This window comes from Rhizobium sp. CSW-27, assembly GCF_018760785.1.
Taxonomy (GTDB): Bacteria; Pseudomonadota; Alphaproteobacteria; order Rhizobiales; family Rhizobiaceae; genus Neorhizobium.
This window is the reverse complement of sequence record NZ_JAHHZO010000004.1, coordinates 1-112,958: the sequence shown is the minus strand read 5'-3', so window position 1 is coordinate 112,958 and position 112,958 is coordinate 1. Positions and strand designations below refer to the sequence as shown.

105 protein-coding genes and 1 tRNA gene (1 of these 106 running past the window's edge) are annotated in these 112,958 nt (G+C 63.3%); 43 read left to right on the top strand and 63 right to left on the bottom strand.

Annotated elements, in window-relative coordinates; genetic code table 11:
* The 3 genes from KLP42_RS09495 to folE all read right to left on the bottom strand — a co-directional run.
* Positions 1–653, bottom strand: the 5' portion of a protein-coding gene (locus KLP42_RS09495) for a patatin-like phospholipase family protein (RefSeq protein WP_215566115.1). Its footprint begins 304 nt before the window's first position; the window shows 653 of its 957 coding nt (coding positions 1–653); its start codon is at positions 651–653; its stop codon lies beyond the left edge, outside the window.
* A 112-nt stretch (positions 654–765) separates the two neighbouring features.
* Entirely contained in the window at positions 766–1,224 is a 459-nt protein-coding gene (gene hisI, locus KLP42_RS09490; RefSeq protein ID WP_215566113.1) for a phosphoribosyl-AMP cyclohydrolase, read from the bottom strand.
* 31 nt (positions 1,225–1,255) lie between these two features.
* Positions 1,256–1,864, bottom strand: coding sequence for a GTP cyclohydrolase I FolE (gene folE, locus KLP42_RS09485; RefSeq protein ID WP_215566111.1), 609 nt, complete (start codon positions 1,862–1,864; stop codon positions 1,256–1,258).
* Positions 1,865–2,173: 309 nt separating this feature from the next.
* Between folE and KLP42_RS09480 the strand changes: the two genes are divergently transcribed.
* The 5 genes from KLP42_RS09480 (at position 2,174) to KLP42_RS09460 (ending at position 6,556) form a co-directional block, all read left to right on the top strand.
* Positions 2,174–2,617: an iron-sulfur cluster assembly scaffold protein gene (locus KLP42_RS09480; RefSeq protein WP_215566109.1), complete on the top strand. Its 444-nt coding sequence runs from the start codon at positions 2,174–2,176 to the stop codon at positions 2,615–2,617.
* Between the two features lie 3 nt (positions 2,618–2,620).
* On the top strand, positions 2,621–3,022 hold the full coding sequence (gene yidD / locus KLP42_RS09475) for a membrane protein insertion efficiency factor YidD (protein ID WP_215566108.1): 402 nt from the start codon (positions 2,621–2,623) through the stop codon (positions 3,020–3,022).
* Between the two features lie 2 nt (positions 3,023–3,024).
* A complete protein-coding gene (locus tag KLP42_RS09470; RefSeq protein ID WP_215566106.1) occupies positions 3,025–3,450 on the top strand; it encodes a DUF2267 domain-containing protein in 426 nt (141 codons plus the stop codon).
* A 138-nt stretch (positions 3,451–3,588) separates the two neighbouring features.
* Positions 3,589–5,610 carry a threonine--tRNA ligase gene (gene thrS, locus KLP42_RS09465; protein WP_215566104.1) on the top strand — a complete coding sequence of 674 codons (2,022 nt, stop codon included), beginning with the start codon at positions 3,589–3,591 and terminating at the stop codon, positions 5,608–5,610.
* A 106-nt stretch (positions 5,611–5,716) separates the two neighbouring features.
* On the top strand, positions 5,717–6,556 hold the full coding sequence (locus KLP42_RS09460; RefSeq protein ID WP_215566102.1) for a lysophospholipid acyltransferase family protein: 840 nt from the start codon (positions 5,717–5,719) through the stop codon (positions 6,554–6,556).
* 66 nt (positions 6,557–6,622) lie between these two features.
* On the opposite strand, the gene KLP42_RS09455 is transcribed toward KLP42_RS09460, so the two are convergent.
* The gene (locus tag KLP42_RS09455; protein WP_252192917.1) at positions 6,623–7,558 is read right to left on the bottom strand and encodes an RgsD C-terminal domain-containing protein; all 936 of its coding nucleotides are present in this window, start codon (positions 7,556–7,558) and stop codon (positions 6,623–6,625) included.
* A gap of 260 nt (positions 7,559–7,818) precedes the next feature.
* Here KLP42_RS09455 and KLP42_RS09450 point away from each other — a divergent pair, with 260 nt between their 5' ends.
* Both KLP42_RS09450 and KLP42_RS09445 read left to right on the top strand, forming a co-directional pair.
* Positions 7,819–8,406 (top strand): nitroreductase family protein, encoded by a 588-nt coding sequence (locus KLP42_RS09450; RefSeq protein ID WP_215566100.1) that lies wholly within the window; start codon positions 7,819–7,821, stop codon positions 8,404–8,406.
* Positions 8,406–9,011: a flavin reductase family protein gene (locus tag KLP42_RS09445; RefSeq protein WP_215566098.1), complete on the top strand. Its 606-nt coding sequence runs from the start codon at positions 8,406–8,408 to the stop codon at positions 9,009–9,011. Before KLP42_RS09450 ends, KLP42_RS09445 begins: the two co-directional genes overlap by 1 nt.
* Before the next feature lie 9 nt (positions 9,012–9,020).
* Here KLP42_RS09445 and KLP42_RS09440 read toward each other — a convergent pair whose 3' ends face one another.
* On the bottom strand, positions 9,021–9,611 hold the full coding sequence (locus KLP42_RS09440; RefSeq protein WP_215566096.1) for a hypothetical protein: 591 nt from the start codon (positions 9,609–9,611) through the stop codon (positions 9,021–9,023).
* A gap of 387 nt (positions 9,612–9,998) precedes the next feature.
* Here KLP42_RS09440 and KLP42_RS09435 point away from each other — a divergent pair, with 387 nt between their 5' ends.
* Complete coding sequence (locus KLP42_RS09435) at positions 9,999–11,006, top strand: DUF2336 domain-containing protein (RefSeq protein ID WP_215566094.1); 1,008 nt, start codon at positions 9,999–10,001, stop codon at positions 11,004–11,006.
* A 13-nt stretch (positions 11,007–11,019) separates the two neighbouring features.
* On the opposite strand, the gene KLP42_RS09430 is transcribed toward KLP42_RS09435, so the two are convergent.
* Complete coding sequence (locus KLP42_RS09430; RefSeq protein ID WP_215566092.1) at positions 11,020–11,463, bottom strand: hypothetical protein; 444 nt, start codon at positions 11,461–11,463, stop codon at positions 11,020–11,022.
* A gap of 85 nt (positions 11,464–11,548) precedes the next feature.
* Between KLP42_RS09430 and KLP42_RS09425 the strand changes: the two genes are divergently transcribed.
* Positions 11,549–12,022: a GNAT family N-acetyltransferase gene (locus tag KLP42_RS09425; RefSeq protein WP_215566090.1), complete on the top strand. Its 474-nt coding sequence runs from the start codon at positions 11,549–11,551 to the stop codon at positions 12,020–12,022.
* Positions 12,023–12,029: 7 nt separating this feature from the next.
* On the opposite strand, the gene KLP42_RS09420 is transcribed toward KLP42_RS09425, so the two are convergent.
* Positions 12,030–13,148 carry an AI-2E family transporter gene (locus KLP42_RS09420; protein ID WP_215566753.1) on the bottom strand — a complete coding sequence of 373 codons (1,119 nt, stop codon included), beginning with the start codon at positions 13,146–13,148 and terminating at the stop codon, positions 12,030–12,032.
* A gap of 670 nt (positions 13,149–13,818) precedes the next feature.
* On the opposite strand from KLP42_RS09420, the gene KLP42_RS09415 reads away from it, so the two are divergent.
* Positions 13,819–16,377, top strand: a complete 2,559-nt coding sequence (locus KLP42_RS09415; protein ID WP_215566088.1) for an HWE histidine kinase domain-containing protein — start codon at positions 13,819–13,821, stop codon at positions 16,375–16,377.
* 26 nt (positions 16,378–16,403) lie between these two features.
* On the opposite strand, the gene parE is transcribed toward KLP42_RS09415, so the two are convergent.
* Positions 16,404–18,467: a DNA topoisomerase IV subunit B gene (parE, locus tag KLP42_RS09410; protein ID WP_215566085.1), complete on the bottom strand. Its 2,064-nt coding sequence runs from the start codon at positions 18,465–18,467 to the stop codon at positions 16,404–16,406.
* Between the two features lie 209 nt (positions 18,468–18,676).
* Here parE and KLP42_RS09405 point away from each other — a divergent pair, with 209 nt between their 5' ends.
* The 5 genes from KLP42_RS09405 (at position 18,677) to KLP42_RS09385 (ending at position 24,124) form a co-directional block, all read left to right on the top strand.
* A complete protein-coding gene (locus KLP42_RS09405) occupies positions 18,677–19,588 on the top strand; it encodes an alpha/beta fold hydrolase (protein WP_215566083.1) in 912 nt (303 codons plus the stop codon).
* A 149-nt stretch (positions 19,589–19,737) separates the two neighbouring features.
* Positions 19,738–20,508, top strand: a complete 771-nt coding sequence (gene tpiA, locus KLP42_RS09400; RefSeq protein ID WP_215566081.1) for a triose-phosphate isomerase — start codon at positions 19,738–19,740, stop codon at positions 20,506–20,508.
* Positions 20,509–20,625: 117 nt separating this feature from the next.
* Positions 20,626–21,042: a preprotein translocase subunit SecG gene (gene secG / locus KLP42_RS09395; RefSeq protein WP_215566079.1), complete on the top strand. Its 417-nt coding sequence runs from the start codon at positions 20,626–20,628 to the stop codon at positions 21,040–21,042.
* A gap of 136 nt (positions 21,043–21,178) precedes the next feature.
* The gene (pyrG, locus tag KLP42_RS09390; protein WP_215566077.1) at positions 21,179–22,807 is read left to right on the top strand and encodes a CTP synthase; all 1,629 of its coding nucleotides are present in this window, start codon (positions 21,179–21,181) and stop codon (positions 22,805–22,807) included.
* 621 nt (positions 22,808–23,428) lie between these two features.
* Positions 23,429–24,124: an AAA family ATPase gene (locus KLP42_RS09385; protein WP_215566075.1), complete on the top strand. Its 696-nt coding sequence runs from the start codon at positions 23,429–23,431 to the stop codon at positions 24,122–24,124.
* Between the two features lie 3 nt (positions 24,125–24,127).
* Here the strand turns inward: KLP42_RS09385 and KLP42_RS09380 are convergent, their stop codons facing one another.
* The 7 genes from KLP42_RS09380 to KLP42_RS09350 all read right to left on the bottom strand — a co-directional run bounded on the left by KLP42_RS09380 (position 24,128) and on the right by KLP42_RS09350 (position 31,590).
* A complete protein-coding gene (locus KLP42_RS09380; protein ID WP_215566074.1) occupies positions 24,128–25,585 on the bottom strand; it encodes a cryptochrome/photolyase family protein in 1,458 nt (485 codons plus the stop codon).
* Positions 25,586–25,646: 61 nt separating this feature from the next.
* Positions 25,647–26,876 carry a molybdopterin molybdotransferase MoeA gene (locus KLP42_RS09375; protein WP_215566072.1) on the bottom strand — a complete coding sequence of 410 codons (1,230 nt, stop codon included), beginning with the start codon at positions 26,874–26,876 and terminating at the stop codon, positions 25,647–25,649.
* Positions 26,877–26,880: 4 nt separating this feature from the next.
* Positions 26,881–27,372 (bottom strand): cyclic pyranopterin monophosphate synthase MoaC, encoded by a 492-nt coding sequence (gene moaC / locus KLP42_RS09370; protein WP_215566070.1) that lies wholly within the window; start codon positions 27,370–27,372, stop codon positions 26,881–26,883.
* On the bottom strand, positions 27,372–28,187 hold the full coding sequence (gene trpC, locus KLP42_RS09365) for an indole-3-glycerol phosphate synthase TrpC (protein WP_215566068.1): 816 nt from the start codon (positions 28,185–28,187) through the stop codon (positions 27,372–27,374). The genes moaC and trpC overlap by 1 nt, the downstream gene beginning before the upstream one ends.
* 18 nt (positions 28,188–28,205) lie before the next feature.
* A complete protein-coding gene (trpD, locus tag KLP42_RS09360; RefSeq protein WP_215566066.1) occupies positions 28,206–29,222 on the bottom strand; it encodes an anthranilate phosphoribosyltransferase in 1,017 nt (338 codons plus the stop codon).
* Between the two features lie 21 nt (positions 29,223–29,243).
* Entirely contained in the window at positions 29,244–31,130 is a 1,887-nt protein-coding gene (locus KLP42_RS09355; RefSeq protein ID WP_215566064.1) for a peptidylprolyl isomerase, read from the bottom strand.
* Between the two features lie 187 nt (positions 31,131–31,317).
* A complete protein-coding gene (locus KLP42_RS09350; protein WP_215566063.1) occupies positions 31,318–31,590 on the bottom strand; it encodes a hypothetical protein in 273 nt (90 codons plus the stop codon).
* A gap of 121 nt (positions 31,591–31,711) precedes the next feature.
* On the opposite strand from KLP42_RS09350, the gene KLP42_RS09345 reads away from it, so the two are divergent.
* Entirely contained in the window at positions 31,712–32,989 is a 1,278-nt protein-coding gene (locus KLP42_RS09345; RefSeq protein ID WP_215566061.1) for a DUF763 domain-containing protein, read from the top strand.
* On the opposite strand, the gene KLP42_RS09340 is transcribed toward KLP42_RS09345, so the two are convergent.
* The 6 genes from KLP42_RS09340 to proV form a co-directional block, all read right to left on the bottom strand.
* On the bottom strand, positions 32,961–33,950 hold the full coding sequence (locus KLP42_RS09340) for a lysylphosphatidylglycerol synthase transmembrane domain-containing protein (RefSeq protein ID WP_215566059.1): 990 nt from the start codon (positions 33,948–33,950) through the stop codon (positions 32,961–32,963). The two genes, KLP42_RS09345 and KLP42_RS09340, sit on opposite strands and share 29 nt — an antisense overlap.
* 224 nt (positions 33,951–34,174) lie before the next feature.
* A complete protein-coding gene (locus KLP42_RS09335) occupies positions 34,175–34,339 on the bottom strand; it encodes a hypothetical protein (RefSeq protein WP_215566057.1) in 165 nt (54 codons plus the stop codon).
* Between the two features lie 306 nt (positions 34,340–34,645).
* A complete protein-coding gene (locus KLP42_RS09330; protein ID WP_215566056.1) occupies positions 34,646–34,969 on the bottom strand; it encodes a helix-turn-helix domain-containing protein in 324 nt (107 codons plus the stop codon).
* 77 nt (positions 34,970–35,046) lie between these two features.
* A complete protein-coding gene (locus KLP42_RS09325; RefSeq protein WP_215566054.1) occupies positions 35,047–35,931 on the bottom strand; it encodes a glycine betaine ABC transporter substrate-binding protein in 885 nt (294 codons plus the stop codon).
* 54 nt (positions 35,932–35,985) lie between these two features.
* Positions 35,986–36,879 carry an ABC transporter permease gene (locus KLP42_RS09320; RefSeq protein WP_215566052.1) on the bottom strand — a complete coding sequence of 298 codons (894 nt, stop codon included), beginning with the start codon at positions 36,877–36,879 and terminating at the stop codon, positions 35,986–35,988.
* Positions 36,880–36,914: 35 nt separating this feature from the next.
* Positions 36,915–38,147, bottom strand: a complete 1,233-nt coding sequence (proV, locus tag KLP42_RS09315; protein WP_215566050.1) for a glycine betaine/L-proline ABC transporter ATP-binding protein ProV — start codon at positions 38,145–38,147, stop codon at positions 36,915–36,917.
* 462 nt (positions 38,148–38,609) lie between these two features.
* Here proV and KLP42_RS09310 point away from each other — a divergent pair, with 462 nt between their 5' ends.
* Both KLP42_RS09310 and KLP42_RS09305 read left to right on the top strand, forming a co-directional pair.
* Positions 38,610–38,804, top strand: a complete 195-nt coding sequence (locus KLP42_RS09310) for a hypothetical protein (RefSeq protein WP_215566048.1) — start codon at positions 38,610–38,612, stop codon at positions 38,802–38,804.
* Entirely contained in the window at positions 38,801–39,190 is a 390-nt protein-coding gene (locus KLP42_RS09305) for a nuclear transport factor 2 family protein (RefSeq protein ID WP_215566796.1), read from the top strand. Before KLP42_RS09310 ends, KLP42_RS09305 begins: the two co-directional genes overlap by 4 nt.
* Positions 39,191–39,316: 126 nt before the next feature.
* On the opposite strand, the gene KLP42_RS09300 is transcribed toward KLP42_RS09305, so the two are convergent.
* The 7 genes from KLP42_RS09300 to KLP42_RS09270 form a co-directional block, all read right to left on the bottom strand.
* Positions 39,317–40,135, bottom strand: coding sequence for an MBL fold metallo-hydrolase (locus tag KLP42_RS09300; protein ID WP_215566046.1), 819 nt, complete (start codon positions 40,133–40,135; stop codon positions 39,317–39,319).
* Between the two features lie 5 nt (positions 40,136–40,140).
* Entirely contained in the window at positions 40,141–40,923 is a 783-nt protein-coding gene (locus tag KLP42_RS09295; protein ID WP_215566044.1) for a TatD family hydrolase, read from the bottom strand.
* Positions 40,924–40,927: 4 nt separating this feature from the next.
* Positions 40,928–42,487: a methionine--tRNA ligase gene (gene metG / locus KLP42_RS09290; protein WP_215566042.1), complete on the bottom strand. Its 1,560-nt coding sequence runs from the start codon at positions 42,485–42,487 to the stop codon at positions 40,928–40,930.
* Between the two features lie 111 nt (positions 42,488–42,598).
* Positions 42,599–43,627 carry a DNA polymerase III subunit delta' gene (locus KLP42_RS09285; RefSeq protein WP_215566040.1) on the bottom strand — a complete coding sequence of 343 codons (1,029 nt, stop codon included), beginning with the start codon at positions 43,625–43,627 and terminating at the stop codon, positions 42,599–42,601.
* Positions 43,624–44,307, bottom strand: coding sequence for a dTMP kinase (gene tmk / locus KLP42_RS09280; RefSeq protein WP_353844850.1), 684 nt, complete (start codon positions 44,305–44,307; stop codon positions 43,624–43,626). The genes KLP42_RS09285 and tmk overlap by 4 nt, the downstream gene beginning before the upstream one ends.
* 80 nt (positions 44,308–44,387) lie before the next feature.
* The gene (locus KLP42_RS09275) at positions 44,388–45,566 is read right to left on the bottom strand and encodes a D-alanyl-D-alanine carboxypeptidase family protein (RefSeq protein ID WP_215566038.1); all 1,179 of its coding nucleotides are present in this window, start codon (positions 45,564–45,566) and stop codon (positions 44,388–44,390) included.
* A 63-nt stretch (positions 45,567–45,629) separates the two neighbouring features.
* Positions 45,630–46,889 carry a septal ring lytic transglycosylase RlpA family protein gene (locus KLP42_RS09270; RefSeq protein WP_502941285.1) on the bottom strand — a complete coding sequence of 420 codons (1,260 nt, stop codon included), beginning with the start codon at positions 46,887–46,889 and terminating at the stop codon, positions 45,630–45,632.
* Between the two features lie 280 nt (positions 46,890–47,169).
* Here KLP42_RS09270 and KLP42_RS09265 point away from each other — a divergent pair, with 280 nt between their 5' ends.
* From KLP42_RS09265 to KLP42_RS09240, 6 genes are all read left to right on the top strand, one after another.
* Positions 47,170–47,538: a VanZ family protein gene (locus KLP42_RS09265; RefSeq protein ID WP_215566036.1), complete on the top strand. Its 369-nt coding sequence runs from the start codon at positions 47,170–47,172 to the stop codon at positions 47,536–47,538.
* A gap of 484 nt (positions 47,539–48,022) precedes the next feature.
* On the top strand, positions 48,023–49,117 hold the full coding sequence (locus KLP42_RS09260) for an NAD-dependent epimerase/dehydratase family protein (protein WP_215566035.1): 1,095 nt from the start codon (positions 48,023–48,025) through the stop codon (positions 49,115–49,117).
* Between the two features lie 105 nt (positions 49,118–49,222).
* Positions 49,223–49,819 carry a dTDP-4-dehydrorhamnose 3,5-epimerase gene (gene rfbC / locus KLP42_RS09255; RefSeq protein WP_215566033.1) on the top strand — a complete coding sequence of 199 codons (597 nt, stop codon included), beginning with the start codon at positions 49,223–49,225 and terminating at the stop codon, positions 49,817–49,819.
* Entirely contained in the window at positions 49,816–51,180 is a 1,365-nt protein-coding gene (locus tag KLP42_RS09250) for an NAD(P)H-dependent oxidoreductase (protein WP_215566031.1), read from the top strand. Before rfbC ends, KLP42_RS09250 begins: the two co-directional genes overlap by 4 nt.
* Entirely contained in the window at positions 51,177–51,953 is a 777-nt protein-coding gene (rfbF, locus tag KLP42_RS09245; protein WP_215566029.1) for a glucose-1-phosphate cytidylyltransferase, read from the top strand. Before KLP42_RS09250 ends, rfbF begins: the two co-directional genes overlap by 4 nt.
* The gene (locus KLP42_RS09240) at positions 51,914–52,885 is read left to right on the top strand and encodes a glycosyltransferase family 47 protein (protein WP_215566027.1); all 972 of its coding nucleotides are present in this window, start codon (positions 51,914–51,916) and stop codon (positions 52,883–52,885) included. The genes rfbF and KLP42_RS09240 overlap by 40 nt, the downstream gene beginning before the upstream one ends.
* Positions 52,886–52,904: 19 nt before the next feature.
* On the opposite strand, the gene KLP42_RS09235 is transcribed toward KLP42_RS09240, so the two are convergent.
* Positions 52,905–54,335: a lipopolysaccharide biosynthesis protein gene (locus KLP42_RS09235; RefSeq protein ID WP_215566025.1), complete on the bottom strand. Its 1,431-nt coding sequence runs from the start codon at positions 54,333–54,335 to the stop codon at positions 52,905–52,907.
* 250 nt (positions 54,336–54,585) lie between these two features.
* Here KLP42_RS09235 and KLP42_RS09230 point away from each other — a divergent pair.
* Positions 54,586–54,675 (top strand) — tRNA-Ser (locus tag KLP42_RS09230).
* A gap of 71 nt (positions 54,676–54,746) precedes the next feature.
* Here KLP42_RS09230 and KLP42_RS09225 read toward each other — a convergent pair.
* Positions 54,747–55,022 (bottom strand): hypothetical protein, encoded by a 276-nt coding sequence (locus tag KLP42_RS09225; protein WP_215566023.1) that lies wholly within the window; start codon positions 55,020–55,022, stop codon positions 54,747–54,749.
* 176 nt (positions 55,023–55,198) lie between these two features.
* On the opposite strand from KLP42_RS09225, the gene KLP42_RS09220 reads away from it, so the two are divergent.
* Both KLP42_RS09220 and KLP42_RS09215 read left to right on the top strand, forming a co-directional pair.
* Positions 55,199–55,393 carry a CrpP-related protein gene (locus tag KLP42_RS09220; protein ID WP_215566021.1) on the top strand — a complete coding sequence of 65 codons (195 nt, stop codon included), beginning with the start codon at positions 55,199–55,201 and terminating at the stop codon, positions 55,391–55,393.
* A 163-nt stretch (positions 55,394–55,556) separates the two neighbouring features.
* A complete protein-coding gene (locus KLP42_RS09215; RefSeq protein ID WP_215566018.1) occupies positions 55,557–55,772 on the top strand; it encodes a hypothetical protein in 216 nt (71 codons plus the stop codon).
* A 239-nt stretch (positions 55,773–56,011) separates the two neighbouring features.
* Here the strand turns inward: KLP42_RS09215 and KLP42_RS09210 are convergent, their stop codons facing one another.
* Positions 56,012–56,575 carry a J domain-containing protein gene (locus KLP42_RS09210; protein WP_252192912.1) on the bottom strand — a complete coding sequence of 188 codons (564 nt, stop codon included), beginning with the start codon at positions 56,573–56,575 and terminating at the stop codon, positions 56,012–56,014.
* 79 nt (positions 56,576–56,654) lie between these two features.
* Positions 56,655–57,878 (bottom strand): MFS transporter, encoded by a 1,224-nt coding sequence (locus tag KLP42_RS09205; protein WP_215566014.1) that lies wholly within the window; start codon positions 57,876–57,878, stop codon positions 56,655–56,657.
* Positions 57,879–58,091: 213 nt separating this feature from the next.
* On the opposite strand from KLP42_RS09205, the gene KLP42_RS09200 reads away from it, so the two are divergent.
* The gene (locus KLP42_RS09200; RefSeq protein ID WP_215566013.1) at positions 58,092–58,517 is read left to right on the top strand and encodes a DUF4864 domain-containing protein; all 426 of its coding nucleotides are present in this window, start codon (positions 58,092–58,094) and stop codon (positions 58,515–58,517) included.
* Positions 58,518–58,538: 21 nt separating this feature from the next.
* Here KLP42_RS09200 and tgt read toward each other — a convergent pair whose 3' ends face one another.
* The 5 genes from tgt to coaD form a co-directional block, all read right to left on the bottom strand.
* Positions 58,539–59,663 (bottom strand): tRNA guanosine(34) transglycosylase Tgt, encoded by a 1,125-nt coding sequence (gene tgt, locus KLP42_RS09195; RefSeq protein WP_215566011.1) that lies wholly within the window; start codon positions 59,661–59,663, stop codon positions 58,539–58,541.
* A complete protein-coding gene (queA, locus tag KLP42_RS09190; RefSeq protein ID WP_215566009.1) occupies positions 59,663–60,748 on the bottom strand; it encodes a tRNA preQ1(34) S-adenosylmethionine ribosyltransferase-isomerase QueA in 1,086 nt (361 codons plus the stop codon). The genes tgt and queA overlap by 1 nt, the downstream gene beginning before the upstream one ends.
* A 139-nt stretch (positions 60,749–60,887) precedes the next feature.
* Positions 60,888–61,403 carry a peptidylprolyl isomerase gene (locus tag KLP42_RS09185; protein ID WP_215566007.1) on the bottom strand — a complete coding sequence of 172 codons (516 nt, stop codon included), beginning with the start codon at positions 61,401–61,403 and terminating at the stop codon, positions 60,888–60,890.
* A 35-nt stretch (positions 61,404–61,438) separates the two neighbouring features.
* Positions 61,439–62,005, bottom strand: coding sequence for a peptidylprolyl isomerase (locus KLP42_RS09180; RefSeq protein ID WP_215566005.1), 567 nt, complete (start codon positions 62,003–62,005; stop codon positions 61,439–61,441).
* Between the two features lie 27 nt (positions 62,006–62,032).
* On the bottom strand, positions 62,033–62,527 hold the full coding sequence (gene coaD, locus KLP42_RS09175; protein ID WP_215566003.1) for a pantetheine-phosphate adenylyltransferase: 495 nt from the start codon (positions 62,525–62,527) through the stop codon (positions 62,033–62,035).
* A gap of 596 nt (positions 62,528–63,123) precedes the next feature.
* On the opposite strand from coaD, the gene KLP42_RS27120 reads away from it, so the two are divergent.
* The gene (locus tag KLP42_RS27120; protein ID WP_286675452.1) at positions 63,124–63,258 is read left to right on the top strand and encodes a hypothetical protein; all 135 of its coding nucleotides are present in this window, start codon (positions 63,124–63,126) and stop codon (positions 63,256–63,258) included.
* A 240-nt stretch (positions 63,259–63,498) separates the two neighbouring features.
* On the opposite strand, the gene gyrA is transcribed toward KLP42_RS27120, so the two are convergent.
* Positions 63,499–66,324 (bottom strand): DNA gyrase subunit A, encoded by a 2,826-nt coding sequence (gyrA, locus tag KLP42_RS09170; protein ID WP_215566001.1) that lies wholly within the window; start codon positions 66,322–66,324, stop codon positions 63,499–63,501.
* Positions 66,325–66,564: 240 nt separating this feature from the next.
* Here gyrA and KLP42_RS09165 point away from each other — a divergent pair, with 240 nt between their 5' ends.
* Together KLP42_RS09165 and KLP42_RS09160 are read left to right on the top strand one after the other, a co-directional pair.
* Positions 66,565–67,194, top strand: a complete 630-nt coding sequence (locus tag KLP42_RS09165) for a MarC family protein (RefSeq protein ID WP_215565999.1) — start codon at positions 66,565–66,567, stop codon at positions 67,192–67,194.
* A 125-nt stretch (positions 67,195–67,319) separates the two neighbouring features.
* On the top strand, positions 67,320–68,507 hold the full coding sequence (locus KLP42_RS09160; protein ID WP_215565997.1) for an HPP family protein: 1,188 nt from the start codon (positions 67,320–67,322) through the stop codon (positions 68,505–68,507).
* 10 nt (positions 68,508–68,517) lie between these two features.
* On the opposite strand, the gene KLP42_RS09155 is transcribed toward KLP42_RS09160, so the two are convergent.
* Positions 68,518–69,072 carry a single-stranded DNA-binding protein gene (locus KLP42_RS09155; RefSeq protein WP_215565995.1) on the bottom strand — a complete coding sequence of 185 codons (555 nt, stop codon included), beginning with the start codon at positions 69,070–69,072 and terminating at the stop codon, positions 68,518–68,520.
* 267 nt (positions 69,073–69,339) lie between these two features.
* On the opposite strand from KLP42_RS09155, the gene uvrA reads away from it, so the two are divergent.
* Positions 69,340–72,261, top strand: coding sequence for an excinuclease ABC subunit UvrA (gene uvrA / locus KLP42_RS09150; RefSeq protein ID WP_215565993.1), 2,922 nt, complete (start codon positions 69,340–69,342; stop codon positions 72,259–72,261).
* A gap of 6 nt (positions 72,262–72,267) precedes the next feature.
* Here the strand turns inward: uvrA and KLP42_RS09145 are convergent, their stop codons facing one another.
* Positions 72,268–72,654: a type II toxin-antitoxin system VapC family toxin gene (locus KLP42_RS09145; protein ID WP_215565991.1), complete on the bottom strand. Its 387-nt coding sequence runs from the start codon at positions 72,652–72,654 to the stop codon at positions 72,268–72,270.
* Entirely contained in the window at positions 72,651–72,950 is a 300-nt protein-coding gene (locus tag KLP42_RS09140; RefSeq protein WP_215565989.1) for a type II toxin-antitoxin system Phd/YefM family antitoxin, read from the bottom strand. The genes KLP42_RS09145 and KLP42_RS09140 overlap by 4 nt, the downstream gene beginning before the upstream one ends.
* 50 nt (positions 72,951–73,000) lie before the next feature.
* On the opposite strand from KLP42_RS09140, the gene KLP42_RS09135 reads away from it, so the two are divergent.
* Positions 73,001–73,804: a DUF72 domain-containing protein gene (locus tag KLP42_RS09135; RefSeq protein ID WP_215565987.1), complete on the top strand. Its 804-nt coding sequence runs from the start codon at positions 73,001–73,003 to the stop codon at positions 73,802–73,804.
* Entirely contained in the window at positions 73,801–74,352 is a 552-nt protein-coding gene (locus KLP42_RS09130; protein WP_215565985.1) for a GNAT family N-acetyltransferase, read from the top strand. Before KLP42_RS09135 ends, KLP42_RS09130 begins: the two co-directional genes overlap by 4 nt.
* A gap of 5 nt (positions 74,353–74,357) precedes the next feature.
* Here KLP42_RS09130 and KLP42_RS09125 read toward each other — a convergent pair whose 3' ends face one another.
* Positions 74,358–75,851, bottom strand: a complete 1,494-nt coding sequence (locus tag KLP42_RS09125) for an NAD(P)H-hydrate dehydratase (protein WP_215565983.1) — start codon at positions 75,849–75,851, stop codon at positions 74,358–74,360.
* Between the two features lie 330 nt (positions 75,852–76,181).
* Here KLP42_RS09125 and KLP42_RS09120 point away from each other — a divergent pair, with 330 nt between their 5' ends.
* The 4 genes from KLP42_RS09120 (at position 76,182) to hspQ (ending at position 79,431) form a co-directional block, all read left to right on the top strand.
* Positions 76,182–76,520: a P-II family nitrogen regulator gene (locus KLP42_RS09120; RefSeq protein ID WP_062554525.1), complete on the top strand. Its 339-nt coding sequence runs from the start codon at positions 76,182–76,184 to the stop codon at positions 76,518–76,520.
* Between the two features lie 58 nt (positions 76,521–76,578).
* Complete coding sequence (gene glnA / locus KLP42_RS09115) at positions 76,579–77,988, top strand: type I glutamate--ammonia ligase (RefSeq protein ID WP_215565981.1); 1,410 nt, start codon at positions 76,579–76,581, stop codon at positions 77,986–77,988.
* 108 nt (positions 77,989–78,096) lie between these two features.
* Complete coding sequence (locus KLP42_RS09110; protein WP_215565979.1) at positions 78,097–79,023, top strand: DMT family transporter; 927 nt, start codon at positions 78,097–78,099, stop codon at positions 79,021–79,023.
* Positions 79,024–79,101: 78 nt separating this feature from the next.
* Positions 79,102–79,431 (top strand): heat shock protein HspQ, encoded by a 330-nt coding sequence (gene hspQ / locus KLP42_RS09105; protein WP_215565977.1) that lies wholly within the window; start codon positions 79,102–79,104, stop codon positions 79,429–79,431.
* Between the two features lie 109 nt (positions 79,432–79,540).
* On the opposite strand, the gene KLP42_RS09100 is transcribed toward hspQ, so the two are convergent.
* Positions 79,541–80,173 carry an invasion associated locus B family protein gene (locus tag KLP42_RS09100; protein WP_215566747.1) on the bottom strand — a complete coding sequence of 211 codons (633 nt, stop codon included), beginning with the start codon at positions 80,171–80,173 and terminating at the stop codon, positions 79,541–79,543.
* A gap of 274 nt (positions 80,174–80,447) precedes the next feature.
* Between KLP42_RS09100 and KLP42_RS09095 the strand changes: the two genes are divergently transcribed.
* The 3 genes from KLP42_RS09095 (at position 80,448) to KLP42_RS09085 (ending at position 83,960) form a co-directional block, all read left to right on the top strand.
* Positions 80,448–82,256, top strand: a complete 1,809-nt coding sequence (locus KLP42_RS09095; protein WP_215565975.1) for an extracellular solute-binding protein — start codon at positions 80,448–80,450, stop codon at positions 82,254–82,256.
* Positions 82,257–82,294: 38 nt separating this feature from the next.
* Positions 82,295–82,966: a DsbA family oxidoreductase gene (locus tag KLP42_RS09090; RefSeq protein WP_215565973.1), complete on the top strand. Its 672-nt coding sequence runs from the start codon at positions 82,295–82,297 to the stop codon at positions 82,964–82,966.
* Between the two features lie 79 nt (positions 82,967–83,045).
* Entirely contained in the window at positions 83,046–83,960 is a 915-nt protein-coding gene (locus KLP42_RS09085) for a DMT family transporter (RefSeq protein ID WP_215566745.1), read from the top strand.
* Between the two features lie 17 nt (positions 83,961–83,977).
* Here the strand turns inward: KLP42_RS09085 and mfd are convergent, their stop codons facing one another.
* The gene (mfd, locus tag KLP42_RS09080) at positions 83,978–87,493 is read right to left on the bottom strand and encodes a transcription-repair coupling factor (protein WP_215565971.1); all 3,516 of its coding nucleotides are present in this window, start codon (positions 87,491–87,493) and stop codon (positions 83,978–83,980) included.
* Positions 87,490–87,819 (bottom strand): succinate dehydrogenase assembly factor 2, encoded by a 330-nt coding sequence (locus tag KLP42_RS09075; protein ID WP_215565969.1) that lies wholly within the window; start codon positions 87,817–87,819, stop codon positions 87,490–87,492. Before KLP42_RS09075 ends, mfd begins: the two co-directional genes overlap by 4 nt.
* A 93-nt stretch (positions 87,820–87,912) precedes the next feature.
* Between KLP42_RS09075 and recG the strand changes: the two genes are divergently transcribed.
* Positions 87,913–90,027: an ATP-dependent DNA helicase RecG gene (gene recG, locus KLP42_RS09070; protein WP_215565967.1), complete on the top strand. Its 2,115-nt coding sequence runs from the start codon at positions 87,913–87,915 to the stop codon at positions 90,025–90,027.
* Between the two features lie 36 nt (positions 90,028–90,063).
* Here the strand turns inward: recG and KLP42_RS09065 are convergent, their stop codons facing one another.
* The 10 genes from KLP42_RS09065 to pcsA form a co-directional block, all read right to left on the bottom strand.
* Complete coding sequence (locus KLP42_RS09065) at positions 90,064–91,545, bottom strand: esterase-like activity of phytase family protein (protein WP_215565965.1); 1,482 nt, start codon at positions 91,543–91,545, stop codon at positions 90,064–90,066.
* Between the two features lie 155 nt (positions 91,546–91,700).
* Complete coding sequence (locus KLP42_RS09060; protein WP_215565964.1) at positions 91,701–92,363, bottom strand: DUF502 domain-containing protein; 663 nt, start codon at positions 92,361–92,363, stop codon at positions 91,701–91,703.
* Between the two features lie 13 nt (positions 92,364–92,376).
* Positions 92,377–92,775: a GNAT family N-acetyltransferase gene (locus KLP42_RS09055; protein WP_215565962.1), complete on the bottom strand. Its 399-nt coding sequence runs from the start codon at positions 92,773–92,775 to the stop codon at positions 92,377–92,379.
* On the bottom strand, positions 92,772–94,598 hold the full coding sequence (gene glmS / locus KLP42_RS09050; RefSeq protein WP_215565961.1) for a glutamine--fructose-6-phosphate transaminase (isomerizing): 1,827 nt from the start codon (positions 94,596–94,598) through the stop codon (positions 92,772–92,774). The genes KLP42_RS09055 and glmS overlap by 4 nt, the downstream gene beginning before the upstream one ends.
* Before the next feature lie 114 nt (positions 94,599–94,712).
* Positions 94,713–96,074, bottom strand: a complete 1,362-nt coding sequence (gene glmU / locus KLP42_RS09045; RefSeq protein ID WP_215565959.1) for a bifunctional UDP-N-acetylglucosamine diphosphorylase/glucosamine-1-phosphate N-acetyltransferase GlmU — start codon at positions 96,072–96,074, stop codon at positions 94,713–94,715.
* 143 nt (positions 96,075–96,217) lie between these two features.
* On the bottom strand, positions 96,218–97,291 hold the full coding sequence (locus tag KLP42_RS09040; RefSeq protein ID WP_215565957.1) for a BMP family ABC transporter substrate-binding protein: 1,074 nt from the start codon (positions 97,289–97,291) through the stop codon (positions 96,218–96,220).
* A 47-nt stretch (positions 97,292–97,338) separates the two neighbouring features.
* Positions 97,339–98,259 (bottom strand): ABC transporter permease, encoded by a 921-nt coding sequence (locus KLP42_RS09035; RefSeq protein ID WP_215566743.1) that lies wholly within the window; start codon positions 98,257–98,259, stop codon positions 97,339–97,341.
* A complete protein-coding gene (locus KLP42_RS09030; RefSeq protein WP_215565955.1) occupies positions 98,256–99,344 on the bottom strand; it encodes an ABC transporter permease in 1,089 nt (362 codons plus the stop codon). The genes KLP42_RS09035 and KLP42_RS09030 overlap by 4 nt, the downstream gene beginning before the upstream one ends.
* Complete coding sequence (locus KLP42_RS09025; protein WP_215565953.1) at positions 99,334–100,920, bottom strand: ABC transporter ATP-binding protein; 1,587 nt, start codon at positions 100,918–100,920, stop codon at positions 99,334–99,336. Before KLP42_RS09025 ends, KLP42_RS09030 begins: the two co-directional genes overlap by 11 nt.
* A gap of 151 nt (positions 100,921–101,071) precedes the next feature.
* Positions 101,072–101,806 (bottom strand): phosphatidylcholine synthase, encoded by a 735-nt coding sequence (gene pcsA, locus KLP42_RS09020; RefSeq protein ID WP_215565952.1) that lies wholly within the window; start codon positions 101,804–101,806, stop codon positions 101,072–101,074.
* Between the two features lie 151 nt (positions 101,807–101,957).
* Between pcsA and KLP42_RS09015 the strand changes: the two genes are divergently transcribed.
* A complete protein-coding gene (locus tag KLP42_RS09015; RefSeq protein WP_215565950.1) occupies positions 101,958–103,172 on the top strand; it encodes a UbiH/UbiF family hydroxylase in 1,215 nt (404 codons plus the stop codon).
* Here the strand turns inward: KLP42_RS09015 and KLP42_RS09010 are convergent.
* From KLP42_RS09010 to KLP42_RS08975, 8 genes are all read right to left on the bottom strand, one after another.
* The gene (locus tag KLP42_RS09010) at positions 103,137–104,099 is read right to left on the bottom strand and encodes an AEC family transporter (protein ID WP_215565948.1); all 963 of its coding nucleotides are present in this window, start codon (positions 104,097–104,099) and stop codon (positions 103,137–103,139) included. The two genes, KLP42_RS09015 and KLP42_RS09010, sit on opposite strands and share 36 nt — an antisense overlap.
* Before the next feature lie 83 nt (positions 104,100–104,182).
* Positions 104,183–104,929, bottom strand: a complete 747-nt coding sequence (locus tag KLP42_RS09005; RefSeq protein WP_215565946.1) for a cytochrome c biogenesis CcdA family protein — start codon at positions 104,927–104,929, stop codon at positions 104,183–104,185.
* Positions 104,930–105,090: 161 nt separating this feature from the next.
* Positions 105,091–107,247 carry a class I SAM-dependent methyltransferase gene (locus KLP42_RS09000; RefSeq protein ID WP_215565945.1) on the bottom strand — a complete coding sequence of 719 codons (2,157 nt, stop codon included), beginning with the start codon at positions 107,245–107,247 and terminating at the stop codon, positions 105,091–105,093.
* A 21-nt stretch (positions 107,248–107,268) separates the two neighbouring features.
* Positions 107,269–107,985 (bottom strand): ATP-binding cassette domain-containing protein, encoded by a 717-nt coding sequence (locus tag KLP42_RS08995; protein ID WP_215565943.1) that lies wholly within the window; start codon positions 107,983–107,985, stop codon positions 107,269–107,271.
* Positions 107,982–108,869, bottom strand: coding sequence for an ABC transporter permease (locus KLP42_RS08990; RefSeq protein ID WP_215565941.1), 888 nt, complete (start codon positions 108,867–108,869; stop codon positions 107,982–107,984). Before KLP42_RS08990 ends, KLP42_RS08995 begins: the two co-directional genes overlap by 4 nt.
* On the bottom strand, positions 108,862–110,202 hold the full coding sequence (locus KLP42_RS08985; RefSeq protein WP_215565940.1) for a glycosyltransferase family protein: 1,341 nt from the start codon (positions 110,200–110,202) through the stop codon (positions 108,862–108,864). Before KLP42_RS08985 ends, KLP42_RS08990 begins: the two co-directional genes overlap by 8 nt.
* Positions 110,203–110,234: 32 nt before the next feature.
* A complete protein-coding gene (locus KLP42_RS08980; protein ID WP_353844846.1) occupies positions 110,235–111,356 on the bottom strand; it encodes a glycosyltransferase family 4 protein in 1,122 nt (373 codons plus the stop codon).
* A gap of 194 nt (positions 111,357–111,550) precedes the next feature.
* The gene (locus KLP42_RS08975; protein WP_215565936.1) at positions 111,551–112,687 is read right to left on the bottom strand and encodes a glycosyltransferase family 4 protein; all 1,137 of its coding nucleotides are present in this window, start codon (positions 112,685–112,687) and stop codon (positions 111,551–111,553) included.
* Positions 112,688–112,958 lie beyond the last annotated feature (271 nt).

Sequence of the window (112,958 nt, the reverse complement as noted above, 5' to 3'; positions counted from 1 at the left end):
CCGAAGATATCGTAGTTGAGGTTGACCGCCACGACGAGCGGCTGCTCGTAGGCCCGGCAGACGGAGGTCGGCACCGGATTGACCAGCGCGCCATCCACCAGCGTGCGATTGTTGCATTTCACCGGTTCGAAAATGCCGGGCAGCGCATAGGAGGCGCGCATGCCGGTGATCAGCGAGCCATTGGTGATCCACACCTCATGGCCGGTATTGAGTTCGGTCGAGACGGCGACGAAGGGGCGGTCGAGATCCTCGATGGCGATGTCTTCCAGATCCTCCTGCATGCGCTTGGTGAGACGCATGCCGCCGAACAGGCCGCCGCCGCCGATGGTGAGATCGAGAAGGCCGGCAATGCGCCGCATGGTAAGCGAGCGGGCAAAGGCCTCCAGCTCATCGAGCTTGCCGGCCAGGTAGCAGCCGCCGACAAGGGCGCCGATGGAGGTGCCGGCAATCATGCCGACCTCGATATCCGCCTCTTCCAGCGCCCTCAGAACGCCGATATGTGCCCAGCCGCGCGCCGCGCCACCGCCCAGCGCCAGTGCCAGCTTGGCCCGGCGCGGCGGCGTTGCCACCTGCTTCGGGGCTGCCGGCACAGCGGAGCCGGCCTCCGTCTGCGCCAGTTGCGGCTCGCTCCTGTTCCAACTCCAGTTCAGCATGTGATGCCCGCTCCTGCGGCTGAACGTCTCCCGAACCGGTATCTAGCGCCCGTTCCGGTTTAGAAACCGTTGATGTTTCGACCGCTCGCCAAATGCCTGGGCAACTGACTGTTCAGTGAGCGCCTTCGCCATAGACGGCCTGCGGATCAAAATGTCGCTGTTCGTCCGCGACTTCAAGAAGGGGAGCCCCGTCCTGAAGCCGCACGGTGCGATAAAAGCACGAACGCCGCCCGGTGTGGCAGCTCGCATCATGGCCGGCGACGGCGACCTTCAGCTGTACGGCGTCCTGGTCGCAGTCGGTCAGAACCTCCACCACCTTCTGCAGGTTGCCGGAGGTCTCGCCCTTCTTCCAGATCTTGCCGCGCGAGCGGCTGTAATAATGGGCGATGCCGGTTTCAAGCGTCAGCGCCAGGGCCTCGCGGTTCATGTGCGCCAGCATCAGCAGCGCGCCGTCGCGCGCATCGGTCACCACGGCTGTCACCAGGCCGGCCTCGTCAAAGCGCGGCGTGAAGGGGCCAGCGCCTTCCAGCGCCACCTTGTCTTCGGGCGCTGCGGGAAAATCGATGGTCATGAAATATCCTGTCCGTCCGAAAATGCGGCGGTTACCGCCGGATCATGGTGAGGAAGCGGGCCTGTTCCGCGGCATTATCCTGAAACGCGCCGGTAAAGGTGGTGGTGAGCGTGGTGGAACCCTGCTTCTGGATGCCGCGCATCGACATGCACATGTGTTCCGCATCGATCATCACCGCCACGCCACGCGGCTGCAGCACGCCCTGGATCGCCTGGGCGATCTGGGCGGTCATCGCTTCCTGCGTCTGCAGGCGACGGCCATAGACATCGACCACGCGGGCGATCTTGGAAAGGCCGAGAACCCGGCCCTTTGGCAGATAGGCGACATGGGCCTTGCCGATGATCGGCACCATATGGTGTTCGCAATGCGAAAAGAAGGGGATGTCGCGCACCAGAACCATGTCGTCATAGCCGGCAACCTCCTCGAAGGTGCGGCCGAGGATCTCTTCCGGCGTCTGTTCGTAGCCCGAAAACAGCTCGCGATAGGCAGCGGCAACGCGTTTCGGCGTGTCGAGAAGGCCTTCGCGGGTCGGATCGTCACCGGCCCAGCGCAGCAGCAGGCGCACGGCCTCCTCCGCTTCCTGCTGGGTGGGACGAGCCTGCTTCTGGCCGGCAGGAAAATTCTTCACGATGGCGTCCATTTTATCGTCTCCTGATGCGGTTCAAGGCCGCACCTGACCAGCCTGTCGGGTTGGCATGCGGGTTGGCCTGTCTGGCCCCCGATCAAGCGTTACGGGCTATCTGACCTGCCGGATCTTTTTTGACAAGACAGGCTGTCCTGCTTTCGCACGCCTTTGGGGCAAAACATTGCGTCTTGATGCCTGCCGCTTCGCCCATCATATAGAACGCAGACCGATCTTGCGCCAGCAGGGCGCGATTGACACAGTGTTCGCCTTGCGCGCCCGGCGTGAAATGCGACGCTGAGCCAGACACCATGAAGGCAGATCCGCATGGATGACATCTACAACAGCCGCATCCTCGAACTGGCCGGCAACATTCCGCTGACCGGCGCAATGGACAATGCGGATGCGAGCTCGGAAAAGCACTCGAAGCTGTGCGGCTCCAAGGTGCGGGTGTTCGTAAAAATGCAGAACGGCGTCATCAGCGATTTTTCCCATCAGGTGCGGGCCTGCGCGCTGGGACAGGCTTCCTCCTCCGTGATGGCGCGCCATGTGGTGGGTGCAACGCCCGGCGAGGTGCGTGCGGCCCGCGAGGCGATGCTTGCCATGCTGAAGGAAGGCGGCGAGGGTCCTGACGGACGCTTCGAGGAAATGCGGGTGCTGAAGCCGGTCAAGGATTACAAGGCCCGTCATGCATCGACCATGCTGACCTTCGATGCGGTGGTCGACTGTCTCGATCAGATCGAGGCCGGGCAGGTGGCAAGGGTTGGCTGAACCATGTGCGAATATTGCGATCAACTGGAGGACGATGAGGAGGAGCGGCCGCGCAGACGCGGGCGCAATTATACCGGCCCCTTCCGCAAGACGCCCGGCCGTCTGGTCGGCATGGGTCTGATCCGTCTCTACCAGTTGACGCTGTCCGGCTTCATCGGCAATTCCTGCCGGCATCTGCCGACCTGCTCGGAATTCGGTTATGAAGCCGTGGCCCGGCACGGCTTGTGGTTTGGCAGCTGGATGACCGCTCTGAGGGTGATACGCTGCGGGCCGTTCGGTTCGTCCGGGCTCGATCCCGTACCGGAGGCGCTGCTGCCCGCGCAGCGCTGGTTCACGCCCTGGCGCTATCGTGCGCGCGGCACGGGGTGCGCCACGGGCATCCGCCCCGCGGAAGAAGTGCTCTGATCATGCCGATCCCCATGGAATACCATCACGCGGGCCGCGATTTCGACGCCTTCATGGCCGATCTTCTGGAAATCTCGCTGCTGAAGACCCGCCACCAGGCCTACACCATGCTGCAGGCGGTGCTGCAGGTCTTCCGCCGCCGCCTGACGCTTGCCGAAGCGATTGCCTTCGCCAACCTGCTGCCGCCGGTGGTGCGGGCGATCTTCGTCAGCGACTGGGATACGACAGAGCCGCAGCGTCCGTTTGCCGATCGCGAGACGCTGATGGCGGAGGTCCGGCAACTGCGGCACAACCACAATCTCTCCACGCCCACGGCCATCGAGGACGTGACGAGCACCCTTCGCCGGCATGTGGATGCGGCCCGGCTGGAAGCGCTGCTGCGGCAATTGCCGGAAGGCGCGCTTGCCTTCTGGGGCTTTACGGACTGAGAAGCAGTCCTTGCCTTTGCGTCCTTGCTTTACTCCGCCGCATTTCGCGCGTATCAACGCGCGCGTTGGACGCCGTCTGCCGACGGCAAGATCAAACCACCCGCATTCGTTGGCGGGACTGGATGACAGGAGCACACCATGTCCGTTTCCCTGACTTTCCCCGATGGCTCGATCCGTTCCTATGATGCCGGCACGACCGGTCTGGCGGTCGCCGAATCCATTTCCAAGTCGCTGGCCAAGAAGGCGGTCGCTGTTGCGATCGACGGCGAGCTGCGCGATCTCTCCGACCCCGTCACCGAGGGCCGGATCGAGATCGTCACCCGCACCGATGGCCGCGCGCTCGAACTCATCCGCCACGACGCCGCCCATGTGATGGCGGAAGCCGTGCAGGAACTTTGGCCCGGCACGCAGGTCACCATCGGCCCGGTGATCGAAAACGGCTTCTATTACGATTTCAAGCGCGTCCATGCCGACAGCGGCGAGGACTGGCCCTTCACGCCCGACGATCTGCCGAAGATCGAAAAGAAGATGAAGGACATCATCGGCCGCAACAAGCCGTTCATCAAGGAGGTCTGGTCGCGCGACAAGGCCAAGCAGGTGTTCGGCGAAAAGGGCGAGCGCTTCAAGGTCGAACTGGTCGATGCGATCCCGGCCGACCAGGACGTGAAGATCTACAGCCAAGGCGACTGGTTCGATCTCTGCCGTGGTCCGCACATGGCCTCCACCGGCCAGATCGGCACCGCCTTCAAGCTGATGAAGGTGGCCGGTGCCTATTGGCGTGGCGACAGCAACAACCCGGTCTTGAGCCGCATCTATGGCACCGCCTGGGCCACCCAGGAAGAGCTCGACCAGTATCTGCACGTGCTGGCGGAAGCCGAAAAGCGCGACCACCGCAAGCTCGGCCGCGAGATGGATCTGTTCCATTTCCAGGAAGAGGGTCCGGGCGTCGTCTTCTGGCACGGCAAGGGCTGGCGCATGTTCCAGACGCTGACGGCCTATATGCGCCGTAGGCTTGCCAACACCTATGAAGAGGTGAACGCGCCGCAGGTGCTCGACAAGTCGCTGTGGGAGACCTCCGGTCACTGGGGCTGGTACAACGAGAACATGTTCGCGGTGAAATCCGCCCATGCCTTCGTCAACCCGGATGACGAGGAAGCGGATAACCGCGTCTTCGCGCTGAAGCCGATGAACTGCCCGGGTCACGTGCAGATCTTCAAGCATGGATTGAAGTCTTACCGTGAAATGCCTGTACGGCTTGCGGAATTCGGCCTCGTGCATCGTTACGAAGCCTCCGGCGCGCTGCATGGCTTGATGCGCGTGCGCGGCTTCACCCAGGACGATGCGCATGTCTTCTGCACGGAAGAGCAGATGGCGGCGGAATGCCTGCGCATCAACGACCTGATTCTCTCGGTCTATGAGGATTTCGGCTTCCACGAGGTTGTGGTGAAGCTTTCCACCCGCCCGGACAAGCGCGTCGGTTCCGATGAACTGTGGGATCGCGCCGAAAGCGTGATGATGCAGGTTCTGAAGACCATCGAGGAACAGTCCGGCGGTCGCATCAAGACCGGGATCCTGCCCGGCGAGGGCGCTTTCTACGGTCCGAAGTTCGAATACACGCTGAAGGATGCCATTGGCCGTGAATGGCAGTGCGGCACCACGCAGGTGGACTTCAACCTGCCGGAACGGTTCGGCGCGTTTTACATCGACCAGAACTCCGACAAGAAGCAGCCGGTGATGATCCATCGCGCCATCTGCGGTTCGATGGAGCGTTTCCTCGGCATCCTGATCGAGAACTTTGCCGGTCACATGCCGCTGTGGTTTGCGCCGCTGCAGGTGGTTGTTGCGACGATCACTTCGGATGCCGATGATTATGGCCGCGAAGTGGTGCAGACGCTGCGGGATGCGGGCCTGATCGTTGAGGAGGATTTCCGCAACGAGAAGATCAACTACAAGATCCGCGAGCATTCGGTGACCAAGGTGCCGGTCATCATCGTCTGCGGTCGCCAGGAAGCCGAAAACCGCACGGTCAACATCCGCCGCCTGGGGTCGCAGGCGCAGACCCCGATGTCGCTTGCCGATGCCGTGGCGTCGCTGACGGACGAGGCAACCCCGCCGGACGTCAAGCGCCGCCAGGCGCTGCGCAGGGTCGCTGCGGAGTGATGCGGAAGGCAGCCCCGGCCCCCTGCAGGGCCGGGTCTGTCAGCATCCTGTCATGAACATGCAATAATACTGTCATCGTCATTTCATCTGCCCGGAGAGAGGCACGTTGCGCTTCAAGGAACTGTCTTACGCCAATGAACGGGATCCGCGCCTCAAGCGATGGCTGATCCGCTCCATTGAAGGTCTCTCCGGTCGCGACCGCTACATCCGTCTCTACGACATCTGGCGCAAGGATGTGGTCGGCAGGTCGGATCGGGTGTTCGGCGAGATGCTGGATCTCATCCGGGTGAAGCTTGCTGTGGACGGCACCTGGCCGCCCAAGGATCTGCCCGAGGCGCCGCTCGTCATCGTCGCCAATCACCCGTTCGGCATTGGCGACGGCATTGCCATCCTGTCCCTCGCAGAGCAGCTCGGCCGGCCGTTCCGGGTGCTGATCAACAATGAACTGCTCAAGGTGCCGGAAATCGCGCCCTATTCCCTGCCGGTCTGCTTCGAGGAAACGAAGGAAGCGCTGGCGATGAACATGGAGACCCGGCGCGAGGCCGTGCGGCTGCTGAAGGAAGGCGTGACGATCATCATCTTCCCCGCCGGCGGCGTGGCGACGGCGAAGAAAGGGTTCGGCCGGGCCGAGGACCTGCCGTGGAAGATGTTTCCGGCACGTCTCATTCAGGCGGCGCGCGCCAACGTGCTTCCGGTCTATTTCCACGGCCAGAACGGCCGGCTGTTCCATCTGGCAAGCCGCGTGTCTCTGACGCTTCGCCTGTCGCTTCTGATCCGCGAGTTCAAGCGGCTGTCGGGCACGACGATCCGCGCCAGGATCGGCCCGCTGATGACCTGGGAGCAGATGGCCGCCTTTTCCGACCGCAAGGACCTGCTGGCGCAGCTTTATCAGGCCGTCTTCGTCATGCGCGAGGCGCCGAAACCCCGCTTCCGCAAGGCGGGCTGACACGCGCCGGCGGGCCGTTCGCCCGGTCAGGTACAGCAGATGCGAAAAGGTCACCTGCGTCACGCCTCAGTCCGCGTCGACGCCGCTCACCTGCTGGGCTTCCTTCATCAGCACTTCCACATCCTTGTTGCGGCCGGGCGTCACCGTGAAGTCGCGCTGATAGATCTTGTCCTTGTTGCGGGCGATGGCAGTGTAATCGCCCTCTGCCAGCACCATGGTGGTGAAGGCGCGCACGCTCTCGCTCACCACGTCGCCGGCGGAGGTCAGGACCGACCAGGCGGTGTCGGCCACCGCTTCGCCGCCGGGCTGGGAAACGAGTTTCAGCGTGATCTGTGCGGCGCGATGCTGCAGCGTGGCTTCCGTCAGCTTGCCGGCCTCGACCTGTATGTCGGCGCGGGCGACGGAATTGACCGTGCCGTATTCCGATACGACATGATAGGTGCCGGCATTCAGCCGCACGATGGTATTGGCCTTCACATCCGCCATGATCAGACCACGCTCGCCATCTTCGCGGGCCTCTGCGGTGTAGATCGAGAACTTCAGCTTCTCGGCGGGAACACGCTGGTCGGAACCCGCCACCGCGTTCAGCACGAAGCCGCCGGCATCCAGCACCAGCGTCTGTTTTTCCACCTCGCCATTGGCCGGCACCTGTAGTTTCTTGGTGACGCCGGCCCGCCCGAAGGCGACATTGACGAAGTAGTCGCCCGGCGGCAGCAGGAAGTTGGCGGAGCCACCCTCGGCGCTTGCCACGACGGGCAGCTTGCCGTCAGGGCCGGGGATCGGACTGAATACCCGCCAGTTGAGGCCTCTCTGCATGATCTGGCCGCCCTGCGTCAGGCTTGCCTGCAGCGTGACGTCGCGAGCAACCGGTGCGCGCACTGCGCCAGATCCGGAAAAGGCGTTGAGCTTCGGCATCTTCACCGTGCCGTCCAGCTGCCTGAACGTCTTGAAGGCGTCATCCGCGCCGGCCGAAACCGGGCAGGCCAGCATGGCGCCCGGCATGAGCAGGAGCGTGGCAAGGCGCGCGACCGCAAGGGGTGAAGATTTCATGCCGTGGCGACCGTTGACTCTTTGTTGCACAGCCGCCACTTGAAGACCAACGAGACGGCAAATTCAAGACCTAAAGCACGCCACGGCCTTCCATCCCGGCCCGAGCAGCGCCGGCCCCTTGCATTTGCACCGGCCGCGAGCGCAGATCCGCAGGACGTGTCCGGGTCATCGCCTTCCGTTTTTTTGACAGTCAGCAGGGCGCCCATCCAGTCATGAACACCGAAGCCTCCCTTTTCCAGTATCTGTCCACGCGCCGCTCCATTCCGGCCCCTCAGATGACCGAGCCGGGCCCGGACCGGGCGACGATCGAATCGATCCTGACGCTCGCCTCCCGCGTGCCGGACCACGGCAAGCTCGCGCCCTGGCGCTTCATCGTCTATCGCGGGGCGGAGCGGGCACGGCTCGGCGCAGCCCTGTGCGAGCTTGCTCTGTCGAAGACCCCGGAGCTTTCCGACGAGATGCAGCAGGTGGAGCGCGGCCGCCTGACCCGCGCGCCGGTGGTGATCGCGGTTGTCAGCACGGCGCAGCCGCATGTGAAAATCCCCGTCTGGGAGCAGGAGCTTTCGGCGGGTGCCGTGTGCCTGAACCTGTTCATGGCTGCCAATGCGCATGGCTTTGCCGCCAACTGGCTGTCCGAATGGGTAGCCTATGACGATGGCGCCAAGGCGATCCTCGGCATTCGGCCGGAGGAGAAGGTGGCCGGATTCCTCTATATCGGCTCGACCAGCTTCCCGCAGACGGACCGGCCGCGCCCCAACCTCGCCGATATCGTGACCTGGACCGGCGGAGACGAGGACTGATGTTCTACGCGACGGATGAAAACCGCCACGGCATGGCGCATGATCCCTTCAAGGCGATCGTCGCGCCGCGCCCGATTGGCTGGATCGGAACGAAGGGCAGGGATGGCTCGCGCAATCTCTCGCCCTATTCCTTCTTCAACATCGTGTCCGACCGGCCGAAGATCGTCATGTTTTCCTCCAGTGGCCGCAAGCACAGCCTGAAGAATGCCGAGGAAACCGGCGTTTTCACCGCAAGCCTTGTCAGCCGTTTCATCGTCGAAAAGATGAACGCCTCGTCGGCGCCGGTGGATTACGGCGTGGACGAATTCGCGCTGGCGGGGCTGACGCCGAGAGAGGGCGAACTCGTCGATGCGCCGTATGTCGCCGAGGCGCATGCGGCGCTTGAATGCCGGGTCACGCAGGTCATCGTTCCGCACGGGCTTGATGGCGAAGCCTCCGAATCGGTGATGGTGTTCGGGCAGGTGGTCGGAATCCACATCAGCGAGGCAATCATCCGCGACGGGCGGATCGATATGGAGCTTGCCCGTCCCATCGCCCGCATGGGTTATATGGACTATGCCGATGGCGGTGCGGATGTGTTTCAGATCCAGCGTCCGCGCGGCTGATGATGGCGCTCAGTCGCCCTCTTCAGGTGCGGCGATGAGCGTGGCCTGAGATCGCGATCCGGCCACGAAACCGGAAAAGCCCTGCCGCAGGGCGTTGCGGCACAGCGCGCGCAGGGCTTGCACCTCGTCCTGTGTGGCAGGAGGCGCAGCGGGCAGGGCCATCAGCGCCGCAAGGCCCGCCGCGTGCGCCGAAAGCAGCAGGCGGCTGCGCACATGCGCGAGGAGCGCCTGGCCGTCCGCCGTGTCATCCGGGGCAAGGCCAAGCGCGGCGCGTGTCTCTGCCTGGTCCCAGAGCAGCGCCGTCAGCCGCCGGCTCAGGCGCCGAAAGTCCGCGGCGAAGGCTGCTCCCTCCGGCGTGTCTGCCGGCCGCGCGATGATGGAGGCGGGCGGCCTGCTTGCCGCTTCCTCCTCCTCGATCACCGTCAGGCATATGTCGAGGTGCTGGATGTCCGCCTCGCAGGCGACCTGCGGCAGGACCATTGCCCGAGCCCCGGCCCCGACGGCAAGACGCAGTGCCACATCGAATGCCGCATCGTGGAGCGGCGGCAGTTCGACCGCCAGCATGATCGCGTCCCGATCCACGAGCCCGGCCTGCGCCACGGGGTGAGGCAGGTCCTCCCAGCGCAACAGCAGCGGGGATGCGAGCGCGGGCAGTGCGGCAAGATCGGCGGGTCCGCCGCGACACCATGAGACGAAAGGCCAGGCGGGTCGGTGGGAAGTGGCGGTCTCTGACAGCGGAAGCCCCTGATTTCTTAAGGAATATGGTGAACGGAACATAAACCATTTCTTCCTAGCCTGTCCGGCAGGAGAATGGTCCGGTCGTGTCCATTTACTCCCATTGTACGGGGCACGTCATCGGTGATTGTCAGGGCATTTCTACATTGGGCGGAAACGGCGGGCGCACAGGACCGCGCGCGGGCTGCCGGCGCTCTGGCGCGCGCCTTTCTGCGTCTGCCGCTGCAGGACCCCCAGAGGCACGATGCCGTGATGGCAATGATCCATCTGCTGGATGATCCGGACGCACGGGTGCGCCGCGCACTGGCCGAGGCGCTTGCGACCTCGCCTGCGGCGCCGCGACCGGTGGTTCTGGCGCTGGCGCAGGACCAGCCGGATGTGGCCTGCCATGTGCTGACGCTTTCGCCGGTGCTGGCGCAGAGCGATCTGGTCGATCTCGTCGGGCGCGGCGGACGGATGCTGCGCGGACTGGTGGCCGCTCGGCCCGGTCTCGGTCCGGGTGCCGCCGCGGCCATCGCGGAAGTGGGGGAAGCGGCAGATATCCGCATTCTGCTCGACAACCCGCGTGCGACCATCACGCGCTACGCATTGCAACGCATTGCTGAACGATTCGGTGCGTGTCCCGAGATACGCGCTGTGCTTGCCGATCGCGCCGACCTGCCTCTGGTGGCGCGCGACATCCTGGTGCGGTGCCTCACCCAGTCGCTCGGCCAGTCGTCCCTCCTCGTCAATCTGCTGGATCCGGCGCGGCTTGCCCACGTGCTGCGGGAAACCGACTGCTGCACGACCCTGCAGATGGCGGCGGAATGCTCTCCGACAGAGCGTCAGAAACTGGTCGAACATCTGGTGGCAAATGACCGGATCGATTCGATCTTTCTTCTGCGTGCGCTCGTTGGCGGCGAGATCGAGGTTCTGGCAGCCTGCATGTGCGCGCTGTCCGGCCTGGGCGAAGAGCGCGTGCGCGCGGTGCTGGCGACAGGACGTCATCACGCCCTGCGGGCGCTTTATGAAGCCTGCGGTCTTGCCCGCGAGGTGGCGCATGTCTTCGTCGAGGCAACGCTTTTGTGGCGCAAGATGGCGGCCGAACCCGCCATGCCGCCCGAATTCAGCCTTTCTGCCGAACTTCGGACGCAGATCGCACCTCCCGCTGATCCCTATGCGCCGGTCAGTGAACTGCTCGCCCTGGTCGAGCAGATGGAGACCTCGGCCCGGCGGCAACAGGCGCGGCATCTGTCGCAGACGCTGAGAAGTGTAGCCTGAACCGGATCCGGTCTCAGCGCAGCCGGCGCGCCACCCAGGCATAGCCGTCCTCGACCATGCGCACCGGGCTTTTCACCAGCTTGCCCACCGCCTCGCGGCTCGGCAGGATGTCCTTGACGCGCCCGATGGCCTGCTGGGCGAGGTTTTGCTCCTGCGCGCGCTCCTCGGCCGGCGTCAGATCCGCGGACGGCCGTAACTCTGCGCCCGACGATGACGGCGTCGATGCGACGGGGCGTTCGGATGGCACCGGTGCCTTGGCCTGGGCCATGGTCGGGTCCTGGCAGACCGCAATCACCACCGGATAGGAGACGTTGGCGAAGGCTGCGAGTTCCTTCTCGGAGACGGAATTGCACAGCTCGATCGTCGGCCAGCGCTGTTGCAGCGTGGCAATGTAGTGGCAATCGGTTGCGCTGTCGTCGCAACCCAGAATCGTCATCATCACAAGTGCAGTACGCATGGAGCATCCTTGGCAAGGGGTTGCCACCACCTTATGAGAAGGATCATGACGCCGGCAAGGCGCTGCAGAAAATCAGGAACAGCCGATGGACGCAACGATCCTCATTCAACGCGAACCACCCAGGCAGCCCGGGGTCATCCGCCTTCTGGAACTGTCGAATGCCTATGCGGCCTCGCTCTATCCGGCCGAGAGCAACCACATGCTGCCGCTGGAGGAACTCGAAACACCCGAGGTGTCCTTCTTCGTGGCGCGCGCTGGCGATACGGTTCTCGGCTGCGCCTCGCTGGTGCGCCAGGAGGATGGCACGGCCGAAATCAAGCGGATGTTTGTCGACGAATCGGCGCGCGGCCTGCGGCTCGGCAAGCGGCTGCTGGACAGGCTGGAGGAGGAAGGGCGGCGTCTGGGCGTGTCGGTGCTGCGGCTGGAAACCGGCATCTACCAGCCGGAAGCGATCGGCCTCTACCGCCGCAACGGCTTCGCGGAAATTCCCGCCTTTGGCAGCTACCGGCCCGACCCCTTGAGCCTCTTCATGGAAAAGCGGCTGGACGCCGGCGCCTGAACGGGGTTCAGGCCGTCCGGCGACCCTTGGGCATTTCCTCGACCGGTTCCTCATCCACCGCAAGGCCGGCGGAGAGTTCGATCTCGCGCATCCATTCGCGCCAGATCGCCACGAGCAGCGCCATCAGCACCGGACCGATGAACAGGCCGAGGAAGCCCATCGTCTTCACGCCGCCGACCAGGCCGAAGAAGGTCGGCAGGAAGGGAAGCTTGATCGGCCCGCCGACCAGACGGGGGCGGATTGTCTTGTCGACGATGAAAAGCTCGACCGAGCCCCACACGAAGAGGGCGGCGCCGGCAAAGAAGGAACCGCTGGCGACCAGGTAGATCGATACGAGCGTGAAGGAGAGGGGCGCGCCGCCCGGCACCAGCGCCATGGCCCCGGTCAGCACGCCGAGCGTGACCGGCGACGGCACGCCGGCGATCCAGTAGGCGAGGCCGAGCACGATCCCCTCGCCGATGGCAATCAGGGTCATGCCGGTCACGGTGGAACTGATCGTTGCCGGCACCACGCGGGAAATGCGCTCCCAGCGGGCAGGCAGGATGCGTTCTCCCAGCATGTCGATCTGCCGGGAGAAGGCGGCGCCGTCGCGATAGACGAAGAACAGCGCGATCAGCATGAACAGCAGCGACAGAAGCAGGTGGAAGGCGCCGTCGCCGGCGGCGATCACCGCCCGGTAGATGTTGCCGATATTGGCGCCGCTGACGAGCTGGACAAGCTGGCCGATGGCGCCCGGTTCGCCCACATGCTTTTCCCACTGCAGCCCAAGCCAGTCTCCGGCCACCGGCAGATCGACGATCCATTTCGGCGGCGGCGAGCCGACGCGGTTGACCTGCAGCGCCCAGCCGATCCAGTCGCGCATCTCGCCGATCGTATAGGAAATGGCGATCCCGACCGGCACGACGAGGAAGGTGATGACGAGCAGGATGGCAATCGTGGCGCCGAGCGTCGTGTTGCCGCCCGTGCGTCGCAGAAGATCGCGGTACAGCGGCCAGCTGGCAAAGCCTATGACCAGCGCGGCAAGCACCGGCGCGACGAAGCCGTGGAAGAAATAGATCCCGGCAAAGACGATCAGCACCAGCAGCCAGCGGGCGGCGGAGATCGGCGGAATCAGCGCCATGCGCATGGGCGCAACCGGCCCGAGCCAGCGGGGTTCCTTGGTGGAGGATTCTCTGTCACTCACGATCGCTCAACTATCCCTGTTCGCCTGCCCGCCCATATGGTCAGAGTGACCGGCTGGCGCAAGACAGAATTGTCTGACGGTGGCGGCAGCACAGCCACCCCTGCATTCCGCAAGATGATGATCTCCGCCAATCCCTCGCGCAGACGGTTCTTCCGGACCTGACTGCGGTCAACACTGGCGCGCACCATAATGATCTTGCGCCCGCGATGCCACAACTTCCATCCGTTCCGTCAGCAACGCTGAATGACGTGAAAGGCCGGTGCCTTTCATCCGATCTTGTTGTCCCGACCGGTAACGGACACGCCTAGACACTGGAAATGATGCTCTTGTGACGTATTGCCGCTCCGGTGCGGAAATTTGCGGGGCCGCGGTCTGGAAATGCCCATGTACACGCTCTAACTCCCGAAAAGTCCTGGCGCTGTCGTTTCATCCGCATCTGCGGCGGCTCCGGCGCGAACGAAAGAGCGGTGCCCAACGCCGGCCTGACGATGCATCCGTTTGCCAGGGTGTTTGCGGCAGTCGATTTCACAAGCAGCACCATGGTCGACATGAACACGGCAGGCGATGCGTGCGGGACAGGCCACGCAGAGGGCCGGCCCCGAAGGATACTGAAATGCCGAATACGCCTCAGGTCGATCTCAGAAATTGCGACCGGGAGCCCATTCACATTCCCGGCAGCATCCAGGCCTGTGGCGCGTTGCTGGTCGCCGACGGCTCCGGCGGCGCGATCCTGCGCCACTCCGCCAACCTGCCGGCCATGCTTGGCCTGTCGGCGGATGTCAACGGCTTGCGACTTGACGAGGTGCTGGGGGACGAGGTGGCGCATGCGCTGCGCAATGCGCTGGCAACGACGGTCGATCCGGCCCGGCCCGCGCTTCGCATGGCACTTGCATTGCCCGGCGGACGCTTCGACGTGTCGGTGCATCGCAACGACGATCTGGCGCTGATTGAATTCGAGCCGGCCGCAGCCCATTCCGATCAGCCTCTGGAAGTGGCCCGCATGCTGATCAGCCGCATTCGCGCCATCGAGAGCATCGATGAACTGGCGGACAAATCGGCACGGCTGCTGTTTGCCACGCTCGGCTATGACCGGGTGATGATCTACCGGTTCGAGCATGATGGAGCCGGCAAGGTGGTGAGCGAATACAAGCGCCGCGATCTGGAAAGCTTCAAGGGCCAGTATTTTCCGGCAAGCGACATTCCCAAACAGGCGCGCGAACTCTACCTGCGCAACACGATCAGGGTCATCGCCGATGCGCGAGACATCCGCATTCCGATTGTGCCGGAACGGGATGACGAGGGCCGGCCGCTCGATCTTTCCTTCGCCCATCTGCGCAGCGTCTCGCCCATCCACTGCGAATATCTGCGCAACATGGGCGTGGCAGCCTCGATGTCGATCTCGGTCATCGTCGATGGTGACCTGTGGGGGCTGATCGCCTGTCATCACTACCAGCCGAAGGCGCTCAGCCTTTCGCAGCGGGTGGCCGCCGAAATGTTCGGCGAATTCTTCTCCCTGCATCTCAGCGCGCTGAAGCAGAAGCAGATCCTCGATACCGCAAACGCTGCCCGCCGCTCCCTCGACCGCTTTCTGCAGTCGGCCTCCAGCAATCCCGATATTGCCGGATTGCTGCGACGGTCGCTCGGCGATTTCGCGCGCATCATGCCCTGTGACGGGATTGGTCTGTGGCTGGATGGCCAGTGGAGCGGGGAGGGGCTGCTGCCGCCGTCCGGCGCGATCACCGGCATCGCCGATTTCGTCGGCTCTGTCTCCAGTGGCCGCATCTGGGCAACCGACCATCTGTCCCTCCACCTGCCGCAGGCGGAGGATTATGCCGAGAATGTCTGCGGCGTGCTGGCCGTTCCGTTGTCGCAACGTCCGCGCGACTATCTGTTCTTCTTCCGCCGGGAACTGGTGCGAACCCTGAACTGGGCCGGAAATCCGGAGAAATCCTACGAGACGGGGCCGATGGGGGACCGGCTCACGCCGCGCAAGAGCTTCGCCATCTGGAAGGAGACCGTTCACCGCAAGACGCAGCGCTGGACAGACAGCGAGCGTGAGATCGCCGAAGCGATCCGCTCGGTGCTGGTCGAAGTGGTGCTGCACCACAACGAACTTCTGGCGGACGAGCGGGGCAAGGCCGATGTGCGTCAGCGGATGCTGAACGAGGAGCTGAACCACCGGGTCAAGAACATTCTCGCCGTCATAAAGGCGCTGGTCGGGCATCCGGTCGAGGAAGGACGCCGGATCGGGGATTATGTCGCGACGCTGAAGGGGCGCATCCAGGCGCTGGCCTTTGCCCATGACCAGGTGGTGCGCAGTGGCGACGGCGGCTCGCTCCGGGATCTGCTGGAGGCGGAGGTCCGGCCCTATCGCGATGGTGCGAGACAGATCCGGCTGACGGGCGGTCATGTCTGGCTCGACAGCCGCGGTTTTTCCGTCATGGCGCTGGTGTTGCACGAAATGTCCACCAATGCCGCCAAATACGGAGCGCTTTCCGTGCCGGGCGGACGGCTGGAGATCGGCTGGATGCAGGACGAGAACGGTGACTGTCTTCTCGACTGGCTGGAGAGCGGCGGACCGCCCGTGGCAACACCGGGCCGCTCCGGCTTCGGCACGGTGCTGATCGATCGCAGCATCCCCTATGAACTCGGCGGCGAAAGCCGGATCGACTATGCGCCGGAGGGTATTCGTGCCCGTTTCATCATCCCGGCGCGACACATCCATGGCACGGAGGCGGCCGAGGAGGAGGCGGAGCCGGCCATCAACGCCGCCTCGACCCGCGAGATTGCCGGCATGCTGGCCGATCTCGACCTGCTTCTCGTGGAGGACCAGATGCTGATTGCCGCCGATGTCGAGGCCATGCTGGCGGAGCAGGGCCTCCATAAGGTCACCACGGCACCGTCCTCGGCAGAGGCGCTGCGCCAGTTGAAGCGTGCCACGCCGGACATCGCGGTGCTGGATGTCAATCTCGGCTCCGGCACGTCGCTTGCGGTGGCGGAAGAACTCAGTCGCCGAAACGTACCCTTCATCTTTGCCACCGGCTACAGCGACCAGTCGGTCATTCCGGCAAGCTTCGATGCGCCGGTGGTGCGAAAGCCCTATGAGGCAACCGCTCTCATCGGTGCGATCCTGCGCGTTCTGGCCGCCCGCGAACCGGTGCTGGAGGTCTGACCGGGGCGGCCGCCAGGCCTTCGCCGTCAGATGTCGAGATTGTCGGCGAAGGCAGCGCGTTCCTGGATGAAGCGGAAGCGGGCATCCGCCTTGGTGCCCATCAGGTTGTCGACGGCCTCGCGGGTGCCCTCGAAATCCACCTCGTCGATCTCGACGCGCAGCAATGTCCGCTTGCCGGGATCCATGGTGGTTTCCTTGAGCTGTGCCGGCATCATCTCGCCGAGACCTTTGAAGCGGCCGATCTCCACCTTCTTGCCCTTGAATACGGTTTCCATCAGTTCCGCCCGGTGCGCATCGTCGCGCGCGTAGACGGTCTTGGCCCCCTGGCGGATGACATAAAGCGGCGGCACAGCCAGATACAGATGGTTGCCGCGGATCAGCTCCGGCATTTCCTGATAGAAGAAGGTGATCAGCAGCGAGGCGATATGCGCGCCGTCCACGTCGGCATCGGTCATGATGATGACGCGCTCGTAGCGCAGGTCTTCCTCGCGGTACTTGGTGCGCGTGCCGCAGCCGAGCGCCTGGATAAGGTCGGCGATCTGCTGGTTGGCGGAAAGCTTCTCGCGGCTGGCGCTGCCGACGTTCAGGATCTTGCCGCGAAGCGGCAGGATCGCCTGGTTCATGCGGTTGCGCGCCTGCTTGGCGGAGCCGCCAGCCGAATCGCCCTCGACGATGAACAGTTCGGCACCCTCGGCGGTGTTCTGCGAGCAGTCGGCAAGCTTGCCCGGCAGGCGCAGCTTGCGCACCGCCGTCTTGCGGTTGACTTCCTTTTCCTTGCGGCGGCGCAGGCGCTCTTCCGCCCGCTCGATCACCCAGTCGAGAAGCTTGGCCGCCTCGGCCGGATTGCCGGCGAGGTAGTGGTCGAAGGGATCGCGCAGCGCGTTTTCCACGATGCGCTGGGCTTCCACCGTTGCCAGCTTGTCCTTGGTCTGGCCGACGAATTCCGGTTCGCGGATGAAGACAGACAGCATGCCGACGGCCGAAATCATCACGTCATCGGTGGTGATGTCCTTGGCGCGCTTGTTCTGTGTCAGTTCGGCGTAGTTCTTCAGGCCTTTCAGCAGCGCGATGCGCAGGCCCGCCTCATGCGTGCCGCCTTCCGGGGTCGGGATGGTGTTGCAGTAGGAATGGATCTGCGGATCGCCGCCATACCAGGTGATCGCCCATTCGAGCGCACCATGGCCGCCGGTCTTTTCCGTGCGGCCGGAAAAGATGTCGCGGGTGACGGTGAATTCCTTGCCGAGCGTTGCCGCCAGATAATCCTTGAGACCGCCCGGAAAGTGGAAGACCGCCTTTTCCGGAATCTCGCCGCCGGCCGGCACCACGCCCGCATCACAGCTCCAGCGGATTTCGACGCCGCCGAACAGATAGGCCTTGGAGCGGGCCATGCGGAAGATGCGGCCCGGATCGAATCTGGCGTGATCGCCAAAAATCTGCGGATCGGGGTGGAAGCGCACCCGCGTGCCGCGCCGGTTGTGCACGTCGCCGAGCTCCTCCAGCCCGCCCTGCGGCACGCCGCGGGAGAAGCGCTGGCGGTAGAGCTTGCGGTTGCGCGCCACTTCCACTTCCAAAAGATCCGACAGCGCATTGACCACCGAAACGCCGACGCCATGCAGGCCGCCGGAGGTCTCGTAGGCCTTGCCGTCGAACTTGCCGCCGGCATGCAGCTTGGTCATGATGACTTCGAGGGTGGACTTGCCCGGAACCTGTGGATGGTTTTCCACAGGAATGCCGCGGCCATTATCGGTCACGGTCAGGCATCCCTGCAGATCGAGATGTACCTCGATGAAATTGGCGTGACCGGCCACCGCCTCGTCCATCGAATTGTCGATGACTTCGGCAAACAGGTGATGCAGCGCCTTCTCGTCGGTGCCCCCGATATACATGCCGGGCCGCATGCGGACGGGCTCGAGCCCTTCCAGAACACGGATCGAGGAGGCATCATAACTGTCTGCGCTGCCGGCGGATGCGGCAGGCTGCGGGCGCGGGGCGGCGGCCTTCGGCGGTGCGACGGCGGGGTCGGGTGCCTTGTCGGCCGGTTTGGGAGCCGTGCCCGGCAGGCTTGCGAAAAGATCGGTCGTGTCGTCCATGGGTTCGTCTATAGGGCCTGTGAGCAAGCAACGGAAGCGCGGGACACGGATTTCCGGCTTGGAGGTGGCTATCGAATCGTCTGCGAACGTGCCAGATGGCGTGGCTTTTCGCGATGCTCGTGCAAAGAAGCAGGCGTTGCGAAAGGATGTGCGCTGCAGCGCAGTGCTTGGCAAGGCCGAGTTTTGACAGGAAGTGGATGAACCGCCGCATGTCCACAGATGATTTGCCGCAAAGGCGCCTCGCGCGGTGGCCGATTGCCCTGCCGCTGCTGTTCTGCCTTGCGTCCATGGCCGTGGCGCAGCCGACGGACGGCCCGATCGCTCCCTTCAAGGACGAGCTCTTTTCCCGCCAGACGGTGCTTGAAAGCCGGGATGGCGGTGCCTTCGAGGTGATCGACTATCAGGAAATGCGCGACATCAACGGTCGCGACGAGGAGCCGGAACGGCGGGTGAAGTCGGCCTATGTCGACCTTGCCGTTCGTCGCCAGCAGGTCAACGAGACGCTGGTTCTTGGCGGCACGCGGCTGGATGTCACCCGCGTCGGGCCGCTTGACGATGCAGCCTTCACCGTGATTTTCATCCATGGCCGCGGGGGCGACCGGCGTCTCGGCGCCAACGACTATTCCTTCGGCGGCAATTTCAACCGGCTGAAAAACCTCGTCCTGCGCAATGGCGGAACCTATTACGCCCCGAGCGTGCCGGGTTTCGATCCGAACGGGGCGGCCGATGTAGCGGCACTCGTGCGCGCCGTCTTCGAACATTCGCGCGGCCGGCCGGTGATCCTTGCCTGCGCCTCGATGGGCAATTTCATCTGTCAGAGCGTGTCGCGTGACAAGGAGGCGGTGCGCTATCTGAAGGGGCTTGTGGTGATGGGCGGGCCGCCGGATCCGGGCTTTCTGACCACGCCCGCGGCAAAGCTGCGCATCCCGGTTTTCTTCAGCCATGGCAGCGACGACAAGGTTTACAAGGCAGAAGAGCAGATCGCCGTCTATCGGAAGATGATCAGCAAGGCATATCCGACGCTCTTTCGGCTCTATCGCACCGGTGGGCATGGCACACCGGTGCGCATGAGTGACTGGCGGGAGATCCTCAACTTCATGCTGGCTGCAAGGGCAGGGTGATAAACTGGATTTTTAAGCTTGGTTCTCAACCAAACACGCGATTTTCCATACCAATTGCGGCAATAAGCGTCTAAAACGCCCTCTGTCGAAAAATGTGAGGATGCCGTTCCTGTTTGAAGGGCGGCCGGGATGAAGGAAAGCAAAGCGCGATGACGCCGGATGTTCGCCCGCTGGTGGCTGGAAACTGGAAGATGAATGGCACGCGGTCCTCGCTGGACCAGATCAAGGCGATTGCCGAAGGCGTGCAGGGGCCGCTTTCGGAGAAGGTCGATGCGCTGCTGTGCCCGCCGGCAACGCTTCTCTATGTGGCGACCGCGCTGTGCACCGACAGTCCGCTGATGATCGGTGCGCAGGACTGCCACCAGAACGCCTCAGGTGCCCATACCGGCGACATTTCCGCCGAGATGATCGCCGACTGCTACGGCACCTTCGTGATCGTCGGCCATTCCGAGCGTCGCAGCGATCATGCCGAAACCGATCACCTGGTGCGTGCCAAGGCGGAGGCCGCCTTTGCGGCCGACATCACGGCGATCATCTGCATCGGCGAGACGGCCGACGAGCGCAAGGCAGGCCAGACCCTGGAAATCCTGAAGCGCCAGCTGGCTGCCTCGGTGCCGGACGGGGCCAATTCGGAAAACACCGTGATTGCCTACGAGCCCGTCTGGGCGATCGGCACCGGCCTGACGCCGACCGTCGAAGACGTGGAGAAGGCGCATGCCTTCATGCGCGCCGAACTGGTGGCGCGTTTCGGCGCAGCCGGCAAGGCAATCCGCATTCTTTATGGCGGCTCGGTAAAGCCTTCCAACGCAAAGGAACTGATGGGCGTTGCCAATGTGGACGGCGCGCTGGTCGGTGGCGCAAGCTTGAAAGCGGCCGATTTCCTCGCCATCTACAAGGCCTATGAGGGCCTTGTCGGTTAATTTGCCGCAAAACGCCGTTCCGGCGCACTTGCCCCTTGGAATGCTGGCCCGGCTCGGCTAAAGAGCCGGCCAGACTGTTTTTGATTGCCGCCAGCCGGCGCGCAGGACTGGACTGATATGCAGACCGTATTGATCGTTATCCATCTCATGATCGTGCTGGCACTCGTCGGCGTCGTGCTGATCCAGCGCTCCGAAGGCGGCGGCCTCGGCATCGGCGGCGGTTCCGGCTTCATGTCGGCGCGCGGCACGGCAAATGCCCTGACGCGCACGACTGCCATCCTGGCGACTCTGTTCTTCATCACCTCGCTCGCTCTCGGCATCCTCACCCGTTACGAGTCCCGTCCGACCGACATTCTCGACCGTATTCCCGCCACCCAGCAGGGCAGCGGCAACGGGATTCTCGATTCGCTCGGTGGCGCACCGGCCGGTCAGGCGCCGGCCAGTGGTGCCGCCGCTCCGGCCGCCGGCAATGGCGCTGCCGCCCCCGCTGCCCCGGCTCCGGTCGATCCGACAGCGGTTCCGACCGGCCAGTAAGGCCGCGTCACGCTTCCAGCATCCGGCAGGCCGAAAGCCTGCCGGTTTTCTTTTGTCCAGATTTCAACAGCTTTAACGCAAGGGCGTTAGATTTCTGCTGGTGGAATCGTTCGTTTAAAGGTATCCGGTGACTCCCATGGCGCGATATGTATTCATCACAGGCGGCGTGGTTTCTTCTCTTGGAAAAGGAATTGCGGCCGCAGCCCTCGGAGCCTTGCTACAGGCCCGCGGTTACCGGGTTCGGCTCCGCAAGCTCGACCCCTATCTCAACGTCGATCCGGGCACGATGAGCCCGACGCAGCACGGCGAGGTCTTCGTGACCGATGACGGGGCGGAAACCGACCTCGATCTCGGCCACTACGAACGCTTCACGGGGCGCTCGGCCACCAGGACCGACAACATCACCACGGGTCGTATCTACAAGAACATCATCGACAAGGAACGCCGCGGCGACTATCTCGGCGCGACCGTGCAGGTCATTCCGCACGTGACCAACGAGATCAAGGATTTCGTCGTCGAGGGCAATGACGATTACGACTTCGTCATCTGCGAAATCGGCGGCACGGTCGGCGACATTGAGGCAATGCCCTTCGTGGAAGCGATCCGCCAGCTCGGCAACGAACTGCCGCGCGGTTCTGCCGTCTATCTGCATCTGACCCTGATGCCCTATATTCCGGCAGCCGGTGAGCTGAAGACCAAGCCGACCCAGCATTCGGTGAAGGAACTGCAGGCCCTCGGCATTGCGCCGGACATCCTGCTGGTGCGCGCCGATCGCGAGATTCCCGAGGCGGAGCGCCGCAAGCTGTCGCTGTTCTGCAATGTGCGTCCCTCCGCCGTGATTCAGGCGCTTGATGTGGCCAACATCTATGACGTGCCGATGGCCTATCACAAGGAAGGCCTCGACAACGAGGTGCTGGCCGCCTTCGGCATTGAGCCGGCGCCGAAGCCGCGTCTGGAGGCCTGGGAAGAAGTCTGCAACCGAATCCGCACCCCGGAAGGGGAGGTCACGATTGCCGTCGTCGGCAAGTATACGGGCCTCAAGGATGCCTACAAGTCGCTGATCGAGGCGCTGCATCACGGTGGCATTGCCAACCATGTGAAGGTGAAGCTCGAATGGATCGAGTCGGAAGTCTTCGAGAAGGAAGATCCGGCACCCTATCTGGAAAAGGTCAACGGCATTCTGGTGCCCGGCGGCTTCGGCGAGCGCGGCGCGCAGGGCAAGATCAATGCGGCGCGCTTTGCCCGCGAACGCAAGGTGCCGTATTTCGGCATCTGCTTCGGCATGCAGATGGCGGTGCTGGAGGCAGCCCGCAACCTTGCCGGCATCGAAGGTGCATCCTCGACCGAATTCGGCCCCTCCAAGGAGCCGGTCGTCGGCCTCATGACCGAATGGGTCAAGGGCAACGAACTGCAGAAGCGTTCCGCTTCCGGCGATCTTGGCGGCACCATGCGCCTTGGTGCCTACAAGGCGGCGCTGAAGCGCGAGACGAAGATCGCCGAGATCTACGGCTCGACCAACATTTCCGAGCGCCATCGTCACCGCTACGAAGTCAACGTGGATTACAAGGACCGGCTGGAGAGCTGTGGCCTCGTCTTCTCCGGCATGTCGCCGGATGGCCTGCTGCCGGAAACCATCGAATATCCAGATCATCCGTGGTTCATCGGGGTGCAGTATCACCCGGAACTGAAGAGCCGGCCGCTCGATCCGCATCCGCTGTTTGCGAGCTTCATCGAGGCGGCGCTGGAGCAGAGCCGTCTCGTGTAAGGCCTGCTTCTACCACCTGAAATTTTCCGATGGCATGAACAGCCCGGATGTCTGCAAGGACGTCCGGGCTGTCTGCTTTGCGTGGTCCTTTGGTTGCCTATGCTCCCATCGGCCTATTGAGGCATCAACCGATTCGCCAAGCTGGGCAGGGACACAGCATCCAGTAGCGCTCCTGCTGGAACAATTGCGAGTTGCGCTGCCCCTGTGTGGTAATGCGAGACAGTATCACTGCACATGATTTCAATCGCTTGCAGCCCAGAGCGCCCGGAACGCCGGTTGTATTTCCGGTGATACAGTCGCCAGCCTTTTCTGCTCTCCGCTGTGTTGAGTATGACAGAAATGTTACATAGACACGGGGGAATGACAGGGAGAGTGTGGAGACATGCAATGTCAGGACGGGACACCATACGGGGTCGGCGTGGACGTCAGAGGCAGACAGGCGCGTGACGAAGACCGGCCTCGATCTTGCGGAAGGCTGGCGACGGGCATCGCCGGAATGGGCGTTGCCGGGGGCGCTCCGCCACCAGGTTCCGCCGGTGGATGGAGGAAGACCTGCGGCTTGCGGCGGCGAGCCGTCGCGGTCGCCGTGTTTCCAGCGTGCGGTGAGGTGGCAGTCAGACCATGAAAGTCGTCAGCTTTGCCAATGCGAAAGGCGGTTCCGGAAAGACAACCAGTGCCGCCCTGCTGTGTTCGGGACTTTGCGCGCGGGGCTATCGCGTCAGCCTGCTGGATTGCGATCCGCTCTATCCTCTGTATGACTGGGCTGTCGCTGCGCTGCCGCGCAATGCCACGGCTCTGCGGGTCCAGGATGCAAATCGGCTGGCGACCGCGATCAAGGCCGCTTCGCCGCAGGTGGATTACCTGATCGTCGACCTGTCCGGTGCCTCAAGCGTCATGAATGCCCTGTCCTTTGCGCTGTCGGATCTCGTGCTCGTGCCGATGCAGGGCTCCATGATGGATGCGCGGGGGGCGCTCCATACCATCGAACTGATCACCTCGGTGGCGGAGAACCGCCGCTCGCCCGTCAACACGTCCCTGGTTCTGACGCGGGTGAGCCCGATGGTGGTGACGAATGCGGTTCGCTATGCCACCCAGATCGTCGAGGAGCGGAGCGTTCCCTTCCTGCCGATACCGGTTCTGGAACGCAGCGCCTTTCGTGACATGTTCAGCCACATGACCAATCTGGTAGACAAGGACCATGCGGCTGTCAGCAATCTGGCCAAGGCTCGTCGCGACATCGACCGTCTGACCGATGCGGTTGCCAGTTGCATCGACACAGCAGCCGGCGCCGCCTTGCCCGGGCGGTGCAAGCATTGATCCTCATCGGTCTCGCGGGTCGGGGTCGGCGCTTCTGCCGGTCACATGCGCATAGGTTGCGAGCGCCCGGTCACGAGCCGGGCCATGCTCGACGATCGGCCTCGGATAGGTGGAGCCGAGGGTGACACCGGCCTTCCGCAGCACATCGAGCGGCGCTTCAAAGGGCTTGTGGATGTAGCGGTTCGGAAGAGCGGCGATTTCGGGCACGAAGCGGCGAACGTAATCGCCCTCGGGATCGAATTTCTCTCCCTGCAGGATCGGGTTGAACACGCGGAAGAAGGGGGCGGCATCGGCGCCAGAACCTGCGACCCACTGCCAGTTGGCGGCGTTGGAGGCGACGTCTGCATCAAGCAGCGTGTCGCGGAACCAGGCTTCGCCCCGTCGCCAGTCAATCATCAGGTCCTTGATCAGGAAGGAGGCGGTGATCATCCGCACACGGTTGTGCATGTAGCCGTGCCGCCAGAGCTGGCGCATGCCGGCATCGACGATCGGATAGCCCGTCTGCCCTCTGGTCCAGGCCCTGAACTGCGCGGCGTCGAAGGTCCATGGAAAGGCGTCGAATCGCTCGTTCCAGTTGGCGCTGGCAAGCCGCGGGAACTCCACCAGCAGATGGTAGGAAAATTCGCGCCAGACCAGTTCCTTGCGGAAATGGATCATGTCTTCCGTGGCGGCGAGCCCGCGGGTTGCATGCCAGATGCGGGCCGGCGAGATTTCGCCGAAGGCCAGATGCGGGGAAAGCATCGAAGTGGCATCCTCAAGACCCGGAAAGTCGCGGTCGCGCTTGTAGTGCTCGACAGGCTTGTCGATGAAGCGGGCGAGGCGTTGATGCGCGCCTGCTTCTCCCGGTTGCCAGAGCGTTTCAAATTCCGCTGCCCAGTTGGGTCGCTTCGGCAGCAGATCCCACTGCGCCAGATTTTCCGAAGCAGGAATCCGAAAAGGGGCAGCAACGGTCCTCGGGGCATCGACGGGCTCGCGCGGCTCGCCATCCTTTTCGAGCGCCCTCCAGAAGGGCGTATAGACCCGGTATGGACCGCCCGTGCCGGTGCGCATCTCTTGCGGATCGTGCAGCAGCTGGCCCTTGAAGCGGCGGACCTCCAGGCCGGTCCTGCGCAGCGTGTCGAGGATGTCCGGGTCGATCTCGTCGCGTTCATAGAGGCGGTTGAGGAAGAGAGCCCTGGCCCCGGTTTCCGCAGCCAGTGCTGCCAGTGCCTCCGCCGGTTTGCCGCTGCGCAGGACCAGCCGGTTTCCCCTGGCTTGCAGCGCGCCTGAAAGGGCGTTGAGGGAATGATGCAGCCACCAGCCCTGTGCAGCGCCCAGTGGTCCGACCTTCTCCGCTTGCGGCTCGCGAACATAGACACAGATGACCGGCGCGCCGCTCTGGACTGCTGCCGTCAGGGCGCCATTGTCATCAAGGCGCAGGTCCTTGCGGAACCAGACAAGGACAGGGGATCGGTCGGACACGCGGCAAACTCCGGATTTTCAAGCAGATCTCCGCCGCCTACGGATTCTCTTGCGGGCCAGATCACCCGGCGAACGGCCGCAGCAGGATGATGGGGCAGGGGCTGCCCGCCGGCAGTTGCGGCGCATGCGGCGGCCGCACGATCAGCGCGTCCGAATGGGCAAAGATCTTCATCATCGAAGAATCCTGCTTGCCGAACGTCTCGGCGACGAGGCGGCCCTGATCATCGCGCGACAGCGTGGCGCGCAGATAATCCTGCCGCTGGTCATTGGCGACAAGCGGCGTTGCCGTCAGCGCGGTCGACGCACGGTCCGGGCGCGGCTGGTGCGCCAGCCGGGCGATCAGCGGTTCGAGGAACAGCATTCCGCAGACAAGGCTTGCGACGGGATTGCCGGGCAGGCCGAGAACCTGCATCGCGCCGAGCGCGCCCACCATCAGCGGCTTGCCGGGGCGCATGGCAATGCGCCAGAAATCCAGCGCCATGCCCTTGGCCGTCAGACTTGCCTGTACGAGATCGTGATCGCCGACGGAGGCGCCGCCGAGCGTCACCAGCACGTCGACGCCGGCCTCGATGGCCTTGCCGATCTGTGCCTCGATGAGCGCGCGGTCGTCGCCGACGATGCCGAGATCCAGCACCTCGCCGCCGGCCGCCTCGATGAGGGCTGCGACGCCAAAAGTGTTTGAGGCGATGATCTGGTCCGGGCCGGGCGTGCCGCCGGGGACGACCAGTTCGTCGCCGGTGGCAATCAGCGCCACGCGCGGACGGCGGTAGACGGCAAGCGATGCGTGATTCATGGCAGCAGCCACCGTCACATGCGCATGGTCGAGACGCGTGCCGGCCGTGAGCACAACCTCGCCCTCGGCAAAATCCTGGCCGCGCGGGCGAATGTGGCGCCCCGCCGTCACGGCAAAGGCGGTGCGGATACGGGCATCGTCCAGCCGTTCGGCATCCTCCTGGATCAGCACCGTATCTGCTCCCTCCGGCACCGGTGCGCCGGTGAAGATGCGGACCGCCTCGCCGGGGCCGAGCGTGCCGGCAAAGGCATGGCCGGCGGCCGACTGGCCGATGACCGTCAGCTCGGTCCCGATCCGTGGGGCGTCCATGGCGCGCAATGCATAGCCGTCCATGGCGGAGGCATGGAAGGGCGGCTGCGTCAGGCGTGCGGCAAGATCCTCCGCGAGCACGCGACCCGCTGCCTGCCTGAGGCTGACACGTTCCACCTCCGCCACCGGCCTTGCCCGCGACAACAGGCGCTGAAGGGCGTCGGAAACGGGAAGGAGCGGGCCTGCCATGATGTCATTCCTTGCTGCGTTGCCAGTCGCCGGATTTGCCGCCGCTTTTGGCGAGAAGCTGGATGCCGCCAATCTGCATGCCCTTATCCACCGCCTTCGCCATGTCATAGATCGTCAGGCAGGCGACGGAAACGGCGGTCAGTGCCTCCATCTCGACACCCGTCTGGCCGGTCAGCTTCACCGTGGCCTCGACGCGCAGGCCGGGCAGGGCCTCGTCCTCGCTGATCTCGACGGAGACCTTGCTCAGCATCAGCGGATGGCAGAGCGGGATCAGGCTTGCGGTCTGCTTGGCGGCCATGATGCCGGCCAGTCGCGCCGTGCCGATCACGTCGCCTTTCCTCGCATTGCCGGCGCGGATCAGCGCCAGCGTTTCGGGCAGCATGCGTACATGGCCTTCGGCCGTGGCGATCCGCACGGTGGCGGCCTTGTCGCCGACATCGACCATATGCGCTTCGCCCGCGGCATCGATATGGGTGAGGCGTGCGTCCTTCGCCATCACTCGGCCGCCTGGCTGGCCGCCTCGCCGGCAAGAAGCGCGCGGGTGGCTGCTGTCACATCGTCCTTGCGCATCAGGCTTTCGCCGACGAGGAAGGTCGAGATGCCACTCTTTTGCAGGCGCAGGCAATCGGCATGGGTGAAGATGCCGCTTTCTCCGACCAGCAGCCGGTCGGCCGGGACCATTGCCGCCAGCCTTTCGCTGACCTCGAGGCTGACTTCGAAGGTTCGCAGATTGCGGTTGTTGATACCGATGAGCGGCGAGGCAAGCTTCAGCGCCCGTTCCATCTCGTCCGCATCATGCACTTCCACCAGCACGTCCATGCCGAGCGCGAAGGCTTCGTCCTCCAGACGCCTTGCGACGTCGTCGGACAGCGAGGCCATGATCAGCAGAATGCAGTCGGCACCCCAGGCACGCGCTTCCAGAACCTGATAGGCATCGAACATGAAGTCCTTGCGCAAGGCCGGCAGCGAACAGGCGGCGCGCGCCGCCGTCAGATATTCCGGCGCGCCCTGAAAGCTCGGTGCATCTGTCAGTACAGAAAGGCAGGCGGCACCACCCTCTTCATAGGCTTTTGCCAGCGCGGGCGGATCGAAATCCGGCCGGATCAGGCCCTTGGAGGGACTCGCCTTCTTGATTTCGGCGATCAGGCCGAAGGCGCCGGCCTGCTGCTTCTGCACCAGAACCTTGTGAAAGCCGCGCGGCGCCGGCTGGTCGGCGGCCATCGCCTTCAGGTCGGCTTCGGACACGCGCGCCTTGGCCGCCTCGATTTCCTGCAGCTTGTAGGCTTCGATCTTTCTCAGGATGTCGCTCATAAAAATCTCCGGCAAGCCTCAGATCGTCTCGTTGGAGACCGCGACGAGACGGTCGAGCACGGCCGCCGCATTGCCGCTATCCAGCGACTGGGTGGCAAGGATCATGCCTTCCAGCACGTCGGCGGCCCGGCCGGCCACCACCAGGGAAGCGGCCGCGTTGCAAAGCGCGATGTCGCGATAGGCATTGCGGGCACCGCCGAGCACGGCGCGCAATGCGCGCGCGTTCACCTCGCCATCGCCGCCCTTCAGCTCGTCGATCGTCGCGCGGGGCACGCCAAAATCCTCCGGTGTCAGCTCGAAGCTGCGGATCGCACCGTTTTCCAGCGCCGTGACCTGCGTCACGCCCGTGGTGGCGATTTCGTCCATGCCCTGGCCGTGCACGACCCACAGGCTTTCGGAGCCAAGATCGCGCATCACCTCGGCGATCGGCTGCAGCCAGCGGGACGAGAACACGCCGAGCAGCTGGCGCCGCGCGCCGGCCGGATTGGAGAGGGGGCCAAGCAGGTTGAAGATGGTACGCGTGCCGAGTTCCACACGGCTCGGCCCGACATGGCGCATGGCGGCGTGATGCACCTGCGCGAACATGAAGCCAATGCCGGCCTCCTCGATGCAGCGGCTGATGAGGGCAGGCGGAATGTCGAGCTTCACGCCAAGCGCCGTCAGCGCGTCCGCCGTGCCGGACTTGGAACTCAGCGCCCGATTACCGTGCTTGGCCACCCGCACACCGGCACCGGCCACGATGATCGCCGCAAGCGTCGAGATGTTGTAGGTGCCGAGCCCGTCGCCGCCCGTGCCGACGATGTCGATGACATCCGGCGGTGCGGCGACCGGCAGCATCTTGGCGCGCATGGTGGAGACCGCACCGGCGATTTCCTCCACCGTTTCGCCACGCACGCGCAGCGCCATCAGGAAGCCGCCGATCTGCGAGGGCGTTGCCTCGCCCGACATCAGGATGTCGAAGGCCGCCCGGGCATCGTCGCGGGAAAGCGCCTCGCCATTGGCCACCTTGGCGATGAAGGGTTTCAGTTCTCCCATGCCGTCTCCCCCTTCGTCGCGCTAGCGAACCATGGCCTGGTCGGCCAGGGCCTGGTTGATCGAAACGCCGTAGCCGGTCTGCAGCTGGTTGACCATCTGGTCGAGAATGTCGTCGCCGGCGGCGCGGGCAATCTGCTGCAACTGCTGTTCCTCGCCGCTGAGGGCGTCGGCCTGCGGATGATTGACGGCCGTCACGTGCAGCAGAACGCGGCTTTCCCCATCGGCGGCCGCTGCAGCGGCATTGGTGCCGACCGGACCGCTGAAGGCAGCCTGCACAGCCTCGCCGCCGAAAATCGGATCATTGCTCTGGCGCTTCAGGTTGGCCTTGGTCTCGACTGCGATTCCGAGTTCGGTGGCGATGGCCGAGAGAGCCTCGCCCTTGTCCAGCCGGGCCTTGAGCTCGTCCGCGCGGGTCTTCAGCGCAGCACGTTGCTGCTCGGTCGTCCAGTCGGCCACCGCCTTGTCATGCACCTCGGAAAGGCTGCGGTCGCGCTCGGGAATGATTTCGCGCACGTCGAACCAGACATAGCCGTCATTGCCGAGATTGGCCGGCAGCGCCTCGACGCCGACATCGGTGCGGAAGACCTCGGGCAGAAGGCTTTCCGACTTCGGAAGGGTCGTCACGGGCGTGCCGCTGGCATCGCTGCCGCTGCGGTCGACGGTGATCGAGACCGGCTTCAGCTTCAGCTGTGCGGCGGCCTCCTCGAGCGAGGAGCCGGAACCGCGCAGGTCCTCGAACCGGTCATGCACGGACTGAACGTCCTGTGCGGCGGCGGCAATCGCCAGGTTCTTGCGGATCTCGTCCTTCACCTCGTCGAAGGAGCGGGTCGTTTCCGGCCGTACATTGGTGACACGCAGCACGACCGGGCCGAAGGTGCCCTGGACGACCGGCGTCACGCCGCCCTGCGGGCCAAGCGCAAAGGCCGCATCGGCAATCTTCTGGTCCGGCAGCTGGTCCCTGGTGAAGTCACCGAGCATCACGTCGGCTGGCGTCTTGCCCTGATCGGCGACGAGCTGGTCGAAGGTGAGGTTGCGTTCCTTCATCTGCGCCAGCGCGGCATCGGCCATTTCCTTGCTGGGGAAGGCGAGCTGCTCGATGGTGCGGGTTTCCGGCGTGCGGTAGCTGTCCTTGCGACGTTCGTATTCTGCACGCACCTGCTCGTCGGTCACACTCGTCGGGTCGGCCACATCGCCCGGCTGCAGGGTGACATAGGTGAAACGGCGCAGCTCCGGCGCCCGATAGCGCGCCTTGGCCCCGTCGAACCAGGCGTTCAGCACCGCCTCGTCCGGTGCCTTGACCGGGTCGATATTGGCGAAGGAAAGCAGGACGTAATCGACATCGCGCGCTTCGTCGCGATACTGCTTCAGGGCATCGACCAGCACCTTCGGCGGCTGGAAGCCATCGGAAACGGCATCGACGATCTGGCTGCGCACGGCGACCTTGCTGCGCTCCTTGATGTAGTCTTCCTCGCGAATGCCGGCATTGCGCAGACGGCTGCTGAACAGCTGGCGGTCAAAGCGGCCGTCATTGCCGCGGAAGGCCGGGTCTTCGGCGATCAGCGATGCCAGACGGTCCTGCGAGAGGCCAAGCCGCATGTCCGCAGACAGCTGATCCAGCGCGGCACCGGCGGCGAGCTGCGCGAAGGCCTGCTGCTCGACGCCGAAGGCCCGCGCCTGCTCGGTGGTCAGCTGCGTGCCGAACTGGCGGCTCAGCGAGGCGAGCTGGCGCTGATAGGCGAGGCGGAACTCTTCCGGCGTGACGCGCTGTTCCCCGACGGTCATGACGGCATTGCTGCCCCCACCCACAATCGATGCGGATGCACCCCAGATGCCGAAGGAAACCACGAGAAGAAGGAACAGCAATTTCGCGACCCAGGAGCGGGAGGCGGATCTGAGGGAATCAAGCATCGATCGACATTACCTTGCAAAGGGTGCTGAACGCTGCCACCGGCAGCTTCGAAGGTTTGTCTCTAGAACAAAGCGCGTCGGAAATGAAGGCATTTTGCCTCAAAAGACGCGGCGAAGCGCCGATCGATGCGGACGGCGGCCCTCGCGGTCGTCCGGCCTTGCTGGGCGGTGCAGGGGCGCAGGCGCTTCAGGCCAGCTTTCCCCATCCGGGGTTCCAGTTCACCCCTTCGGACAGTTCGACGAGAACCGGACGCTCCGGATGGTCGCGATTCTTGTTCCAGGCCATGCGAAACGCGTCGTCCGGCTGCATTTCCTCGCCGGGAAAGACTGCGTCTTCCTGATCCTGCTCGGCCACGCGGCGCAGATATCCGCGAATTTCCTCTCCCGAGTGGTAGAGGCGGACCACCAGATCCCCCGGTCGCGCCTCGGTCCTGTCGTATCGGGCATAGATCGCCGGCATGTTGCTGTCTCCTTGATGCTCGAATTGCGTCATCCAGACCCGCCACGGTGAAAATTGTTCCGGAATTCCTACACATTCGCTGCGGGCTGGAGTATCAGAAGGCAACGAACGAAAGCGGAACATGACAAAGAGAGCAGGCAGCGCCGATCTTCCCCTGCATGGTGGCCGGGTTCCCGCCTGGCTCGGCCAGCGCATGACCCGGCTTGGCGCGCTGATCACCGAAGCGATCGTGCAGCATTACGGTCGCGACGAGTTCCTTCGCCGCATGGCCAGCCCCTTCTGGTTCCAGTCATTCGGCGCCGTGATGGGCATGGACTGGCATTCCTCCGGCATCACCACCAGCGTCATCGGTGCATTGAAACGCGGTCTCGCACCCATGGCCGGCGAACTCGGCCTTCATGTCTGCGGCGGGCGCGGCCAGCATTCGCGCCGGACACCGGAGGAACTGCTGGCCATCGGCCACCGCGTCGGCTTCGATGGCGAGGCCATGGCCCGCACCAGCCGCCTGGTGGCCAAGGTGGACAGCGCCGCCGTGCAGGACGGCTTCAGTCTCTATCTGCACGGCTTCATCGTGGCCGATGACGGCAAATGGGTGGTGGTGCAGCAGGGCATGAGCGATGCACGCCGGCAGGCACGGCGCTATCACTGGATGTCGGAGGGCATGCCCGGCTTCCTCGATTCGCCGCATGCGGCCATCGAGGGAAGGGGGCAGGGCGAGATCGTCAACCTCGCCGACCGGCGCGCCGAGCGTTCCCGTAGCGGGCAACTGGATCTTCTGGCCGGTCTCGGCCCGGACCGGATCGTGCGGGAGCTTGCCGCCGTCACCCGCGGAGATGCCTGTCCGATCGCCCAGCCCCTGTTGCCGCATCTGGTGATGCCGGATCACCATGACGTGCGGGAGAAGGACGTCAACATGCGGCGCCTGCATGGGGCATTGGCCGCCGCCGCCGACCGGGGACCGCAGGATTTCGAGGATCTGCTTCTGACGCCCGGCGTGGGCGCGCGCACTGTCGAGGCTCTGGCACTGGTGGCGGAGGTGGTGCATGGCGCGCCGTGCCGTTTCTCCGATCCCGCCCGCTTCTCGCTCGCCCATGGCGGCAAGGACCGCCATCCCTTTCCCGTGCCGCTCAAGGTCTATGACGAGACGATCCGGGTCATGAAATCGGCCGTCCGCAAGGGCCGGCTGGGACGCGACGAGGAGCTGGACGCGCTGAAGCGGCTGGATGACCAGGCGCGGCTGATGGAGCGGTATGTTACCGGGCCTGACCTCAAGGAGATCATCGCCGGTGAATTCCGTCGCTCTCCCGATCATGGCGGCCGCAGCGTCTTCGGCTGGGAGGCGGATCTTCAGGCGGTGGAGAGGGCGGCGCTCAGGACGGAGCGCGAACCGCCGGCGTGACATCGGCCGGCCGCGCCGTTTCCTCGCCGACCGAGGCCTTCCGGCGTCTTGCAGCGCGGAAGGCGGCCTCGCCGATCAGCGAGACCGGCAGGGCGATGAAGAACGGGATGAAGAAGTAGATCACGCGGAAGGCGACCAGTGCGCCGATCGAGGCCTGGTCTCCCATGACGTGCCGCACCGTGACCTCCAGCACGCCGAGCCCGCCCGGCGCATGGGTGATCAGGATGGCGATATTGCCGAGGACATAGGCGGTGGCCGCCTTCAGATAGCTGACATTCTCCGTTGCCTGCATCAACTCCATCAGGCAGGCCGAAACGACAGCGAAATTGGCGGTGCCGATGACGATCTGCGCCAGCGCAAGACGCATGGTCGGCATCTGGAAGGACCAGCCACGGATGCGGAGCGGCGTGCGCAGAAGCACGGCAAGCGCGACATAGGCCGCCGCCAGCGCAAGGCAGAGGATGCCGACAAGGCGCACCGCCGTGGGCGCCATGCGCAGGATCCCGGCGGTGTCGTCCGGATTGAGCACCATGACCAGCCCGCCCAGCACCAGGAGGCCCAGTCCGACCGTGACGCCCGACAGAAGAACGATCTTCGCCACATCCTCCGTCGAAAGACCCCAGTGGGCGTAGTAGCGATAGCGGATCGCACCGCTGCTGAGCCCTGCAAGCCCGATGGTCTGGCCAAGGCCAAGCGCCACGAAGGAGGCAAGCGCGATGCGCGGATAGGCAAGGTCGCTCTTCACGTAGCGAACCCCCGTCCAGTCGAAGCCCGTCAGACAGAGGTAGGAGAGGGCGCAGTAGAACAGGGCAAGCGTCATGTTCCATTGCGGAATCGCCCGTGCGGACCGAACGATGTCATCCCAGGTGAACGCGCTGAGGCCGACATAGAGCAGATAGGCTGCGAGCGCGAAGCCGAAGATCATCGTGCCGTAGGTGAAGACTTTCCGCCGCCCCGTCATGCCAGCAACGCTCCGAGAGGCGCATGCGCAACCGGCACGGATGTCGCCTTGAAGCGGATCGGAAAATTATGTCTCGCCGTCACCATGATCGCCCACCTGAAGAAGTGCAGGTCAACGGATCACCGTGGTTCTGGTTCCGACAGCTGGCCGGGTAACGAGCCGAGGCCCTCATCCGGGGTCGGTACAGCGGGCTTCCCTGGCGATGGCCGGCGAAGCCTTACCGTTCAGTGAACGGTATCCTGGGCGATGTCCTCGAACATCAGCCGAAGTGCGTCATCAAGGGCTGCAACGAGGATGTCGGTGATCTGATCCAGATCGTTTTCCTCCAGGAAAAGTGCGATTGCTGCGTCCTGCAGTTCCATCTGCCCGTCCATCTCGTTCATGTTCATGCCCCTTTCGCGCACCGTGTCCATCCCGGCCATGGGAAGCGAGACTAGATGCACCGCCTTGCGTCTGGCTTGCCACGCGCCATGCGTGCGGCTGCGCCATCGACGGTTGGCGAACGATCCGGACCGCACCGGGTTCCCCGCCGGGAGACCCGACGAAGCACGCCCTGAATCGTCTGGCCGCACACATCACTGCTTCGCGCCGCAAGGTCAACAGATTCGGACCGGGCAAGCGGAAAATCGCGCCCGGACATGCAAAGGGCGACGCTCCTGAAAGCGTCGCCCCGATCCTTCATCCCCTGTGTGCCGTCAGTAGCGGGGCGCCGGACGCCGTTCGGCCATGCGGTCCGGTGAGAGCGGCGGCACCTCCGTCAGGTCGTCCCAGTTCGGGCCGTGGCCCCGCCCGCTGAGCAGCCAGGAGAGACTGACCTTCAGCACGCCGGCCAGCATGGTGATCCGGTTGGCGCGCGGCTCGGACCGGTCGTTTTCCCAGTCCCGCAGCGTCTCGGGTTCGACGCCGAGGATGCGCGCCGTCTCTTCAAGGGAAAGGTCGAGCGCATCGCGGGCCAGCGAGAGGCGGCCCCCCAGCGTATCATCGATGCCAAGCGCGGCATCATGGCGTTCCTGCCACATGGATAGTCCCCTTCATCCCGTCGAATTCATCGAGATCGCGACAGGCCGATGGGCCTGCCGCGAAACGTGGTCGAGGATCAGCCCTCTTCGCCGAGCCAGCTCTTGATCTGGTCCGGATGCTCCTTGATGTATTTGTCGACTGCCTGTTCGTAGGAGGTTTCCTGCGCATTGAACATGGCGGCCTGCAGATCGTCGATCGGCAGCTTCATGCGCGACAGGAAGCCGGCGACCTTCGGATTGTCCTTGGCGAAGTCCTTGCGGGCAAGGATGTCGACATGTTCTGCATCGCCGAGTGCCTTTTCGGGATCGGCGATGTAGCGCAGTTCATATTTGCCGAACATCCAGTGCGGGCTCCAGGAGGTGGCAACGAACCAGTTCTTGTTGCGGTAGGCGCGATCGACCGAGGTCAGCATGCCGGCTTCGCTGGAGATCTGCAGCTTGTAGCCGTCGAGGCCATAGGTCTTCACGGCTTCCTGCGAGAGGCGGGTGAGGCCGGCGCCCGGATCGATGCCGTCGATCGTGCCCTTCAGCTTGTCGCGCACCGACTCCTTCTTGAGGTCGGCGATCGAGGCGATCTCGCTTTCGGGGATGTAGGTCGGCACCACCCAGCCCAGCTTGGCACCGTCATAGACCGTGCCGAGCGTTTCGACGCGGTCCTTGATCTTGGCATAGTAGTCGGCATGGGTCTGCGGCAGCCAGGCCATCATCATCAGGTCCAGGTCGCCGCGGCTGACGCCCTGGTAAAGCGGTGCGACATCGGTCTGCACCAGGTCCACGTCACGGCCAAGATCATCCTTGATGATCTTCGCGGCAAGCTTGGTGACGAATTCCGCATCCGACCAGGCGGCCCAGCCGATCTTCACCGGCTTGGTTTCCTGGGCATGAGTGGCGGATGCCGTGCCGCTGATCAGGGCGGCGGCAAGGCCGATCGTTGCGCCGAGCGACGCGAGGGTCTTGAACATGGTTGCTCCTTCTTTCGAAAGGTTCGCATTCGGCGGGGTCCACCCCGCCCTCGTTCAGCTGGAGGTCGCGGTGCGCGGCTGCGGCACCTTGCTCTCCGCTGGTTTCCAGACGAGGAAGCGGCGTAGTCCCACCCCTTCCTTGCCCAAGCTCTGGGTAATGCGGTCGAGGATGACCGCCAGGATGACGACTGCGAGGCCGCCTTCGAAGCCGGTTCCGACATCAAGGCGCTGGATGCCCGTCAGCACGGTATTGCCGATGCCGCCCGCACCGATCATGGAGGCGATGACCACCATCGACAGCGACAGCATGATCGTCTGGTTGATGCCGGCCATGATCGAGGGGAGCGCGTTCGGCAGCTGTACCTTGAACAGCAGCTGCGACGGCGTGCAGCCGAAGGCCTGGCCGGCCTCTATGAACTCGCCATGCACCTGGCGGATGCCGAGATTGGTGAGGCGCACGACCGGTGGCATCGCGAAAATGACCGTCGCGATGGTTCCCGGAACGGCGCCGAGGCCGAAGAACATCGCCGCCGGAATGAGATAGACGAAGGCCGGCATGGTCTGCATCAGGTCGAGCACCGGGCGCACCGCCGCGGCCACCGTGTCCTTGCGCGCCATGGCGATGCCGAGCGGCAGACCGATGATCATGGCCAGGAAGGTGGAGGCGATTACCAAAGCGAGCGTTTCCATCGTGGCGGCCCACAGCCCCATGTGCTGCACCAGCCACAGCGCCAGCCCGGTAAAGAGGGCAAAGCCGAAGCCGACCCGCCACAGCGACAGGACCACGAAGATGGCGATGCCGACCGGCATCGGAATGGCGCTCAACAGGTTCAGGATGCCGCTCGTGACGAAGCCGATCGCGGTGGCGATCACGTCGAGGGCAGGGGAATAGTTGTCGAGTACGTAATTGACGGCCTTATCGACGCCGCTGCCGATTTCAAAATCCATGGGATGTCCTCTCTCGGTCTCGTGCGGAATGGCGATCAGCCGGCGCGATCGAGCGTTTCCAGCAGGGCGGACTTGCTGATGGAGCCCACATAACGGTTGCGCTGGTCCACCACCGGAACGGGCCAGGGGCTGGAAGCGACACGGCCGAGCACATTCGACAGCGGTTCGTCGGCCGGAATGGCCTCCACATCGCGGATGAAGGCGCTGCGATAGGGATCGGCATCCCTGGCTCGCACCTTCTCGATCAGCGAAGCCTGGCTGACCATGCCGTGATAGGTCTTGTCGCGGCCGAGGATGATGGCGTAGTCGCGATCGTAGTTCTTCATGCGCTCGAGAGCAGCGGCCGCCGACACGCCCTGGCGTTCGATGATGGTCACCTGCGTCTGGCGCGCCACATCGCCGGCCTTGAACACCTGGCTGACATCGACATTGCGGAAGAAGGAACGGATGTAGTCATTGGCCGGGTTCATCACGATCTCGTCCGGCGTGCCGACCTGGATCACGGCACCGTCCTGCATGATGCAGATCCGGTCGCCGATCCGCATCGCCTCATCAAGGTCATGGCTGACGAAAACGATGGTGCGGCTGTGTTCGGACTGCAGCCGCACGAGTTCGTCCTGCATTTCCGTGCGGATCAGCGGATCGAGGGCCGAAAAGGCCTCGTCCATCAGAAGGATTGTCGGCTCGCTCGCCAGGGCGCGGGCAAGCCCGACACGCTGCTTCATGCCGCCGGACAGCTGGTCAGGCCGGCTGTCGGCATAGCCGGCAAGGCCGACGGCTTCCAGCGCCGCCCGCGCCTTCCGGTGGCGTTCCGCGTCCCCCATGCCCGCCACTTCCAGGCCGAAGGCGGCATTGTTGAGCACCGTGCGGTTGGGCAGCAGCGCAAAGGACTGGAACACCATGCTGATGTCGCGACGGCGAAGCTCGATCAGCTCGCGGCGCGACATGCGGGTGATGTCCTCGCCGTCGATGGCAATCGAACCGGAGGTGGGGTCGATCAGACGGTTGAGCAGACGCAATAGCGTGGATTTTCCCGAGCCGGACAGGCCCATGATGACGAAGATTTCGCCGGGATAAACGTCGAAGCTGGCGTCGAGGACGCCGATGGAATTGCCGGTTTCGGCGTGGACCTCGGCCTTCGACTTGCCGGACCGGTAAAGTTCGAGCGCCTTTTCCGGCCGCTCGCCAAACACCTTGAAGACGGATTTCAGACTGATCTTGGGCGTTCCGGCTTTCGCCGTCCCGTCGGTTTCAGTTGTCATAGCCATAAGCAATCAAGCCCCCGGCTCGCTAGCTGGGGAACGCTCCTTTATTGGCGAAAGGTTCATCACCGGCGGCCCTTGCGAGCAGCCGGGAGAACGCGATCTGTTTTCGTTCACGGCAGAGGCGCCGCAGTGTCCGTGCTGGTGGGCTGCCGGGGCATGAAGCGCTCGATCCGGCAGCAGAATAATCACAAAGGCGCCTTTCCACCGAACGTCACGGCAAGACAGCGCTTGTGTGTCTCTAGATATAGTCCAAAAGTTCCAAAGTCCATGAAAAAATCTAGATTTTGTGTGTTGGGGGCGGGTAGGTGGGGCCACCATGTCGCTTATCGGCCAGGAATCCTGCCGCAATTACAACACCTTCCGGCCCGCGCGCGGGAAAGACACAAGCAAGGACGGGCTTCGGAACCGGCGACGAATCCTGTATCTGGCTAGGCAGAAGATCTTCGAACCTGTAATGGATCGGGTATGAGCAACGTCATCAAATTCCAAAAGCCGAAACCGGAAAAGGCGCCGAAATCCGGCCCACCGAAATGGCGCCCGCCGCGGATCGGGCGGCCTCTGGCGATCGTGATCATTCTGGCGCTGTTTGCCGCGGCCTGGGCCTATTTCCAGTTCGTCGAACCGCAACTCGGCGGCTCCATCCCCGGCGCATCGCTGTGACGACGGTGAGCAGCGGTGACACCTCGACCACGGCGGACATCCTGTTGCCGGTCGAACGGCAACTGGACGCCTACAATGCCCGCGACATCGACGCCTTCATGCTCTGGTGGGCAGACGACTGCCAGTACTACGCGTTTCCCGATACGCTTCTGGCCTCCAGCGCCGCGGAAGTCCGTGCCCGCCATGTCGAACGTTTCCGCGAACCGGACCTCTACGGCAAACTCATCCAGCGCGCCTGCGTTGGAAATCTCGTGATGGATCATGAGGTCGTCACACGCAATTTTCCGGACGGCAAGGGCGAGGTGGACGTGATCTGCCTCTACGAGGTGTCGGAGGGCAGGATCGCCAAGGCCTGGTTCAAGCTGGGCGAGCCAAGGATCCTTTAGCAGCAGGGCATTCGACGACCGTGCTGCATTTGGGAATAGAATATACCCGGCCAGATCCAAATGCAGGATAAGGTGGATTATGGAACAAAGCCATATCTGCAACCCACAGAATGGCTTGCCGCCGCCTTAGGTCAGGTCGAACTCGAAGCGCATCCCGTCATAGGCCGGCTCCACATGCGCCGGTGTCTCGTCCAGCACCGTGCGATAATCCAGCGGAATATGCATGTGGGTCAGGATGGCGCGTTTTGGCTTCAGCCGCTCAATCCAGGCCAGCGCCTGGTCGAGCGACAGATGGCTCGGATGCGGCCGGTACTGGAGCGCGTCGATGATCAGCACGTCGAGATCCTGAAGCGCCGCGACACTCTCGTCCGGAAAGTCGCTCACATCGCTGCAATAGGCCACGTTGCCGATGCGAAAGCCGAGTGACTGGATATCGCCATGCACCTGTCGATGTGCCTTAAAGGACAGCGCGCCGCCCGGACCGCTGACGGTGATCGGCTGCGCCAGATCCTCGATCAGCCTCGGTTCGACAATCGGCGGATAATTGCCGCCCGGCGGCGTTTCCAGGCAATATCCGAATCCCTGTCGGATGCGCCCCATGGTGAATGGATCGGCGAAGATCGGGATGCGCATGCGCTGCGAATGAAAATAGCCGCGCACGTCATCGATCCCGTGCAGGTGATCGGCATGCGCATGCGTGTAGAGCACGGCGTCGATCCGGGTGACGCCGGCGGAAATCATCTGCTCGCGAAAATCCGGACCCGTGTCGACGACGACGGTGGTTGTCGCGCCGTCCTCGGCAATCTGCTCGACGAGGAAGGCGGCGCGCCGGCGGCGGTTGCGTGGCTCGGTCGGATCGCAGGCGCCCCAGTCGCCATCGAGCCGCGGCACACCGGGCGACGAGGCGCAGCCAAGGATGGTGAACCGCTGCCGCAGACCCGCCACCGGTCTCACACCCTGGTCATCTTCGAAAAGCAGCGGAACGCATTCTCCGTGGTAATGCCGGCCATCTCCTCGTAGGAAACGCCCTTCACCTCCGCCAGAACCTCTGCCGTGTTGACCACGTAGGACGGCTCGTTGCGTTTGCCGCGCCAGCGTTTGGGCGCAAGATAGGGTGCGTCGGTCTCCACCAGCAGCCGGTCGAGCGGTACAGTCTTCGCGATCTCCCGGATCTCTTCGGATTTCGGAAACGTCAGGATGCCGGAAAAGGAAATGTAGCCGCCCAGCGCCACACCGCAATCGGCCAGCGCCTGGCCGGCGGAAAAGCAGTGCAGGATGAAGGGGAAGGCGCCCTTCCCGGTTTCCTCGGTCAGGATCGCCGCCATGTCCTCGTCGGCGCTGCGGCTGTGGATGACGAGCGGAAGCTGCGTGCGCCGCGCCGCCTCGATATGCCGGCGAAAGCCCGTCTGCTGGTCGGCGGGCGTCTGGGTGTCGTAGAAATAATCGAGGCCCGCCTCGCCGATCGCGACGATCTTGTCATGGCTTTCGGCAAGCTGCACCAGATCGTCGGCGGTGACGTCGAGTTCCTCATTGGCATTGTTCGGATGCGTGCCGACCGAACAGAACACCGAGGGATAGCGTTCGGTGAGCGCGAGAAGCGTCGGCAGCTTTTTCACCCGCGTCGAGATCGTCACCATCTGGGCGACGCCCGCGGCATGGGCGCGCACCACCAATTCGTCGCGTTCTGCGTCGAAATCGGCAAAATCCAGATGGCAGTGGGTATCGATCAGCATGAACTCAGGCCTTGTCGGCGTCCGGCGCCACATAGCGCGGGAAAACCGGCGAGGGAGCGGGCAGTTCCGTGCCGGGTTTCAGGCGACCCGCCTCGCCCAGCTTGGCAAACACGCGGTCTTCCTCGGCCACGGCCACCAGATCAAGAATCTTGGCGGCGGATTGCGGCATGATCGGCTGGAACAGGATGGCGATTTCGCGCACCACCTCGGCGGTCACCCACAGCACCGTTTCCATGCGCGGCACATCGGTCTTGCGCAGCACCCACGGCTCCTGGGCGGCAAAATACCGGTCGGCCTCGTTGACGATGTTGATCACGGCGGCCACCGCCTTGTGCACCTGCTGGCGACCCATTTCCTCGCGGCAGATGGCGATTGCCTCGTCGGCGGTGGCGAGGATCGCCCTGTCGGCCTCCGTCAGGGCGCCCGGCTGCGGCACCCTGCCCTCGCAGTTTTTGGCGATCATCGACAGCGAGCGCGAGGCAAGGTTGCCGATGCCGTTGGCGAGGTCGGCGTTGATGCGGGTGGCAATCCCCTCTTCCGAATAGCTGCCGTCCTGGCCGAAGGAAACTTCGCGCAGGAAGAAATAACGCACCTGGTCGAGGCCGAAATGGTTCACCAGATTGACCGGATCCACCACATTGCCGAGCGACTTCGACATCTTCTCGCCCTTGTTGAGAAGGAAGCCGTGGGCGTAGACGCGTTTCGGCAGCGGCAGACCTGCCGACATCAGGAAGGCCGGCCAGTAGACGGCGTGGAAACGGATGATGTCCTTGCCGATGATATGGGCGTCCGCCGGCCAGTATTTGGCGCGCGGACCGTTCTCATCTTCGACATAACCGGTGGCGGTGATGTAGTTGGTCAGCGCATCGACCCAGACATACATCACGTGTTTGTCGTCGCCCGGCACCTTGATGCCCCAGTCGAAGGTCGTGCGCGAAATCGACAGATCCTTGAGACCCGATTTGACGAAGGAGACGACCTCGTTGCGGCGCTCGTTCGGACCGATGAAATCCGGCTGATCCTCGTAGAGTTTCAGGAGCTTGTCTTCATAGGCGGAGAGCTTGAAGAAATAGCTTTCCTCCTCCACCCATTCGACCGGCGTGCCCTGGGGACCGTAGCGCACCCCGTCGGGCCGAACTTCGGTTTCTTCTTCCTGGTAATAGGCCTCGTCGCGGACCGAATACCAGCCGGCATAGCTGTCCTTGTAGATGTCGCCATTGGCGGCCATGCGACGCCAGACCTCCTGCACCGTCGCATGATGACGCTGTTCGGTGGTGCGGATGAAATCGTCGTTCGAAGCGTTGAGCAGCGTGCCCATGGCGCGGAATTCGTTCGAATTGCGCTCGGCCAGTGCTTCCGGGGTAATCCCCTCGTTGCGGGCCGTCTGCTGCATCTTCTGGCCATGTTCGTCCGTCCCGGTCAGGAAGAACACATCCTTGCCGTCGAGCCGCTGGAAACGCGCCATGGCGTCGGTCGCAATCAGCTCATAGGCATGGCCGATATGCGGCTTGCCGTTCGGATAGGAGATGGCGGTCGTGATGTAGTAGGGGGTCTTCGTGGACATTGCGGCCAGCATTACCGTTCTTGTTCAGGGTCTCAGGTCCCGCGTCTTAAACCAAGTTTCGCGGATGCGAAACAGCAAGTTTCCGTTTGGGACTCTCCCGCCCCTGCCCCGCTACCGCGTCACGTCCTCCAGCAGCGACAGGATCGTCTGCTTGCGGTCGAGATTGTAGGCCTGCGAGATGCCGATCCGCTCGCCGATATCGGAGGACAGGCGCGAGGCGCGGTCGGCGCCGACCAGATCGCCGGCAAAGGCGGCTGTCCTTGCGCGCGTCACCAGATGTTCGCGCAGATGATCGAGGAAGAAGCCGAAGATCACGTCATTGTCCTTGCCCGAAAGCACGTCGGCCAGGCGGTGCATGGCGCGCCGCGCGGCGGGACCGTCGGAGTTCAGCACCTCGTCGAAGGCCGCGACGATCTCCGTGCCGCCATAGTTGAGAAGCTTCAGCGCCTGCGAAACGCTGCCGCCCGCCTCGGTCAGCACCTCCTCCGCCGTCCGCCCGCCATCCGGCGCGTGGCCGAGTGCTGTCAGCGCCTGCGCCAGATCCGCGCGGGAGAGCGGCGAAAGCTTCAGCGGCAGGCAACGCGAGCGGATGGTCGGCAGCAGCCGGCCCGGTGCATGGCTCAGCACCAGAAACAGGGCCCGCTTCGGCGGTTCCTCCAGAATCTTCAGGATGGCGTTCGCCGCATTGCGGTTCAAATCATCGGCCGGATCGATGATGACGATCCGCCAGTTGCCCGTGCCGGAGGTCTGGGAAAAGAAGTGCCCTGCCCTGCGCACCTCATCGACGGTGATCGCCGTCCTGGCCTTGCCGGTCTTCTCGTCGACTGGCCGCGTCAGGTGCAGCAGATTGTGCGAGGCGCCGGAGGCGATCTGCCGGCTGACCGGAGACTGCGGATCGGGATCGCCGAGCCGCTCCGGCGCAGTGGCGGGATCCGGATGCGAGAGCACGTGATTGGCGAAGCGGAAGGCCAGTGTCGCCTTGCCGATGCCCTCCGGCCCCTCGATCAGGATGGCATGGTGGCTGCGACCGGAGCGATAGAAGCGGGCGAGGAAGTCCTCCGCGTCGCGGTGCCCGAACAGATGTGGATTGACCTGAGGCGCGATTGCGCCGTCCAGAATGCCGTGGCCTTCCTCGCTCATGCCCTGTCCTTCTTCAGATTCCGCTCCGCCAGCCGCGCCTCGACCAGTTGCAGGATGTCCGCAGCGATCTCGGATTCGTCGCGGGCGGCATCGATTACCCGGCAACGGGCGGGTTCTGCCGCAGCAATGTCGAGAAAGGCCTGCCGGCGCTTCTCGTGCACCGCGATCTCCTCCTTTTCGAAGCGGTCCGGCGCCACCGCCTGCCCTGCTGAGGCGGCGGCACTGCGACGGCTTGCCCGTGCCAGCCCTTCGGCGGCCGGCAGGTCGAGGATCAGCGTCAGGTCCGGCCGCACGCCATCGATTGCCACCCGCTCCAGCCGCTCGATGAAGACCCTGTCGAGATTGCCGGTAATGCCCTGGTAGACCCGCGAGGAATCGATGAATCGGTCGCAGAGGACCACCTTGCCGGCAGAAAGGGCCGGGCGGATCAGCGCCTCGACATGATCGGCGCGGGCTGCGGCAAACAGCATGGCCTCCATGCGCACGCCGTAGGCTTCGGCGGCACCGGACAGGATGACATGGCGCACCGCCTCGGCACCCGGCGAGCCGCCCGGCTCGCGCGTCACCACCACCTCATGGCCCGCGGCGCTGAGGGTGTCCCCCAGCCGGCGAATCTGGGTCGACTTGCCGGCCCCTTCCCCGCCCTCGAAACTCACGAACAATCCGGGTGCTTTTACCACTTTACCGCCGCTTTTCCTGTCCTGCTGCTGCCGGTTCTAGCCCATTGCGTGCCGATGTGAAACAGCGCGCGACGCAAAGCCTAGAGCCAGAACAGCGCCAGTTCGATCAGCGCGTCGGTGGCGCGCGAGACGAGCGAGCCCTGCTGCACCGAAGAGGCCGCATAGAGCGGAACCTCCTTCAGCGGCCGCTCGCCCTCCGAAATCTTCAGCACGCCCACCTGCTGGCCCTCCGCAACCGGCGCCCGCAACGGCCAGCGATAGACGATCCGCCCGGACAAGCGCTCGCCATTGCGCGCCGGCACATAGACGTCTACGGCTTCGCGCGCCACGAGATCGACATGGCGCTGCTCGCCGCCATAGATGGCGGCCTGGCCGATGCTGCCGCCGGCGGCAAACAGGGTGCGGGTGGCAAAGGAGGAGAGTGCCCAGTCGAGCACGCGCCGCGCCTCCTCCTGCCGGTCCTTGTCGCTCTGCAGGCCGCCGAGCGCGAGAAACAGCCGCGTCCCGTCCCTTTCGATGGAAGCGACCGCGGCGAAGCCGGAGCCTTCCGCATAGCCGGCGCCCAGGCCGTCGATGCCGATGCCGAGCGCCAGCAACGGGTTCTTGTTGCGCTGGAAGATCTTGTTCCACTCGAAATCCGGCTGGGCGTAGAGCCGGTAGTAATCCGGGTATTGGTGATAGATGTGCCGGGCAAGCTCCACCAGGTCGCGTGCCGTCGAGCGGCTCTCTTCCGAGGGCAGGCCGGTCGCATTGCCGAACTGGCTGCGGGTGAGACCGAGATCCCGGGCGCGCGCGCTCATCCGTTCGGCAAACCGGCCTTCCGAACCGCTCATGCCCTCGGCGATGATGATGCAGGCATCATTCGCATTGTGGATGATGACGCCCTTGATCAGATCCTCCAGGCGGATCTCCGAGCGCAGCGCGGCGAACATCGTGGTCGTGCCGGAGGGGGCGCCGCCTTTGCGCCAGGCATTTTCCGAAACGCGATAGGTGGTGTCGACCGTCACCTCGCCCTGCTTCAGCGCCTCGAACACAAGGTCCATCGTCATCAGTTTGGCAAGCGAGGCTGGCGGAAAGGCCTGATTCTCGTTCTGCGCCAGCAGCACCGTGCCGGACCGGTCCTCCACCAGATAGATCTGGCGGGCCTTGAGGCCCGGCAGGCGCGTTTCATCCGCAGCCGGCACCGGACCGGCAAACGCAAATGCGGCGCATGCCACGTAAAACAATCTGCAAATTCGGGAAAGGATTCGCCGCTGCATGGGTAAGCTCTTCAACCGCATACCCATGCCTAGCAAGCAGCGCCGGCCGGCGCAACCGCGCGCTCAGCGGCGCGCGGTTTTCGGTGCGGCAGCGCCGCCATCGGTTTCCAGCACGCCGTCGTCGCGCAGCACCACATTGCCGAACATCACGCGCGGACCCTTTGCCGCAGGCGCCGGTGCGGCATAGGCCGTTTCGGTGACGGCAGGCGCCGGGCGCGGCTTCGGCGCAGCCTGGGCCGTCGACGGCACAGCCGCCTTGGCGGCCGGGCGCGGCTCGCTGCGCTGCACCGGTGCGGCCGCGACCTGCGTGTGACGCTGCGGCTGGACTGCTGCCTGATGCACGACGGGGGCGGCAGGCTGAGCGACGGGCGCCGGCTTGTGCTGTGCCGTTGCCGGCTGCGGAGCCGGCGGGAAATGCGCGGCGACAGCTGCGCCGGGGCGTCCGACCGGCACCGGCACGGCGGATGGTGCCGCCTTGGCCTCCGGCGCGTCATAGGACTTCACCGCTTCGGCAAAGGATGCCGTGACGGCATTCGCCTTTGCCGGCTTGCTCGTCGGCGTCGGGCCGGCAAAGGCGGTCGAGGAGGAAACGCGATTGCCGTAGCTCTGCAGTTCATCCCCGAGCGACTGGTTGGAAGCCACCATCACGCCGGATGCGATCTGGCCATCCGGATGGATGATGCCGGGCACGCGATCCCCCTTGCGGATATAGGAGGCCATCAGGAACGGCATGTCGCGCCCGTCCATGCGGGCACGACCGACATATTGCACATTGACGCGCGCCGTGCCGGTGCGACGGAAATCCAGAAGCTCGGCGGTCTTCTCCGATACGTCGATCACGCGGCCGGGATGGAAGGGGCCGCGGTCATTGACGCGCACGATGACAGAGGAACCGGTATCGAGATTGGTGACGCGTGCATAGCTCGGCAGCGGAAAAGTCGGGTGAGCGGCAGACAGATAGTCGCTGTCATAGACTTCGCCATTCGCCGTCATGCGGCCGTGGAAGGCGGAACCATACCAGGAGGCCAGGCCGGACTTGTTGTAGTTCGGGTCTTCCTTGGGCACATAGGTCTTGCCCTTGACTTCGTAGGGGCTGCCGACCATGAAGCGCCCGCCGCCGCGCGGCACCGGCTGGCCGTCCGCGATCACGCGCGGGCTGGCCTTCACGCCATATTCGCTCTCGGCGAAATATTCCTTGCTCTTGGTCTTGCCCTTCTTGGCCACCGTCGTCGGGGTCGCCGCACAGGATGCCATGCCGATGCAGACGAGCGTAATGCCCAGCCATCGCGCACCCAGGTGAAGTTTGCCGGAATCAGAAGTCAAATCTTGTCCCACGCCGCTCTAGAAGGTCATCCGGGTCCTCGTCCGGATGCGCCCCGCACCCTCGGCACTTATGGTTAATGCCTCGGGCCAATGCCGGCAGTCTTGCCCGCAACGTGGCCAAAATGCGATCCAAAACAGGGGATAAAGAAAATTCGATGCGATCATGGTTAATGAATGGCTAACGTTTGCCGGATTTGCCGCGAATCGGTCCGTTTTGCGCGCAGCTGTGATCACGTCTTGTTGGCTTTGGCCTGGCGAGCGACTGCGGCATGGTGAAGGGATGATGTCTTCCCGCACCTTTCGCATGTTGGCCTGGCTATCGCTTGCCGCCATCATCTTCGTCACCATATCCCCGATCGGCCTTCGCCCGCACGATCCGTTGCCGGTCAATCTTGACCGGGCGCTGGCCTTTGCGGTGATGGGCTTTCTCTTCATCATGGCCTATCCGAAGCGGCCGCTGCTTCTGATCGTCGTCCTGCTCGCCAGCGCCGGCCTGATCGAAATGCTGCAGTTCCTGGCGCCGACGCGCCATGCCCACCTTGCCGATGCCGTGATCAAAGCGATGGGCGCAGGCGCCGGGGCGCTGCTGGCCTGGACTTGGCAGAGCGTCCATCTCAAGCGACGTCAGGTCCGGGTCCGCCGCCGATAGCGCAGCCGGCCGGGCTTGCCCGGTCTTTGACGCTTCATTGAAGGGCACGCGGGAACTCTGGTGCATCGATCGTGTTAGCAGGATGTCACCGTCCGTGAGTGCACTGCGCCCTGGCCCGCGTACCTTTCCGGGCCGCCTGCCCCGTACGGCTCACATCCGCCTGCCCTGGGCCGGTGTGCGGGCCACCGGGAACCGTCGGTCCAGTCTGTTCTGGGTGCGACAAGCCTTGCCGCTCTCCTCCTGTACGGTCCACATATCGAAGAACACCGATCTGCTTCGAATGTATATCGACAATCGAAGTGAATAAATTAAGGCAGTTCATTGTTTTGTATATCTTATAAGAAAGTCACATTTTTGTTCGAAAAATGTCCGAATTGGGCTGGACGAACGAGACATACACTCTAATTCGCATTGCAGCATACCGCGTATTCCAGTCATGAATGTCGTTTTTGGACCCTTGCACGGTCAATGAGGATTTGCGCCCATGAAGATCATGCTCGTCGGAAATATGGGTTACGTCGGCCCTGCTGTGGTCAGGCAGCTGTATTCATCGCCGGAAGGTTGGGAAATCTGCGGATTTGATACCGGTTACTTTGCCCACTGCCTCACGGCGCGAGGCTTGCCGGAAACACTGCTGTCGAACCAGCATTTCGGGGATGTGCGCACCTTCCCCGCAGCGCTGCTGGCCGGCGTCGATGCCGTTGTCTATCTTGCGGCCATCTCCAACGATCCGATGGGTGCCCGCTTCGAAGAGGTGACGATGGCGGTCAATCAGGATGCGGCGTTGCGGCTGGCGCGGCTTTGCGTAGAGGCCGGTGTCTCGCGCTTCGTCTTTGCCTCCAGTTGCTCGCTTTACGGCTTTGCCGAGGGCGATGCCCGCCGGGAAGAGGATGCTCTCAACCCACTGACCGCCTATGCGCGCTCCAAGGCCGGGGCCGAGGACGGGTTGCGGCAGATCGCCGAGGATACCGGCCTCAGCGTTACCGCTCTTCGCTTTGCCACTGCCTGCGGCTATTCGAGCCGCACCAGGCTGGATCTGGTGCTGAACGACCTCGTCGCCTCGGCGCTCACCCGGGGCCGCATCGATGTGTTGAGCGACGGCAGCCCCTGGCGGCCGCTCATCCATGTGCGCGACATGGCACGTGCCATCGAATGGGCCGTGGGCCGTGCCGCGCAGGGCGACTTTCTTGTGGTCAATGTCGGCGCCGATCAATGGAACCATCAGGTGATCGAGCTGGCCGAAGCCGTCAGCGGGGCGCTGTCCGGCACGGCAATCTCCGTCAATCGCGATGCGCCGCCCGACAGGCGGTCCTACCGGGTGGATTTTTCGCGCTACGTGGAACTGGCGCCGAACCACCAGCCGCAGGAGCGTCTCGAAGAGACGGTGCGCGAGCTTGCCGAGGAACTCGACCGCTGGCTGGCACACATTCCGGACTATCGCACCTCCAGTCTCATCCGCTTCAACGTGCTGGAAGACTGGCTGTCGCGCGACGCACTGACACCGGATCTCTTCTGGCGCGACAGGCGGTCTGCCGGCCCCGGCCGGACCGCCGTTTCACCGCTGCCGATTGCCGTCTGAAGCCCGACGGGAGGCCGGCCGGCAGCCTTGCCCGCCGGAGTGCCGAATCCATCCGCCAATCCCGCTCGTGCCCGCAGCCTGTGCACGGCGCAACAGGAGCATGCCATGATCTTTCATGAGACTTCCCTGCCCGGTGCCTATCTGATCGAACCCGAGAAGCTTGGCGATTCACGCGGCTTCTTCGCCCGGGTCTTCTGCGAGAGGGAACTGCAGCAGGCCGGGCTCGAGAGCCGCTTCGTGCAGGTCAACAACTCGCTGAGCCATCGCACGGGCACACTGCGGGGCATGCATTACCAGACGGCGCCTGCCGAAGAGGTCAAGCTGGTGCGCTGCATTCGCGGCGCGCTGTGGGACTGCATCGTCGACATGCGCGCAGGATCGGCAACCATCGGCCAGTGGTTCGCAGCAGAACTTTCCGCAGAAAACCGCCGCATGATGTATGTGCCGAAGGGTTTTGCCCATGGCTTCCTCACCCTCACGGCAGACACCGAAGCGCTCTATCTGGTGAGCGCCTTCTACCAGCCCGGCCACGAACGCGGCTTGCGCTGGGACGACCCCGCGCTTGAGATCGACTGGCCGCTGACCCCGGTGGAAATTTCGGAAAAGGATTGCAGCTGGCCGCTTCTGTCGCCGCAGCGCATGCCGGCCGCCGCGATGTCGGCCTCTTCCCTGACCCGGACCGTCGCTTCGGAGGCACCATGATCATCGTCGATACGGCCATCAGGGACCGTGAACGCAGCGGGCGGCCGGTGCTGGTCGGCATGTACGGCGCCGGGTTCATGGGGCGCGGCACCCTTATCCAGGTGGAACGCCACATGCCTGCCCTGCGTTTCGTGGCAATCTGCAACCGAAACGTCCAGCGGGCCATCGAGGCCTTCGAGGCGGCCGGCATCGCACGGCGTGACATTCAGCACGTCGATACGCCGGCGGCGCTGTCCGAGGCCATTCATGCCGGCCGGCGCGCCGTGACCGACGATCCGGACCTGATCGCCGCCTGCCCGCATGTCGAGACGGTGTTTGAGACGACCGGGCATGTGGATTACGGCGCGCGGGTGGCGCTTGCCTGCATCGCCCACCGCAAGGACGTGGTGTCGCTCAATGTGGAACTCGATGCGACCGTCGGGCCGCTGCTGAGGCGCAAGGCGGAAGCGGCGGGCGTCATCTACAGCTGCGCCGATGGCGATCAGCCGGGCGTCACGATGAATCTGGTGCGGCATGTGGAGGCCATGGGGCTTCGGCCGCTGGTCTGCGGCAACATCAAGGGCCTGCAGGACCGGACCCGCAACCCGACGACGCAGGCCGCCTTCGCCGCGCAGTGGAACCAGACGCCGAGCATGGTGGCAAGCTTCGCCGACGGCACCAAGATGACGGCGGAGCAGGCGATCGTGGCCAATGCGCTTGGCCTCAGGGTGCCGCAGCGCGGCATGATCGGCCGCGAGTTTTCCGGCCATGTGGATGAACTGGTGGATTTCTACGACATCGAGCGGTTGCGGGCCGAAGGTGGCATCGTTGATTATGTTGTCGGCGCCCGCCCCAGCCCCGGCATTTACGTGATTGCCGAGGCGAAGGATGAGAACCAGGCTTTCTTCCTCAATCTCGGCAAGCTCGGGCCAGGCCCCCTCTACAGCTTCTACACCGCCTGGCACCTCACCGTGCTCGAATTCGGCCTGTCGATTGCGAGGGTCGCGCTGTGTCGTGACGTGGTTATCGGCAATACGCGTGCACCGAGCGTCGATGTCGTGGCTGCCGCCAAGCGCGACCTCAAGGCCGGCGAAGTGATCGACGGCATCGGCGGCTATCTGACCTATGGCACGGCGGAAAACTACGACATCTCGCGCCGGGAAAACCTCCTGCCGATGGGGCTTGCCGAGGGCTGCGGGCTGGTGCGTGACGTGCCGCGCGATGCTGTGCTGACCTATGACGACGTGACGCTGGCATCCGGCTCGCCTGCCGCGGCCCTTCGCCAGGAGCAGGACCGGCTCTATCCGGTTGCATCCGCAGGCCTATTTTCGCCCGCCGACCGCATGGAGCGGTTGGCCGCACTGCAGGGAGGTCGCCCATGAAGGTCGTGATCTTTGCCGGCGGCTATGGCAGCCGGCTTTCGGAAGAAACGGCGCTGCGGCCAAAGCCCATGGTCGAGGTCGGCAACCGGCCGATCATCTGGCACATCATGAAGATCTACGCCCATTACGGCTTTTCCGATTTCGTGGTGCTGGCCGGCTACAAGGCCGATTCCATCAAGTCCTATTTCCTCAATTACACCGCCATGAGCCGCGATTTCTCTGTCGACCTGGCAACGGGTAGGGTCGCCTGGCACCAGACCGATATCGAACCCTGGACGGTCACCGTACTCGATACGGGGCTCGAGACGATGACTGGAGGGCGGCTGAAGCGGGCGCGCGAGGTGATCGGCTCCGGGCGATTCCTGCTGACCTATGGCGACGGTGTGTCGAACACCGATATCCGCGCCGCCATCGCCACTCATGAGCAGTGCGGCAACTGGCTGACGCTGACGGCAGTCAGCCAGCCCGGCCGATACGGTGCGCTGAAACTGTCGGAGGACGTGCGGCAGGTCAACGGTTTCCGCGAGAAGGGACCGGGAGATGGCGGCCTGATCAATGGCGGCTTCTTCGTCTGCGAGCCGGAGGTGTTCGACGTAATCGATGGTGACGAGACCGTCTGGGAAGAGGAGCCGATGGCACGCATCCTCGACCGCGGCAAGCTCGGTGCCTACTGGCATCAGGGCTACTGGCAGAGCATGGATTCGCTGCGCGACAAGATCCTTCTCGAGAAGGAATGGCAAAGCGGCAGGGCGCCCTGGAAGATCTGGGGCTGAAGGCACGACGGGAGGCTGAAATGCAGATGATGACCGGCAGACCGAAAGTTGCGATCGACCTTCCCTTTGATCTTCTCCAGACGCTCAGGCTGGCGCATGCCATCGCCGAAAGCGGCTTTACCCTTTGCATCCGCCCGGAGGATGCAATCAAGGTGAGGCAGTTGCGCCGGGTCTTCGACCTTCCGGTCGAGGTGGGCACGCACGACGTGCCGCATCTGCCCTCGCTTTACATCGATCATCTCTCCCCATCGACGCGCATCGGAACGATCAGTCGGCCGATCGTCATGCCGCAGCAGATTATCCACCATTGCCGCGTGCGCTGGCCGATTGACCGGAAGATGGACGTCTCCTTCGCCGGCCTGCTGACGGAGAGCCGGCGCGAGACGATCAATGGCTGGCTTGCCGCATCCGGTCTGCAGAAGATCCGCCTGAAGGAAAGGGACATGTCGCTGCGCGGCCGCATCCAGCGCAGGGTGGCGCGCATGCTGCATCGGGGCTCCGGCGAAACGATCCGCACCGACAACATCACCATCATCACCTCCGACCAGGGACGGCTGTTTCCGCTGAAATCCTGGAATCCCGGCTATTACGACGTGCTGCTCAATTCGAAATACGTCCTGTGCCCCAGCGGCGATTTCAAGGCCCGCGGCATTGCCTGGACCTATCGCTTCTTCGAAAGCATCCTGTGCGGTGCCATTCCGGTGATCGAGGAACCCTGCCCGGCCTATGAGGGTTTCCAATATCGGAAAATGGGCGAGCCGCTCGGCGATCTTGCCTGGCAGGCACAGGCGGCCGAGCACAATTTCCAGCTGGCCCGCAGCCGCATTTCCGTGCCGGTCGACGAGATGCGGGCGGAGGTGCTGCGTCTGATCGAACAGGCGCAACCGCTTCAGCAGGTGGCGGACTATGACAATGGCATCTATGCCACCTGAGCGAAGGGGCCAGAGCCGGTCAGCGCCGCACGAGATCAAGCACCAGCCGCCGCTGGGTGAGCGCCAGCAGCACGGCATAGACGATGCCGCCAAGCGCGACGCCCGCGGCAAGCTGCAGCACGGCGCCCTGGAGCGCGAGCCACCCTTCCGACTGCGCAAGCCTTACCGCGACCGCCATGGCCGCGGCAACCGCGAGCGGCAGAAGTGTATCGCGCATCCCCTGAGCAAGCGGCAGCCGCGCCACCTTGAGCACCACCGCGAGGTAGGCGAGCAGCACGAACACATTGGCGATGCAGAGCGCGAGGCACAGCCCCTCCAGCCCGTTCAGCCAGGCGCCGAGCGTCATCGCAGCCACCACGGTGATGGCCCGTCCCAGGCCGAACCACCAGAGCACGGAGGCATGGCCGGTCGCCTTCAGGTAGGGAATGAAGCTGCCGCAGGGCGACATGATGCCCTTGGAGACGGCCAGCAGGCCCAGCACCGGCGCTGCAAAGGCCCATTTCTCGCCGAACACCACCGTCATCGCCGGCTCCGAGACGGCCCAGATCCCGAACAGCATCGGCGCCAGCAGCAGCGTCGTGGCGCGCGTCGTGCGCGACAGCACCTCTGCCTGGCGCGCATTGTCCTCGTTCAGGCGGCTGAACGAGGGAAACAGCACGCTCATCAGCCCGGTCAGCACGATCTGGTTCGGCAGATCGGAAAGCCGGTTGGTGAGATTGAAGGTGCCGGCCTGCGGCAGGCCGAGCATGCGGGTGATGATGACGATGGGCGACTGAAAGGAGAGGAAATTGACGAAATCCGCCCCCACCAGCCGGATGCCATAGCCCATGTGCCGCTTCAGTTCGATCGAGGAAAAATGCAGGCCCGGCAGATAGGCCGCGGCCAGAAACAGGCCGACGAAGCGCAGGACGGCGCTGACATAGAGCTGGGCGATCAGGGCCCAGATGCCGAAGCCGCCCAGCACCACGGCAATCGCCGCGATCGCTCCCAGTGCTTCCGCCACCACGGTGACGAAGGCGTCGCGATCAAACGCCATGCGCCGTGCCAGTTGAGAGCTTGCCACATCCGGCCCGAGATAGAGCACGAAGAGCGGCGAGAAGACCTGCAGCAGCCAGCTGGCCTGCGGCGCCCCCAGCAGCGTCGCCAGCGGATCTGCCCAGACGAACACGGCAAGCGCCAGCAGGATGGAGACGCCGAGATTGGTCCAGAAGACGGTGTCATCGCTGACGACATCTTCGCGCGCATCGCGGATCAGCCCGGCCGTCAGGCCCGCCCCGGCAAACATCAGCAGGAAGGTGATGACGATCATGCCGCTCGCCACCATGCCCAGTTCCTCCGGTTCGAGGTAACGGGCCAGGATCGGAACGCTGATGAACTTCAGGGTGAAGATGGCAATCTTGGAGGAAATGCTCCAGACGACGCTGGTCAAGGTCTTCCGCTGCTCTGCCATCCACCCTCTCCTGACCCGCGCCACCGGCCGCACCGCGCAGCCAGGGTTGCCGTCTGCCGTCCGCTGCAGACGATGGCAGGGAAACGTCATTCCATGGCCGATCTAGGGCAGGCTTGCTGCACTGCAAGAGAAATCATGCTGCGAGCGCGCAACGCCTTCGGCCACGACAGGCGCGATCTCCAGTTGACGCCACCCCGGCCCGCACGATAAACCCGACCCCGAACCGCGGCGCATGGCGCCGAAGGCATGCGGAAGAGTGTCCGAGTGGTTTAAGGAACCGGTCTTGAAAACCGGCGTGCGGGAGACCGTACCGTGGGTTCGAATCCCACCTCTTCCGCCATCGCACACATTGCCGAAGGTGGCGTCACACCGGTTGGCCAAGCTATGGCCGCTCGAACGGCAGCATGTTCCTCAATCCGGCGCCGCAGTCGGCATGCCGCCCGGCGCCAGGCCTTCGGGTTTTTCGGTGGCGCGGTTTTGTGCTTCTGTCATGCGGGCCTCATGCTCCGCGGCCTCGCGGGCAAGGTCGTGCCGCGGTTCGGACGTTGCGCGCGTTGGCGCTACAGGATCTGGCAAAGCTTCGGTGCCTCTTGCCTCCGGTTCGGCCTGTTCCGGACGTTTCAGTCCGAGTTCCGTCAGCAGGCTGCTGGTGGCGGTGGGCTTGGTGTCGCGGTGTTCGGCTGTCATGGTCAATCTCCCTTTGATGGCGAAACAGTCGACAGGCACGTCGGTTCCGATTGTTGCACCATGAGGGTCCTGCAGAAGCCGAGAACTGATCAGCTTCACGCAAGCCTGGTGGATCATCTGATTGTCTGTCGCAAATGTGCGTCATGTGGCGCCGACAGGATCATGAGGATCGGACAATGGTGAATGACATGAATGTTGTTCTCGACTGGCAGCAGCGAGGCATGAGCGCCCGCGTTCTGGGGCTGCGCCCAACAGACAACCCGCTGCTGGCCAGGCGCCCTGCCCGATACGGCGTGCCTTTGGCGGAATGGCAGGAAAAGTGCGAGGCCTGGGCGTTTGGCTGGAGCATCGAAGATGCCAGCCGTCATTGAAGACCTGTCGCAACGTGGCGTTGTCGAAGACCGATGTCCCGGGATGCGGCGACCCTGTCTCGCTGCGGCACAGGGTGAAAATCGGTTAACCCTTCCGCAAGCATAAGCTTGAACGCCGCCTCGTCTGTGTCATCCTTGCGGCACGGACAAGGAGCTGACGTCCATGGGTCAGAGACATATCTTCGCCGAAGAGGCCGAACTCGATATCTGTCGCCGCTTCCAGGTGGAGGCGGCCATGCTGGATCTGATCGCCGCGCTGCGGGCCAAAGGTCTGGAGGAGGCGGAAATCGCATTGACGCTGGCCGATGCCGCCGAGGATTACGTTCTGCGGCTGGCGCAGCAGAATGGCACCGCCGAAGACGCGCTTTTCTATCAGTAAGGTCGGCTATCAGTAAGGTCGCCGGCAGCGGCGGGCCGAACAGGCAGTGACGGGAACGGAAACATCGCCCGCGGGTTGGGAAACCGGATCCGGGCCGTGTCAAGCGGACGCGACGGCGATGGAGAACATGGGCATTTTTCCGCTTTCTGCCCATGGCCGACGGATTGGCAGGCGAGCTTCTCACCCGTCCGGTCCGGCTCCAGCAGTTTTCCGCTGTTTTGCGGGTGTCGTCCGAAGCCTTATTCCGCCGCCTTCGGCAGTTCGACATCCAGTTCGTAGGAATAGCCTTCCAGCATGGAATAGGCCTGCTCGATCACCTTGATCTCGGCCTCCGCCTTGCTCATGGCATCGGCGATCGCATCGCAACGGGCAGACAGCATGCGGCCGAGAACATCGCTTTCCGGCCGGCGGCCGATGCGGTCCATGTGATTGCGAATGCGGCCGCGGTGCCGCTCCAGTTCCAGAATGTGGAAGCGGGTGTTGACGATGCGGTCGGTCAGCTTGCGGCGCATGGCGGCCACCGGATCGAAGCTGCCGGGCTGGCGCTCGTCCAGAATGATATCGTTGACCAGCGCGTCGAGCATCATCAGGCCTTCGAGATCCTTGGCATCCGTCAGTTGTGGATCAAAGCCGGTGTCATCGTAGATCTTGCGGCGGACAGGATCGAGCAGCAGTTCGTAGGAGGCCTTCAGCTTGGAAAAAGTCTCGACATCGCCGCCGGAATCCGGATGCGCGCTCTTTGCCCGGTGGCGATAGGCGGATTTGATTGCCGGGCCATCGGCATCGCGCGGCACGCCAAGCATCTTGTAGGGATCTGTCACGGTTCCACCGGGCGTCTGGCTATCCAAGGTTACCTCTCGTCGTCTCATTCGCCGGAAGGGATCAATCCCTTACCGCATCCTGTGGCAAAACGGGGGCCGGACTGCCCTTTTCCCCAGCCTTTGCCATTGGCACGAGGCGCTGGAGCAGGCGCGGCACGCGCCCCTGCGCCACCGGTGCCATGATGAAGCTGAGACAGAGGAAGGGCAAGAGCAAGGCGAAGCTTGCGGCCAGTCCCACATGTTCGGCAACGAAGCCCAGCAGCGGCGGCACGCCGATACTTGAGAGCAGCAGCGTCAGCGACAGGGCAGCCAGATTGTCCGCCGCCGGCCCGCGCCCCAGTTCGATGGTCGTGGCAACCGCCAGCGGAAAGCCGAGCGCCACGCCGCAGCCCATGAGGAAGAGACCAAGGGCGGCCAGCGGCAGGCCACTGGTCGAAAGCAGGATAGCGAGGCCGATTGCCACGCAGGTGGCGGAACCGCGCACCAGCACCAGCGGCCGGAAGCGCTCGCGCAACCTGTCGCCCACTAGTCGCGTGGCGCCCATGCCGACGGTGAAGCCCGCATAGAGCACGCCGGCGGTCGTCGCATCCGCCTGCAGCACCTCGCGAAGATAGAAGATGCCCCAGTCATAGACGGCGCCTTCGCTGATGCCGATGCCGAAGACCATGATGCAGATCATGACGATGATCCGGTCCGGCAGCACGAAGACGGGCCGGCGCCCGGCCGATGGCGCGCGTGGCTGGCGCGGTTCGACCGGGGCGATGCGCAGCACGATCAGGCAGCTGATCGCCACCACCACGGCGGCGGCGCACTGATGCACGAGCGGCGAAACTTCGCGTCCCGCCAGAACGCCGGAAATCAGCGACCCGACCAGCAGACCGATCGACCAGAAGCCATGGCTGCGCGACAGCACCTTCTGGCCGGTGCGCTTTTCGATGCCGGTCGAGATCATGTTGGCCGCCACATCATGAATGGTGCGGAAAAAGCCGAACAGCAGGAACAGCAGGAAGAAGCCCCAGACTGGCGCCACCGTCAGAAGCGGCGTGATCAGGCCGGCCACCGCCAGCATCAGCGGGGCCGCCACGCGCGGCGTCAGCCGTTCCGTCACGCGCCCGGCAAGCGGCAGCGCCATGAAGGTGCCAACCGGCGCGCCGAGCAGGGCGAGCCCCAGCACGGCCTTGTCCACGCCCAGCGTCTCCTGGATCGCCGGAAGGCGGGTGAAGAGCGAAACGAACAGCAGCGCATTGCAAAAGAACAGGAGCGCGGGCGGCGCGAGAATCATCATGGGGAATGTCCGGGGGCGGGATAGGCGATCTTCTGTCGCATTCGTGCGGGGCAAGAACAAGCCCGGAACAGAAGCGGATCGGTGATCGGCCGCACTATTGGCGGCGTAGTGACACCATGGCGACAGTTGCCGCCAGCGGCGCAGGGGCGACATCGCTTCCCTTCGCCGGAAAATGGCGTAGTCTCAAAGGTTCACGAGAAGGAGAATGTGCGCATGGCGTTTCGACCTTTCCATGCTGTTCTTCTGCTGGGCCTCGCCGGCGGACCCTCGGCTCTGGCCGAGGATCCGGTCGCCGATGCGCAGAAGATCATTTCCAGCCAGATCACCGCGTTGATGGCCGGCAATGCACGCGAAGCCTATGCCTTCGCCTCCCCCGCCATCCGCAGCCTCTTCCCCAGCGAGGGCCGCTTCCTCGACATGGTGCGCCGACAGTATGCGCCGCTCTCGCAGCCCGGCCGTTATGCCTTCGGGCGCGCCAAGGCGGTTGCCGGCGGCGAACTGGTGCTGCAGGAAGTGATCGTCACCGGCCGCGATGCCAAGGACTGGAGCGCGATCTACGAGATGCGCCTGCAGGATGACGGCAGCTATAAGGTGAACGGCGTGCGGGTGCTTGAAAAGACCGCAAGCACCGGCATCTGATGACGATAGAAGATCCGTCGCTCAGTCGTCGCCACGTGCCCAGGCTTCCTGCGTTTCGGCCATGAAATCCTCGTAACGGCCCTCGGCAATCGCCTTGCGGATGCCCTGCATCAGTTCCTGGTAATAGGAAAGATTGTTCCAGGAGAGCAGCATGCCGCCCAGCGCCTCGTTTGAGCGCACCAGGTGGTGCAGATAGGCGCGCGAATAATCGCGTGTCGCCGGGCAGTTCGACTGCTCGTCGAGCGGCCGCATGTCTTCGGCATGCTTGGCGTTGCGGATATTCACCTTGCCCTTGCGGGTGAAGGCGAGACCATGGCGCCCCGAACGGGTCGGCATCACGCAGTCGAACATGTCGATGCCGCAGGCAACAGACTTCAGGATATCGTCCGGGGTGCCGACGCCCATCAGATAGCGCGGCTTTTCCGTCGGCAGCACCGGCAGTGTGATGTTGAGCATGTCCAGCATAACCGCCTGCGGCTCGCCGACCGCCAGTCCGCCGACCGCATAACCCTTCAGATCCAGCGCCTTCAGCCCTTCGGCGGAGCGTACGCGCAGTGCCAGCTGGTCGCCGCCCTGGACGATGCCGAACATCGCCTTGCCCGGCTGGTTGCCGAAGGCGATCTTGCAACGCTCTGCCCAGCGCAGCGAAAGCTCCATCGCGCGTTCGATCTCCTTCGGCTCTGCCGGAAGCGCCACGCATTCATCGAGTTGCATCTGGATGTCACTGTCGAGCAGGCCCTGGATCTCGATCGAGCGCTCCGGCGACATGTGATGCGTGCTGCCGTCGACATGGCTCTTGAAGGTGACGCCCTTCTCGTCGAGCTTGCGCAGGCCAGACAGCGACATCACCTGGAAGCCGCCGCTATCGGTCAGGATCGGTTCCGGCCAGCGGATCAGCTCGTGCAGACCGCCAAGCCGCGCCACACGCTCCGGGCCGGGCCGCAGCATCAGATGGTAGGTATTGCCGAGAATGATGTCGGCCCCGCCTTCCCGCACTTGATCGAGATACATGGCCTTGACCGTGCCGACGGTGCCGACCGGCATGAAGGCCGGTGTGCGGATCGTGCCGCGCGGCATGGAGATTTCGCCAAGGCGCGCCTTGCCGTCGGTGGCCTTCAGGGTGAACTGGAAGTTTTCGGTGGTCATCAGATGGTCTTCCGGAAGAGCAGGCTGGAATCGCCATAGGAATAGAAGCGATAGCCCGTGGAAATCGCATGGGTATAGGCCGCGCGCATGGTGTCCAGCCCGGCGAAGGCGGAGACCAGCATGAAGAGCGTCGAGCGCGGCAGGTGGAAATTGGTCATCAGCACATCGACGGCGCGGAAACGATAGCCGGGGGTGATGAAGATATCGGTGGCGCCGGACCAGACCTTGATCGTACCGTCCTCGGCAGCCGCACTTTCCAGAAGCCGGAGCGAGGTCGTGCCGACGGAGACGATCCGCCCTCCCCGCGCCCGGACCGCATTCAGCGCTTCGGCGGTGGATGCCGGCACATGGCCGATCTCGGAATGCATCTTGTGTTCGGCGGTATCGTCTGCCTTGACCGGGAGAAAGGTTCCGGCGCCCACATGCAGCGTCACGAAATGCCGCTCGATGCCGGCCGCATCCAGTGCTGCAAACAGATCCGGCGTGAAATGCAGGCCGGCAGTCGGCGCCGCAACCGCACCCTCCTCGCGGGCATAGATCGTCTGGTAGTCGCGGCTGTCCTGTTCGTCTTCCGGGCGCTTGGCAGCGATATAGGGCGGAAGCGGAATATGCCCGACGGCCATGATCGCCTCGTCGAGCGAGGGACCCGAAAGATCGAACCGGAGCGTCACCTCCCCGCCATCGCCCTTTTCCTCCAGCACCGCATCCAGCGTGCCGAGGAAGCAGGTGCTGCCGGAATGGCCGAAACGGATGCGATCGCCGATCTTCAGCCGCTTGCCGGGCTTGGCAAAGGCCTTCCAGCAATCCGGGGCGGTGCGCATGTGCAGCGTCGCCGAAACATGGAGGTCCGGAGCTCCCTCGCGCGAGCGGACACCTTCCAGCTGGGCCGGGATGACCTTCGTGTCGTTGAACACCAGCGCATCGCCGGGTCGCAGGAAGGACGGCAGGTCGCGCACCACGTGATCCTGAAACAGGGTCGCCCCGTCCGGCTGGACGACGAGCAGGCGGGCGCTGTCGCGCGGGCTTGCGGGCCTCAGCGCAATGTTTTCCTCCGGCAGGTCGAAATCGAACAGGTCTACGCGCATGGTCTAAACCGAATGCTCCTGGCTGTGATGCTGATGTCATCTGGCCTTCACGGGCCTGCGCCGCTGATAAAGCCAGATGCCCGAAAAGAAAAGCGCCCCGGCAGAGCCGGAGCGCCCGATTATGTGCCAGATCGCGGGATCAGGCCGCGATGTCGGCCGCGACCTTCATCGACACGATCGAATCCGGATCGGAAACCGGCTCGCCCTTCTTGACCTGGTCGATGACGTCCATGCCTTCGACGACCTGGCCCCAGACGCTGTACTGCTTGTTCAGCCAGGGTGCATCGGTGAAGCAGATGAAAAACTGCGAATTGGCCGAGTTCGGGTTCTGGGCGCGTGCCATGGAGCAGGTGCCGCGTACATGCGGCACGGCGGAGAATTCGGCCTTCAGGTCAGGCTTGTCGGAGCCGCCCATGCCGGCGCGGCCCGGATTGAAGTGCTCGCCGCCCTTCTTGCCGAACTTCACATCGCCGGTCTGTGCCATGAAATCGGCAATCACGCGGTGGAACACCACGCCGTCATAGGCGCCTTCGCGGGTCAGTTCCTTGACGCGGGCCACATGGCCGGGCGCGAGATCCGGCATCAGGGCGATCACGACCTTGCCCTTCGTGGTTTCCATGATGATGGTGTTTTCCGGATCCTTGATCTCGGCCATGTTTCTCTCCTTGAGATGTTGGGGCTTGCCGCCCGTTATTTCCCGACGGTGACCTTGATCATCCGGTCGGGATTGGAAACTTCGCCATTGCCGCCCTGGCCGCGCTTGATCTTGTCGACATTTTCCATGCCGGACACGACCTTGCCGATGACGGTGTACTGGCCGTTCAGGAACGAGCCCTGATCGAACATGATGAAGAACTGCGAATTGGCGGAATTGGGATTCTGCGAGCGGGCCATGCCGATGGTGCCGCGCTCGAAGGGAACCTTCGAGAATTCTGCCGGGATGTCTGGCAGCTCGGATGCTCCGGTGCCGACGCGGCGGGCATCGAAACCCTTGGCCATGTTGCCATACTGCACGTCGCCGGTCTGGGCCATGAAACCGTCGATCACGCGGTGGAAGGCCACGTTGTCATACTTGCCTTCGGCGGCGAGCTTCTTGACCTGGGCGACATGCTTGGGCGCGACCTCGGGCATCAGCTGGATGACGACGGGGCCGTCCTTCAGCTGGATGGTCAGGAAATCGTCTGCGGCGGCCAGCGCACTCGATGCGAAGGACGCAACGGCCATGGCGCCGGCCAGGGCGAGGGTGACAAGTTTCATGCGGGAACTCCGTGTTTCAAAATGCGCTCAGCGCTTCAGCTTCCGGTTCAGGGCGTCGAGAACGGGAGACGGTACGAAAGCCCGCACGTCACCGCCCATGGCGGCGATCTGGCGAACCAATGTGGCCGTAATGGGCCGCGACGCCGTGCCCGCCGGCAGGAAGACCGTCTGGATGTCTGGCGCCATCTGCGCATTCATGCCGGCCATCTGCATTTCGTAATCGAGATCGGTTCCGTCCCGAAGGCCGCGGATCAGGAGACTTGCCCCGTGTTCGCGCGCCGCCTGCACCACCAGTCCGTCGAAAGCGACCACATCCAGCATCGCGACCCGCGCCGGCAGCACTGCTTCCAGCGAACGACGAATGAGATCGGCCCGCTCCTCGAACGAAAACATCGGCACCTTGCCCGGATGAACGCCAATCGCAACCGTCAGCCGGTCTGCCACATTCAGCGCCTGGATGAGCACATCCAGATGGCCATTCGTCATCGGATCGAAGGATCCCGGATAGAAGGCTGTCCTCATTGCACCTCGCCTGACGGTCTGCACGCCTTGTGTCACGGACGCCCGCCGCGTGCAAGCGGTGAGCCACGTGAACGACGGATGAATGGCCCGTTCAAGGCCGTTTCAGGCCCCGCATGCTTTCATCGGACCATCGAAACGGGGTCATCGACCCGCAGCCAGTGGAGAAATGCCCATGCTCGTCATCATGATGCTGGCTGCAGCAGCCCTCTCGCTGGCGGCCGAGATCCTGTTCCTCGATCGGAGGCCCTGCCCAAAACCTTACCGAATCCTGAACGCCAGATGAACGGCGCTTTCAGGGAGGCTTCAGCGGCGCTTCTGTAAGTACCAGTCACGATAATGCGGAACCCCCGGACGCGATCCGCGTTCTGGACAGCGAAAAGGAAGTTGGAAATGTTCGCCAAGAGAAAAACGGTCATGCCCGACACGATTACCATGATCAACGTGGTATGGACGGCCGTGATCGCAGTCATGATGACTGCTACCGTGACGCTCTACCAGGGGAAGTCCAACCCCACCAGTGCACAGTTTACCCAGATGACCGGCCACGTGGTGGAGCAGCCCTACTACTGAGGTCGCCACGGACGAAAGGAGATCCGATGTACGTTACGATGATTGTGCTTGCCGGTTCCATCAGCACCATGTTCGTCGCATCCGTGACCTCCGCCATCGCCGACCTTCGCCGCGAACGGCAGAATCTTCGCGATTTTGCCCGCCGGCACAGCGCATTCTGAACGATCCGCAGCCCGGCTCTTGCCGGTCCTCCCAGAAACAGCCGGTGGCCCTGTGGCCCCGGCTTTTTTCGTTGACGTGCTGTCCGTCCGTGCCCGGGCAAGTATTGCGCGCTGCGGCCCCGTCTCTCCCAGCCCTTTGCCGCGTGATCGACATGAAAAGGCCGCGCCTTCCTTCGAAGCGCGGCCTTTTGTGTCATCCTTTATATCGCCACGGCGCGTGGACGCCGGTTGAGGCAGGCCCTATTCGGCCCCGCCCTCGCCTTGCGGCGCGGCAGCGCCGAGATCGCCGGTTTCCGCGGTCACTTCCTCCGGCAGAACGCCCGCCTCGTCATCGCCCTCCGGCTCGCTGATGCGCTCGACGGAGACAACCTTCTCGTCCTTGGCGGTGGAGAAGATGGTGACGCCCTTGGTGGCGCGGCTGGCGATGCGGATGCCATCGACGGGCACGCGGATCAGCTGGCCACCATTGGAGACCAGCATCAGCTGGTCCTTGTCGTCGACCGGGAAGGCGGCGACAAGTTCGCCGATTTCCGCGGTCTTCGAGGTGTCGGTGGCACGGATGCCCTTGCCGCCACGACCCGAGGTGCGGAAGTCGTAGGACGAGGAGCGCTTGCCGAAGCCGCGTTCGGAGATGGTCAGAACGAACTGCTCCTGCGCCTTCAGATAGTCGTAGCGCTCGTCGCTGAGCTGACCTTCCTCGGTCACCTCCTCGCCGACGAGAGCGATATCCTCTTCATCGACACCGGCGGCACGGCGCTCTGCGGCCGAACGCTTCAGGTAGGCCGCCCGCTCCCAGGGTTCCGCATCCACATGGCCGACAATCGTCATGGAGATCAGACGGTCGCCATCTGCCAGCGTGATGCCGCGCACGCCGATCGAATTGCGACCCGCAAAGACACGGACATCATCGACGGGGAAGCGGATGCACTGACCGAGTGCCGTGGTCAGCAGAACGTCGTCACCCGGCAGATTGAGATCCGGATTTGGTGGCGAGCAGGTTTCGACGGAAAGAATCTCGTCGCCCTCTTCCTCCAGTTTCATCGCGATCTTGCCGTTGCGGTTGACCTGGATGAAGTCGGACAGCTTGTTGCGACGCACGGTGCCGCGCGTCGTGGAGAACATCACGTCGAGGTTCTCCCAGCTCTTTTCGTCCTCGGGCAGCGGCATGATGGTGGTGATGCGCTCGCCGGGTTCCAGCGGCAGCATGTTGATCAGCGCCTTGCCGCGAGATTGCGGCGTGCCGATCGGCAGGCGCCAGACCTTTTCCTTGTAGACGATGCCGCGCGAGGAGAAGAACAGTACCGGCGTGTGGGTGTTAGCCACGAACAGGCGCGTGACGAAATCCTCGTCGCGCGTCGCCATGCCGGAGCGGCCCTTGCCGCCGCGACGCTGGGCGCGGTAGGTGGTCAGCGGCACGCGCTTGATATAGCCGAGATGCGAGACGGTGACGACCATTTCCTCGCGGGCGATGAGGTCTTCATCGTCCATGTCCGGGCCGCCATCCATGATTTCGGTGCGGCGCGGCGTGCCGAACTCGTCGCGAACGGCGGTCAATTCGTCCTTCACGATCTGCTGGATGCGCAGGCGCGAGGAGAGAATGTCGAGATAGTCGCTGATCTCGGCGCCGATCTTGTTCAACTCGTCGGCGATTTCGTCGCGGCCGAGCGCCGTCAGGCGGGCGAGACGCAATTCGAGGATGGCGCGCGCCTGCTCTTCCGAGAGATTGTAGGTGCCGTCCTCGTTGATGCGATGGCGCGGATCGTCGATCAGGCGGATCAGCGCCTCGACATCATGGGCTGGCCAGCGCCGTTCCATCAGCTGTTCGCGGGCCGTCTGCGGGTCCGGCGCGCGGCGGATCAGGTTGATCACTTCGTCAATATTGGCGACGGAAATCGCTAGACCGACCAAGACGTGGGCACGCTCGCGGGCCTTGCGCAGAAGATACTTCGTGCGCCGGCTAACGACCTCTTCCCGGAAGGTCACGAAGGCCTTCAGCATGTCGATCAGCGTCAGCTGTTCCGGCTTGCCGCCGTTCAGCGCCACCATGTTGCAGCCGAACGAGGTCTGCAGCGGCGTGTAGCGATAGAGCTGGTTCAGGATGACTTCGGCATTGGCATCGCGCTTCAGCTCGATGACCACGCGATAGCCCTGGCGGTCGCTTTCGTCGCGCAGGTCGGAAATGCCTTCGATGCGCTTCTCGCGCACCAGTTCGGCAATCTTTTCAATCATCGTCGCCTTGTTCACCTGATAGGGAACTTCGGAAATGATGATCTGCTCGCGGTCGCCGCGCATCGGCTCGACGCGGGCCTTGCCGCGCATGATTACGGAGCCGCGACCGGTCTCGTAGGCGGCCTTGATGCCGGAACGGCCGAGGATCAGCGCGCCCGTCGGGAAATCCGGTCCGGGAATGATCTGCATAAGTTCCGGCAGTTCGATGGCCGGATTGTCGATGATGGCGATGCAGCCGTCGATCACTTCGCTGAGATTGTGCGGCGGGATATTGGTCGCCATGCCGACCGCGATGCCGCCTGCGCCATTGACCAGAAGGTTCGGAAACTTAGCCGGCACAACAACCGGTTCGGACAGTGTTCCGTCGTAGTTGTCGCGGAAATCGACGGTTTCCTTGTCGAGATCGTCGAGCAGCGAATGGGCAGCCTTCTGCAGGCGGCACTCGGTATAGCGTTCGGCCGCCGGCGGGTCGCCGTCGATGGAGCCGAAATTGCCCTGACCGTCGATCAGCGGCAGGCGCAGCGACCAGTCCTGCGCCATGCGCGCCAGCGCGTCATAGATCGCCGCATTGCCGTGCGGATGGTATTTACCCATCACGTCCCCGGTCACGCGGGCGCATTTGACGTATTTCTTGTTCCAGTCGATGCCCAGCTCGGACATTCCGTAGAGGATGCGACGATGAACCGGCTTCAAACCGTCGCGCACATCGGGCAGCGCGCGGCTCACGATCACGCTCATGGCGTAATCGAGGTAGGAGCGCTGCATCTCCTCCATGATGGAAATAGGTTCGATGCCGGGAGGCAGCTTTCCGCCGCCGGGGGTGCTCTGCTCAGTCAAATCGGATACGATCTCTGTTCGGAATCAGTTGCTTCTTTATAGCGGAAGGGCAGCGCAAACGCCAATTTGCCGCCCGGTTTTAAACAGGCTTTTGCGCCGGTGGCGCGCGCCCTCGCCTTTTGGCGCGATGAAGCCTTTCCTTCATGCGACTGTTCTATCAATGTGGAGCCATTGCGGCAAGCAAGGCATGGCAGGCATGACAGACATGCCCGGGCAGGCAAGCGAAAGGGAGGTCCGTCGATGACCACGGCCGACAGCATCATGAGCGCCTTCACGACGCTTCTCGTGACACTTGACCCGCCGGGGCTGGCGCCGATCTTTCTCGGGCTGACGGCAGGGCTCGACACCGCCCAGCGGCGGCAGGTGGCGCTGCGCGGCACGCTGATTGCCTTTGCCATCCTCACCGTGTTTGCGCTGTTCGGCGCCGGCATTCTCTCGGTGCTCGGCATTTCCATGGGCGCCTTCCGCATTGCCGGCGGACTGCTTTTGTTCTGGATCGCCTTCGAGATGATCTTCCAGCGACGCAACGACCGCAAGGAGGAGACCTCCAAGGTGGCGATCACCATCGACCACATCCAGAACATTGCCGTCTTTCCGCTGGCCCTGCCATTGATTGCCGGACCTGGCGCGATCTCCGCCACCGTGCTGCTGGCCGGCTCCTTCGCCGCGCCGCTCGACCGGGCAATCCTGATCTTGATGCTGGCAATCGCCATGGCCACGGTGCTTGCCGCGCTGATGGTGGCGCAACGCCTCGACCGCTTTCTCGGCGTCACCGGCCGCGCGCTTCTGACGCGCCTGCTCGGCGTGCTGCTCGCCGCCCTCTCGGTGCAGTTTGTGGTGGATGGCATACGCTCGGCGTTTGCCCTCTGATCTTCCGCCGCGACAGCCCTATTTCCTGGGCTGTCCCGCACGCCGCAACAGCCTGTGACTTTCTCTGCGCCCGACAGGGGCGAGTAGCCAGGATGTTCCTCCTTCCGACAGCAAGTTCTTTTGACATGACACGCCTCTCGCTTCTCGACCGCATCCTGCCCGCTGCACCGCAACTCAGCCTGAAGGAACGTATTCGCGCGCCGCTTGGCGCACTCGCCGGCATTGCGCTGACGGCCCTCGGCGGCATTCTGGCGCTGCGGCAGGGTCTGCCCGCACCCGCAGTGATCGCGCCGATGGGAGCATCAGCCGTGCTTCTTTTCGCCGTCCCATCCAGCCCGCTCGCCCAGCCCTGGTCGGTGGTCGGCGGCAACAGCCTGTCTGCCCTGGCGGGCGTTGGTGTGGCGGCGCTCGTTTCCGACCCGGTGCTGGCGGCAGCGCTCGCCGTCAGCCTGGCGATTGCCGTCATGACCGCCTGCCGCTGCCTTCATCCGCCGGGCGGCGCGGTGGCCTTGACCGCAGTCGTTGGTGGCGCCGCCGTGCGCGACCTCGGCTTCGGCTTCGTGGCATGGCCCGTGCTGGGAAATTCGCTCATGCTGCTGGCCGGCGCTCTCGTCTTCCACCGCATGACGGGTGGCATCTATCCGCACCGGCTGCAGCCTTCTCCCCGTCACCACGCGACGTCGGATCCCGCGCCGCTTGCCCGCATCGGCTTTACGAGTGCGGATCTCGACGAGGTGCTGAAGGACTACGATCAGTTTCTCGATATTGACCGCGGCGATCTCGAAACCATCCTGCGGCGCACCGAGCTGCGCTCTTATCGCCGTCGTGCCCAGCACGTGGATTGCGCCAGCATCATGTCGCGCGATGTCGTGGCCGTGGCGCCGGATACCAGCCTGCGGGAGGCGCATGACCTGATGCGCAGGCACCGCTTCCGCGCCCTGCCGGTCACCAATGACCGGGCGCAGGTGGTGGGCATCGTCACGCAGACGGACTTTTTGCACAAGCCGCGCTGGGTGGCGGGGCGCCCGCGCATTGCGCTCGGGCAACGTCTGCGGCTGATCCTTGCCGGCGCCAGCGCGCCGAACGATACCGTCAAGGACATCATGACCTCGCCGGTGCAGACCGTGCGGCCGGAAACCCCGGTCGCAGATGCCATCATCGCCTTTGCCGAAGGCGGGCTGCATGACATGCCTGTGGTGCGCGAAGACAATCGGCTGGCCGGCATCCTGTCGCAATCCGATGCCCTTGTCGCGATGCTGGAAGACAGAAAGGCCGGCGAAAGCAGCGCTTTGCCGGCCTTGGTGATCCCGTAAGGCGGATCGATCAGAACGGAATGTCGTCGTCCAGATCGCGGGCGAAACCGCCGCCGCCGCCGGCGGAGGAACTGCCACGGCTGGAACCGGAGGACGGGCCGCCGCGATCGTAATCGTCATAGCCGCCGCCGAAATCGCCACCGCCGCTGTTGCCGGCATTGCGCCCGCCGCCATAGCCGGCACTGCCGCCGCCCATGCCCTGACCATCGCCGCCGCGACCATCCAGCATCGTCAGCGTCGAGTTGAAGCCCTGCAGCACCACTTCCGTGCTGTAGCGGTCATTGCCGTTCTGGTCCTGCCACTTGCGGGTCTGCAGCGCGCCCTCGATGTAGAGCTTCGCGCCCTTCTTCACATACTGCTCGACGACCTTGCACAGGCCCTCGTTGAAGACCACCACATTGTGCCACTCGGTCTTTTCCCGGCGCTCGCCGCTGTTGCGGTCGCGCCAGCTTTCCGAAGTGGCAATGCGCAGGTTGGCAATCGGCCGGCCGTCCTGCGTGCGGCGGATTTCCGGATCCGCCCCGACGTTCCCGATCAGGATTACCTTGTTGACGCTGCCAGCCATCTCATCACCTTGTCTGCCGCCATCGCGCGGCACTTCAATTCCGTTGGTTATAGCAGTGTAAACCATCCGCCCCGTCCGCAGGGGAGGATGCTGCCTTAATCCACAGGCAAATTTGTTCTTTATTTGTTCTAGTATTCCGCTATGATCCTGTCAACAACCTGCTGCGTAGGAGCGAGTCGAAGCCCAAATCTTGCGGCAGTCTTGCCTCGACAGCAGCCGCCGGATCACTAAATAAGGGGCTTGTCCTCCCAAAGAGCCTTTTTCACGATGAGCGAACTCAAGACGATTTCCATTCGCGGCGCCCGCGAGCACAACCTCAAGGGCATCGATCTCGATCTGCCCCGCAACAGCCTGATCGTGATGACCGGCCTTTCGGGATCCGGAAAATCCTCGCTGGCTTTCGATACGATCTATGCGGAAGGCCAGCGCCGCTATGTCGAGAGCCTGTCGGCCTATGCCCGCCAGTTCCTCGAAATGATGCAGAAGCCGGATGTCGACCAGATCGACGGGCTGTCGCCGGCCATTTCCATCGAACAGAAGACCACCTCGAAGAATCCGCGTTCCACCGTCGGCACGGTGACCGAGATCTACGATTACATGCGCCTTCTCTTCGCCCGGGTCGGCGTGCCCTATTCGCCGGCCACGGGGCTTCCGATCGAAAGCCAGACCGTCAGCCAGATGGTCGACCGGGTGCTTGCACTCGGCGAAGGCACCCGCCTCTATATCCTGGCGCCGATGGTGCGTGGGAGAAAGGGCGAGTACAAGAAGGAACTGGCGGAGCTGATGAAGAAGGGCTTCCAGCGCGTCAAGGTCGACGGCCAGTTCTACGAGATCGCCGAGGTTCCGCCGCTCGACAAGAAATACAAGCATGACATCGACGTCGTGGTCGACCGCGTCGTGGTGCGCTCGGATATCGGCGCACGTCTGGCCGACAGTCTGGAAACCTGCCTGAAGCTCGCCGATGGTCTTGCCATCGCCGAATTCGCCGACAAGCCGCTGCCGCCGGAGGAAACCGCGGCCGGCGGTTCCGCCAACAAGTCGTTGAACGAAACCCATGAGCGGGTGCTGTTTTCGGAAAAGTTCGCCTGCCCGGTTTCCGGCTTCACCATTCCGGAAATCGAGCCGCGGCTGTTCTCCTTCAACAATCCCTTCGGCGCCTGCCCGACCTGCGATGGCCTTGGTGCGCAGCAGAAGGTCGACGAGAACCTGATCGTTCCGGAGCACGAGCGGACGCTGAAGGACGGGGCGATCGCGCCCTGGGCCAAATCGAGTTCTCCCTACTACAACCAGACGCTGGAAGGGCTCGGCAAGGTCTTCGGCTTCAAGCTGACCGATCGCTGGTCGAAACTGTCGAAGGAGGCGCAGAAGGCCATCCTTCACGGCACCGATGAAAAGATCGAGTTCCAGTATGCCGACGGCGCCCGCTCCTACAAGACGACGAAGACCTTCGAGGGCATCGTGCCGAACCTTGAGCGCCGCTGGAAGGAAACCGACAGCGCCTGGGCGCGCGAGGAAATCGAGCGCTACATGTCGGCCGCCCCCTGCCCCGCCTGCAGCGGTTTCCGCCTGAAGTCGGAGGCACTGGCGGTCAAGATCGACCGGCTGCATATCGGGGAAGTCACCGAAATGTCGATCAAGGTGGCACGTGACTGGTTCGAGGCACTGCCGGACAGGCTGACTGCCAAGCAGAACGAGATCGCCGTGCGCATCCTCAAGGAAATCCGTGACCGTTTGCGGTTCCTGAACGACGTCGGCCTCGATTATCTGAGCCTGTCGCGCGCTTCCGGAACGCTGTCCGGCGGCGAAAGCCAGCGCATCCGGCTTGCCTCGCAGATCGGTTCCGGACTGACCGGCGTTCTCTACGTGCTGGACGAACCCTCGATCGGCCTGCACCAGCGCGACAATGCGCGCCTCCTCGACACGCTGAAGCACCTGCGCGACATCGGCAACACGGTGCTGGTGGTCGAGCATGACGAGGATGCGATCCTGACGGCCGATTATGTCGTCGATATCGGCCCCGCCGCCGGCGTGCATGGCGGCCAGGTGGTGGCGGCCGGCACGCCGCAGGAGATCATGGCCAATCCGAAATCGCTGACCGGCAAATATCTGTGCGGCGAACTTGGCGTTTCCGTGCCGGCCGAGCGGCGCAAGCCGAAGAAGGGCAAGGAGATCAAGGTCGTCGGCGCGCGCGGCAACAATCTGAAGAATGTCACTGCCTCGGTGCCGCTTGGCCTGTTTACCGCCGTCACCGGTGTCTCCGGCGGTGGAAAATCCACCTTTCTGATCGAGACGCTCTACAAGGCGGCGGCGCGCCGGGTGATGGGCGCACGCGAAATCCCCGCGGAACACGAGCGCATCGACGGGCTGGAATTCATCGACAAGGTGATCGACATCGACCAGTCGCCGATCGGCCGCACGCCGCGTTCCAACCCGGCCACCTATACCGGCGCTTTCACGCCGATCCGTGACTGGTTCGCCGGGCTGCCGGAGGCCAAGGCACGCGGCTATCAGCCCGGTCGCTTCTCGTTCAACGTGAAGGGCGGCCGTTGCGAGGCCTGCCAGGGCGACGGGGTCATCAAGATCGAGATGCACTTCCTGCCGGATGTCTATGTCACCTGCGATGTCTGCCACGGCAAGCGCTACAATCGCGAAACGCTGGATGTGACCTTCAAGGGCAAGTCGATCGCCGACGTGCTGGACATGACGGTGGAGGAAGGTGTGGAGTTCTTCTCGGCAGTGCCGGCCGTGCGCGACAAGTTGCAGGCGCTGTTCGAAGTGGGCCTCGGCTACATCAAGATCGGCCAGCAGGCCAATACGCTTTCGGGCGGCGAGGCGCAGCGCGTCAAGCTCGCGAAGGAACTGTCGAAACGCTCGACCGGCCGGACGCTCTACATTCTCGACGAGCCGACCACCGGCCTGCACTTCCATGACGTCGCGAAGCTTCTGGAAATGCTGCACGAACTGGTCAACCAGGGCAATTCCGTCGTGGTGATCGAGCACAATCTCGAAGTCATCAAGACCGCCGACTGGATCATCGATATCGGCCCGGAAGGTGGCACCGGCGGCGGCGAGGTGGTGGTGGTCGGCACCCCGGAGGACGTGGTCAAGGAAAAGCGGTCCTATACGGGCCAGTTCCTCAAGGAACTTCTGGAGCGGCGGCCGATGAAGAAGGTTGAGGCGGCGGAGTGACCCGCCTCACCAGACGGTGGGGACAGGAAAGCTGGCAAAGGCTTGGTCGGATGTGACGAGTGGCGCGTCTTCGATCAAGCTTTGGGCGGCTAAAACTCTGTCGAATGGGTCCTTATGACCTGCGGAAAGCTGTCCGGCACGGAGGGCGTGAACATGATTGACGGGAAGCAGCGAGAATCGCTCTGTCATCTCGAGCGTCTCGAAATTGGAAACAATCTCTGCGACCTCCGGCCATTTTCCGAGACGATATTTGGTCGCAATTTCGAAGGCGGAAACGGAACTCACAATGATCTCGTTTTCGGGAAAACGGATCATCTCCCGCGCCGTCCGGCCAAGGCGGGGATCATCAAACAGCCACCATACGAGGGCGTGGGTATCAAGCAGCAGTCTCATTCGCCATTATCTGCCGGATGGGAGTATTTGCCTTCCCAGGCTGCCAGTTCGTCCTCGGACATCGGCTCCAAGAACAAATTTGGCGGAAGCTTGTCGCGAAGATGGGCAAGTGTACCGGGGCGGCGAAACCGTCCTGCTTCGTTTTGCCTGTCCGTAAACGCCACCAGCCGTGCAACCGGGGCATCGTCGCGGGCCAGCACAATGTCCTCGCCCGCGTCAACGTGGTCGATCAGCTTCGACAATTCGGTATCGGCCCTGGAAATGCGGTCACGGTCATGGACAGCCCTCGCGCTCATCTCGCCTCTAATCTAGTCTTTTCACCCACAGGCCTCAATCGGAGCATTTCATGACAATGAGCGGCATTATCCGCACCGGCATCGGCGGCTGGACCTTCGATCCCTGGGAAGGCTCCTTCTATCCGGAAAAGCTGCCGAAGAAACGGCAGCTCGAATTTGCCAGCCGCGAACTGACGGCAATCGAGGTGAATGGCACCTATTATTCAAGCCAGAAGCCGGAGACCTTCGCAAAATGGGCTGCCGAAGTGCCGGATCACTTCGTCTTTTCGCTGAAGGCAAGCCGGTATTGTACCAACCGCAAGGTTCTGGCCGAGGCGGGGCCGTCGATCGAAAAATTCCTCGGCCAGGGCCTTGCCGAACTCGGCCCGCATCTGGGGCCGATCCTCTGGCAGTTCATGGGCACCAAGAAATTCGAGCCGGAGGATTTCGAGGCCTTTCTGACCCTTCTGCCATCCTCCCTTTCCGGTCTGCCGCTGCGGCATGTGGTGGAGCCGCGTCATGAGAGCTTCTGCACGCCGGAATTTGTCGAGCTGCTGGCAAAATACAGGGTGGCGGCCGTCTGTGCCGATCATGCCGATTATCCGATGTTTGCCGATGTCACCGCCGATTTCGTCTATGCCCGGCTGCAGAAGGGGAGCGATGACGTGCCGACCTGCTACCCACCGGATGATGTCGCGCGCTGGGGCGAGCGCCTGAAGGCTTATGCCCATGGCGATGTGGCGGCCGACCTGCCGCTGAATGCGCCGGAGCGGCGCACGGAAAGGATGCCGCGCGATGTGTTTGCCTTCTTCATCACCGGCGGCAAGGTGAACGCGCCGAACGGTGCGCGCCTGTTGCAGCAGGTGGTGGGATGATGACGGCGCCGGAGATTATCGGCGGCACCGACGCTGCCGCGCTCCGTATCGGACCGGCCGGGAGGATGGATTTCGCATCGCTGCGCGCCATCGAACTGGCCGCCTTCGAAACGCTGCGGAATGCCGGCGCGGTTTCCGGCAAGGCCGCGGCCAGCGATGACGAGGAACTGCAGGCCTATCTCGATGCAGGACTGCTGTTTGCCGCCTTTGCGGGAAACACGCCGGTCGGCTATGCGGGCGCCATCGTTGCCGGGGATCGGCTGCATGTCGGCGAGATGGATGTTCACCCCGACTGGCAGCGACGCGGGCTTGGCCGGCGCCTGATGCAGACCCTGCTTGCCAGGGCTTCGGCGCGCGGTCTTCGCGGTGCCTCGCTCACCACCGATCGCTTCGCGCCGTTCAACGCGCCCTTTTACGCCAGCCTCGGCTTTCGCATGATCGAAGGAGAGGCCTGCCCCGAGCGCTTGCGGCAAATCCTTGCCAGTGAAGGGCTGAAGGGCCTCGATCCGGCGCGGCGCATCGCCATGCTGCTCGATTTTCCCGGATAGGCAGATCAGCAGGCGCTGGTTGAGAAGGCCTCGAACGGCCGCAGATGCTGCACCAGCGTCTCGGCCGTCATGCCGGGCCCCGCCAGGCTTGCGGCCGCGCCATGCAGCCACACACCGGCTGCGGCGGCCTCGAAAGCCGCGACGCCTTGCGCCATAAGTGCGCCGATAATGCCGGCGAGCACGTCGCCGGAGCCCGCCGTGGCGAGCCAGGGCGGCGCGTTGTCATTGATGAGGATGCGGCCATCCGGCGCGGCAATCACCGTGTCCGCCCCCTTGTAGACGATGACGCCGCCGCAGCGTGATGCCGCCAGCAGCGCACGCTGTGGCTTGCCACGCTGCCCGTCCGCGGCAAGATCCGGGAAAAGGCGGCCGAACTCCCCCTCGTGCGGCGTCAGCACCAGGCGTGCCGGGCCGGTGCGGAACAGCGCGAACAGGTCCTGCGGGCGCGAGGCAAAGGAGGTGATCGCATCGGCATCCACCACCACCGGCCGATCGGCCAGAACGCCGACGAACTGCCGCGCCCGCTCGCCCACGCCGAAGCCGGGACCGATGACGAAGGCCGACAGCCTGGCCGTCTGCAGCCACTGTTCCAATGCCGGCCGATCCTCGACCGGACGCACCATGACCGCCGTCAGTGCAGCGGCAAGGGTGGCAACAGCCGCTTCCGGAGCCGCAACGGTGACCAGGCCTGCACCGGCAGACAGGCCCGCGCCTGCCGAAAGCCGCGCCGCCCCGGTCTGAGCCGCGCCGCCGCTGAACACGCCCAGGTGGCCGCGCCTGTATTTGTGCGTTTCACCCCCCAGCCTCGGCATCCGTGCGCCCCACACCTCGGGGCCGTTCACGGCCATCTGCCCGGCGGCCGCGGCGATGATGCGACGGGGAATGCCGATGTCGAAGACCTCCACAGGCCCGCACAGATCGCGTCCCGGCATCAGCAGGTGACCGGGCTTCCTCGTCATGAAGGTGATGGTCCGCGCGGCACGGAAGGCCGAGCCCAGAACCAGTCCCCGCGCGCCACAGAGGCCGGATGGCAGATCGACCGCCAGCACCGGGCGGCCCGCTTCCTCCACCTGCGCGATGACCCTGGCGACCGCCTCCGGCACGTCACGCGACAGGCCGGCACCGAACAGGGCATCGATCACCACGTCGCCGGTGCGCGGCTGAAAGGCCTCGAGCGGCTGGCCGGGGATCGGGCAGAGATCGAAGGCACGGCGCGCATCGCCGCGCAGGCCTGCAGGGTCGCCAAGCGCATGCACGGCCACCTCCGCGCCGGCCGCCTTCAGCGCCCTTGCCGCCACATAGCCGTCGCCGCCATTGTTGCCCGGCCCGCACAGAACCACAAAGCGCAGCGCCTCGGGCCAGGCTCTCAGTGCCGCCGCGGCGACCGCCTGCCCGGCCCGCTCCATCAGGCCGAAGGACGCAATGCCGGAGGCGGCGGCCGCCGCATCGGCGCTGGCCATCTCGTCCGGTGTCAGAAGAAGTGTCGCATTTGAAAGCATCTGGCCATTGAAGCCGACCCACGGCAAAACACAAGCGGGTATTTTTCGGCAAGAATGGCGCTATTTTATGCATTTGCCGATTACGTCGGCAGCCTCGCCTGCATTGGTTTTCGCCATACCGCGCGGTCGTGTTCGCTCATATGCGACACCTCTTGCAAGCGGACGCAGGAAACCCTAGCCTGCCATCGGGATCACAAAGGCGGAGGGGGCCTTGCCGCAAGTCACGGTATTTTCTGGCAAAGCCCGTCCCTGTTTGGCACGATACCTGCATCATGATGGGCGATCGGGTATGGGCCCGTTCCCAAGGGAGAAGCGGAGAGACATTTTCTCATGAAAAAGATCGAAGCGATCATCAAGCCTTTCAAACTCGACGAAGTTAAGGAAGCGCTTCAAGAGGTCGGACTGCAGGGGATCACGGTAACGGAGGCCAAGGGTTTCGGCCGCCAGAAAGGGCATACGGAGCTGTATCGCGGCGCCGAATACGTGGTTGATTTCCTGCCGAAAGTGAAGGTCGAGGTCGTGCTGGCCGACGAAAACGTCGATGCCGTCATCGACGCCATCCGCAACGCCGCCCAGACTGGACGCATCGGCGACGGCAAGATATTCGTGTCGAACGTCGAGGAAGTCGTGCGTATCCGCACCGGCGAAACCGGCGTCGACGCAATCTAGACAAATCCGGCTGCGAAGAACCGGGTATCGGCATCATCTCATATCCAAGGGAGACACCATGACGACCGCAAGCGACATCATGAAACAAATCAAGGAGAACGACGTCAAGTTCGTCGATCTGCGCTTTACCGATCCGAAGGGCAAGCTGCAGCACGTGACGATGGACGTTTCGGCGGTCGACGAAGACATGTTCGCCGATGGCGTCATGTTCGACGGCTCCTCCATTGCCGGCTGGAAGGCCATCAACGAGTCGGACATGGTGCTGATGCCGGATCCGGCCACCGTGCACATGGACCCTTTCTTTGCGCAGTCGACCATGGTCGTCATCTGCGACATCCTCGACCCGATCTCGGGCGAAGCCTATAACCGCGATCCGCGCGGCACTGCAAAGAAGGCCGAAGCCTATCTGAAGGCGTCGGGCATCGGCGATACGGTCTTCGTCGGTCCGGAACCGGAATTCTTCGTCTTCGACGACGTGAAGTACAAGGCCGATCCCTACAATACCGGCTTTAAGCTCGATTCCTCCGAATTGCCGTCGAACGACGACACCGATTACGAGACCGGCAACCTCGGCCACCGTCCGCGCGTCAAGGGCGGCTATTTCCCGGTTCCCCCGGTCGACAGCCTGCAGGACATGCGCTCGGAAATGCTGACGGTTCTCGCCGAAATGGGCGTGGTCGTCGAAAAGCACCACCACGAAGTGGCGTCTGCCCAGCACGAGCTTGGCGTGAAGTTCGACACGCTCGTGCGCAATGCCGACAAGATGCAGATCTACAAGTATGTCGTGCATCAGGTCGCCAATGCCTATGGCAAGACGGCCACCTTCATGCCGAAGCCGATCTATGGCGACAACGGCTCAGGCATGCACGTTCACCAGTCGATCTGGAAGGACGGCAAGCCGACCTTCGCCGGTGACGAATATGCCGGCCTTTCGGAAACCTGCCTCTACTATATCGGCGGCATCATCAAGCATGCCAAGGCGATCAACGCCTTCACCAACCCGACGACCAACTCCTACAAGCGTCTGGTCCCGGGCTATGAGGCACCGGTGCTGCTGGCCTATTCGGCACGCAACCGTTCGGCATCCTGCCGCATTCCGTTCGGCTCCGGTCCGAAGGCCAAGCGCGTCGAAGTGCGCTTCCCGGATCCGGCCCAGAACCCCTATCTCGGCTTCGCTGCCATGCTGATGGCAGGCCTCGACGGCATCAAGAACAAGATCCATCCGGGCAAGGCCATGGACAAGGATCTCTACGACCTGCCGCCGAAGGAACTGAAGAAGATCCCGACGGTCTGCGGCTCCCTGCGCGAAGCGCTCGAAAGCCTCGACAAGGATCGCAAGTTCCTGACCGCCGGCGGCGTGTTCGACGATGACCAGATCGACGCCTATATCGATCTGAAGATGCAGGAAGTCATGCGCTTCGAGATGACCCCGCATCCGGTCGAATTCGACATGTACTACTCGGCCTGATCGGCCACACCGCCGGACTTTGCGGCGGCACCATCCCGAACCGGCAGGCAGCCCTGCCGGTTTTTTCTATGGCGCCGGGCGCCGCAACACCTTGCCGGAGCACCTGCCATGACAAACACCACAGGCCGACCTCGCGCCGTCGACTGGCTGTTTTTCCTGCTGGCGCCCGTATTCTTTTCCTCCAATCTCGTCTTCGGGCGAGGGATTACCGGCGAAATCGGCCCGTTCATCACGGCCTTCATCCGCTGGATGGGCGCCACGCTGATCATCCTGCCGCTGGTCGTTTCCGATTGGCGCAGTCTTGTCGCCTTCATTCGCAACCACACGCTGCTGTGGCTGGCGCTCGGCATTCTCGGCATGGGCATCTGCGGCGGCTTCGTCTACTGGGCGCTGACGCTGACCACGGCGTCGAATGCGACGCTGATCTATACGACCTCCTCACTGTTCATCATTCTGTTCCAGTGGCTGTTTCAGGGGCGGCGGCTGGTGGCGCGCGAAGTGCTCGGCATGGTGCTGGCATTTTGCGGCGTGGCCACCATCGTGCTGAAGGCGGATCCGGATGCCTTGCGGCATATGAGCTTCAACATCGGGGATTTCGGTATCCTGCTGGCCGCAATTGCCTTTGCCGCCTATTCGATGCTGCTGCGCCACCCGGCAATCGGCGGCATTGCGCCCTTCTCGCTGTTTGCACTGCTGGCGGCGGCCGGCGCCGTGGTGCTCTTCCCGCCTGCGCTTGTCGAGTTCTGGGCGGGGGCTCCAATGCCGGATGGCACCGATGACTGGCTGAAGCTTGCGGGCATCATCCTGTTCGCCTCGCTTGCCGCCTTCTATTCCTTCCAGCATTCGGTCAGGGTGTTCGGCCCGGCACGCGCCGGTGTCACGCTCTACCTGATGCCGCCGGTGTCGATCGTCATGGCCGTCCTCTTTCTCGGGGAGCGCTTCGAAGCCTATCATGCGCTCGGCATCCTGCTGGTGACGGGCGGGGTCGTACTTGCCACGGCCGAGAAACGCCAAGTCGCTGAGACCGCAGGGTGATTGCGCTAGCGCAAGCGCCCGCCCCCTTGATGTCAGTTTTGTGAATTCCCACATGGAACGCGAAAGGATGTTCGCGCCATGAAACAACGAAACGCAAAATTCACCATCGGCGAAATCGTTCGCCACAAGGTCTTCCCGTTCCGCGGGGTTGTGTTCGATGTGGATCCCGAATTCGCCAATACGGAAGAATGGTGGAATGCCATTCCGCCGGAAATCCGCCCCCACAAGGACCAGCCCTTCTATCATCTCCTGGCGGAAAACGACGAGACGGCCTATGTCGCCTATGTATCGGAACAGAATCTGGTGCATGACGACAGCGACGAGCCGCTGAAGAACCCGCAGATCGCCCAGATCTTCGAACGGGCGCCGACCGGGCAGTTGAAGCCAAGGGCCATCCTGGCCCACTGAGCCGCAGGCTGCGCCGGGCGCAAGCCATCCGGCACAGAACCCGGGCCACAAAAAAACGACGCTGCCACCGGCAGCGTCGTTGTCTTTTTCACGGATCGTCGCAGAAGGATCAGTTGCCGGTCTTGGCGGCGTTCTGCGCGTCCTCGAGCTTCTTGCGGGCCTCTTCAGCCTTCTTCTGCATGCTTTCCTGCAGGCTGCGCTGGCTTTCGGCAAGCTGCGACTGCGAGATCGGTGCGCCGTCGAAGGCGCCGGTGAAGCCGGTCAGGGGAACCTTGATCGGGTTCGGCGCGCGGCGGAAGTTCACCGAGGTGAACACCACTTCGCTGCCCTTCTTGAGGCTGGCGATCATCGGATCGGTCAGCGGGATTTCAGCCGTGCAGCGGTCCGGAATACACAGCACGTAATCGAGCTTCTGGCCCTTGCCGCCGTCGATCTGCATCATCACGCCCGGCTGGATCAGGCGCGCGGAGGGAACCGAGACCTGCAGGATCTTGCGGTTGACCTTGCCTTCGACGGTGATCAGGCCGACGGCGGTGATCAGCTGGCCGTTCTGCGACAGAATCACGTTCTGCACGGCGCAGACATCGCTGTCGTCCTGCTTGTCGCAGGTCTTGAACCAGCCGAGCGGCGGAGCACCGGCCGGTGCAGCATTCTGTGCCAGGGCAGCGACAGGCGCAGCGCCGATGGAAAGTGCGAGGGCGGACAGCGCTGTCCGCAGAACCTTGTTTGCCTTGAGCATCATACCGAGATCCGTCTCCTGAAAGCGGTTTTGCGGCGCAGCGGCAAGCCGCGCCATGCCGGGGTCGTGGATCACCACCTGTCGATCAAATGAGGCAATTGAATGACCCGCCCGTCCGGCAAAACCTGTTACATTGCAGTGGCGGCGATATCCAGTCCTAGTTTTCATTTCCGGCGCCAAAGACAGGTTTCGTTGAACGAAAAGTCCCCGCATGTTGGTCTTGCTGTCCCGATCGGTTACCGTGCGGCGAATCAAGAAACGCAGCGGAGACAGGACCATGCGCCGCCTGATGACCCTTTCCCTCGCCCTGTTTTGTCTTGGCGGTTCTGCTCTGGCGGAACCGGTGCACGGCATTGCCATGCATGGCAGCCCGGCCCTGCCCGCCGATTACCGTCATTTTCCCTATGTGAACCCAGAGGTAAAGAAGGGCGGCAGCATCGCCTATGGCGTCGTCGGCACCTTCGACAGCCTCAACCCCTTCAACCTGAAGAGCATTCGCACCACCGCACGCGGCATCTGGGACAACATCTTCGGCAATCTTCTCTACGAATCACTGATGGTGCGCTCGGCCGACGAGCCGTTCACGCTCTATGGCCTGCTTGCCGAAAGCGTCGAGTGGGACGAGAACCGCACCTACATCCAGTTCAACCTGAACCCGAAGGCGAAATGGTCGGACGGCCAGCCGGTTACGCCGGAGGATGTGATCTTCTCCTTCGAGGTCCTGCGTGACAAGGGCCGCACGCCGTTCAGCAACCGGCTGAAGCCGGTCGAGAAGATGGAAAAGATCGGCGAGCATGGCGTCCGCTTCACGTTCAACGACAAGGCAGACCGCGAGTTTCCGATGATTCTCGCCTTCGCGACGCCGATCCTGCCGAAGCACGCCATCGACCCGGCCACCTTCGACCAGTCGACGCTCGACATCCCGATCGGCTCCGGTCCCTATCGCATCAAGTCCGTCTCGCCGGGACAGAAAATCGTCTACGAACGCAATCCGGATTACTGGGGCAAGGACCTGCCGTCCAAGCTCGGCTTTGACAATTACGACCAGATCTCGATTGAATATTTCCTGCAGGAAAGCTCGCTCTTCGAAGCCTTCAAGAAGGGGGCGGTTGACGTCTATCTCGAGGGTAACCCGACCCATTGGGCCCGCGCCTATGATTTTCCAGCCGTCTCCAGCGGCGATGTGGTGAAGGACACGTTCCGTCCGCAGCTGCCGACCGGCATGCTGGGCTTCGTCTTCAATCTGCGCCGGCCGGTCTTCCAGAACGTGGATGTCCGCGAGGCGCTGTCGCTGGCCTTCGATTTCGAATGGGCCAACCGCAACCTCTTCGACGGAGCCTATAGCCGCACCGAAAGCTACTGGCAGAATTCCGACCTCTCCTATCTCGGCCATCCGGCGGACGAAAAGGAACTGGCCCTGCTGGGCCCGGCCAAGGCACGGCTGTCTGCCGAACTGCTGGAAGGCAAGCCCACCCTGCCGGCCACCGACGGGTCGGGCGGCGACCGCAAGGTGTTGCGCCAGGTGGTCGAGACGCTGAAGAAGGCCGGCTATACGATCCGGGGCGGCAAGATGGTGGATGCCGCCGGCACGGCGCTTTCCTTCGAAATCATGACGCAGAACCAGGACCAGGAGAAGGTGGCGATCGCCTATCAGCGCACGCTGAGGATGATCGGCGTGGAGGTTTCCATCCGCACGGTGGATGACGCGCAGTATCAGAGCCGCTCCGGCACCTTCGATTACGACGTGATCATGAAATCCTACCCGTCGTCGCTGTCGCCCGGCATCGAGCAGATCGGCCGCTGGGGCTCGGATTCGAAGGATCGTCCCGGCAGCTTCAACTTTGCCGGCCTTGCCGATCCCGATGTCGACCGGGTGATTTCCGCGATGCTGAATGCCCGCAGCAGTGAGGATTTTACAACCGCTGTGCGCGCCTATGACCGGCTGCTGCTCGCCGGTCACTATCTCGTGCCTCTCTACCATATCGGCGATCAGTGGGTTGCGCGCTGGAAGCAGATCGCGCATCCACAGACCGTGCCGCTCTACGGATACCAATTGCCAACCTGGTGGGACCAGCGGGCACAGTAAGGATACCGCATTCCGCCTCAGCCAAAGGATTCTTCTCCATGGAAAGACTGACCATCGACCTCGTATCCGACGTGGTCTGCCCGTGGTGCTACCTCGGCAAGGCACGGCTGGAACTGGCGATTGCCGAGGTGCAGGACGAGGTGGGCATCGACGTCAACTGGCGGCCCTACCGGCTGAACCCGGACTATCCGCCGGAAGGCGTCGACCAGAAGGCGGCGCTCACCGCCAAGCTCGGCGGTGCGGAAGCCGTGGCACGCGCACATGCCATGCTGACCGATCTCGGCCGCGAGGTGGGGATCGCCTATGATTTCGACGCGATCCGCATCGGCCCCAATACGCTCGACGCGCACCGCCTGATCCACTGGGCGATGACCGAAAGCCGCGAACACCAGGACCGAGTCGTGACGGCGCTGTTCAAGGCGAATTTCGAAGAGGGGCGCAATGTGGGCGACCATGCCGTTCTGCTTGACATTGCCGAGGCAGCCGGCCTGCAGCGGGCAGTGATCGCCGCCCTTCTCGCCTCCGATGCGGACAAGGATCTGGTGATCGGTGAAATCGAGGCGGCACAGAAAATGGGCGTCAATGGCGTTCCCTTCTTCATCATCGACCAGCAATATGCGGTGAGCGGCGCCCAGACGCCGGACGTGCTGGCGAATGCATTTCGCCAGATTGCCGCCGCCAAGGCCGAGGCGCGTGCAAATCTCAATTGACGCCTGCCGCGGCCAGCCCTAATTCGGCAGGAACATCCCTCCTGCCGGAACGCCGCGCGTGTCATCCTCCGATTCGACCATGAAGGGCGTGCTGATCGCCTTTCTCTGCTTTGCCGCCTATTCCTTCAGCGATGCCGCCGTGAAACTGGTGGACGGTCGTGTTCCGCCCTTCCAGGCTGGTTTCATCGGCACGCTGGCCGGCATTCTTGCGGTGCCCTTCCTGCTGAAGCGCGGCGACAGCCTGCGCGACCTGGTGCGCACCAGCAACAGGCCGCTCTGGCTGCTGCGCTTCCTCTGCTCCTCCATCGGAACGGTCGGCAGCATCATCGCCTTTACCGAACTGTCGATGGCGGAGGCCTTCTGCCTGATCTTCCTGCTGCCCTCCTTCGCCACGATCATGTCGGTGATCTTCCTCAAGGAAAAGGTCGGGGCGAAACGCTGGGCAGCGGTCATTGTCGGCTTCATCGGCGTGCTGATTGTTCTCAGGCCGGGTTTCCGCGAACTCTCCTTCGGCCATGTGACCGCGCTCGCCTCCGGTTTCACCGGCGCCGTTTCCGTCATCATCTACCGCTATCTGGGACCGAGCGAGAAGAACATCTCGATGTATGGCGCGGGCCTGCTGGGAGCCCTCGTGGTCTGCGGCGGCGCCATGCTGCCGCATCTGATGATGCCGACACTCTGGGACCTCACGCTGCTGATCATCTTCGGCGTTCTCGCCGCCGTCGGCACCGTGCTGCTGATGGTGGCCTCCTTCTATGCGCCGGCGGCCATCGTCACGCCGATCCAGTACAGCCAGATGCTCTGGGCGATCCTGCTCGGCTATTTCATCTTCGGCGACAGCGTCGACCTCTGGATGGGCCTCGGCATCGCCCTCATCGTCGGCTCCGGCCTTTTGACGCTTGTTCGCGAACGCCAGCGCGGCACCGCTCTGCCGCCGCCGGTTGCCGGCAAGACCGAGGCAGCGCTGGCCGTGAAGCCGGGCGGGGAGGGCTGAGCGCCCTCCCCGCCCGGCTACCCTTCCTTCGCCAGTCCCGACAGCTGCGCCATGATCTGCGCGGCCGTTGACAGCCGCTTTTCCGGCGTCGGCAGGTCGCGGGTCAGGAACACGCTGTGGTCGGGCCGGATTTTCGCCATCGTGCCCTGCCTGGCGATGTAACCGACCAGGCCCGCCGGATTGGGGAACTGCTTGTCGCGGAACTGCAGCACGATGCCCTTCGGCCCGGCCTCCAGCTTCTCGACATTGCCGATGCGGCAGAGCGACTTGATATAGACGACCTTCAACAGGTTCTGCACCTCGACCGGCATCGGGCCGAACCGGTCGACCATTTCCGCGCCGAAACCATCGATCTCGGAAAGTTCGGTCAGCTCGCCGAGGCGGCGATAAAGCCCCATGCGCAGATGCAGGTCCGGTACGTAATTGTCCGGGATCATCACCGTGATGCCAACGGAGATCTGCGGCGACCAGCCGGTATCGAGCACCTCGTCCTCGCCCTTCACCTCGGCCACGGCCTCTTCCAGCATCTGCTGGTAGAGCTCGAAACCGACCTCCTTGATGTGGCCGGACTGTTCTTCGCCCAGAAGATTGCCGGCACCGCGGATGTCGAGGTCGTGGCTCGCCAGCTGGAAACCGGCGCCCAGCGTGTCGAGCGACTGCAGCACCTTCAGGCGCCGTTCGGCAGTCTGTGTCAGCTGCTTGTTGACCGGCAGGGTGAAGAGCGCAAAGGCGCGCACCTTGGAGCGACCGACGCGGCCGCGCAGCTGGTAGAGCTGGGCAAGGCCGAACATGTCGGCCCTGTGTACGATCAGCGTATTGGCCGTCGGCACGTCGAGGCCCGATTCGACGATGGTGGTGGAGAGAAGCACGTCATATTTACCGTCGTAGAAGGCATTCATGATGTCTTCCAGCTCGCCCGCCGGCATCTGGCCATGGGCGACGGCCACCTTCAGTTCCGGCACATCGGACTGCAGATAGGCCTGGATATCGGGAAGATCGGCGAGCCGCGGGCAGACGTAAAAACTCTGGCCGCCGCGATAATGTTCGCGCATCAGCGTCTCGCGGATGACGAGCGGATCGAACGGCGAAATGAAGGTCCTGACCGCCATGCGGTCGACCGGCGGCGTGGTGATCAGCGAAAGTTCGCGCACCCCTGTCATGGCCAGCTGCAGCGTGCGCGGGATCGGCGTGGCCGAAAGCGTCAGCACATGCACGTCGCTCTTCAGCTCCTTCAGCTTTTCCTTGTGCTTGACGCCGAAATGCTGCTCTTCGTCGATGATCAGCAGGCCGAGATTGGCGAACTTGATGCCGGTGCCGAGCAGCGCATGGGTGCCGACAACGATATCGACCTTGCCCTCGGCCAGATCCTTCTTCGTCTGGTTCAACTCCTTGGCGGTGACGAGGCGCGAGGCCTGCTCCACCCGGATCGGCAGCCCGCGGAAGCGTTCGCGGAAGGTCTTGAAGTGCTGGCGGGCGAGAAGTGTCGTCGGCACGACAACGGCCACCTGCGCGCCGTTCATGGCAGCGAAGAAGGCGGCACGCAGCGCCACTTCCGTCTTGCCGAAACCGACATCGCCGCAGACGAGGCGATCCATCGGCCGTCCGGCGGCAAGATCCTCGCGCACCGAATCGATGGCATTCGCCTGATCTTCCGTTTCGTCATAGGGGAAACGCGCGGCAAATTCGTCGTAGAGCCCTTCCGGCGTGGCAAGCACCGGCGCACGGCGGGTAATGCGGGTGGCCGCGAGCTTGATCAGCGCGTCCGCCATGTCGAGCAGGCGTTTCTTCAGCTTCGCCTTGCGCGCCTGCCAGGCGCCGCCGCCGAGCTTGTCGAGCTGGGCTTCCGCAGCGTCAGATCCATAACGCGAGAGGAGGTCGATGTTTTCGACCGGCAGGAACAGCTTTGCCTGGTCGGCATAATGCAGTTCCAGGCAGGCACGTGGTGCGCCCGCCGCCTCGATCGTCACGAGGCCGACAAAACGACCGATGCCGTGTTCGGCATGCACGACGAGCGAGCCTTCGTCGAGGCCGGCCACTTCCGAGATGAAATCGGCGCCGCGCTTGCGGCGTTTGGAGCGGCGCACCATGCGGTCGCCGAGAATATCCTGCTCGCCGATGATCACCAGATCGCCGGTTTCGAAGCCGCCTTCGAGGCTCAAGACCGCCGATGCCGCCTCGCCCTTCGCGAGGTTGCGGATGTCTGAGAGTTTTTCGATCGGCTTGATGCGCTTCAGGCCGTGCTCGTCCAGCACCTGCAGCAGGCGGTCGAGCGAACCGGCGGACCAGCCGGTGATCAGCACCTTGGCGCCGCCTGCCCGCCTGTCGGCAATGTGCTTGACCACGAGGTCGAAGATGTTGACGCGCTCGTCGCGGTTCTGCTGCTCGGCCTCGGCCTGGGCGCGTGCCCAGCGCGGACCGGACTTCGCCTCCAGCATCACGACGCGTTTGGCCTGCGCATCGATCTCGTTGAACGGCGTGAGACGAATGGCGCTTGCCGCATCCAGCTCCTTCACGAAGACCGAACCGTCGAGATAAAGCTGGCCCGGCGTCACCGGTTTGTAGGGCGTCGATTGCGCCATGCCGGCCTTGCCCGAATGGCCGGAATTCTGCCGCGCCTCGAAATAGTCGTAGATCAGCTTGGAGCGCTCCTGCGCCGCCTCGCGCGCCGTGTGATCCGTGATGATGCGGAAGCCTTTGAGGTAATCGAAGGCGGTTTCCAGCGTCTCGTAAAACAGCGGCAGCCAGTGTTCCATGCCGGCATAACGGCGCCCCTCGGACACTGCCTGATAAAGCGCGTCATCGCGCGTCGCGGCACCGAAGGTGGAGAGATAGGATTTGCGGAACCGGCTGATCGTGTCCGGCGTCAGCGTCACCTCGCTCATCGGGTTGAGATCGAGCGCGCGGGCCTGCCCCGTGGTGCGTTGGTTCGCCGGATCGAAGGTGCGGATCGATTCCAGCGTATCGCCGAAGAAATCAAGACGCACCGGTTCTTCCGTGCCCGGCACGAAGACATCCAGAATGCCACCGCGCACGGCAAATTCGCCGACCTCGCGCACGGTCGAGACCCGGTCGAAGCCGTTGCGCTCGAGGCGTGCGGCAATGTCATCCATGCGGATCGTGTTGCCGGGCTTGGCGGAGAAAGCCAAGCTCTCGATCACCGCCGCCGGCGCGATCTTCTGCATCATCGCATTGACGGTGACGAGCACGATCGCCGGATGCGGTTTCTTGGCGTGAGCGATCAGGCCGGAAAGTGCGGCGAGCCTGCGGGCGGAGACATCCGCACTCGGTGACACGCGGTCATACGGTAGACAGTCCCAGGCCGGTAGCGTCAGCACCGGAATATCGGGGGCGACGAAGGAGAGCATCTGCTCGATATCGGCCATGCGCTGGCCATCCGACATCACATAGGCGACCGGCTGGCCGGACCTTGCGAGTTCCGCCAGAATGAGCGGCTCCATGCCCGCCTGGACATTGGCAATCGTGAGCCCCGCCGGCGAGGCGGCAACGGCCTTCGCGCTAAAACCTTCGATCATTCGCCGCGCCCGAATTTCTCGTCGAGGCTTGCCTTGGTGACGATGTCGAAATCGGGCCGATAGGCGGCAATTCGCTCGAACATCGGCGTCTGCAGGTGTTGCGGCACCGGATCGGCGCCGGTGATCCAGCGGTTGAGGTCCTGGTCCTCCTCGGCCATCACGGCCTCGAGTTCGTCCAGCTCGGCATCGGACAGTGTCGCGATCTGCTCTTCGGCAAACTGGCCGAAAACGAGGTCCATTTCGCGGATGCCGCGATGCCAACAGCGATAGAGAATTCTGCGGCGCCGGGGATCGAGATCGGCGCTGGAGCGCGACAGTCCAGTCATGAGCGTAAAACCTTGTTGCGCGGCTGATATAGGATGATTTCTCTTGAATGTCAGCCTTGCCAAGCAGGCAAATTCCGACGCATTTTGCCGCCCATGCGCCCTGCTTTGCTCGATCCCCTGTTTGCTTCTGTCGCCAGCCTGCCCGGCATCGGGCCGAAACTGGCGGATCTGATCGCCCGCGTGACGAATCGCGAGGATGCCGAAGACTGCCGGGTGGTGGATGTGCTGTTCCATGCCCCCTCCTCGATCATCGACCGGCGCAACCGGCCGGGCATCGCGTTGGCACCCCAGGGCGCCATCGTCACCATCGAAGGCCGGGTCGATCGTCACCAGCCGCCACCGGCACACACCAACCAGCCCTACCGGGTCTTTTTGCATGACGAGACCGGCGAACTGGCGCTCACTTTTTTCCGGGTAAAAGGCAACTGGCTGGAAAAGGCGCTGCCGATCGATGAACAGGTGATGGTGAGCGGCAAGGTGGACTGGTTCAACGGCCGCGCCTCAATGGTCCATCCGGACCTGATGGTGAAGGTGTCGGAGGCGAGCGAGATGCCGCTGGTTGAGCCGGTCTATCCGTTGACGGCGGGATTGGTGCCGAAGGTGATGCGCCGTGCCGTCGAAGGCGCGGTTGCCCGCCTGCCGCGCTTTCCCGAATGGATGGATGCGGCCCTTCAGGAACGCCAGGGCCTGCCGGACGTGGCAGAGGCCTTTCGCCAGCTGCACGATCCGCGCGACGGCCACGACCTCGATCCGCAGGCGCCGGCAAGGCGAAGGCTGGCTTACGACGAGTTCCTCGCCGGCCAGGTGTCGCTCGCTCTGGTGCGCCAGCGCATGCGCAAGGCGTCCGGTCGACCGGTGCGGGTAGAGGGTCGCATCGGTGCGACGATCCGCGCCGCCCTGCCCTTTTCGCTGACCGGCAGCCAGGAGGTGGCGATAGCCGAGATCCGCGCCGACATGGCCAAGAGCGAACGCATGTTGCGCCTCGTCCAGGGCGATGTCGGTGCCGGCAAGACGCTTGTGGCGCTGATGGCCATGGCCGATGTGGTGGAGGCCGGCGGCCAGGCGGTGCTGATGGCGCCGACGGAAATTCTCGCCCGCCAGCATTTTGCCACCATCAGCCGTTTTGCCGCCTCCGCCGGACTGACGGTCGAGGTGCTGACCGGACGGGTGAAGGGCAAGGAGCGTGACGAGGTGATGGCCCGCATCGCCTCGGGCGAAGCGCAGATCATCATCGGCACGCACGCGCTCTTTCAGGATGCCATCACCTATCACGACCTGATGCTCGCCGTGGTCGATGAACAGCACCGGTTCGGCGTGCACCAGCGGCTGAAGCTCACCGCCAAGGGCATCGCCCCGCATATGCTGGTAATGACCGCAACCCCCATTCCGCGCACGCTGGTGCTCGCCGCCTTCGGCGACATGGATGTCTCCAAGCTCACCGAAAAACCCGCCGGCCGCAAGCCGATCCAGACCGTCACCGTGCCGACGGAACGCACCGACGAGATCATCGCGCGGCTCCGCGCCGCCATCGGCGACGGCAAGAAAGCCTACTGGATCTGCCCGCTGGTGGAGGAGTCGGAAGAGTCCGACCTGATGTCGGCCGAGGAACGCCATGCGGTTCTGACAAAGGCGCTTGGAGCCCAGATCGGTGCAAAAGTCGGCCTCGTGCATGGCCGTATGACTGGTGCGGAGAAGGACGCCGTGATGGCCGCCTTCAAGGCCGGTGATCTGCGCCTGCTCGTCGCCACGACCGTCGTGGAGGTCGGAGTCGATGTGCCGGATGCAACGATCATGGTGATCGAACATGCCGAACGGTTCGGCCTTGCGCAATTGCACCAGTTGCGCGGGCGTGTTGGCCGTGGCGACGAGGCATCCACCTGCATCCTCCTCTACAAAGGCCCCCTGGGGGAAACGGGCCGGGCACGGCTCTCCATCCTGCGCGACAGCGAAGACGGTTTTCTGATCGCCGAGGAAGACCTGAAGTTGCGCGGTGAAGGTGAACTTCTCGGCACCCGCCAGTCCGGCACGCCGGGCTTTCGCATCGCAAGCCTGGAGGCACATGCGGATCTGCTGGAGATCGCCCGCAAGGACGCCGCCTACATCATCGAGAAGGACCCGGAACTGGTGAGCGAACGGGGCGAGGCGCTGCGCGTGCTGCTCTATCTGCACCGCCGCGATGAGGCGATCCGATATCTCAGGGCGGGATGACGGGCGCCACGTCCGCGGCGCCCGTCAGTGTCGGTCTTACTTCGCCATGCCCGGCAGCGTGACGCGGAACACCTGGAACATGGTGTCGACTTCCGCGCCGCCCTCGGCCTTGTAGGCAGCGCCCACCTGGAAACCGTCCTGGGTCAGGAAGTCGTTATCATTGGCAACGAACAGGAAATAGTCGTCCGGCGCGGAGGCATCGAGCACCGGGGCGATCGACATGGCTTCCCACTTTTCCGACAGGTTGTTCTTGTCGTTCGGGGCGCCGTTGTGGAGACCGAAGCGGCCCAGCTCCGCATTGTTGTTGAGGTCGATGAAATCGGTCACCGCCGCAACCTTGACACCGGCATCCACCACGCCCTTCGGCGCGACCGGTTTCAGCCCGTCGAACTCGCTGTTGGCAATGTCGGTGGCGGCGGTGAGATCGACGAGATCGATCTTGCGGTAGACGGAGGTGTCACCCTTCAGGCCCTGGCCGTTATTGCTGTCGCGGGCCAGCATCAGGAAGGCCTTGTCGGACAGCGCGAGGATCTCGCTCTGGGCGGCGACGGCTACCTTGCCCTTGTTATCGAAGGTCGGCAACGGCACGACATATTCATGCACGAGCTTCAGATTGTCGATATCGGCAGCGTCATAGACCAGCGCGCGGGTATTCATGCGCGTCGAACCGGAATCGCCGCCATCCTGGCGGGTCGCCGACTGCAGGAGGGCGATGACGAATTTGCCGTCCGGCGTCATCGACATGCCTTCCAGACCCTGATTGTTCTGGCGCCCGGTTTCCGGGTCCTTCGGTTCCGGCTTCTTGCCGCCGGCATCGACATTGTTGGAGGAGAAATTCAGCTCACCCTTGCGCATCGGCAGCAGCGCCTTGGGGGGCTGGGTGGCGGAGATCATCTTTCCGTCGGCTGCGAAATGATAGATGTAGGGACCGTATTCGTCGCTGATCAGGAAGGAGCCGTCCTTCAGGCGGATGACGGCTTCCGGATCGAGCGAGACCTTCCCATTGCGGGCCTGCGGCAGGGCCGGCAGCTTGCCTGCGGCGGCGCGAACACCGGCTTCCGGATCAAGCCCGGTCATGTTCTTTCCCTGATCGTCTGTCAGCAGGATCGTGTCGGCAAGCCTGGCCTCCATGCCCTTCTGCTGCAGATCGGTGGCAGGCGTGCCCGTCGCCGGCATCAGGCGGAACTCGATGCGGTTCAGGCGGTCGTTGTAGTCGGTCGTGCCTTCCACATTGTAGCCGCGGTCGGGCAGCAGCCACAGCGCGCCGCGATAGCCCGCGCCATCCTTCTGCCAGGCGGTCGGATCGATTGCCATGCCGGAGCCGGAACCGAAGGTCTCGCCGAACTTGTCACGCTGGCTGGCGGCAATCCGGCCGATGGCAACGAGGCCCTTGTTGGCAATGGTCATGCCGGCAGCCGAAACCGAGCTTTCGGCGAAGGCCAATACCGGAACGAGAACGACGGATGCGGCTAGAACAGCCTGCAGGCCGTGGCCGAGCTTGAAGCAACCAAAAGTCATTGTGCTGATCCCATGAGCGAAGGGCAAAGTCTTCCAGCAACCGGAAGATGCCGGATGGTCAGCTGACCGATGCTTTGCCGGGGTCATTCCCCGCCGACGTCGTAGGCCTCTATTATGACTGCAGAATGAACAATTTACGCGGGAAGAGCGACGCTTCAGTCCGCAATCGGCTTCGGTGTCCATGGGGGCGCAATCAGGCCGCCCGAAATCAGCAGTTTCGCCGCATCCTCCGGCGTCATGTCGAGCATCACCACCTTGCTCTTCGGCACGAACAGCAGAAATCCCGCGGTCGGTACCGGCGTCGGCGGCAGGAAGACGGCAAGCATTTCCTCGCCCTCCTCGTTCAGCCGCGCCGCGATTTCGCCCTGCGCCTCGGTGGAGATGAACACCATGGCCCAACTGCCAGGCCCCGGAAATTCAATCAGCCCCACCTTCTTAAACGAGGTGGACTGGTCCTTCAGGACCGTCTCGAAGATCTGCTTCAGGCTTCTGTACAGCGTGCGCACCAGCGGCGTGCGGTGCAGGATGGATTCGCCGAAATTGACGACAGACCGGCCGATGAGATTTTTGCCGAGAAAACCGATGACCGTGATGAACACCACGGCAATCAGCAGACCGAGGCCCGGAATGGTGATGTCGAAATAATATTGCGGATTGTAGCGCTGCGGAATGTAGGGGGTCACCCAGCTGTCTGCCCAGTCGATGAAGGCAAAGGTCAGCCAGATGGTGATGGCCAGCGGCGCGCAGATGATGAGACCGGTCAGGAAGTTATTCCGCAACCGCCCGACAATGGTGATCCGTTCCGGAATGTCCGTCATGCCTGCCCGTCACTCATGCTGCACTGCCGTAAAAGGCCGGGTGAAACCGGACAATGCCGGAGGGCATTCCCCCTCGCAAGAGCAGAACCATGAAATATTCGACAGGAAGTCCGGGATAGGTCAGCTCCCGACACTGCCGGAAGCCGAAGCGCGGATAGAATTTCGGGCTGCCGACCAGCGCGCAGCCGGATGCCCGAAGCCCGGCGAGAGTGTCAAGGCCCCGGCGGATCAGCGCCGAACCGATCCCCTCGCCGTCCTCGGCGACCAGCGAGATCTTCAGTGCTGCGGCCGCCCGGAGCTGATCGATGATCTGCGGTTCGGTCTGGTCGCTGTAGGATTTTCCGGCAAAGGCGGCGGCGGTGACCGCTCCGATTGCCGCCTCATCGCCCGGTCGTTCCGCACGAATGATCACTCGACCGTCACCGATTTTGCGAGATTGCGCGGCTGGTCCACGTCGGTACCCATGAAGACGGCGGTGTGATAGGCGAGCAGCTGGATCGGCAGCGCGTAGATCATCGGGGCGATTACCTCGTCCACATTCGGCAGGACGATGGTTGCCATGGTCGGGAGTTTCGAGGCGGCCGCACCCTTTTCATCGGTGATGAAGATGATCCTGCCGCCGCGCGCCGCCACTTCCTGCATGTTGGAAACGGTCTTCTCGAAGAAGCGGTCATGCGGGGCAATCACGATGACCGGCATGTTTTCGTCGATCAGCGCGATCGGCCCGTGCTTCAACTCGCCCGCCGCGTAGCCTTCGGCGTGGATATAGGAAATTTCCTTGAGCTTCAGGGCGCCTTCCAGCGCCAGAGGAAAGCTCGTGCCGCGGCCGAGATAGAGCACGTCCTTGAAGCGCGACAATTCGCGGGACAGACGCTCCACCTGCGGCTCGATCAGGTTCAGCACCCGGCTCATGATGCGCGGCATCTCGATCAGGTGCCTCACCATGGCTCTTTCTTCAGCCTCCGCCAGCGTACCGCGGGCGCGGCCGGCCTGGATCGACAATGCCGCCAGAACCGCCAGCTGGCAGGTGAAGGCCTTGGTCGAGGCAACGCCGATTTCCGGACCGGCGAGAATGGGGAAGACGGCATCGGCCTCGCGGGCAATGGTGGATTCACGCACATTGACCACCGCGCCGATGGTCAGCCCCTCCTGCCGGCAATAGCGCAGCGAGGCGAGCGTATCCGCCGTCTCGCCGGACTGCGAGATGAACAGCGCCGCCTGATCCTTCGAGAGCGGAATCTCGCGGTAGCGGAATTCGGAGGCGACATCGATTTCCACCGGCAGTCGCGCATAACGCTCGAACCAGTATTTGCCGATCAGGCCGGAAAGATAGGCGGTGCCGCAGGCTGAAATCGCCAGGCCGCGGATTCCGGCAAAATCGATCCCGCCGTCGAGCGGCTTCACCGTGCCTGCGGCAAAGTCCACATAGTGGCTGAGCGCATGCGAGATGATTTCCGGCTGCTCGTAGATTTCCTTTTCCATGAAATGGCGATGGTTGCCCTTGTCCACCATCAGCGCCGCCGCCTGCGAAATCTGCATGGGGCGTTCGACCGGCCTGCCGGAGAAATCCATGATGGAGACGCCACCGGCGGTCATCACCGCACAGTCGCCATCCACCAGATAGGTGATGCGATTGGTGAAGGGGGCAAGCGCGATCGCATCCGACCCCAGAAACATTTCGCCCTGGCCGTGACCGATGGCGAGTGGCGGACCGGAGCGGGCCGCAAGGATGGCCCCCGGATCGTCCTCAAACATCACGACCAGCGCATAGGCGCCGGCGACACGGTTCAGCATGGCGAGCATCGCCGCCTTGTGGTCGAGCCCCTCGCGGGTGAACTTTGCCAGCAGATGGGCAACCACTTCCGTATCGGTCTGGCTGGCAAACACGGCGCCCTCGGCCAGCAACGCGTCGCGCAGCTCGGAAAAGTTTTCGATGATGCCGTTGTGGACGACTGCGACGCCCTCGACGAAATGCGGATGCGCATTTGTCTCGTTCGGCGCGCCATGCGTTGCCCAGCGTGTATGGGCAATGCCGATCAGGCCAGGCAGCGGCTCCACCTCCAGCTTCTTCTCCAGGTTGAACAGCTTGCCTTCGGCGCGGCGGCGATCCATCACTCCATCGTGGATGGTGGCGACGCCGGCGGAATCATAGCCGCGATATTCAAGCCGGCGCAGCGCATCGACCAGCCGTTCCGCGACCGGTTCCCTGCCGACGATCCCAACGATTCCGCACATATGAGCCTCATGTCTTTTGCGTGATTGCGTGCCGCACGTTTTCCTACCGCACCGCACGCAGGACGCAACGGCAGCAGGGGTCAAATTCGATTTCTTACAGTAACCTAGAAAATGTTACCGGTCGGCCTTGCGGGCGGCCTTCAGCGCCAGTGCCCGCTCGCGCACCGCCTTCGCCCGCTCCGGCTTCACCTCCTGTCGGGCGCGACCGAAGGCGAGCGCATCGCCCGGCACATTCTCGGTGATGACGCTGCCGGACGCGACATAGGCGCCGTCGCCGATCGTCACCGGGGCCACAAGTGCGGAATTGGAGCCGATGAAGGCATTTTGGCCGATCCGGGTCTCGTGCTTGTTCACGCCATCGTAATTACAGGTAATGGTACCGGCGCCGATATTGGTGCCTGCGCCGACAAAGGCATCGCCGATATAGGTCAAATGATTGACCTTGGCGCCGGCACCGATCTCGGCCTTCTTCACCTCGCAGAAATTGCCGACCTTGGCGTCTTCGCCGAGAACGGCGCCGGGACGCAGGCGGGCAAAGGGTCCAACCGTCGCGCCAGCGGCCACATGCGCCCCTTCCAGATGCGAAAAGGCATGGATCACGGCACCCGTTTCCACCGTCACACCGGGCCCGAAGACCACGTTGGGCTCGATCAGCACATCGGGATGCAACACGGTATCATGAGCGAGGAACACGGTCTCCGGCGCGACCATCGAGACTCCCGACAGCATCAATTCATGGCGGCGGCGCTTCTGCCAGCTGGCCTCAAGGGCGGCCAGTTCGGCGCGCGTGTTGCAGCCGGCAAGTTCCTCCTCCGGGGCATCTATCGCCACCACCCGGCCGCCATGCGCCCGCGCGATCTCGACGATATCGGTCAGATAATATTCGCCCTTGGCATTGCTGTTGCCGATTTTTTCCAGCCATTCCAGCGCACGCACCCCGTTGATCACCATCAGGCCGCTGTTGCAGCGAGTGACCCGGCGCTCCTCTTCGGAGGCGTCCTTCTCCTCGCGGATCGCCGCCAGTTCGCCATTCTCGACCAGCAACCGGCCATAGCCGAACGGGTTTTCCGCCTTGAAGCCGATCACGACGACATCCGCGCCCTCCGCGCGCCTCCGCCGGGCGGCAAGGAAGGTCTCCGGCTTCACCAGCGGCACGTCGCCATAGGTGACGAGCACGTCGTCATAGCCGTTTGCGATGACATCGCGGGCGGTCAGCACGGCATGGCCGGTGCCGCGGCGCTCCGTCTGCAGCACGGCGGAAACCTGCATGCCGGCAAGCGAACCGGCCTTCGTCACGTTCTCGGCATCGCGCCCCACCACCAGCACGGCATCCTGCATGCCCGCCGCCTGCACCGCCGTCATCACATGCGCGATCATCGGCAGCCCCGCGATCGGATGCAGCACCTTGGAGATCGAGGACTTCATCCGGGTGCTGTCGCCGGCGGCGAGAATGACGGCAAGGCAGGTGCGATTCATGGCGCTCTCTCTCAAAATCAGTCGGCGCTTCTTATCAGCAGTTGCGCGCTTTCGCCAATGGCCGTGCGCTGCGCGGCGCCGAAGGCACAAACGCAGAAGGCGCCCCGCCAGGGACGCCTTCCGTTTTCGGGCGGTATTCGGGCTTATTGCGGCAGCTTGTCGTCCACGCCTTCGACGTAGAAGTTCATGCCGAGCAGCGTGCCGTCATCAGCCTTTTCGCCGGCCTTCAGCCAGGGCGTGCCGTCCTGCTTGTTGATCGGGCCGGTGAAGGGATGCAGTTCGCCGGACTTGATCTTGGCTTCGGTCTCTTCGGCCATCGCCTTCACGTCGTCGGGCATGTTGGTGTAGGGCGCCATGGTGAGGATGCCGTCCTTCAGGCCGTCCCAGATCTGCTCGGACTTCCAGGTGCCGTCGAGCAGCGCCTTGGTGCGCTTGATGTAATAGGCGCCCCAGGTATCGACGATGGCGGTAAGCTGGGTCTTCGGACCGGCTGCGATCATGTCGGAGGCCTGGCCGAAGGCATAGATGCCGCGCTCGGCTGCCACCTGCATCGGGGCCGTGGTGTCGGTGTGCTGGGTGAGGATGTCGACGCCCTGGTCGATCAGCGCCTTGGCGGCATCGGCTTCCTTGCCGGGGTCGAACCAGGTGTTGGCCCAGACGACCTTCAGCTTGAAGTTCGGGTTGATCGACTTCGCGCCGAGTTCGAAGGCGTTGATGCCCATCACCACTTCCGGAATCGGGAAGGAGGCGATGTAGCCGGCTTCGCCCTTCTTGGACATCTTGGCGGCAATCTGGCCGAGGATGTAGCGGCCTTCATAGAAGCGCGAATTGTAGGTGGCGAGGTTCGGAGCGGCCTTGTAGCCGGTGGCGTGCTCGAACTTCACGTTGGGGAACTTCTGCGCCACCTTCACGGTCGCATCCATGAAGCCGAAGGAGGTCGAGAAGATCAGCGCACAGCCGGACCGCGCCATGCGCTCGATCGCACGCTCGGCATCCGGACCTTCCGGCACGCTTTCCAGGTAGGGCGTCTCGATCTTGTCGCCGAGTGCCTTCTGCAGTTCCTGTCGACCGAGATCGTGCGCCTGGGTCCAGCCGCCGTCGGTCTTGGTGCCGACATAGACGAAGCAGACCTTCGTCTTTTCCTGGGCCTGGGCGCCGGACACGACGCTGCCAAGAGCGGCAGCCGTGGCGGCAAGTGCGATGATGAGCTTCTTCATATTCAACCCCTGTTTGGCTTGAAGCTTCGGTTGTTCTGTCTGCCGCCTCAGCGGTCCGGAACGAAGGGTTTCCCCAGGCATGCCGGCGTATTGATGAGCGTGGTGCGGCGATTATGCGAAATGATGATGAGAACGACAATAGTGACGGCGTAGGGCAGCATCGAGAGGAACTGCGAGGGTACGCCGATGCCGAAGGCCTGCGCATGCAACTGCAGGATGCCGACGGCGCCGAAAATATAGCCACCCGCCAGAACCCGCCAGGGTCGCCAGGAGGCGAACACCACCAGCGCCAGCGCGATCCAGCCCCGGCCGGCCGACATGTTTTCCACCCATTGCGGCGTGTAGACCAGCGACAGCTGCGCCCCGGCAAGCCCGGCACAGGCACCGCCGAACATCACCGCCAGATAGCGCGTGCGGATGACGCTGATGCCGAGTGCATGGGCGGAACCATGATTGTCGCCGATGGCCCGCAGCTTGAGGCCGGTGCGGCTGCGGAACAGGAACCAGTTGACGCCGATCACCAGCGCAATCGACAGGTAGAAGGTGATGTCCTGCCGGAACAGCAGTGGACCGACGAAGGGGATCTCGGAGAGGACGGGAAAGACGATGGGCGCCAGCTTGACGCCCGGAATGCCGACGAAGCTTTCGCCCAGCTGCCCGGAAAGACCAAGGCCAAGCAGCGTCAGCGCAAGACCCGTTGCCACCTGGTTGGTTACCAGCGTCAGCGTGAGGAAGCCGAACAGCAGCGAAAACAGTGCGCCGCCGAGAATGCCGGCCAGAACGCCGAAGAGCGGCACGCCGGTGAGATAGGAGCCGGCAAACGCGCAGACGGCGCCGATGATCATCATGCCCTCGACACCGAGGTTCAGCACGCCGGCCCGCTCCGTCACCAGTTCGCCCATGGCCGCGATGACGAGCGGCGTGGCAGCGGTGATGATCGTCAGAAGGATCGCTTCGATCATGGTCAGGACTTTGCCTCCCGGGCACGGCCGGAGCCGAAGATGATGCGCACGCGGTAGAGGATCAGCGTGTCGCAGGACAGCACGAAGAAGAGCAGCAGGCCCTGGAAGACGCGCGTCACCTTGTCGGATACGCCGATCGACAGCTGCGCCGCTTCGCCGCCGAGATAGGTCAGTGCCAGCACGAAGCCGGAGGCAATCGCGCCAACCGGGTTGAGACGCCCGAGGAAGGCGACGATGATTGCCGTAAATCCGTAACCCGGCGAAATGCTCGGCTGCAGGTGGCCGATGGAGCCGGACACTTCCGAGATTCCGGCGAGGCCCGCAAAGGCGCCGGACAGCATCATCGAGAACCAGACCATGCGGCGCGCCGAAAAGCCGGCAAAGCGCCCTGCCCGTTCCGAACGGCCGAGCACGGTGACCTCGAACCCCTTCAGCATGAAGCGCATCATGAACCAGACGAGTACCGCCGCCAGAAGCGCAAACAGGATGGAGGCATGCGCCCGGCCCGAATCGAGCAGCGGCGGCAGCACCGCTTCCGGCGCAAAGCTGATCGACTGCGGAAAGTTGAAGCCCTTCGGATCGCGCCATGGGCCGCGCACCAGCCAGTCGAGGAACAGCTGCGCGATGTAGACCAGCATCAGGCTGACAAGGATTTCATTGGTATTGAAGCGTGTCTTCAGCAGCGCCGGAATGGCTGCAAACAGCGCGCCGCCGGCTGCCCCCATCAAAAGCATCAGCGGCAGCACCATCACCGAATGCCATTGCGGCACGAGGATCGGCAGGATCGAGCCGGTGATCGCACCGATCGTGAACTGGCCCTCGGCACCGATGTTCCAGTTGTTCGATCGGTAGCAGACCGACAGGCCGACGGCGATGAGGATCAGCGGCCCGGCCTTGATCGCCAGTTCATGCAGCGACCACACTTCGAGCAGCGGCTCCACGAAGAAGCTGTAGAGCGCATGGCCCGGATCCTTGCCGAGCATCTGAAACATGATCGCGCCGAAGATCAGCGTCAGCGCCAGTGCCAGAAGCGGCGAGACCAGCGAAAAAAGGCCGGAGGAGGCGGGCCGGCGTTGCAGTTCAATGCGCATGGGCGCCTCCCGCATTCGTACCGGAATGGGCCGTCGAATCATGGATGCCGCCCATCAGCAGGCCGATCCTTTCCAGCGTCAGGTCGCCGGCCGGATAGGGTTTCGACAGCCTTCCCTCGGAGATCACCGCAATATTGGTCGCCACCTCGAAGATCTCGTCGAGATCCTGGCTGATGACGATGACGGCGGAACCGGCGCGGGCCAGATCGATCAGCGCCTGGCGGATGCGGCTTGCGGCGCCGGCATCGACACCCCAGGTCGGCTGGTTGACCACCAGCACGGCGGGCTTGCGATCCAGTTCGCGGCCGATGATGAACTTCTGCAGATTGCCGCCGGACAGCGAGCCCGCGGCGGGATCCTCGCCGCTCTTGCGTACATCCATCGCCGCGCAGATGCGGCGCGCCGTGGCACGGATGGCGTCATGGCGGATGACGGACAGCAGGCCGCCGGCCAGGAAGCTGCCGCGATCGGACTGGCTGCGCGACAGAAGCAGGTTGTCGGACAGCGTCATGTCCGAAACGGCCGCATGGCCATGCCGCTCTTCTGGCACGAAGCCGGCGCCCAAGAGACGCCGCCCGTTGATGCCGGTGCGGCCGACCGCCTTGCCGCAGAGGCGGATCGCCTCGTCATCGCCGACCGGATATTCGCCCGACAGCGCGTCGAACAGCTCGCCCTGCCCGTTGCCGGCCACGCCGGCAATGGCCAGCACCTCCCCGGCGCGCACGTCGAGTGCGATATCCCTCAGCGGGACTGCGAAAGGCGTGCGGGCCGCGACGGAGAGGGCCCGCACCTCAACCAGAGCCGGCCCGAGATCGGTCGTAGCGTCGCGCTGTACGCCGGCGACATCGGAGCCGACCATCATGCGGGCAAGCGAAGCCGGCGTTTCCTGCCTCGGATCGCAATCGCCGGTCACCTTGCCATGGCGCAGCACGGTGGCGCGGTCGCAGATCCGCTGCACCTCCTCCAGCCGGTGGCTGATATAGAGCACAGAGCGCCCTTCCGCCTTCAGCTTGAACAGGGTTTCGAACAGCTTGTCGGCCTCCTGCGGCGTCAGCACCGAGGTCGGCTCGTCGAGAATGATCAGCTTGGGGTTCTGCAGCAGCGCCCGGACGATCTCGATGCGCTGGCGTTCGCCGACGGACAGATCGGCGACATGCGCATAGGGGTCAAGCGGCAGGCCATAGGCCTTCGACAGGCTTTCTGCTTCAGTGGCGATCCTGGCGAGCGGTATCTTCGGATCGAGCGACAGCGCGATGTTTTCGGCCACCGTCAGCGCCTCGAACAGAGAGAAATGCTGGAACACCATGCCGATGCCCAGCGTCCGCGCCTCGCCCGGAGAAGCAATGGAAACAGGCCGGCCATCCCAGAAGATACGGCCTTCACTGGGCTGCAGCACGCCAAACAGCATCTTGACGAGGGTGGACTTGCCGGCGCCGTTTTCGCCCAGAAGCGCGTGGATTTCACCCGGCCCGATCGACAGATCGATCCCGTTGCAGGCGGCGAATGTGCCGAAATATTTCGTCAGGCTTCGAACCTTCAGAAGCGAACCCGCTTCCGGACCCCGCGCGTCACTCACTCACCACCCCTCATGCTTGTCGCACCCACCTTCTGCGAGGCTTGACCGGTTGCGAAAGCGAAACCATCTGTCCGGACAACTCCGGTACACCGAAGAATTGATACCGTTTTTGCTGCCGTGCACAACAGAAAAGTCGAGGGTTCCCGGCGGTTTATCGGGCTTTTCCAAGATAGGGGAAAAGCTGAAGCACCCCGCCGATCACATAGAGATAGATGCCCGTCAGCACCACGCCCCAGACCAGCCAGGCAGGCGAATCGAAATGCAGCAGCAGGGAATAGCCCGAGAGCGCGCACCAGAGCAGGAAAATCCCGAGGTTGAGCGACCGCAGGCGCTTCACGCGCACCGGATGCAGGAAATTGACCGGCAGGAAGGTGACGATTACCGAGGTCACCACCACGATCATCGCGGTGGCCTCGCTGGCTTGGATCACGAAGAGGGTGAGGATCACCATGTTCCAGACCACCGGGAAGCCGGAGAAGAAATATTCCTCCGTCTTCATGCCGGTATCGGCATAGTAGATGGCACTCGACACGACAATCATGCCGGCGGCAACGAAGGACCAGGTCTCGCCGATCATGCCGCTCTGGTAGAGCGCAAAGGCCGGCAAAAGCACGTAGGTCACGTAGTCGATGATGTTGTCCAGCGTGTCGCCGGACCAGTTCGGCAGCACTTCCTTGACCCGCACCTTGCGGGCGATCGGGCCATCAATGCCATCGATCAGCAGCGCCAGCCCCAGCCACCACCACATGTCGACGAAACGGTGTTCGGCAGCAGCCACCACGCCGAGAAAGGCGAGGAAGGAGCCGGACGCCGTCAGCACATGCACGGAAAAGGCGCGGATTTCCGCATAGGGCACTTTCCGGTAATTGAAAATTCGCCTGATCACGCCCTGCTCCGAAGCTCCTGTCGAAAGCCGGTCATATGCGGCCAATCGGCGCGCTTTGCAACCTTATCGAGGGGCATCCGGCAAAGCCCATGGATAAGTGTCACAAGTTTGCCTAGATAGGGCCGACAGCAGACAAGAGAAGAAGGCGGTCATGCAGGACATCGAAATCGCAGTTGTGGGTGAAGGACTGGCCGGTTCGGTGGCGGCGCTCGCCCTGGCGCGCGCCGGCCGCAAGGTCGTGCTGATCGCACCGCGCCAGAACCGCCAGGACCGGCGCACGACCGCGCTGATGGACCAGTCCATCCGCTTTATCGACAGCCTCGGCCTGTGGCGGGCGCTGGAGCAGGCCTCGGCCGCCCTTTCCGTCATGCAGATACTCGACGGCACGACGCGGCTGTTCCGGGCGCCGCCGGCGCAGTTTCGGGCCGCCGATGTCGGCCTGTCCGCCTTCGGCTACAACATTCCAAACAGCGTGCTGATGCAGGTGCTGTCCGATGCCGTCACGGCCGAGCCGAACATTGCCCGTGTCGATGCCAGCCTGGAACGGCTGGATCTGCAGGCCGATGTCGCACATCTTACCCTCTTCGATGGCCAGACGCTTGCGGCGGCCTTCGTGATCGGCGCCGATGGCCGCGGCTCGAAGGTGCGCGAGGGCGCCGGTATCGGAACCCGCCGCTGGGCCTATCCGCAGACAGCGGTGGTGCTGAATTTTGCCCATGAACATCCACATGGCAACGTCTCGACCGAATTCCACACCGAAACCGGCCCCTTCACGCAGGTTCCCCTGCCCGGCAGCCGCTCCAGCCTCGTCTGGGTGGTGAAGCCCGAGGAGGCCGAGCGGTTGCTCGCGCTGCCGCTCGAGGCACTGTCGAGCGCCGTGGAACTGCGCATGCAATCGCTGCTCGGCAAGGTGACGGTCGAGGCGGGCGTTGAATCCTGGCGGCTTTCCAGCCTGATGTCGGACCGGTTCGGCAAGGGCCGTGTCGCCCTGGTCGGAGAGGCGGCACATGCGTTTCCACCGATCGGCGCGCAGGGCCTCAACCTGTCGCTGCGCGACGTGATGGAACTGGTGGATCTGCTGAAGACGGCGGGCGAGCGGCCGGTGGCCGGCGATGCCGGTGACCGCTTCAACCGCCGCCGCCGCCCAGACATCATGACGCGCACGCTGGGCGTCGACCTGCTCAACCGCTCGCTTCTGTCGGATTTCCTGCCGATGCAGGTGGCACGCGCCGCGGGACTGCACATGCTGACGGCCGTCGGGCCGCTGCGCAACATCCTGATGCGCGAGGGCGTCGAACCGGGCCGCAGCCTGAAGGACCTGGCAGCCGGCCTAAGGAACCCCTTCGATCGGAAGAAGGCCGGCTGAAATCAGGTAGAGCACCAGCGGCAGCGTGGCGATCGAGACCAGCGTGGTGATCAGCACTGTGGCCGAGGCACGCTCCTGCCACACGCCGTAGTGCTGGCTGATGACGAAGACATTGGTGGCGGTCGGCAGAGCGGCAAGCAGCACGGCCGCGTGCACCCAGGCCGCCTCGATGCCGCCGACGAGGCGCAGAGCTGCATACATGGCGGCAGGCAGAATCACGAGTTTGGCGAGCGTGATCGTGCCGATCTCGACCGGAACGCGCCGCAGCGGCCTGAGCGCCAGCGTGACCCCCATGGCAAACAGTGCGCAGGGCGCCGCCGCCTGCGCCAGATAATCGATCAGCCGCAGGACCGCCACCGGCGGCTGCCCGCCGAGGGCCGCGACGAGAAAGCCGGCTGCGGTGGAGAGGATGAAAGGGTGCAGCGCCACGCGCCGCACCACCTCGCCGGCCAGTTGCAGCGGCGGACGACGGTCGCCGCCGGCAAGCGCCATCAGGGCGGGCGCCACGATGAAATGCATGGCATTTTCGAAGCAGACGATCAGCGCCACCGGCACCGCCGCCGCGTCTCCCAGCGCCAGCAGCGCAAGCCCCGGCCCCATGTAGCCGATATTGCCATAGGCACCGCCAAAGGCCTGGATGATGCTCTCGGCAAAGCTTGCCCGATGCAGCAGGCGGCCGGCGGCAAACACCAGCGCATAGACCGCATAGACGGCGGCAAGCTGCGTGACGATGAAATCGAGACGGGTCAGGTCGGCGATCGGCGTGCGCGACACCAGCTTGAAGAACAGCGCCGGCAGCGCGGCATAGACAATGAAGGTGTTCATCCAGCCGAGGGCATCCGCGCCCTGCCGCGTCACCTTCGCAGCCACGAAGCCGATCAGGATCAGGCCGAAGAACGGCAGCAGCAATGCAAGTATGGCAGCCACCGGTGAACCTCCGCTCCTTGTCCGCCCCGTCTGCCGGTTAGCATCCCTGCGGCCACAAGCGAAACGGAAACTCGCAACAATCCTCAGCCGATCTGAGTGAGGATCGGAAAAGTCTGCTGGAACCAGATCGCCATGTCGCTCACGAAGCCGAAGATGAAGGCAAGCCCGGTCAGCACCAGAAGCGCGCCCATCAGCTTTTCCACCAGCCCCAGATGCCGCCGGAAGCGGGAGAGGAAACGCATGAAGGCGCCGGAAAAGCCGGCAGCGATCCAGAAGGGCACCGCAAGCCCCAGCGAATAGATCGCCAGCAGCAGGGCGCCGTCCGCCACCGTCTGGCGCGAGGCGGCAACAGCAAGGATCGCGCCCAGCACCGGCCCGATGCAGGGCGTCCAGCCGAAGGCAAAGGCAAGGCCCATCACATAGGCGCCGGACCGGGTGGCCGGCCGCCCGCCCGCCTGAAAACGCGCCTCACGCGACAGCAGGCCGATGCGGAAGGCGCCGAGAAAGTTCAGGCCCATGACGATGATGATCAGCCCGCCGACCTTTGCCAGCACATCCATGTGCTGGCGCAGCAGCACACCGATCGTCGTTGCACCTGCCCCGAGCGCCACGAACACCGTGGCAAAGCCGAGTGTGAAGAACAGCGAGGAGAAAAGCACCGCCCGCCGCGCCACCAGCCCGCCGCCCGCCTTCTCTCCGCGAAACTGGTCAACGGAAATGCCTGCCATGTAGCACAGATAGGGAGGAACCAGCGGCAGCACGCAAGGCGACAGAAAGGACAGGGCACCGGCAATCAGTGCGCTGAAGAGGGAAATTTCGGCAATCGACAAGGCATTCTCCGTCCGCTTGCCCCCTCCATAACGAGGACAAGCGGCGCATGCCAATCACCTTTTTGCGCGGATGAGTGAGGAAGTGACCGAAGAGAGCGAGCACTCAGACCCGAAACCACCTGAGAGACCGGTGAGGTCAATATGCCTGCACGCTTCGCCCTTCATTTCCGCATATAGACTATACAACTGACCGCGCCATTTTCATTGACAAACGTCTTCAGCCGTTCGCCAAGCGAGTCGAGAATGCGCACAGCAGACTCCGTGGTTTTCCAGTTGGCGTCATCCATAATGATGACGCCGCCCTTCCTGACCTTCTTGGCGTATAGAACAACGTCTTCAGCCGCATTGAATACGGAATGGGCTCCGTCGATATGAAGATAATCGATCTCTGTGAAAGCGGTACTTGCTGAGGCAGAGGGAAGTTCGATTAACTTCACGAAATCAGACAAGCCGTTTTCGACGATGAACTTCAGGAAGCTCGATTTTATTTTCGAAAAATCGACCTTCAACCACCATTCGTCGTTCACCACTGTCGTCTTGTATTCAACGGCCACCTGCGGACTCCAGGTCTCGATGCCATAAATAACGCCCTTCTGGTTCGCCCGAAGCGCTGCAGCTGCAGGAACCAGGGACCGGCCGCCATACACACCGATCTCAACGCAAACTTCCGGCTTCAATTCCAAAATCACGTCGACGATGTAATTCGCCTTTTCATCGCTGCACCAACCTTGAAGTTCTTTCTGGCTGCGATTAACCACTTCCGATACGGAAGCTGCGCTCGCGGAAACGCCGACACCGTCAGAGTGCGACAGCTCAGAATCTATATTCTTCTTTGCATCCTCATGAACCTGAGGATTGACGCTGAAACTGTCCCCGTTCAAAATTGACAGCGAACTGGTTCCGGCCTTCTGCGCCAAATAGTCGACGTGAACCATTACCGCCTTTCGCCGAGGTTCGGATAAATTTTGCAGGGTCTCCGACAGGCGAGAGAAATATTGGGTATCACCACTCACGTCCCGCATTGCGGCTCCGATCTTCATTGCTTCATCATCTCCGGAGACCTTGCGTCTCAACCAACCATATTGATCAAAAGAAATGCCGCGGCGTCTTGAATCCGCCTCTGACGCGTAACTGTTTCCTGTCTGAAGAACGACCTTGGCAAATTCGCGGTCACTCGCAAAATCCGCATACAAGCACTCCCGATATCCCGGCTCCGGTTCGAAGCGGGGCTCGGCGGCGATCCCGTTTATCGTCAGCTTCAGCGCATCTCTGATCTCTTCGGACGCATAGCCGCGAATCCAGAGCTTGAACGTGAGCTGTTCACCTTTGGGAACGGGAAAAAACAATGTCGTCGTCGCGGACGGACCAGTCCAAACCGCGCAAGTGTTGGTCCGCGCGCCATCTCTTCCGTGGATACCGCTGGCAAATAGCGTACCCCGTACAGACAGTGCACCACCTCCACCGGTTTCCGACATTTCAGCGGCAAGTTTCTTGACACTTTGAGCAGCTTCGATCTCCTCGAAATCCTCCACGGAAAAGGCCTTCTCCCTGGAGTCCAGAGATTGGAAATCCTTCAGCTTCTTGTCGTACAGAATCCGGTCTCCTGCCGTAAGCTCCTCCAGGATATCCATTGCCTCGGCGATTTCTGATTCGGAAACATATGTCTTTGTTGCCTCGTTCAACCGCGCGCCATCCCGCGCCGGAGGGCATATTCCGAGGCGTGAACACACGACAGAAATGCTCTGCTCCATGCTTTCACTGATGCCGACGAAATGAAAGTTTTCCGCGATGTTGGACAGGGCCTGGTTCAGGATTCCTGCGTCATAGTCGGTGTACCAAAAACTGTTATCCAGCGAGGAAGCCAGCGCGCGAACCTGATAATTCTCGAAGAGTCCGCGCAGTGGACCTCTGCCGTGCTTGATCAGGTATTGCCGCAGGGATAGCGAACCGGCATCCCGAATGCCTATCAGGATTTCTTCATTGGTGCGGTGATCGCGGCCGGCCTCCCTTCGCCAATCGGCGAATTGAGATACCAGTCGTCTCACTGGATCGCGTAACACAGTGAACGAAAACGTTCTTTCCGGAATGTAGCCGATTAACGGGCGATGCGTGCAGACGATGTTTCTCCCCACGAAGCACATCTGCGCAAGCTTTTTTTCCTTATCGGCATCGCTCAGTCCGGTGATGGCAACATCGGCGTCGACGTCATCCCAGACCTGGCCATCGGGCGCATTCTGATAAATCCAGGTATTTAAATAGGTTCCACCGCATTTCTTAAGGTGATAGTGATATATGTTTTTGAACGCCCCATTATACATTACATGCCCGCCCCCTTAACGTTACGTATCTGCTACAGCCCGCCCGCCAACGATTTTTTTCCTCGTCTCAGTCAGACTAGACAGCAATGTCTTGTTGTGTGATGCGCACAAAAACGCTTCGTTTCGGGCTATGTAGTTTTGAAGCCTTTCCTGAGCCTTTTGATAGAAAGCCTCATCCGCCACGCCAATCCACTCATCCAGAATCAGGAGATCCGAGGGTTCGACGGTATTGATGGCAAATTGCAGTCGTGTCACCATCCCGGGAGAATAGGTCGATACCGGCATGTCGAAGAAGTCGCCGATCTCGGCAAACTCGGCCACGTTGTCGATGAAGTCGGCGAGAGGCACGCTTTCGATCCCAAGCAGACCGTGCTGCAGTTCGGCGTTCTGCCGCCCCGTCAATGCCTGGGACAGGCCCGCTCCGATGCTGATCAGCGGTCGCACGCTACCAAAGTGTTCGATGGTACCTGAGGCAAGCGGCAACAACCCGCCCAGCAGACGCAGCAAGGTCGTCTTGCCGCTGCCATTCGCTCCGGAAATGCCGATGCGGTCGCCGCTTCGGATATCCAGAGAAACCCTGTCTAGCGCCCGGATCTTCCAGACACCGTCCCTGCCCCGGAAAATACGCGGATCCTTGGTCGCCTGGCGGTCAGGCCGAAAGCCCCGCAGCGGAATTTCCACCGTCGCATCCACCAGTCGTGCAACCAGCGGCCGCGGGCCAACAGAATTTGCGTTCATGCAATCCATCCATAGACCATGGCCAGCCGCTGACGCCGATGAACGATGCGAAGCAGGACCAGGCCGCCAAGCACCAGGCCGATACAAACGGCGAGTGAGACCGCTGGCCAGTTGCCGTCGATCACCGGTGCTCGAACAACTTCGATGAGGTGATAGACGGGGTTGAAATCCGCGACCCAGCGATGTTCCGAAAAGCGATCGGCCGAATAGAAGACCGGGGTGATCAGGAAAACCAGAAGCAGGATCTGCGGCAGGAACCCGCGCAGGATGCGGAAGTTGTTGAAGACCACAGTCGCGATCGGTGACCAGATGATCACAACGACAGACGCGAGGAGCATGCCGACCGCGAAGGCCGGGAAATTGGCTGACATCAAGATCTCGTGATTGACGATGGCAATGACCACAAGGGCCGAAAGCAGTCGCGCCGAAAGCCCGAGCACGTAATCATAGGCATCAACCATGTAGATGATCAGGCTCGAAAGCCGCGGAAAGGCCAGAAAGCGCACGGCCCGCTCGCTGGCATTGGCCATTCTTCCAATGGCGGCCGACAGCGTCTGCCAGATGGCGAAGGACAGGCCGAAATAGGGAATGAACTCGCGCATGGGCTGAGCAAAAACCATCGACATGACCGTGCCCAGCACCGCCATATGGAGGGCGGTGGACAGGAAGGGACCAAACAGACCGAGGCCGGTTGACCGTCGGGATTCTGCAATTTCCGCCATGTAGAGCATGCGGGCAACACGGCGCTGACGAACCGCAAGGACGAGATCTTCGATCAGTCCACGCTCTATCCACAGCGACTGACGCTTCTGCAGGGTGACGTCGCCCTGGATGCTCGTCCCCACGTCGGCGTCACGCGATTCGCTGGTCAGGAAATCAGTCATTTTTCGGTACAAGCTCGCGATGGAAGGCTTCGATCTGGGCGTCCGCCAGATCGAAGCTTGCCTTGTAAACCGCGCGGTTGGTTTCCACCGTGTAGTGCAAAGGCAATCCCGGCGGCGGACTATCCGCAACGCTCGTCACTCTCTGGGCCAGTTCCAGATAATTGCCGACATCGAAGAAATTGAGGCGGCGCGGATTGTACCTTTCATACTGCAGAAAGGCCTTGTTGCGGGCGCAGACAATCCTGGCGCCGACGTCATTGGCAATCGCCAGCGGCCCCGAGGATGTCTGCCCGACCTCCTCATAGGGCAGCACGACGACATCGCAAAGCTGGATTGCCGAGGCAAATTCGTCGTCGCGCACGGCGCCCATGAAGTGAACCCTGCTCGAAATGTCCCGCATTCCCGACATCACCTGGCGCAGCAGGTCGGGATTATCGACATGCACGTTCAACTGTTCCCGGATTACCGGCTCCTTCTTGGTCAGCGCCTTCGGATCATAATCCTGCGTGACAAGACTGATGATCCTCTCCAGATAGGGATGAACCGAGTAGCCCTTGCGGATATCGTTGGGGTGCAGCCCGCCGAAAATCATCAGATGATAGTTGTCCGGCAAACGGCGTAGCGCCTGGATCGCGGTCAGAATGCCCTTGTAGGGGCTGACGAAGCCGAACACACCGAGGGTGACGGTATCCGGCCGCTGCTTGATGGCCGATGGAAGGCGAATATCGGTCCTCGGCGGAGCGGACGTGCCCTGCCCCCCATAGAACGCGAGTGGATGATCAAACACGCGCCTCAGGCCATATACCAGCCTGTGGGTGCGCGCATCCCGGCGGGTATGAAATATGGCAGAGGTCTTGGCACGCTTCTGCCTCTTTACCAGCGTACGCATGATGGGATTGCCCAGTTCGCGACCGCTGCGCATCTCCCGGAGGATCTCGAAAAAGGTGCGTCGGTCGAGATGACGCACCGCTCTGGCCAGATCCCGCAGTCCGCGCCCGCCAACTGGCAAAACGGTGTGGAACGTCACCGTCAGAGGCTTCGAATGTTCGATCAGCATTTCGAAACGCCGCACGATGTCCGACGGGGTTGCCCCGAGCGTGCCATGCTCAAGCTGAATATTCACGACATCGAAGTCAGAAAGTCGGCGGACGATGTCGGCGATCAGTTTGTCACCCAACTTGCGCAGGGGGCGCATGGTCGATCGCAGCAGATACTGGTCCAGATCAAAGACCGTGACTTCAAAATCCTGCTCCAGTTGCTTCACAAGAGCCTTGGTGTATCCTGCAATCCCGCAAAGATCATCAAAAGTCGATATGATCGCCAGTTTCCGCAAAGCAAGTGTCCCATTCTGTTTTCAAAATCGCTTCAGTTCTTCAGCCGACCCGCCTGAACCGGCTGTTTCGCGTGGCGTGCCACGGTCCGCGCATAGAGATCCATATAGGCTTCGATCATCCTGTCTCCCGTGAAATGGAGTCGATAACGCTCCTCGGCGCGCCGTCCCATCTGCGCGGCCTTGGCCGGATCGTCCCACAGCACGCGCATGGCCTGTGCGAGTGCTCCGGAATCTGCAGGAGGAACTACCAGCCCTGTCTCTCCGGCAATGTTGATATAGCTCGTCCCCGTTCCTATCTCGCTGCAAATGATCGGTTTGCCATACATCGCCCCCTCCAGCAAGGAAAGTCCGAACGCCTCGGCCCGCAGATGCGAGGGGAAGACAACGCCATAACACAACTTCAACAAGCATACCTTGTCCGCATCGGCAAGGTGGCCGAGGAAGTGCACGTTGCGCAAACCCAGTTCCTGCGCCTGCGACTTCAGTTGCCGTTCAACCGGCCCTGCCCCGACGATCACGATCGGATGGCTGACCTGCCTGGCCGCGTCCAGCAGAATGTGAAGGCCCTTGTAGTACCGCAAAACACCGATGAACAGGTAGAAGGGACAGCCGAACCGGCTCCGCCAGGCGGCCAGCAGTTTCTCATCCGGCTCCGGATAGTGCGACCGGTCAAGCCCGATCGGGATGACCTGTGTCTTCTCCTCGATCGACGACAGAACAGGACTTGTCATGACATAGTTCGGCGAAGTCGCGACAATGCAATCCACCGAATGAAGGAAGGCACCCTGCAAGGGCCGATAAAGCCTGTACAGCCACTTCTGCCGCACGATGTCGGAATGATAAGTGACGATCGCGGGCTTTTTCATGCGCGTGACGAAATGGGCGACATCCATGAAGGGCCATGGAAAATGGTAGTGAACCAGATCGGCGTGGGCGGACAGTTCCGTAAACCGGCGCAGGCCGGACAGGGAAAGACCGGTCGAGGCGAGATCCAGATCGCGGTGACAGCGATGAACGGTATAGCCGCCGAATTCCTGCCGATCCGGCGTGGGATTCGGCGAAAGAGACAGGACGTCGACCTGAGCGCCTCGGCGTGCCGCTCCAGCCGCCAGATGATGAATGACCTGCTCGATCCCCCCGACCGTCTCCGGCATTGCCGTCTTGAAGAAATGCAATATCCGCATGAGGGGTCTTCAGATCTTTCTCGTGGACGAATCCGCGGCGTCACAGGTCATGTTGCCTCCCACGGCACCACCTAGGCAGGGAAGCTTGCGCGAAACAGCATTCGCTGCCGTTCGGATCGCCAGCGGGATAACCTTCTCCTGGAGCCCTATATGATGAACGATCTTCATCGCCGATGATCAGCCTGTTGATGCGTCCACCGCTTGTGGACTGCCCGTTGAAACACCTCAAGCAGTCTCGGCAGAATCTCCACCTCCTCAAACCGTAACGCATTCGCGCGCGTCGATTCGGCAACACTTTCACCATTTTTCAGCATACACTCACACAATCCTGCTGCGATTTGCGACTCGCTCAGGGGATCAACAAGTACTGCGCCCTGACCGACGATGCCCGCCATCGCGGAATGTCTGGACGTCAGGACAAGCTTTCCGAACTGCTGAGCTTCGATAACCGGGTAGCCAAAGCCCTCATAAAGCGACGGCATGACGAGAAAACTGCAATGCTGATATAGTGTTGCAAGTCGAACCTCATCGACTGCATTAAGGTGCACAAGCCCTTCCGGGCGAGCGTCAAGCAAATGCCGTGTCTCGCCGTCTTTCCATCCGGAGCCACCGGCAATGACGAACAGAAACTGGCGGCGCAGGGTCTCCGGCAGCGCGAGAAAGGCACGGATCGTGCGCGCCAGGTTCTTCCGGGGTTCGATCGTACCGACGAACAGAATGAACTTCCGGTCTATGCCCAGAGCGGCAAGGCTGTCATGGGCCTGCGGTTTGGCAAGCGGCCGCACGATGTTGTGCACGACGCTTGTCTTCGCCCGTGTGTGCGGAAGAAGCGCGGTCAGATCCTCAGCCGTTTTCTCCGAAACGGCAATAATCTGATCCGCATGTCGAACCGCCTGCCGTGTCAGGAACTCGTCCCCCAGCCGGCGCTGCACCTGCATCGTCTGCGGCGCAAACTTCCACACGAGATCATGCACGGTCAGCACGCTGGGCGCAACGGCCGAGGCGCGGGCCGACAGTCTATGCGCCGGCGCCCAAAAAACGGATGGGCGGATCGCGGTCAGCATCCCGGGCAGATCGAAGGTGCCCCAATAGACCCGACCGAAAGCAGACGGCCGCCGGACGACATGCAGGTTGATGCGGGACAACTCCCCAAGTGGCGCAAAGTCCGCGTGCGGGTCATCGGGCAGACACAGATGTATCTCGTCAACCTTGCCATGCAGGGCCCAGATCGCGTTTTCGATCGAACGGGCGATACCGGAGCGTGGGCGAACAAGGTTGCGGGCGTCGACGGCAAGTCGCAATCTCATCGTCCTTCGCGTCTTCGTCATCGGCCACGACAGAGAACCTGTCGAGAGCCAGACTCCTCCATAACGGGAACGTTACATCCGTGACAATCATTTTCCATTGAACGGTGGCACAGAGATGGAGGAGGTTAAAGGCAACGCTAGGCCCTGTTGACAAAGTGGATTCCCAAATCAGCGGAAGCGTGATTCAAGACTACCTTTTAGGAGGCGGTTCTGGCTCGCGGCGACCTCACGGATATGGAATGGCGGATCATCGAGGGGTTATTGC

Coding starts and splice junctions, on each gene's coding strand:
- hisI (WP_215566113.1), bottom strand. CDS start 1,224: ATGACCATCGATTTTCCCGCAGCGCCCGAAGACAAGGTGGCGCTGGAA.
- folE (WP_215566111.1), bottom strand. CDS start 1,864: ATGGACGCCATCGTGAAGAATTTTCCTGCCGGCCAGAAGCAGGCTCGT.
- KLP42_RS09480 (WP_215566109.1), top strand. CDS start 2,174: ATGGATGACATCTACAACAGCCGCATCCTCGAACTGGCCGGCAACATT.
- yidD (WP_215566108.1), top strand. CDS start 2,621: ATGTGCGAATATTGCGATCAACTGGAGGACGATGAGGAGGAGCGGCCG.
- KLP42_RS09470 (WP_215566106.1), top strand. CDS start 3,025: ATGCCGATCCCCATGGAATACCATCACGCGGGCCGCGATTTCGACGCC.
- thrS (WP_215566104.1), top strand. CDS start 3,589: ATGTCCGTTTCCCTGACTTTCCCCGATGGCTCGATCCGTTCCTATGAT.
- KLP42_RS09455 (WP_252192917.1), bottom strand. CDS start 7,558: ATGCCGGGCGCCATGCTGGCCTGCCCGGTTTCGGCCGGCGCGGATGAC.
- KLP42_RS09450 (WP_215566100.1), top strand. CDS start 7,819: ATGAACACCGAAGCCTCCCTTTTCCAGTATCTGTCCACGCGCCGCTCC.
- KLP42_RS09445 (WP_215566098.1), top strand. CDS start 8,406: ATGTTCTACGCGACGGATGAAAACCGCCACGGCATGGCGCATGATCCC.
- KLP42_RS09435 (WP_215566094.1), top strand. CDS start 9,999: ATGGCAATGATCCATCTGCTGGATGATCCGGACGCACGGGTGCGCCGC.
- KLP42_RS09430 (WP_215566092.1), bottom strand. CDS start 11,463: ATGCGTACTGCACTTGTGATGATGACGATTCTGGGTTGCGACGACAGC.
- KLP42_RS09425 (WP_215566090.1), top strand. CDS start 11,549: ATGGACGCAACGATCCTCATTCAACGCGAACCACCCAGGCAGCCCGGG.
- KLP42_RS09420 (WP_215566753.1), bottom strand. CDS start 13,148: ATGCGCATGGCGCTGATTCCGCCGATCTCCGCCGCCCGCTGGCTGCTG.
- KLP42_RS09415 (WP_215566088.1), top strand. CDS start 13,819: ATGCCGAATACGCCTCAGGTCGATCTCAGAAATTGCGACCGGGAGCCC.
- parE (WP_215566085.1), bottom strand. CDS start 18,467: ATGGACGACACGACCGATCTTTTCGCAAGCCTGCCGGGCACGGCTCCC.
- KLP42_RS09405 (WP_215566083.1), top strand. CDS start 18,677: ATGTCCACAGATGATTTGCCGCAAAGGCGCCTCGCGCGGTGGCCGATT.
- tpiA (WP_215566081.1), top strand. CDS start 19,738: ATGACGCCGGATGTTCGCCCGCTGGTGGCTGGAAACTGGAAGATGAAT.
- secG (WP_215566079.1), top strand. CDS start 20,626: ATGCAGACCGTATTGATCGTTATCCATCTCATGATCGTGCTGGCACTC.
- pyrG (WP_215566077.1), top strand. CDS start 21,179: ATGGCGCGATATGTATTCATCACAGGCGGCGTGGTTTCTTCTCTTGGA.
- KLP42_RS09385 (WP_215566075.1), top strand. CDS start 23,429: ATGAAAGTCGTCAGCTTTGCCAATGCGAAAGGCGGTTCCGGAAAGACA.
- KLP42_RS09375 (WP_215566072.1), bottom strand. CDS start 26,876: ATGGCAGGCCCGCTCCTTCCCGTTTCCGACGCCCTTCAGCGCCTGTTG.
- moaC (WP_215566070.1), bottom strand. CDS start 27,372: ATGGCGAAGGACGCACGCCTCACCCATATCGATGCCGCGGGCGAAGCG.
- trpC (WP_215566068.1), bottom strand. CDS start 28,187: ATGAGCGACATCCTGAGAAAGATCGAAGCCTACAAGCTGCAGGAAATC.
- trpD (WP_215566066.1), bottom strand. CDS start 29,222: ATGGGAGAACTGAAACCCTTCATCGCCAAGGTGGCCAATGGCGAGGCG.
- KLP42_RS09355 (WP_215566064.1), bottom strand. CDS start 31,130: ATGCTTGATTCCCTCAGATCCGCCTCCCGCTCCTGGGTCGCGAAATTG.
- KLP42_RS09350 (WP_215566063.1), bottom strand. CDS start 31,590: ATGCCGGCGATCTATGCCCGATACGACAGGACCGAGGCGCGACCGGGG.
- KLP42_RS09345 (WP_215566061.1), top strand. CDS start 31,712: ATGACAAAGAGAGCAGGCAGCGCCGATCTTCCCCTGCATGGTGGCCGG.
- KLP42_RS09340 (WP_215566059.1), bottom strand. CDS start 33,950: ATGACGGGGCGGCGGAAAGTCTTCACCTACGGCACGATGATCTTCGGC.
- KLP42_RS09335 (WP_215566057.1), bottom strand. CDS start 34,339: ATGAACATGAACGAGATGGACGGGCAGATGGAACTGCAGGACGCAGCA.
- KLP42_RS09330 (WP_215566056.1), bottom strand. CDS start 34,969: ATGTGGCAGGAACGCCATGATGCCGCGCTTGGCATCGATGATACGCTG.
- KLP42_RS09325 (WP_215566054.1), bottom strand. CDS start 35,931: ATGTTCAAGACCCTCGCGTCGCTCGGCGCAACGATCGGCCTTGCCGCC.
- KLP42_RS09320 (WP_215566052.1), bottom strand. CDS start 36,879: ATGGATTTTGAAATCGGCAGCGGCGTCGATAAGGCCGTCAATTACGTA.
- proV (WP_215566050.1), bottom strand. CDS start 38,147: ATGGCTATGACAACTGAAACCGACGGGACGGCGAAAGCCGGAACGCCC.
- KLP42_RS09310 (WP_215566048.1), top strand. CDS start 38,610: ATGAGCAACGTCATCAAATTCCAAAAGCCGAAACCGGAAAAGGCGCCG.
- KLP42_RS09295 (WP_215566044.1), bottom strand. CDS start 40,923: ATGCTGATCGATACCCACTGCCATCTGGATTTTGCCGATTTCGACGCA.
- metG (WP_215566042.1), bottom strand. CDS start 42,487: ATGTCCACGAAGACCCCCTACTACATCACGACCGCCATCTCCTATCCG.
- KLP42_RS09285 (WP_215566040.1), bottom strand. CDS start 43,627: ATGAGCGAGGAAGGCCACGGCATTCTGGACGGCGCAATCGCGCCTCAG.
- KLP42_RS09275 (WP_215566038.1), bottom strand. CDS start 45,566: ATGCAGCGGCGAATCCTTTCCCGAATTTGCAGATTGTTTTACGTGGCA.
- KLP42_RS09265 (WP_215566036.1), top strand. CDS start 47,170: ATGATGTCTTCCCGCACCTTTCGCATGTTGGCCTGGCTATCGCTTGCC.
- KLP42_RS09260 (WP_215566035.1), top strand. CDS start 48,023: ATGAAGATCATGCTCGTCGGAAATATGGGTTACGTCGGCCCTGCTGTG.
- rfbC (WP_215566033.1), top strand. CDS start 49,223: ATGATCTTTCATGAGACTTCCCTGCCCGGTGCCTATCTGATCGAACCC.
- KLP42_RS09250 (WP_215566031.1), top strand. CDS start 49,816: ATGATCATCGTCGATACGGCCATCAGGGACCGTGAACGCAGCGGGCGG.
- rfbF (WP_215566029.1), top strand. CDS start 51,177: ATGAAGGTCGTGATCTTTGCCGGCGGCTATGGCAGCCGGCTTTCGGAA.
- KLP42_RS09240 (WP_215566027.1), top strand. CDS start 51,914: ATGGCAAAGCGGCAGGGCGCCCTGGAAGATCTGGGGCTGAAGGCACGA.
- KLP42_RS09235 (WP_215566025.1), bottom strand. CDS start 54,335: ATGGCAGAGCAGCGGAAGACCTTGACCAGCGTCGTCTGGAGCATTTCC.
- KLP42_RS09225 (WP_215566023.1), bottom strand. CDS start 55,022: ATGACAGCCGAACACCGCGACACCAAGCCCACCGCCACCAGCAGCCTG.
- KLP42_RS09220 (WP_215566021.1), top strand. CDS start 55,199: ATGGTGAATGACATGAATGTTGTTCTCGACTGGCAGCAGCGAGGCATG.
- KLP42_RS09215 (WP_215566018.1), top strand. CDS start 55,557: ATGGGTCAGAGACATATCTTCGCCGAAGAGGCCGAACTCGATATCTGT.
- KLP42_RS09210 (WP_252192912.1), bottom strand. CDS start 56,575: ATGCTTGGCGTGCCGCGCGATGCCGATGGCCCGGCAATCAAATCCGCC.
- KLP42_RS09205 (WP_215566014.1), bottom strand. CDS start 57,878: ATGATGATTCTCGCGCCGCCCGCGCTCCTGTTCTTTTGCAATGCGCTG.
- KLP42_RS09200 (WP_215566013.1), top strand. CDS start 58,092: ATGGCGTTTCGACCTTTCCATGCTGTTCTTCTGCTGGGCCTCGCCGGC.
- tgt (WP_215566011.1), bottom strand. CDS start 59,663: ATGACCACCGAAAACTTCCAGTTCACCCTGAAGGCCACCGACGGCAAG.
- queA (WP_215566009.1), bottom strand. CDS start 60,748: ATGCGCGTAGACCTGTTCGATTTCGACCTGCCGGAGGAAAACATTGCG.
- KLP42_RS09185 (WP_215566007.1), bottom strand. CDS start 61,403: ATGGCCGAGATCAAGGATCCGGAAAACACCATCATCATGGAAACCACG.
- KLP42_RS09180 (WP_215566005.1), bottom strand. CDS start 62,005: ATGAAACTTGTCACCCTCGCCCTGGCCGGCGCCATGGCCGTTGCGTCC.
- coaD (WP_215566003.1), bottom strand. CDS start 62,527: ATGAGGACAGCCTTCTATCCGGGATCCTTCGATCCGATGACGAATGGC.
- KLP42_RS27120 (WP_286675452.1), top strand. CDS start 63,124: ATGTACGTTACGATGATTGTGCTTGCCGGTTCCATCAGCACCATGTTC.
- KLP42_RS09165 (WP_215565999.1), top strand. CDS start 66,565: ATGACCACGGCCGACAGCATCATGAGCGCCTTCACGACGCTTCTCGTG.
- KLP42_RS09160 (WP_215565997.1), top strand. CDS start 67,320: ATGACACGCCTCTCGCTTCTCGACCGCATCCTGCCCGCTGCACCGCAA.
- KLP42_RS09155 (WP_215565995.1), bottom strand. CDS start 69,072: ATGGCTGGCAGCGTCAACAAGGTAATCCTGATCGGGAACGTCGGGGCG.
- uvrA (WP_215565993.1), top strand. CDS start 69,340: ATGAGCGAACTCAAGACGATTTCCATTCGCGGCGCCCGCGAGCACAAC.
- KLP42_RS09145 (WP_215565991.1), bottom strand. CDS start 72,654: ATGAGACTGCTGCTTGATACCCACGCCCTCGTATGGTGGCTGTTTGAT.
- KLP42_RS09140 (WP_215565989.1), bottom strand. CDS start 72,950: ATGAGCGCGAGGGCTGTCCATGACCGTGACCGCATTTCCAGGGCCGAT.
- KLP42_RS09135 (WP_215565987.1), top strand. CDS start 73,001: ATGACAATGAGCGGCATTATCCGCACCGGCATCGGCGGCTGGACCTTC.
- KLP42_RS09130 (WP_215565985.1), top strand. CDS start 73,801: ATGATGACGGCGCCGGAGATTATCGGCGGCACCGACGCTGCCGCGCTC.
- KLP42_RS09125 (WP_215565983.1), bottom strand. CDS start 75,851: ATGCTTTCAAATGCGACACTTCTTCTGACACCGGACGAGATGGCCAGC.
- KLP42_RS09120 (WP_062554525.1), top strand. CDS start 76,182: ATGAAAAAGATCGAAGCGATCATCAAGCCTTTCAAACTCGACGAAGTT.
- glnA (WP_215565981.1), top strand. CDS start 76,579: ATGACGACCGCAAGCGACATCATGAAACAAATCAAGGAGAACGACGTC.
- KLP42_RS09110 (WP_215565979.1), top strand. CDS start 78,097: ATGACAAACACCACAGGCCGACCTCGCGCCGTCGACTGGCTGTTTTTC.
- hspQ (WP_215565977.1), top strand. CDS start 79,102: ATGAAACAACGAAACGCAAAATTCACCATCGGCGAAATCGTTCGCCAC.
- KLP42_RS09100 (WP_215566747.1), bottom strand. CDS start 80,173: ATGATGCTCAAGGCAAACAAGGTTCTGCGGACAGCGCTGTCCGCCCTC.
- KLP42_RS09095 (WP_215565975.1), top strand. CDS start 80,448: ATGCGCCGCCTGATGACCCTTTCCCTCGCCCTGTTTTGTCTTGGCGGT.
- KLP42_RS09090 (WP_215565973.1), top strand. CDS start 82,295: ATGGAAAGACTGACCATCGACCTCGTATCCGACGTGGTCTGCCCGTGG.
- KLP42_RS09085 (WP_215566745.1), top strand. CDS start 83,046: ATGAAGGGCGTGCTGATCGCCTTTCTCTGCTTTGCCGCCTATTCCTTC.
- mfd (WP_215565971.1), bottom strand. CDS start 87,493: ATGATCGAAGGTTTTAGCGCGAAGGCCGTTGCCGCCTCGCCGGCGGGG.
- KLP42_RS09075 (WP_215565969.1), bottom strand. CDS start 87,819: ATGACTGGACTGTCGCGCTCCAGCGCCGATCTCGATCCCCGGCGCCGC.
- recG (WP_215565967.1), top strand. CDS start 87,913: ATGCGCCCTGCTTTGCTCGATCCCCTGTTTGCTTCTGTCGCCAGCCTG.
- KLP42_RS09065 (WP_215565965.1), bottom strand. CDS start 91,545: ATGACTTTTGGTTGCTTCAAGCTCGGCCACGGCCTGCAGGCTGTTCTA.
- KLP42_RS09060 (WP_215565964.1), bottom strand. CDS start 92,363: ATGACGGACATTCCGGAACGGATCACCATTGTCGGGCGGTTGCGGAAT.
- glmS (WP_215565961.1), bottom strand. CDS start 94,598: ATGTGCGGAATCGTTGGGATCGTCGGCAGGGAACCGGTCGCGGAACGG.
- glmU (WP_215565959.1), bottom strand. CDS start 96,074: ATGAATCGCACCTGCCTTGCCGTCATTCTCGCCGCCGGCGACAGCACC.
- KLP42_RS09040 (WP_215565957.1), bottom strand. CDS start 97,291: ATGAAGAAGCTCATCATCGCACTTGCCGCCACGGCTGCCGCTCTTGGC.
- KLP42_RS09030 (WP_215565955.1), bottom strand. CDS start 99,344: ATGCGCATTGAACTGCAACGCCGGCCCGCCTCCTCCGGCCTTTTTTCG.
- KLP42_RS09015 (WP_215565950.1), top strand. CDS start 101,958: ATGCAGGACATCGAAATCGCAGTTGTGGGTGAAGGACTGGCCGGTTCG.
- KLP42_RS09000 (WP_215565945.1), bottom strand. CDS start 107,247: ATGTATAATGGGGCGTTCAAAAACATATATCACTATCACCTTAAGAAA.
- KLP42_RS08995 (WP_215565943.1), bottom strand. CDS start 107,985: ATGAACGCAAATTCTGTTGGCCCGCGGCCGCTGGTTGCACGACTGGTG.
- KLP42_RS08990 (WP_215565941.1), bottom strand. CDS start 108,869: ATGACTGATTTCCTGACCAGCGAATCGCGTGACGCCGACGTGGGGACG.
- KLP42_RS08980 (WP_353844846.1), bottom strand. CDS start 111,356: ATGCCGGAGACGGTCGGGGGGATCGAGCAGGTCATTCATCATCTGGCG.